Annotated in this window: 98 protein-coding genes, 4 tRNA genes and 3 pseudogenes (2 of these 105 cut by a window edge); 49 read left to right on the top strand and 56 right to left on the bottom strand. The window is 71.6% G+C overall.

Annotation, left to right across the window (positions count from 1 at the left end; genetic code table 11):
- From SNA_RS01755 to SNA_RS01725, 7 genes are all read left to right on the top strand, one after another.
- Positions 1-69: the final stretch of an acyl-CoA dehydrogenase family protein gene (locus SNA_RS01755; RefSeq protein WP_030068360.1), read on the top strand. The gene continues 1,089 nt to the left of window position 1, outside the view; only the last 69 of its 1,158 coding nucleotides appear in the window; the start codon falls outside the window, past its left edge; it ends in the stop codon at positions 67-69.
- A complete protein-coding gene (locus SNA_RS01750; protein ID WP_030068361.1) occupies positions 66-1,106 on the top strand; it encodes a bifunctional MaoC family dehydratase N-terminal/OB-fold nucleic acid binding domain-containing protein in 1,041 nt (346 codons plus the stop codon). Before SNA_RS01755 ends, SNA_RS01750 begins: the two co-directional genes overlap by 4 nt.
- On the top strand, positions 1,106-2,251 hold the full coding sequence (locus SNA_RS01745; protein WP_044362692.1) for an acyl-CoA dehydrogenase family protein: 1,146 nt from the start codon (positions 1,106-1,108) through the stop codon (positions 2,249-2,251). The genes SNA_RS01750 and SNA_RS01745 overlap by 1 nt, the downstream gene beginning before the upstream one ends.
- Positions 2,238-2,639: a MaoC family dehydratase gene (locus SNA_RS01740; RefSeq protein WP_030068363.1), complete on the top strand. Its 402-nt coding sequence runs from the start codon at positions 2,238-2,240 to the stop codon at positions 2,637-2,639. The genes SNA_RS01745 and SNA_RS01740 overlap by 14 nt, the downstream gene beginning before the upstream one ends.
- The gene (locus tag SNA_RS01735; RefSeq protein ID WP_030068364.1) at positions 2,636-3,802 is read left to right on the top strand and encodes a lipid-transfer protein; all 1,167 of its coding nucleotides are present in this window, start codon (positions 2,636-2,638) and stop codon (positions 3,800-3,802) included. Before SNA_RS01740 ends, SNA_RS01735 begins: the two co-directional genes overlap by 4 nt.
- Positions 3,803-4,036: 234 nt before the next feature.
- Positions 4,037-4,570: a SigE family RNA polymerase sigma factor gene (locus SNA_RS01730; protein WP_030068365.1), complete on the top strand. Its 534-nt coding sequence runs from the start codon at positions 4,037-4,039 to the stop codon at positions 4,568-4,570.
- A 200-nt stretch (positions 4,571-4,770) separates the two neighbouring features.
- Positions 4,771-5,325: a GNAT family N-acetyltransferase gene (locus tag SNA_RS01725; RefSeq protein WP_030068366.1), complete on the top strand. Its 555-nt coding sequence runs from the start codon at positions 4,771-4,773 to the stop codon at positions 5,323-5,325.
- A gap of 42 nt (positions 5,326-5,367) precedes the next feature.
- On the opposite strand, the gene SNA_RS01720 is transcribed toward SNA_RS01725, so the two are convergent.
- Positions 5,368-6,252, bottom strand: coding sequence for a response regulator (locus tag SNA_RS01720; RefSeq protein WP_030068367.1), 885 nt, complete (start codon positions 6,250-6,252; stop codon positions 5,368-5,370).
- Positions 6,249-10,706 (bottom strand): HAMP domain-containing protein, encoded by a 4,458-nt coding sequence (locus tag SNA_RS01715; RefSeq protein ID WP_104531881.1) that lies wholly within the window; start codon positions 10,704-10,706, stop codon positions 6,249-6,251. Before SNA_RS01715 ends, SNA_RS01720 begins: the two co-directional genes overlap by 4 nt.
- Before the next feature lie 290 nt (positions 10,707-10,996).
- Between SNA_RS01715 and SNA_RS01710 the strand changes: the two genes are divergently transcribed.
- Together SNA_RS01710 and SNA_RS01705 are read left to right on the top strand one after the other, a co-directional pair.
- Complete coding sequence (locus SNA_RS01710; RefSeq protein WP_037791957.1) at positions 10,997-12,871, top strand: SpoIIE family protein phosphatase; 1,875 nt, start codon at positions 10,997-10,999, stop codon at positions 12,869-12,871.
- Positions 12,872-13,128: 257 nt separating this feature from the next.
- On the top strand, positions 13,129-14,778 hold the full coding sequence (locus SNA_RS01705; protein ID WP_030068372.1) for a long-chain fatty acid--CoA ligase: 1,650 nt from the start codon (positions 13,129-13,131) through the stop codon (positions 14,776-14,778).
- Between the two features lie 38 nt (positions 14,779-14,816).
- Here the strand turns inward: SNA_RS01705 and SNA_RS01700 are convergent, their stop codons facing one another.
- Positions 14,817-19,106 (bottom strand): PAS domain-containing protein, encoded by a 4,290-nt coding sequence (locus SNA_RS01700; RefSeq protein WP_044362690.1) that lies wholly within the window; start codon positions 19,104-19,106, stop codon positions 14,817-14,819.
- A gap of 512 nt (positions 19,107-19,618) precedes the next feature.
- Positions 19,619-20,179 (bottom strand): SSI family serine proteinase inhibitor, encoded by a 561-nt coding sequence (locus tag SNA_RS01695; RefSeq protein ID WP_037791958.1) that lies wholly within the window; start codon positions 20,177-20,179, stop codon positions 19,619-19,621.
- 276 nt (positions 20,180-20,455) lie between these two features.
- On the opposite strand from SNA_RS01695, the gene SNA_RS01690 reads away from it, so the two are divergent.
- A tRNA-Ser gene (locus SNA_RS01690) sits at positions 20,456-20,546 on the top strand.
- Positions 20,547-21,062: 516 nt separating this feature from the next.
- Positions 21,063-21,135 (top strand) — tRNA-Arg (locus tag SNA_RS01685).
- Positions 21,136-21,237: 102 nt separating this feature from the next.
- On the opposite strand, the gene SNA_RS01680 is transcribed toward SNA_RS01685, so the two are convergent.
- From SNA_RS01680 to SNA_RS01665, 3 genes are all read right to left on the bottom strand, one after another.
- Complete coding sequence (locus SNA_RS01680) at positions 21,238-21,930, bottom strand: site-specific integrase (protein WP_241779513.1); 693 nt, start codon at positions 21,928-21,930, stop codon at positions 21,238-21,240.
- A 684-nt stretch (positions 21,931-22,614) separates the two neighbouring features.
- On the bottom strand, positions 22,615-22,779 hold the full coding sequence (locus SNA_RS42080; RefSeq protein WP_157879852.1) for a hypothetical protein: 165 nt from the start codon (positions 22,777-22,779) through the stop codon (positions 22,615-22,617).
- A gap of 531 nt (positions 22,780-23,310) precedes the next feature.
- Positions 23,311-23,736 carry a DUF6415 family natural product biosynthesis protein gene (locus SNA_RS01665; protein WP_241779512.1) on the bottom strand — a complete coding sequence of 142 codons (426 nt, stop codon included), beginning with the start codon at positions 23,734-23,736 and terminating at the stop codon, positions 23,311-23,313.
- A 114-nt stretch (positions 23,737-23,850) separates the two neighbouring features.
- Between SNA_RS01665 and SNA_RS01660 the strand changes: the two genes are divergently transcribed.
- On the top strand, positions 23,851-25,176 hold the full coding sequence (locus SNA_RS01660) for an NsdA family TPR-like regulatory protein (protein ID WP_030068384.1): 1,326 nt from the start codon (positions 23,851-23,853) through the stop codon (positions 25,174-25,176).
- 3 nt (positions 25,177-25,179) lie between these two features.
- Here SNA_RS01660 and SNA_RS01655 read toward each other — a convergent pair whose 3' ends face one another.
- Both SNA_RS01655 and SNA_RS01650 read right to left on the bottom strand, forming a co-directional pair.
- Complete coding sequence (locus SNA_RS01655; protein WP_030068385.1) at positions 25,180-25,713, bottom strand: NUDIX domain-containing protein; 534 nt, start codon at positions 25,711-25,713, stop codon at positions 25,180-25,182.
- A gap of 194 nt (positions 25,714-25,907) precedes the next feature.
- Complete coding sequence (locus SNA_RS01650; RefSeq protein WP_030068386.1) at positions 25,908-26,708, bottom strand: bestrophin-like domain; 801 nt, start codon at positions 26,706-26,708, stop codon at positions 25,908-25,910.
- Between the two features lie 775 nt (positions 26,709-27,483).
- On the opposite strand from SNA_RS01650, the gene SNA_RS01645 reads away from it, so the two are divergent.
- The 3 genes from SNA_RS01645 to SNA_RS01635 all read left to right on the top strand — a co-directional run bounded on the left by SNA_RS01645 (position 27,484) and on the right by SNA_RS01635 (position 30,117).
- Positions 27,484-27,557, top strand: a tRNA-Met gene (locus SNA_RS01645).
- 583 nt (positions 27,558-28,140) lie between these two features.
- A complete protein-coding gene (locus SNA_RS01640; protein ID WP_241779511.1) occupies positions 28,141-28,959 on the top strand; it encodes a GlxA family transcriptional regulator in 819 nt (272 codons plus the stop codon).
- Positions 28,960-29,124: 165 nt separating this feature from the next.
- The gene (locus tag SNA_RS01635; protein ID WP_420823448.1) at positions 29,125-30,117 is read left to right on the top strand and encodes a DUF2797 domain-containing protein; all 993 of its coding nucleotides are present in this window, start codon (positions 29,125-29,127) and stop codon (positions 30,115-30,117) included.
- A gap of 62 nt (positions 30,118-30,179) precedes the next feature.
- Here the strand turns inward: SNA_RS01635 and SNA_RS01630 are convergent, their stop codons facing one another.
- Positions 30,180-30,716, bottom strand: a complete 537-nt coding sequence (locus SNA_RS01630; RefSeq protein WP_044362681.1) for an NADPH-dependent FMN reductase — start codon at positions 30,714-30,716, stop codon at positions 30,180-30,182.
- 856 nt (positions 30,717-31,572) lie between these two features.
- On the opposite strand from SNA_RS01630, the gene SNA_RS01625 reads away from it, so the two are divergent.
- From SNA_RS01625 to SNA_RS01595, 7 genes are all read left to right on the top strand, one after another.
- A complete protein-coding gene (locus SNA_RS01625) occupies positions 31,573-32,307 on the top strand; it encodes a response regulator transcription factor (protein ID WP_030062801.1) in 735 nt (244 codons plus the stop codon).
- Between the two features lie 66 nt (positions 32,308-32,373).
- On the top strand, positions 32,374-34,149 hold the full coding sequence (locus SNA_RS01620; protein WP_078969651.1) for a sensor histidine kinase: 1,776 nt from the start codon (positions 32,374-32,376) through the stop codon (positions 34,147-34,149).
- A 135-nt stretch (positions 34,150-34,284) separates the two neighbouring features.
- Entirely contained in the window at positions 34,285-35,667 is a 1,383-nt protein-coding gene (locus SNA_RS01615) for a bifunctional glycosyltransferase family 2/GtrA family protein (RefSeq protein ID WP_078969606.1), read from the top strand.
- On the top strand, positions 35,664-37,940 hold the full coding sequence (locus SNA_RS01610; RefSeq protein WP_044362678.1) for an ArnT family glycosyltransferase: 2,277 nt from the start codon (positions 35,664-35,666) through the stop codon (positions 37,938-37,940). The genes SNA_RS01615 and SNA_RS01610 overlap by 4 nt, the downstream gene beginning before the upstream one ends.
- Before the next feature lie 69 nt (positions 37,941-38,009).
- Positions 38,010-39,611, top strand: a complete 1,602-nt coding sequence (locus SNA_RS01605) for an MFS transporter (protein ID WP_078969605.1) — start codon at positions 38,010-38,012, stop codon at positions 39,609-39,611.
- Between the two features lie 90 nt (positions 39,612-39,701).
- Positions 39,702-40,478, top strand: a complete 777-nt coding sequence (locus SNA_RS01600; protein WP_044362675.1) for a TetR/AcrR family transcriptional regulator — start codon at positions 39,702-39,704, stop codon at positions 40,476-40,478.
- Between the two features lie 178 nt (positions 40,479-40,656).
- Positions 40,657-40,860 carry a DUF397 domain-containing protein gene (locus SNA_RS01595; protein WP_030073846.1) on the top strand — a complete coding sequence of 68 codons (204 nt, stop codon included), beginning with the start codon at positions 40,657-40,659 and terminating at the stop codon, positions 40,858-40,860.
- On the opposite strand, the gene SNA_RS01590 is transcribed toward SNA_RS01595, so the two are convergent.
- The 6 genes from SNA_RS01590 to SNA_RS01565 all read right to left on the bottom strand — a co-directional run bounded on the left by SNA_RS01590 (position 40,844) and on the right by SNA_RS01565 (position 46,787).
- A complete protein-coding gene (locus tag SNA_RS01590) occupies positions 40,844-41,494 on the bottom strand; it encodes a WXG100 family type VII secretion target (protein WP_030073843.1) in 651 nt (216 codons plus the stop codon). The genes SNA_RS01595 and SNA_RS01590 overlap by 17 nt on opposite strands.
- A complete protein-coding gene (locus SNA_RS01585) occupies positions 41,491-41,802 on the bottom strand; it encodes a type VII secretion target (RefSeq protein ID WP_030073842.1) in 312 nt (103 codons plus the stop codon). The genes SNA_RS01590 and SNA_RS01585 overlap by 4 nt, the downstream gene beginning before the upstream one ends.
- A 246-nt stretch (positions 41,803-42,048) precedes the next feature.
- Entirely contained in the window at positions 42,049-42,423 is a 375-nt protein-coding gene (locus SNA_RS01580; protein WP_044362672.1) for a hypothetical protein, read from the bottom strand.
- A gap of 249 nt (positions 42,424-42,672) precedes the next feature.
- Positions 42,673-43,515, bottom strand: coding sequence for a YceI family protein (locus SNA_RS01575; protein ID WP_030073838.1), 843 nt, complete (start codon positions 43,513-43,515; stop codon positions 42,673-42,675).
- A 159-nt stretch (positions 43,516-43,674) separates the two neighbouring features.
- Positions 43,675-46,191 carry an MFS transporter gene (locus SNA_RS01570; protein ID WP_476718241.1) on the bottom strand — a complete coding sequence of 839 codons (2,517 nt, stop codon included), beginning with the start codon at positions 46,189-46,191 and terminating at the stop codon, positions 43,675-43,677.
- 101 nt (positions 46,192-46,292) lie between these two features.
- Positions 46,293-46,787, bottom strand: coding sequence for a MarR family winged helix-turn-helix transcriptional regulator (locus SNA_RS01565; protein WP_030067420.1), 495 nt, complete (start codon positions 46,785-46,787; stop codon positions 46,293-46,295).
- A gap of 265 nt (positions 46,788-47,052) precedes the next feature.
- Here SNA_RS01565 and SNA_RS01560 point away from each other — a divergent pair, with 265 nt between their 5' ends.
- Positions 47,053-47,274 (top strand): hypothetical protein, encoded by a 222-nt coding sequence (locus tag SNA_RS01560; RefSeq protein ID WP_030067419.1) that lies wholly within the window; start codon positions 47,053-47,055, stop codon positions 47,272-47,274.
- Between the two features lie 199 nt (positions 47,275-47,473).
- A complete protein-coding gene (locus SNA_RS01555; RefSeq protein ID WP_030067417.1) occupies positions 47,474-48,343 on the top strand; it encodes an AraC family transcriptional regulator in 870 nt (289 codons plus the stop codon).
- A gap of 56 nt (positions 48,344-48,399) precedes the next feature.
- Here the strand turns inward: SNA_RS01555 and SNA_RS01550 are convergent, their stop codons facing one another.
- Positions 48,400-48,873, bottom strand: coding sequence for a VOC family protein (locus SNA_RS01550; protein ID WP_030067416.1), 474 nt, complete (start codon positions 48,871-48,873; stop codon positions 48,400-48,402).
- 163 nt (positions 48,874-49,036) lie between these two features.
- Here SNA_RS01550 and SNA_RS01545 point away from each other — a divergent pair, with 163 nt between their 5' ends.
- Entirely contained in the window at positions 49,037-49,912 is an 876-nt protein-coding gene (locus tag SNA_RS01545) for a glycosyltransferase family 2 protein (RefSeq protein WP_030067415.1), read from the top strand.
- A gap of 57 nt (positions 49,913-49,969) precedes the next feature.
- On the opposite strand, the gene SNA_RS01540 is transcribed toward SNA_RS01545, so the two are convergent.
- Positions 49,970-50,722: an SDR family oxidoreductase gene (locus SNA_RS01540; RefSeq protein WP_044362670.1), complete on the bottom strand. Its 753-nt coding sequence runs from the start codon at positions 50,720-50,722 to the stop codon at positions 49,970-49,972.
- A gap of 185 nt (positions 50,723-50,907) precedes the next feature.
- On the opposite strand from SNA_RS01540, the gene SNA_RS01535 reads away from it, so the two are divergent.
- Positions 50,908-51,549 (top strand): TetR/AcrR family transcriptional regulator, encoded by a 642-nt coding sequence (locus tag SNA_RS01535; RefSeq protein WP_044362669.1) that lies wholly within the window; start codon positions 50,908-50,910, stop codon positions 51,547-51,549.
- Positions 51,550-51,606: 57 nt separating this feature from the next.
- Complete coding sequence (locus tag SNA_RS01530; protein ID WP_030067412.1) at positions 51,607-52,434, top strand: patatin-like phospholipase family protein; 828 nt, start codon at positions 51,607-51,609, stop codon at positions 52,432-52,434.
- A gap of 60 nt (positions 52,435-52,494) precedes the next feature.
- Here SNA_RS01530 and SNA_RS01525 read toward each other — a convergent pair whose 3' ends face one another.
- From SNA_RS01525 to SNA_RS43075, 5 genes are all read right to left on the bottom strand, one after another.
- A complete protein-coding gene (locus tag SNA_RS01525) occupies positions 52,495-53,256 on the bottom strand; it encodes a hypothetical protein (protein ID WP_044362665.1) in 762 nt (253 codons plus the stop codon).
- Positions 53,257-53,406: 150 nt separating this feature from the next.
- The gene (locus SNA_RS01520) at positions 53,407-54,276 is read right to left on the bottom strand and encodes an RNA polymerase sigma factor SigF (RefSeq protein WP_030067410.1); all 870 of its coding nucleotides are present in this window, start codon (positions 54,274-54,276) and stop codon (positions 53,407-53,409) included.
- Between the two features lie 234 nt (positions 54,277-54,510).
- Positions 54,511-55,320 carry an RNA polymerase sigma factor SigF gene (locus SNA_RS01515; protein WP_030067409.1) on the bottom strand — a complete coding sequence of 270 codons (810 nt, stop codon included), beginning with the start codon at positions 55,318-55,320 and terminating at the stop codon, positions 54,511-54,513.
- Between the two features lie 215 nt (positions 55,321-55,535).
- Positions 55,536-55,847: a Dabb family protein gene (locus SNA_RS01510; protein ID WP_030067408.1), complete on the bottom strand. Its 312-nt coding sequence runs from the start codon at positions 55,845-55,847 to the stop codon at positions 55,536-55,538.
- A 61-nt stretch (positions 55,848-55,908) separates the two neighbouring features.
- The gene (locus SNA_RS43075; protein ID WP_198534962.1) at positions 55,909-56,073 is read right to left on the bottom strand and encodes a hypothetical protein; all 165 of its coding nucleotides are present in this window, start codon (positions 56,071-56,073) and stop codon (positions 55,909-55,911) included.
- 718 nt (positions 56,074-56,791) lie between these two features.
- Between SNA_RS43075 and SNA_RS01505 the strand changes: the two genes are divergently transcribed.
- Both SNA_RS01505 and SNA_RS01500 read left to right on the top strand, forming a co-directional pair.
- A complete protein-coding gene (locus SNA_RS01505; protein WP_030067407.1) occupies positions 56,792-57,571 on the top strand; it encodes a DUF2127 domain-containing protein in 780 nt (259 codons plus the stop codon).
- A 31-nt stretch (positions 57,572-57,602) separates the two neighbouring features.
- Entirely contained in the window at positions 57,603-58,019 is a 417-nt protein-coding gene (locus SNA_RS01500; protein WP_044362662.1) for a hypothetical protein, read from the top strand.
- Between the two features lie 69 nt (positions 58,020-58,088).
- Here SNA_RS01500 and SNA_RS01495 read toward each other — a convergent pair whose 3' ends face one another.
- The 10 genes and pseudogenes from SNA_RS01495 to SNA_RS01455 form a co-directional block, all read right to left on the bottom strand.
- A complete protein-coding gene (locus tag SNA_RS01495) occupies positions 58,089-59,330 on the bottom strand; it encodes an Nramp family divalent metal transporter (RefSeq protein WP_044362660.1) in 1,242 nt (413 codons plus the stop codon).
- Positions 59,327-59,656 (bottom strand): ferredoxin, encoded by a 330-nt coding sequence (gene fdxA, locus SNA_RS01490; protein WP_030067405.1) that lies wholly within the window; start codon positions 59,654-59,656, stop codon positions 59,327-59,329. The genes SNA_RS01495 and fdxA overlap by 4 nt, the downstream gene beginning before the upstream one ends.
- An 87-nt stretch (positions 59,657-59,743) precedes the next feature.
- Positions 59,744-60,985, bottom strand: a complete 1,242-nt coding sequence (locus SNA_RS01485; protein WP_030067404.1) for an MFS transporter — start codon at positions 60,983-60,985, stop codon at positions 59,744-59,746.
- Complete coding sequence (locus tag SNA_RS01480; protein ID WP_030067403.1) at positions 60,982-62,325, bottom strand: 3-keto-5-aminohexanoate cleavage protein; 1,344 nt, start codon at positions 62,323-62,325, stop codon at positions 60,982-60,984. Before SNA_RS01480 ends, SNA_RS01485 begins: the two co-directional genes overlap by 4 nt.
- 496 nt (positions 62,326-62,821) lie before the next feature.
- Positions 62,822-63,013: a hypothetical protein gene (locus SNA_RS43070; protein WP_030067402.1), complete on the bottom strand. Its 192-nt coding sequence runs from the start codon at positions 63,011-63,013 to the stop codon at positions 62,822-62,824.
- A pseudogene (locus SNA_RS43065) lies at positions 63,010-63,291 on the bottom strand (ATP-grasp domain-containing protein); the annotation flags it as partial. The pseudogene SNA_RS43065 and the gene SNA_RS43070, both read right to left, overlap by 4 nt.
- Positions 63,292-63,496: 205 nt before the next feature.
- Positions 63,497-63,581: transfer RNA gene (locus SNA_RS01470), tRNA-Ser, on the bottom strand.
- A 79-nt stretch (positions 63,582-63,660) separates the two neighbouring features.
- Positions 63,661-64,089 carry a tRNA adenosine(34) deaminase TadA gene (gene tadA / locus SNA_RS01465; protein WP_420823455.1) on the bottom strand — a complete coding sequence of 143 codons (429 nt, stop codon included), beginning with the start codon at positions 64,087-64,089 and terminating at the stop codon, positions 63,661-63,663.
- A gap of 129 nt (positions 64,090-64,218) precedes the next feature.
- Positions 64,219-64,764, bottom strand: a complete 546-nt coding sequence (locus tag SNA_RS01460; RefSeq protein ID WP_030067399.1) for a tRNA adenosine deaminase-associated protein — start codon at positions 64,762-64,764, stop codon at positions 64,219-64,221.
- Between the two features lie 228 nt (positions 64,765-64,992).
- A complete protein-coding gene (locus SNA_RS01455) occupies positions 64,993-65,193 on the bottom strand; it encodes a hypothetical protein (RefSeq protein ID WP_030067398.1) in 201 nt (66 codons plus the stop codon).
- 162 nt (positions 65,194-65,355) lie between these two features.
- Between SNA_RS01455 and upp the strand changes: the two genes are divergently transcribed.
- A complete protein-coding gene (upp, locus tag SNA_RS01450) occupies positions 65,356-65,991 on the top strand; it encodes a uracil phosphoribosyltransferase (RefSeq protein ID WP_030067397.1) in 636 nt (211 codons plus the stop codon).
- Between the two features lie 69 nt (positions 65,992-66,060).
- On the opposite strand, the gene SNA_RS01445 is transcribed toward upp, so the two are convergent.
- The 7 genes from SNA_RS01445 to SNA_RS01415 all read right to left on the bottom strand — a co-directional run bounded on the left by SNA_RS01445 (position 66,061) and on the right by SNA_RS01415 (position 69,843).
- Entirely contained in the window at positions 66,061-66,714 is a 654-nt protein-coding gene (locus SNA_RS01445) for a LytR C-terminal domain-containing protein (protein ID WP_078969604.1), read from the bottom strand.
- Between the two features lie 121 nt (positions 66,715-66,835).
- Positions 66,836-67,168 (bottom strand): type II toxin-antitoxin system VapB family antitoxin, encoded by a 333-nt coding sequence (locus SNA_RS01440; protein ID WP_044362653.1) that lies wholly within the window; start codon positions 67,166-67,168, stop codon positions 66,836-66,838.
- Positions 67,169-67,395: 227 nt separating this feature from the next.
- The gene (locus SNA_RS42075) at positions 67,396-67,929 is read right to left on the bottom strand and encodes a hypothetical protein (protein WP_052808860.1); all 534 of its coding nucleotides are present in this window, start codon (positions 67,927-67,929) and stop codon (positions 67,396-67,398) included.
- Positions 67,926-68,591, bottom strand: a complete 666-nt coding sequence (locus SNA_RS01430) for an RNA polymerase sigma factor (RefSeq protein WP_030062808.1) — start codon at positions 68,589-68,591, stop codon at positions 67,926-67,928. Before SNA_RS01430 ends, SNA_RS42075 begins: the two co-directional genes overlap by 4 nt.
- Before the next feature lie 8 nt (positions 68,592-68,599).
- Positions 68,600-69,082, bottom strand: a complete 483-nt coding sequence (locus SNA_RS42070; RefSeq protein WP_052808859.1) for an LAETG motif-containing sortase-dependent surface protein — start codon at positions 69,080-69,082, stop codon at positions 68,600-68,602.
- Positions 69,083-69,270: 188 nt separating this feature from the next.
- Complete coding sequence (locus SNA_RS01420) at positions 69,271-69,507, bottom strand: hypothetical protein (protein ID WP_030068353.1); 237 nt, start codon at positions 69,505-69,507, stop codon at positions 69,271-69,273.
- Positions 69,508-69,843, bottom strand: coding sequence for an ArsR/SmtB family transcription factor (locus SNA_RS01415; RefSeq protein WP_037791904.1), 336 nt, complete (start codon positions 69,841-69,843; stop codon positions 69,508-69,510).
- 283 nt (positions 69,844-70,126) lie between these two features.
- Between SNA_RS01415 and SNA_RS01410 the strand changes: the two genes are divergently transcribed.
- Positions 70,127-72,322 carry an MMPL family transporter gene (locus tag SNA_RS01410; RefSeq protein ID WP_030068350.1) on the top strand — a complete coding sequence of 732 codons (2,196 nt, stop codon included), beginning with the start codon at positions 70,127-70,129 and terminating at the stop codon, positions 72,320-72,322.
- A gap of 193 nt (positions 72,323-72,515) precedes the next feature.
- Here SNA_RS01410 and SNA_RS01405 read toward each other — a convergent pair whose 3' ends face one another.
- From SNA_RS01405 to SNA_RS01395, 3 genes are all read right to left on the bottom strand, one after another.
- The gene (locus SNA_RS01405) at positions 72,516-73,574 is read right to left on the bottom strand and encodes an NAD(P)-dependent alcohol dehydrogenase (protein ID WP_044362649.1); all 1,059 of its coding nucleotides are present in this window, start codon (positions 73,572-73,574) and stop codon (positions 72,516-72,518) included.
- A gap of 147 nt (positions 73,575-73,721) precedes the next feature.
- Positions 73,722-73,916 carry a ferredoxin gene (locus tag SNA_RS01400; RefSeq protein ID WP_030068346.1) on the bottom strand — a complete coding sequence of 65 codons (195 nt, stop codon included), beginning with the start codon at positions 73,914-73,916 and terminating at the stop codon, positions 73,722-73,724.
- 99 nt (positions 73,917-74,015) lie between these two features.
- Positions 74,016-75,269 (bottom strand): cytochrome P450, encoded by a 1,254-nt coding sequence (locus SNA_RS01395; RefSeq protein WP_044363075.1) that lies wholly within the window; start codon positions 75,267-75,269, stop codon positions 74,016-74,018.
- Positions 75,270-75,512: 243 nt separating this feature from the next.
- Here SNA_RS01395 and SNA_RS01390 point away from each other — a divergent pair, with 243 nt between their 5' ends.
- Positions 75,513-76,085: a MarR family winged helix-turn-helix transcriptional regulator gene (locus tag SNA_RS01390; RefSeq protein WP_078969603.1), complete on the top strand. Its 573-nt coding sequence runs from the start codon at positions 75,513-75,515 to the stop codon at positions 76,083-76,085.
- Positions 76,086-76,115: 30 nt separating this feature from the next.
- On the opposite strand, the gene SNA_RS01385 is transcribed toward SNA_RS01390, so the two are convergent.
- The 3 genes from SNA_RS01385 to SNA_RS01375 all read right to left on the bottom strand — a co-directional run bounded on the left by SNA_RS01385 (position 76,116) and on the right by SNA_RS01375 (position 79,180).
- A complete protein-coding gene (locus SNA_RS01385) occupies positions 76,116-77,285 on the bottom strand; it encodes a flotillin family protein (protein ID WP_030068342.1) in 1,170 nt (389 codons plus the stop codon).
- An 11-nt stretch (positions 77,286-77,296) separates the two neighbouring features.
- Complete coding sequence (locus SNA_RS01380; RefSeq protein WP_030068340.1) at positions 77,297-77,548, bottom strand: hypothetical protein; 252 nt, start codon at positions 77,546-77,548, stop codon at positions 77,297-77,299.
- A gap of 126 nt (positions 77,549-77,674) precedes the next feature.
- Positions 77,675-79,180, bottom strand: coding sequence for an MFS transporter (locus tag SNA_RS01375; protein ID WP_078969602.1), 1,506 nt, complete (start codon positions 79,178-79,180; stop codon positions 77,675-77,677).
- Between the two features lie 87 nt (positions 79,181-79,267).
- On the opposite strand from SNA_RS01375, the gene SNA_RS01370 reads away from it, so the two are divergent.
- Both SNA_RS01370 and SNA_RS01365 read left to right on the top strand, forming a co-directional pair.
- On the top strand, positions 79,268-80,170 hold the full coding sequence (locus SNA_RS01370; protein ID WP_078969601.1) for a helix-turn-helix transcriptional regulator: 903 nt from the start codon (positions 79,268-79,270) through the stop codon (positions 80,168-80,170).
- Positions 80,170-80,400, top strand: a complete 231-nt coding sequence (locus tag SNA_RS01365; protein WP_052808858.1) for a hypothetical protein — start codon at positions 80,170-80,172, stop codon at positions 80,398-80,400. Before SNA_RS01370 ends, SNA_RS01365 begins: the two co-directional genes overlap by 1 nt.
- Before the next feature lie 111 nt (positions 80,401-80,511).
- Here the strand turns inward: SNA_RS01365 and rocD are convergent, their stop codons facing one another.
- The 4 genes from rocD to SNA_RS43060 all read right to left on the bottom strand — a co-directional run bounded on the left by rocD (position 80,512) and on the right by SNA_RS43060 (position 83,847).
- Positions 80,512-81,765: an ornithine--oxo-acid transaminase gene (gene rocD, locus SNA_RS01360; RefSeq protein WP_030068335.1), complete on the bottom strand. Its 1,254-nt coding sequence runs from the start codon at positions 81,763-81,765 to the stop codon at positions 80,512-80,514.
- On the bottom strand, positions 81,765-82,643 hold the full coding sequence (gene ddaH / locus SNA_RS01355) for a dimethylargininase (RefSeq protein WP_104531879.1): 879 nt from the start codon (positions 82,641-82,643) through the stop codon (positions 81,765-81,767). The genes rocD and ddaH overlap by 1 nt, the downstream gene beginning before the upstream one ends.
- Before the next feature lie 136 nt (positions 82,644-82,779).
- On the bottom strand, positions 82,780-83,319 hold the full coding sequence (locus SNA_RS01350; protein WP_044362646.1) for an Lrp/AsnC family transcriptional regulator: 540 nt from the start codon (positions 83,317-83,319) through the stop codon (positions 82,780-82,782).
- Between the two features lie 279 nt (positions 83,320-83,598).
- A complete protein-coding gene (locus SNA_RS43060) occupies positions 83,599-83,847 on the bottom strand; it encodes a helix-turn-helix domain-containing protein (RefSeq protein ID WP_030068332.1) in 249 nt (82 codons plus the stop codon).
- A gap of 225 nt (positions 83,848-84,072) precedes the next feature.
- Here SNA_RS43060 and SNA_RS01340 point away from each other — a divergent pair, with 225 nt between their 5' ends.
- Together SNA_RS01340 and SNA_RS01335 are read left to right on the top strand one after the other, a co-directional pair.
- The gene (locus SNA_RS01340) at positions 84,073-84,867 is read left to right on the top strand and encodes a GntR family transcriptional regulator (protein WP_037791894.1); all 795 of its coding nucleotides are present in this window, start codon (positions 84,073-84,075) and stop codon (positions 84,865-84,867) included.
- Between the two features lie 36 nt (positions 84,868-84,903).
- Positions 84,904-86,355: an MFS transporter gene (locus tag SNA_RS01335; protein ID WP_275041977.1), complete on the top strand. Its 1,452-nt coding sequence runs from the start codon at positions 84,904-84,906 to the stop codon at positions 86,353-86,355.
- A gap of 148 nt (positions 86,356-86,503) precedes the next feature.
- Here SNA_RS01335 and SNA_RS01330 read toward each other — a convergent pair whose 3' ends face one another.
- The gene (locus tag SNA_RS01330; RefSeq protein ID WP_078969648.1) at positions 86,504-87,910 is read right to left on the bottom strand and encodes an amidohydrolase family protein; all 1,407 of its coding nucleotides are present in this window, start codon (positions 87,908-87,910) and stop codon (positions 86,504-86,506) included.
- A gap of 418 nt (positions 87,911-88,328) precedes the next feature.
- On the opposite strand from SNA_RS01330, the gene SNA_RS01325 reads away from it, so the two are divergent.
- From SNA_RS01325 to SNA_RS01280, 10 genes are all read left to right on the top strand, one after another.
- On the top strand, positions 88,329-89,189 hold the full coding sequence (locus tag SNA_RS01325) for an ATP-grasp domain-containing protein (RefSeq protein ID WP_030068327.1): 861 nt from the start codon (positions 88,329-88,331) through the stop codon (positions 89,187-89,189).
- A complete protein-coding gene (locus SNA_RS01320) occupies positions 89,186-90,025 on the top strand; it encodes an ATP-grasp domain-containing protein (RefSeq protein WP_044362633.1) in 840 nt (279 codons plus the stop codon). Before SNA_RS01325 ends, SNA_RS01320 begins: the two co-directional genes overlap by 4 nt.
- Before the next feature lie 97 nt (positions 90,026-90,122).
- Complete coding sequence (locus tag SNA_RS01315; RefSeq protein WP_104531878.1) at positions 90,123-92,372, top strand: terpene synthase family protein; 2,250 nt, start codon at positions 90,123-90,125, stop codon at positions 92,370-92,372.
- A gap of 174 nt (positions 92,373-92,546) precedes the next feature.
- Positions 92,547-93,941, top strand: coding sequence for an FAD-binding oxidoreductase (locus SNA_RS01310; protein ID WP_030068324.1), 1,395 nt, complete (start codon positions 92,547-92,549; stop codon positions 93,939-93,941).
- Positions 93,942-94,126: 185 nt separating this feature from the next.
- Entirely contained in the window at positions 94,127-95,773 is a 1,647-nt protein-coding gene (locus SNA_RS01305) for a PucR family transcriptional regulator (RefSeq protein WP_044362629.1), read from the top strand.
- Positions 95,774-95,905: 132 nt separating this feature from the next.
- Entirely contained in the window at positions 95,906-98,356 is a 2,451-nt protein-coding gene (locus tag SNA_RS01300; RefSeq protein WP_044362627.1) for a SpoIIE family protein phosphatase, read from the top strand.
- Positions 98,357-98,863: 507 nt separating this feature from the next.
- A complete protein-coding gene (locus SNA_RS01295; protein WP_030068322.1) occupies positions 98,864-100,315 on the top strand; it encodes an amino acid permease in 1,452 nt (483 codons plus the stop codon).
- 148 nt (positions 100,316-100,463) lie between these two features.
- Entirely contained in the window at positions 100,464-101,417 is a 954-nt protein-coding gene (locus SNA_RS01290; RefSeq protein ID WP_044362625.1) for a hypothetical protein, read from the top strand.
- A gap of 797 nt (positions 101,418-102,214) precedes the next feature.
- Positions 102,215-104,320, top strand: coding sequence for an ABC transporter ATP-binding protein (locus tag SNA_RS01285; protein WP_078969600.1), 2,106 nt, complete (start codon positions 102,215-102,217; stop codon positions 104,318-104,320).
- 121 nt (positions 104,321-104,441) lie between these two features.
- Entirely contained in the window at positions 104,442-105,152 is a 711-nt protein-coding gene (locus SNA_RS01280; protein WP_078969599.1) for a DUF998 domain-containing protein, read from the top strand.
- On the opposite strand, the gene SNA_RS01275 is transcribed toward SNA_RS01280, so the two are convergent.
- The gene (locus SNA_RS01275) at positions 105,149-105,796 is read right to left on the bottom strand and encodes a TetR/AcrR family transcriptional regulator (RefSeq protein WP_030068318.1); all 648 of its coding nucleotides are present in this window, start codon (positions 105,794-105,796) and stop codon (positions 105,149-105,151) included. The genes SNA_RS01280 and SNA_RS01275 overlap by 4 nt on opposite strands.
- Positions 105,797-105,937: 141 nt before the next feature.
- Between SNA_RS01275 and SNA_RS01270 the strand changes: the two genes are divergently transcribed.
- The 3 genes from SNA_RS01270 to SNA_RS01260 all read left to right on the top strand — a co-directional run bounded on the left by SNA_RS01270 (position 105,938) and on the right by SNA_RS01260 (position 109,306).
- Complete coding sequence (locus SNA_RS01270; protein WP_044363069.1) at positions 105,938-107,365, top strand: amidase; 1,428 nt, start codon at positions 105,938-105,940, stop codon at positions 107,363-107,365.
- Positions 107,366-107,411: 46 nt separating this feature from the next.
- Positions 107,412-108,251: a COG4705 family protein gene (locus SNA_RS01265; RefSeq protein WP_030068316.1), complete on the top strand. Its 840-nt coding sequence runs from the start codon at positions 107,412-107,414 to the stop codon at positions 108,249-108,251.
- 173 nt (positions 108,252-108,424) lie between these two features.
- Positions 108,425-109,306: a COG4705 family protein gene (locus SNA_RS01260; RefSeq protein WP_037791884.1), complete on the top strand. Its 882-nt coding sequence runs from the start codon at positions 108,425-108,427 to the stop codon at positions 109,304-109,306.
- A 15-nt stretch (positions 109,307-109,321) separates the two neighbouring features.
- On the opposite strand, the pseudogene SNA_RS45110 reads toward SNA_RS01260, so the two are convergent.
- The 4 genes and pseudogenes from SNA_RS45110 to SNA_RS01240 form a co-directional block, all read right to left on the bottom strand.
- Positions 109,322-110,668, bottom strand: a pseudogene (locus tag SNA_RS45110) (sensor histidine kinase); the annotation flags it as partial.
- A gap of 32 nt (positions 110,669-110,700) precedes the next feature.
- Entirely contained in the window at positions 110,701-111,366 is a 666-nt protein-coding gene (locus tag SNA_RS01250; RefSeq protein WP_030068314.1) for a response regulator transcription factor, read from the bottom strand.
- 148 nt (positions 111,367-111,514) lie between these two features.
- A pseudogene (locus SNA_RS01245) lies at positions 111,515-111,946 on the bottom strand (response regulator); the annotation flags it as partial.
- A 169-nt stretch (positions 111,947-112,115) separates the two neighbouring features.
- On the bottom strand, positions 112,116-113,207 hold the 3' portion of the coding sequence (locus SNA_RS01240; RefSeq protein ID WP_241779510.1) for a sensor histidine kinase. The gene runs 531 nt beyond the window's last position; 1,092 of the gene's 1,623 nt are visible here — the last part of the coding sequence; the start codon falls outside the window, past its right edge; its stop codon occupies positions 112,116-112,118.

The raw sequence follows: 113,207 nt of genomic DNA, 5'->3' as shown, positions 1-113,207 counted from the left end.
GGCGTGAGCGAGGTCCAGCGGGAGATCGTGGCGACGATGCGGCTCGGGATGCGGAGGGGGCGGCGGTGAGTGGTGGGGACGGTGTGGCGAGTGGTCTCTACGAGCGGCTGAAGGCATATGAGGGGCGTTCCGCGGTTACCCGGGGCGTCGGCAGGGATCCGGTCAACGCGCCGATGATCCGCCACTGGTGCGAGGCGATGGGCGATACCCACCCCGCCTACCGGGGCCCGGACGCGATTGCTCCGCCGACGATGCTCCAGGCGTGGACGATGGGCGGTCTGTCGGGGCACTCCGGGCACCACTCCGAGCACTCCGGGCGCTCGACGGCGTACGACGAACTGTTCGCGCTGCTGGACGGCGCCGGGTACACCGCGGTCGTCGCCACCGACTGCGAGCAGGAGTATCTGCGTCCGCTGCGTCCCGGGGACCGGGTCCTCTTCGATGCGGTGATCGAGTCCGTATCGGAGCGCAAGACGACGAAGCTGGGGACCGGGCACTTCGTGACGACGCGGATGGATGTCCGGGTGGAGGGGGAGGCGGACGAGGGCGGGCACGGGCGCGGGCCTGATGGGGCGGCTGCGGCTGCGGATGTGGCCGCGGCGGCGGAGCCGGAGCTGGTGGGGACGCATCGGTTCCGGATCCTCAAGTACGCCCCCGCCGCCAAGAGGCCCGAGCGGGCAGAGAGGTCCGAGAAGCCCGAGCCGCGGCCCCGCCCCGTGATCAACCGGGACAACGCCGGCTTCTGGGAGGGCGTGGCGGCGCACCGGCTGCTGATCCAGCGGTGCGTCGGGTGCGGTGCGCTCCGTTTCCCCTGGCTGCCCGGGTGCAACGCCTGTGCCTCACCGGAGTGGGACACCGTCGAGGCGAGCGGCGAGGGCACCGTCTACTCGTACGTCGTGCTGCACCATCCGCCCTTCCCGGCGTTCGACCCGCCCTATGCCGTGGCCCTGGTCGAGCTGGCCGAAGGGGTGCGGATGGTCAGCAACGTGGTGGGGGTGCCGTACGACGAGGTGCGGATCGGGATGCCCGTACGGCTCGCATTCCTGCGGGTGGACGAGGAATGGGAGCTTCCGGTGTTCAACGGCCTGGTGGGGAGCGGCGCCTGATGGATTTCACGCCGACGGAGGAACAGACCGCGGCCCAGGAGCTGGCGGCGCGGATCTTCGGCGATCTCGCCACGCACGAACGGCTCGCGGCCGCCGGCAGTGGTACGGATGCCGAGCTGTGGAAGGCGCTGTGCGCGGCCGGGCTGCCCGGGGCGGTCGAGGAGATCGGGCTGCTGGGGCTCGTCCTGCTGCTGGAGGAGCAGGGGCGTGCGACGGCGCAGGTGCCGTTCGCCGCGACCTGCGCGTACGGCGTGCTGGCCGTCGCCCGGCACGGCACCCACACGCAGCGGGCGCGGCTGCTGCCCGGTCTGCGGGCGGGGACCGAGGTGGCGACCGGCGCGTTTCCGGCGCGGCCCGGCGTACGGGCCGAGGAGCGGCCGGGTGCGGCGGCGCGGCTGACCGGGGTGGTCCGGTCGGTGCCGTGGCTGCGCGAGGCCACGCATGTGCTGGTGGCGGACGCCGGGCGGGGGCTGTGGCTGGTACGGACCGATGACCCCGGGGTGCGGCGGCATCCGGTGGAGACCACCGCGCCGTGGGCGGCGGGGCGGCTGACCCTGGACCGGGCGGCGGGTGAGCGGCTGGGCGGGCCGGGGGCTTCCCCAAGCTCTCAACGGCGTTCGAGCAGGGGAGACCCCTACGACGACGTCCTGGGGATCGTCCGGACCGCGTGGGTCGCCCTCCAGGCCGGGGTGTGCGCGGGGGCGTTGGCGCGGGTGGTCGCGCACACCTCGACGCGGCAGCAGTTCGGCCGTCCGCTGTCGGCCAACCAGGGCGTACTGCTGCGTGCCGCCGATGCGTATATGGACACCGAGGCGATCCGGGTCACCGCGTACGAGGCGGCCTGGCGCCGCGACCAGGGGCTGGACGCGGCGCCGCAGACGCTGACCGCCGCCTGGTGGGCCGCCGAGGCGGGGACGCGGGTGGTGCATGCGGCGCAGCATCTGCACGGGGGGATCGGCGCCGATGTCGATCACCCCGTCCATCGGCACTTTCTGTGGGGGCGGCAGGTGGCCGGGTACGTGGGGAGCGGGGCCGGACTGCTGGAGGAACTGGGGGAGTTGGTGGGCGAGCGTTCTGACCCGGCGCTGCCGGAAGCCTCGACCGTGGCACTGTCCGAAGGAGGGCCGGGCAATGAGAGCCGGTGACGAGCTGCCGCCCCTGGAGATCCCCATCACCCGCACTCTGATCGTCGCCGGCGCCCTCGCCTCGCGCGACTACCAGGACGTGCACCACGACGCCGAGCTCGCCCGGGAGAAGGGCTCGCCCGACATCTTCATGAACATCCTCACCACCAACGGCCTGGTCGGCCGCTACATCACCGACTACCTCACCGGCCACATCGGCCCGCACTGCACCCTGCGCAAGGTCGCCATCCGCCTCGGCGCCCCCAACTACCCCGGAGACACCATGGTGTTGCGAGGTACGGTCACCGCCGTCGACGGCCATATGGCACAGATACGGGTCATCGGGGCGAACGGGCTCGGCCACCACGTCACCGGAACGGTCACCGTCCTGCTGGGGGCCGCCCGATGAGCCTGAGCCGCCCCGACTCCCTCTCCGGCCGGGCCGCCGTCGCCGGCATCGGCGCCACCGAGTTCTCCAAGGACTCCGGCCGCAGCGAACTCAAACTCGCCGTCGAGGCCGTCCACACCGCCCTGGACGACGCCGGGCTGACCCCCGCCGACGTCGACGGTCTGGTCACCTTCACGATGGACACCACCCCCGAGATCACCCTCGCGCAGGCCGCGGGCATCGGCGAGCTGTCCTTCTTCTCCCGCATCCACTACGGGGGCGGCGCGGCCTGCGCCACCGTCCAGCAGGCGGCGATGGCGATTGCCACCGGGGTCGCGGAGGTCGTCGTCTGCTACCGCGCGTTCAACGAGCGTTCCGGCCGCCGCTTCGGCTCCGGCGTCCAGCAGCGCGAACCGTCCGCCGAGGGCGCGGCGCTCGGCTGGAACCTCCCGTTCGGGCTGCTCACCCCAGCTTCCTGGGTCGCCATGGCCGCCCAGCGCTATCTCCACACCTACGGGCTGACGCCGGACGCCTTCGGCCATGTCGCCGTCACCGCCCGCCGCCATGCGGCCCGTAATCCGGCCGCGTACTTCTACGGCAAGCCCCTCACCCTCGCCGACCATGCCGCCTCCCGGTGGATCGTGGAGCCGCTGCGGCTGCTGGACTGCTGCCAGGAGACGGACGGCGGCCAGGCGCTCGTCGTGACCTCGCCGGAAAGGGCGCGTGACCTGCGGCATCCGCCCGCACTGGTCATGGCCGCGGCACAGGGCGCCGGTCGCGCCCAGGAGCAGATGACCAGTTTCTACCACGACGAGCTGACCGGCCTGCCGGAGATGAACGTCGTCGCCCGCCAGCTCTGGCGCACCTCCCACCTGGCCCCAGCCGACATCGACGTCGCCATTCTCTACGACCATTTCACCCCGTTTATCCTGATGCAGCTGGAGGAATTCGGCTTCTGCGGGCCCGGCGAGGCCGCCGATTTCGTGGCCGCGGACGCGCTGCCGCTCAACACCCACGGCGGCCAGCTCGGCGAGGCGTATCTGCACGGCATGAACGGCATCGCGGAGGCGGTACGTCAGCTGCGCGGCACATCCGTCAACCAAGTCCCGGATGCGGAGCGGATCTTGGTGACGGCGGGGACGGGGGTGCCGACTTCCGGGCTGGTGCTGGGGCGGGCGGGATGAAGGTGCCGGGGTTTTCGGGGGCCGCCGGGTGGGCGTGCGGAGCCGGCCGGTGCCTGACATGGCCTTTCGCGCCCCGGTCCGCCGGCCTCCGCCCCGGCCTTCCCCTAGGGGGAACGGCCGCCCCGTCCCCCCTGAGGAGGTGGGGCCTGCGCCACCCGTACAACTTGAGGGGGATGAGTCTTCGGCACCTGCGACCGATCCCCCCGGCCCCGCTCCGCTTCTAGCGTGGAGGGCATGACCACGCCAGTGTGCAAGGGCGCTTCGACCGCCGCCGTGTTCCCGACGTTCTCGTCGTATGTACGGGCCCGGGGGCCGGTCCTGCTGCGCGCCGCACGGTCGCTGTCCGCCAACCCGAACGACGCCGAGGACCTGCTCCAGACGGCGCTCGCCAAGACCTATGTGGCCTGGGAGCGGATCGAGGACCACCGGGCCCTGGACGGCTATGTCCGCCGCGCGCTGATCAATACCCGTACCTCCCAGTGGCGCAAGCGCAAGGTCGAGGAGTACGCCTGCGACGAACTCCCCGAACCGGACCCCACCCCGGCCCCCGACCCCGCCGAGCTCCAGGGCCTGCGGGACGCCATGTGGCGCGCGGTGATGCGCCTGCCCGCCCGCCAGCGAGCCATGGTCGTCCTGCGCTATTACGAGGACCTCAGCGAGGCCCAGACCGCCGAGGTCATGGAGGTCTCGATCGGCACGGTCAAAAGCGCCGTATCCCGCGCCCTGGCCAAACTCCGCGAGGACCCGGAGCTGGCCATGATCGGCTAGGGAGCAGGGAGCAGGGAGCAGGGAGCAGGGAGCAGGGAGCAGGGAGCAGGCCGGGCGCACGTATCCCAGCACTATGACGAGGAGCGGCTCTCCGGCCGGGATGTTTCACGTGAAACATCCCGCGTGGCGTCAACTCCCGTAAATCGCTGCCGTTTCGTAAATCACTGCTCGTTTCGCGCGCGCATGAAGAGATTGACCCGATGTCCGAACTCCGAACCGAGCGACTGCTCCTGCGCGACTGGCGGGGCACCGACCTCGCTCCCTGGGCCGCGATGAATGCCGACCCCGAGGTCCGCGCGTACTTCCCCGGTGTACTCACACGCGAGCAGAGCGAGGCATCGGCGGCGCGTTTTCAGGCGGCGCTCGACCGGCGGGGCTGGGGGTGGTGGGCGGTCGAGGTGCTCGCCACCGGGGAGTTCATCGGGCTCGCCGGGCTGGACCCGGTGGACGCGGACACCCCGTTCACCGGGGTGGAGACCGGCTGGCGCCTGACGCGGACCGCCTGGGGACAGGGCTACGCGACCGAGGCCGCCAGGGCCGCCCTGTCCTACGGCTTTGCGACGCTCGCGCTGCCGGAGATCTTCGCCGTGACGACCTCCACCAATCACCCCTCCCGCGCCGTGATGCGCCGCCTCGGCATGACCCACCACCGGGCCTATGACTTCGACGATCCGGACGTGCCGGACGGCCCGTTGCGGCGAAATGTGGTGTACCGGATCGCGGGGGAGGAGTGGCCGGGGCGGAGCGGGGTGTAGCCCGCCGGGCAGCGCGGTGAAACGGTGGCGGGGCCGCGGTGGTTACGTTCCGCGGCTCACCATCAGTCTGCCGACCGCCTGTTCCAGTCCGGCGATGCGGTCGGCCAGGCCGGCGGATTCGGGGCTTTCCTTGTCGCGCAGCAGGGACTCGATCTCGGTGAGCTCGCCCACGACCTCGGCCAGCCGGGCAGCCTCGCCCGGGCCGGTGGTGGTGAGGGCGTCCTGGATGCGGGGGCGGTCGGCGTCCGCCGGGCGGTGGGTCTCGGGGGGCGACGCGGAGAGCGTGATCACCGGGGGCTCGGGAGGCTCGGCGGGCTCGGGCGGCCTGAAGGGGTCCGGGGGCGGGGCGGGCCCGGCGTGTCCGGGAAGTTCCGTCGCGGCCCCGGGGTGTTCGGGACGTTCCACGGCGGTCACGGGGGGCGCGGGGCGGGGCGAGGCGGCGGGTATGGCGGGCGGGGCGGGTTCCCCGGCCGGTTCCTCCGAGGTCAGCAGACGTTTCAACTGCTCTGCCTGAGCGGCCAGTTGATGGTTCTTGCGGTGCAGTTCCAGGAAGACGTTGACCTTGGTGCGCAGCAGCCAGGGGTCGAACGGTTTGATGAGGAAGTCGGCCGCGCCGACGGTGTAGCCGCGGTAGGCGTAGTTGGGGTCCACGGACGCGCCGGTCAGCAGGATGATCGGGACGTCCTTGGTCTGGTCGAGGCCCTTGATGTTGGCTGCGGTCTCGAAGCCGTTCATGCCCGGCATCATGACGTCGATGAGCACCACGGCGAACTCCTCCCGCAGCATCGCCTTGAGTGCCTCCTCGCCCGAGCGTGCGCGCACCACGCGCTGGCTGAGCGAACCGAGGACGGCCTCCAGAGCGACGAGGTTCTCCTCCATGTCATCGACGATGAGGATCGCGGCGGGGATTTCGGGTGCGGTGGTCATGGGGCCTCCCCGGTGGTCGTCCCGTCGGTCTGCGCCTCCCCGGAGTGCACGTCGAGCGCCTGCCCGCCGCCGGCCTGCTCAGGGCGGGCCGTCCCGCCATCGGACGCCGCGCCACCGGCCTGCCCGTCGCCGTCCCTCCCGCCGCCGGCCGGCTCGCCCCCGTCCGCTCCGCCCCGTGATGCGGGCCGTGCGCCCCCGGTGTGGTCCTGCGGATCCAGCAGGCGGCAGATCACGGCCAGCAGCTGGTCCACGTCGACGGGCTTGGGGATGTAGTCGTCGGCCCCGCTCTCGATGGCCTTTTCGCGGTCGCCCGGCATGGCCTTCGCGGTGAGCGCGATGACCGGCAGGTCCGCGAAGCGCGGCGCATGGCGGATCGCCTTGATCATCTCGTAGCCGTCCATCTCGGGCATCATGATGTCCATCAGGACCAGCGATACATCGGGCGTCTTGTCCAGCACCTCAAGGCCCTCGCGGCCGTTCTCCGCGTACTTGACGCTGATGCCGACCCGGCCCAGGACGTGCGTGAGGGCGAAGACATTGCGGATGTCGTCGTCGACGATGAGGATGCGGCGGTTGGCCAGTACGCGGCCCGGGCGGCCGCTGAGCCATTCGCGCAGCCGGGTCGTCTCCGGCCAGGCCACGTCCAGGCCGTCGGAGGGGCGGGGTGCCGCCTGGGCCGCGGTACGGGTGGGGCCGTCGGGCTGGGCGAAGACGTCGCCGGGGTGCGTGGCGATGGCGTCCGCCGGGCCTGCGTCGTACGCCTCCGGCTGCGCGGCATGGGCATCCGTACCGCGCTCGCCCACGGCTCCGGCGGCGACGGTGCCGCTGCTTTTCCCGCCGCTCCCGTCGCCGCGTCCCTCGCTCCCTCCGGCGCCCGCCGCGGCGACCGTCCTCGCGCCCTGCCCGGCGGCCTCTGCGTGGCGCTCCGCGAGCTTCTCCGCCGCTGCGGGAACATCACGGAGGGTAGGTGCGTTGTCACGAATGGTGGGAGGTGTGGCGCCGGTGGAGGCCGCAGGGACGGACGGGGAGGTTCCGGTGTAGCGCGCGGGGATGTAGAGGGTGAAGGTCGAGCCGACGCCGGGTTCGCTCTCGGCGGCGATCCGGCCGCCGAGGAGGGCCGCCATATCGCGGCTGATGGACAGGCCGAGGCCGGTGCCGCCGTACTTGCGGTTGGTGGTGCCGTCGGACTGCTGGAACGCCTCGAAGATGCCGTCGAGTTTCTCGGCTGGGATGCCGATGCCGGTGTCCTTGACGGCGAGGGCGATGACAGCGTCGGCGTTGCGCAGGGAGTCCTCGCTGAAGCCGGCGGCGGGGACACGTTCGACGGTCAGCTCGACGCCGCCGGTGGAGGTGAACTTCACCGCGTTGGACAGGAGGTTGCGCAGGATCTGCTGGAGGCGCTGTTCATCGGAGTACAGCTCGCGGGGGACGTTCTCGCCGACCTTGACGTCGAAGGACAGGCCGCGGTCGACGGTGAGCGGGCGGAAGGTCGCCCGGACGTAGTCGAGGAGTTTGTCCAGCGGCAGGGCCTTGGGATGGACGTCCATCCGGCCCGCCTCGATCTTCGACAGATCGAGGATGTCGTTGATGAGCTGGAGGAGGTCGGAGCCGGCGCGGTGGATGGTGACCGCGAACTCCACTTCCTGCGGGGCGAGATGGCTGTCGGGGTTGTCGGCGAGCAGCCGGGAGAGCACGAGCAGGGAGTTGAGGGGGGTGCGCAGCTCGTGCGACATATTGGCCAGGAATTCGGACTTGTACTGCGAGGAGGTGGCCAGCAGGGCGGCCTTCTCCTCCAGCTCGGCGTTGGTCAGCTGGAGCTCGTCGGAACGCTGGCGCAGCTCGGCCGTGAGCCGCTGCGACTCCGAAAGGAGGGATTCGGTACGGGAGTTGGCGATGATGGTGTTGATGGAGACGCCGATGGTGTTGGCGAACTGGTCGATGAACGCGAGGTGCACTTCGCTGAAGCGGCTGAAGGACGCCAGCTCGATCACGCCCAGCACCTGGTCCTCGAAGAGGACGGGCAGGATGACGACGCTGGCGGGGGCGGCGGCGCCCAGTCCCGAGCTGATGGTGAGGTAGTCCGGGGGAACGGCGTCGACGAGGATGCGCTTCTTCTCCATGGCCGCCTGGGTGATCAGGCCCCAGCCGCGGGTACCCGGGCTGGGCAGCGAGCGCTGCCCGTCGGCCTGCCCGGTCCCGTAACCGGCGATGAACTTCAGCCCCTCGCCCGGCTCGGCGCCCGCCTCGGCCAGGAAGAACGCGCCGAACTGCGCGTTCACCAGCGGAGTCAGCTCGCGCAGGATCAGATCGGCGACCTCGACCAGATCTCGGTGGCCCTGCATCAGACCGGCGATACGGGTGAGGTTGGACTCCAGCCAGTCCTTGGCGCGGGTGGTCTCGCGCAGGTTGGCCACCATGAGGTTGATGTTGTTCTTGAGCGCGGCGACCTCGCCCTGCGCCTCCACCGAAATGGACCCGGACATATCGCCCTGGGTGACGGCGCTGGCGACCTCGGCGATCGCTCGCACCTGGTTGGTGAGGTTCAGGGCCAGTTCGTTGACGTTGGTGGTCAGCTTCTTCCAGGTCCCGTAGACGCCCTCGACCCGGGCCTGGCCGCCCAGCTGCCCCTCGCTGCCCACCTCGCGGGCCACTCGGGTCACCTCGGAGGAGAACGACGAGAGGGTGTCGACCATGGTGTTGATGGTGGTCTTGAGCTCCAGGATCTCGCCGCGCGCATCCACGTCGATCTTCTTCGACAGGTCGCCCTTGGCCACTGCCGTCGCCACCTGGGCGATGTTGCGGACCTGGGAGGTCAGGTTGTCGGCCATGAAGTTGACGTTGTCGGTGAGGTTCTTCCAGACCCCCGAGACGCCATGGACCTGAGCCCGCCCGCCCAGCCGGCCCTCGGTGCCGACCTCGCGGGCGACCCGGGTCACCTCGTCCGCGAACGCCCGCAGCTGCTGCACCATGGTGTTCACGGTGTCCTTGAGCTCCAGGATCTCGCCCCGGGCGTCCACGTCGATCTTCTTCGACAGGTCGCCGTTGGCCACGGCCGTGGTCACCTGGGCGATGTTGCGGACCTGGGAGGTCAGGTTGAGCGCCATCGAGTTGACGTTGTCGGTGAGGTCCTTCCAGACCCCGGATACGCCCCTGACCTGGGCCTGACCGCCGAGGTTGCCTTCGGTGCCGACTTCGCGGGCGACGCGGGTGACCTCGTCGGCGAAGGCGGAGAGCTGGTCGACCATGGTGTTGATGGTCGACTTCAGCTCCAGGATCTCGCCCTTCGCCTCCACGGTGATCTTCTTGCCGAGGTCGCCCTCGGCGACGGCGGTGGCGACCTGGGCGATGTTGCGGACCTGGGTCGTCAGGTTGTCGGCCATGAAGTTGACGCTCTCGGTGAGGTCCTTCCAGACCCCGGAGACGCCCCTGACCTGCGCGCGGCCGCCCAGCTGGCCCTCGGTGCCGACTTCGCGGGCGACGCGGGTGACCTCGTCGGCGAAGGCGGAGAGCTGGTCGACCATGGTGTTGACGGTCGACTTCAGCTCCAGGATCTCGCCCCGTGCATCCACGGTGATCTTCTGGCTGAGATCGCCGTTGGCCACGGCCGTGGTCACCTGGGCGATGTTGCGGACCTGCCAGGTCAGGTTGGACGCCATGAAGTTGACGTTGTCGGTGAGGTCCTTCCAGACCCCGGAGACGCCCCTGACCTGCGCGCGGCCGCCCAGCTGGCCCTCGGTGCCGACTTCGCGGGCGACGCGGGTGACCTCGTCGGCGAAGGCCCGCAGCTGGTCGACCATCTTGTTGACGGTCAGCTTCAGCTCCAGCAGCTCGCCGGTGGCCTCGACCGTCACCTGCTGGGTCAGATCGCCGCGCGCCACCGCCGTGGTGACCACCGCGATGTCCCGCACCTGCGCGGTCAGCCGTGAGGCCATGGTGTTGACCGCCTCGGTCACATGCAGCCAGTCGCCGGAAAGGCCCTGTGCCTTGGCGCGGCCGCCCAGCCGGCCCTCGGTGCCGACCTCGCGGGCCACCCGGGTGACCTCGCCGGTGAACAGCGACAGCTGGTCCACCATGCGGTTGACGCCGACGCCCAGGCGGCGCAGATCGCCGTGCAGCTGCCGGTTGCCGTCGTGCAGGGCGACATGCTGGGTCAGATCGCCGTCCGCCACCGCGTCCAGCACCCGTGCGGCCTTGAAGACCGGCACCGCCATCGCGTCGAGCACCGTGTTGGCGGCATCCACATTGGTCGCCCAGGAGCCCGCCCCGGGGCTTGCGGTGATCCGTTCGTCCAGTCGGCCCTGCCGGATGATCTCCTGGCGGATGCGTTGCAGCTCGTCGGACAGATGGGCGTTACGGGTCACGATCTGATTGAAGACCCCCGCGATATCGGCGAGCACGCCGTCCTGGGCGCCCTCCGCATACGCCGTGAAATCCCCGTCCCGCAGGGCATTCATGGCGGCCAGCAGCCGCCGCAGATCGCCCGTGCGGACCTGCTGGAACTCGCCCGCAACCGGTTGCGGCGCATCGCCGTGCGTCTCCTGCCCGCCGAGCGCGACACCGGAGCGGGCAGGGGACGGGGAGCGTTTCGGGGGTCGGGGTCCCGGGTGTGGAGGTGGAGTAGCGGAGTCAGGCCGGACCGGGTCGCGGGCCATGGCGCACCATCCCCCAATGATCCATTTGGGCAGATATGTCATAGTATAAGTCGCTTGGAATTCCCTTTTCCCAGGCGCACCCAGGGGGTGCAATGGGGACATCGACCGCGCCCACGGAAGCCGTGTCCCGCAAGGGGCTACCGGCGAATCAGCTGGCGCCCGCCGGTGCCCGCAAATTCGTCCGTACGGTGCTCATGGAACGGGCCCGGCGGCGCCCGCCTGCCCCTGGCTCGGCCGCTCTGACCGACCGCTTCATCGGCGACGTCCTCCTGCTCGTCAGCGAACTGGTCACCAACGCCGTGATGTATGCCGGTACGGAGATCGACGTGACCTGCCGCCTGGAGCCGGGCCGGGAGCGCAGCGGCGGGGACAACGGCCCGGCCGACGACGAGGACAACGGCACCGGCGACGGCCCCGTCACCATGGGCGTCGTCGTGGAGGTGGCCGATCGGCACCCCTCCCGCGGGGTGCACGGCGGTGTGGACGCCCGCAGCGGCGAACCAGGCTACGGCCTCCAGCTGGTCAGCGCGGTGGCCGAGTCCTGGGGGGTGACCTACCGGCAGTCCGAGAAGACGGTGTGGTTCCGGCTGGTGGCCAAGGAGGGCGAGCCCGAGATCCCCGGCCCGCCGCTGCCCGCAGGGGCACTGCGCATCGAGCCGCCCGCCCACGGCCCGGCCCACCCCACCTCCCCCGCCCCTGCGCACGCCGCCGAATGGGCCGACCGCGGCGGCCCGTCCTTCCTGGCCGAGACCAGCGAACTGCTGGCCGGGCAGCTCGACCAGGACATGGTCACCGCGCTCGCCGCCCAGCTGCTCGTCCCCCGGCTCGCCGACTGGTGCGCGATCTGGCTGTACACCGAGGGCAGCGGTGTGAAGCTGTCCCGGGTCTGGCATGTCGACGAGCGCCGCATTCCGCCGCTGCGCGCGGACCTGGAACGGGAGAACCCGTCCGCCGGGGTGCGTACCGCGGGTACCCCCTGGCCCTGGCCCGAAAGCGCCGGGGCGCGGGACACCGGCGGCTCGGCGCTGGCGTTCCCGCTGGTGGCACGGGACACCGATCAGGGCCTGCTGCTGCTCGGCCGGGCCGGGCACCTCCAGATGACCGACACCGTCATACGGATGGTGGAGGACGTGGCACGACGGGTCGCGCAGGCCGTGTTCACCGCCCGCCAGTACACCCGCCAGACCACCATCAGCCGGGCGCTCCAGCGCCGCCAGCTGCCCGCCGCGCTGGCCAGTATCGAAGGCGTGGACACCGCCATCGTCTACGAGGCGCACGGCGAGGGGCAGACCGTCGGCGGCGACTTCTACGATATTTTCCCGATGGGCGAGCACCGCTGGTGTTTCCTGCTCGGCGATGTGCAGGGCAAGGACCCGGAGGCGATGTCGGTCACCGGACTCGCCCGCCACCTCGTACGGCTGCTGGCCCGCGAGGGGCACGGCGTCGAGTCGGTGCTCGGCCGGCTGAACTATGCGATGGCCGAGGACAGCGCCGAGGCCGTGGAACTCAGCGGTGAACAGGCCAGCTCCCGCTTTCTGAGCCTGCTCTACGGTGAGCTGGACGTCGAATCCGGCGTCTCCGGCGCCCATTGCACGGTCGCCACCGCCGGCCATCCGCCGCCGCTGCACCTCTTCGCCGACGGCAGGGTCGAACCGGCCTCCGAACCCCAGATGCTCCTCGGCATCGACGAGGGCACGGAATTCCAGGCCAGCTCCTTCGACCTGGCCCCCGGCGAAACCCTGCTCTGCGTCACCGACGGAGTCACCGAACGCCGCTGCGGCAACTGGCAGTTGGACGACAACGATGGTCTGGCCGACATCCTGCGCGACGGGATGGGGCTGGGCGCCAAGGCACTGGCGGAGCACGTCCGCCGCGCGGCCCATGATTTCGGCACGGGGCCGGTCGAGGACGATCTGTCGGTGCTGGTCCTCCAGGCGGTCCGCGGGGGGAGCGGCGGGCGGGGGTGAGCGTCGGGGGCGGCGGCCGCCAACTCCCGCTTCAGGCACGATGTTTCACGTGAAACATCGCGCCATGTTTCACGTGAAACATGCGTCGACATCGGCTCCGGCGCCCTCACGGCCTCCGCCGTCCCGCAGCCACCGTCGCTGTCACCCCGCCCGCGCGGCCTGCGGGCAAGAACACACCTCAGAGGCGTGACATACCTTGCGGTATGCATCGACAATCGCAGCACCACTACCCGTCCGTAACCAAGCGGAGGCACCCGGTGCTCAGCACGATGCAGGACGTATCGCTCACGGTCTCGCGAATCCTGACCCACGGATCGACCGTCCACGGCGATGCACAGGTGATCACCTGGACCGATACGGGGCCGCATCGCCGCAGCTACGCCGAGGTCGGTCACCGCGCCGCCCAGCTGGCGCACGCCCTCCGCGAGGAACTCGGGGCGGCACCCGAGGACCGCATCGGAACGCTGATGTGGAACAACTGCGAGCACCTCGAGGCCTACCTCGCCATCCCCTCCATGGGTGCGGTGCTGCACACCCTCAACCTCCGGCTGCCCGCCGAGCAGCTGACCTGGATCATCAACCATGCCGAGGACCGCATCGTCCTCGTCAACGGCACCCTGCTCCCGCTGCTCGCCCCGCTGCTCCCCCAGCTGCCGAGCGTCGAGCACATCGTCGTCGCCGGCCCCGGCGACCGCTCCGTCCTCGCCGGCGTCTCCGCCCGGGTTCACGACTACGAGGAGCTGCTCACCGGCCGCCCGGAGACCTACGACTGGCCCGACCTCGACGAACGCGAGGCCGCCGCCCTCTGCTACACCTCCGGCACCACCGGCGACCCCAAGGGCGTGCTCTACAGCCACCGTTCGCTCTATCTGCACTCCCTCCAGGTCAACAACGCCGAGGCGTTCGCGCTCAGCCCCCGCGACATCGCGCTCCCCGTCGTCCCGATGTTCCACGTGAACGCCTGGGGCCTGCCGCACGCCGCCTTCATGGCCGGCGCCTCCCTGCTGATGCCGGACCGCTTCCTCCAGCCCGCCCCGCTCGCCGAGATGATCGAGACCGTACGGCCCACCATCGGCGCCGCCGTCCCCACCATCTGGCAGGGCCTGCTCGCCGAACTCGACGCCCACCGACGCGAGGTCAGCTGTCTGCGGACGGTCATCATCGGCGGCTCCGCCTGCCCGCCCGCCCTGATGCGCGGCTTCCAGGAGCGGCACGGCATCCGCGTCGTCCACGCCTGGGGCATGACCGAGACCTCCCCGCTGGGCTCCGTCGGCCATCCGCCGGCCGGGGTGACCGGTGAGGAGGAGTGGACCTACCGCGCCACCCAGGGCCGCTTCCCCGCCTCCGTCGAGGCGCGGCTGATCGGCCCCGACGGCGAGCAGCTGCCCTGGGACGGTGAGTCCGCGGGCGAACTGGAGGTCCGCGGGCCCTGGATCGCGGGCGCCTACTTCGGCGGCGCCCAGGGCGAAGTGCTGCGCCCGGAGGACAAGTTCAGCCCCGACGGCTGGCTGCGCACCGGCGACGTCGGCACCATCAGCCCCAACGGCTATCTGACCCTGACCGACCGCGCCAAAGACGTCATCAAGTCGGGCGGGGAGTGGATCTCGTCGGTCGAGCTGGAGAACCATCTGATGGCCCACCCCGGCGTCGCGGAAGCCGCGGTCGTCGCCGTACCGGACGAGAAGTGGGGCGAGCGGCCGCTGGCGACGGTGGTGCTGACGGACGGCTCGGCGCTCACCTACGAGGAGCTCCAGGCATTCCTCGGCGAGCGGATCGCCCGCTGGCAGCTGCCGGAGCGCTGGGCGGTGATCCCGGCCGTCCCGAAGACCAGCGTGGGCAAGTTCGACAAGAAGGTGCTGCGGCGGCAGTACGCCGACGGGGAGCTGGACGTGACGCACCTGGGGTGACCCCGGGCGTGCGGGTGGGGCCCGGCCGGGCCCCACCGTCAGTTCGTGCCGATCTTGGCCAGCAGATCGACGATCCGGCTCTGCACCTCGGCGCTGGTGGACCGCTCGGCCAGGAAGAGCACCGTCTCACCGGCCGCGAGCCGCGGCAGCTGCGCCGGGTCCATGTCCGCCGAGGTGTAGACGACCAGCGGGGTGTGGTCCAGCAGGCCGTTGGCACGCAGCCAGTCCACGATGCCCGCCCGGCGGCGGCGCACCTGCATCAGGTCCATCACCACGAGATTCGGCCGCATCTGCTGCGCCAGCGTGACCGCATCGGTGTCCGCGCCGACCCGCGCGACCTGCATTCCGCGCCGCTCCAGCGAGGCCGTGAGCGCGCCCGCGATGGCATCGTTCTGCTCGATCAGCAGCACCCTGGACGGGTGGTTCTCGCCGTCGCGCGGCGCGAGCGCCTTGAGCAGGACGGCGGGATCGGCACCGTAGGCGGCCTCCCGGGTGGCCTGCCCCAGACCCGCGGTGACCAGCACCGGGACCTTGGCCGCGCCCGCCGCCTGACGCAGCGACTGGAGTGCGGTACGGGTGATCGGCCCGGTCAGCGGGTCGACGAACAGGGCCGCAGGATAGGCCGCGATCTGCGCGTCCACCTCCTCCCGGGAGTTGACGATCACCGGGCGGTAACCGCGGTCGCTCAGCGCCTGCTGCGTGTGGACGTCCGGCGCGGGCCACACCAGCAGCCGGCGCGGATTGTCCAGCGGCTCCGGCGGCAGCTCGTCGTCCATCGGCAGCGGCTGGCGGTCCATCACCTCGACGGCGCCGTTCGGACCGTCCAGCGGCTCGGGGCCCTCGCTGCCCTCGTCCGGCGCGGAGATGGCGAACGCCCGGCCCTCGCCCGCGTCCCGCAGACGCGGCTGGGGCTGCGGCGCGGGCTTGGCCTGCCGCGCCAGCTGCGCGCCCGGCACCGGTCCGGCCTCGGCGCGCTCGCCGTCCTGGGCCTGTCGCTCCTGCGGCGCCGCGAGCTTACGGCGGCGGCCCGAACCGGCGGAGGTGCCACCGGACGGCGTACTGCCCGGCGGCGGCGCCACCGGACGCTGTTGGTCGGCGAGCTGCTGGGCGAAGGGCACGCCCTGCCCGAGGGTGCGCACGCTGAAGGCCCGCCCGTGGGAGTGGCCCGCGGCGAGGCCGTCCTCGTCGGCGGCGGGCGGCAGCGGCTGCCGGGCCGTGGCGGGCGCCTGACCCTGCGGGGCTGCGGCCGCCGCCTGGGCCCGCGACTCCTCGGCGGGGCTGGGGCGGCCGCGCCTGCGGCCCGTCGGAGCGGGGGCCCCGGCGGCGGCACCGTCGGCCGGGGCGACGCCGGGCGCCGTACCCGTGCCCGTACCGGTCTCGTCCGCGGGCTGGAGGGGTTGCGCCACCAGCCCTTCCGGGCCCGCCACAAAGGTGCCGGACGACTCGGAATCGGCCATCGCGGCCGCCGCCCGCTCCTCGGCCGCGGCCCGCCGGGCGCGGCGGCGGCCGGTCGGTTCGCTCTCCCAATCTCCCTGCGCCGCACCGGAGTCGGCGGACGCTTCCGGCTCGGCCCCCGGCTGCGCGGCGGGCGTCTCGCCGGACCCGTCGCCGATCGGGCGGCGCGCCCGGCGCCGCCCTGTACCGGCGCCGTCCTGCGGCCCGGCGGCCTGGGCAGGCACCTGCCCGGCGGCCGCGGCGAGCGCGGGCAGCGGCTGGCCCGGCGGGGTCGCCTGCGGGTTTGCCTGGGGAGTCCGGTCGGCCGCGGCGGGCGGCAGCGCAAACGCCGTCCGCGCACCCGCCGGCGCCAGCGCCTGCTGACCACCCGGCGGTACGGGCGCGCCCCCACCCTGCCCGGCGGCCCGCTCCGGAGCCTCGGCCAGCGCCCGGCGCGCCCGCCGCCCGGTCGGCTGTACGGGCGCCAGCCCCTGCGGCGACACCTGCCCCGGAATCTGCGGCTGCCTTGGAACGGCCCCGGGCACCTGCCCCTGCGGCCCCGCCCCGGGACCCGTCACGTCCCCGGCAGCACCGCCGGCCTCGGGCGCGGCACCCGGCGGGGTCGGCTGACCACCACCGTGCGGGCCAGGCACAGCAGCGCCCGGACCCCCGGCGCCGTTCGGGCCGTGCGCCGCATTCGGCCCCTGCACATTGTTCGGATCGTTCGGCACGTGCGTGTTGCCCGCACCGCGGCCATTGCCCGGACCGCGCGCGCCACCTGGCCCACCTACGCCACCTGGCCCGCCTGCGCCACCTGGCCCGCCTGCGCCGCGAGCAGTCCCAGCACCATCGGCGGACCCCGCATTGCCAGGCCCGCCCTGGGCCCCGGCCCCGCCCCCGTTCGCCGTGCCGGCCTCGCCCGCGGCAGCCGCACCACCCGGCCCGGCCACTCCGGCGGCAGCCCCGGCCGCCTCGCTCGGACCCGCCGGGAGGGCCAGCGCGCCGCCCTCCGGCGCACTCTGCCGTGCCCGGCGCCGTCCGGTCGGCGGTACGGGCTCGGCCGCCGCCATCCCCGCACCGTCCGTGCCCGACGCCTCAGCCACGCCCTGGTCAGCGCCCGAGTGCCGCGCCCGCCGCCGTCCCGTCGGCTGCGCACCCCCGGCCTGGGCGGGCAGCCCCGCGCCGCCTTCCGTACCGCCCGCAGCGGCCTTCCCGGCGTCCGGGCCGTCCTCGGCCGCATCGGTCCCGGCCGGCTGCGTACCCCGCGCCCGCCCGGCCGGCACCGGCATCACCGTCGTCCCGCCACCGGCCGTCGCGTCCGCCGTGTCCGCGTCCGCCCCGGACGCCGTCTCCGGTCCGTCCGACGCCGCGCCGGCCAGGCCCACCGGCAGCTCCAGCACATACGCGCTGCCGCCCGCGCCCTGGCCGCCCGGCACCTCATGCGTCTGAAGGAGGCCGCCGTGCTGCCGCACGATCCCGCGCACGATCGGCTCATGGACCGGGTCGCCGCCGCCGAACGGCCCGCGCACCTCGATCCGTACGACATCGCCGCGCTTGGCGGCCGCCACCACGATCGTCGAGTCCCCGGGGATCGGCCCCGTACGGCCGCCGGGCCCCGCCGCGGCCGCGCCGGCCGGCATCCGGCCCGTCGAGTCCACGCCCGCGACATCCGCGATCAGATGCGACAACGCCTGCGCCACCCGGTCCGCGTCGACCAGGGCCTCTATCGGGGGTGCATGCACCGCGAACTGCGCCCGCCCCGGCCCGATCAGCTCGATCGCGCCCTCCACGCCCGCCGCGACCACGGCGTCCATCGACACCTTGGTACGGCCGAGCCGCTCGGCCCCGGAGTCCAGCCGCTGATAGCTCAGGACGTTGTCCACCAGGGTCGTCATCCGGGCGTGGCCGGCTGCCAGATGGTGCAGGATCTGGTTCGCCTCCGGCCACAGCTGGCCCGCCGGATCGGACGCCAGCGTGCTCAGCTCGCCGTTCAGCTCCTCCAGCGGCCCGCGCAGCGCCTGCTCCAGCACGGCCAGCAGCTGCGTGTGCCGCGCCGCCAGCGCGTCGTAGGGCCGCCGGTCGGTGAACGTCATCACCGCGCCGACGAGCTGGTCGCCGTCCCGGACCGGCGCCGTCGTCAGATCGACGGCCACCGAACGCCCGTCCTTCGCCCACAGCACCTGCCCCCGCACCCGGTGCTTGCGCCCGGACTTGAGGGTGTCGGCCAGCGGCGTGTCCTCCCACGGCAGCGCCGAACCGTCCGCCCGCGAGTGGTGAAGGAGCGGGTGCAGTTCCTTCCCGCCCAGCTCACTGGCCCGGTAGCCCAGGATCTGCGCCGCGGACGGGTTGACGAGAACGACCTTGCCCTCGGCGTCGACCCCCACCACGCCCTCGGCCGCGGCCCGCAGAATCATCTCCGTCTGCCGCTGCTGACGCGCCAGCTCGGTCTCGGTGTCCAGCGTCCCCGACAGATCGCGCACGACCAGCATCAGCAGCTCATCGCCCGTGTAGCCGTTGCGGTGGTCGGCGTAGGCGGCCTCGAAGGCGGACTCGTACGGGGTCCGTCCGTCCTCCAGGTTCGCGCTGGTCACCTCCACCAGCATCTCGGTCCCGTCCGTACGCCGCGCCACCATCCGCGTCGGCTTCGTCCGCCCGCCCTCTTCATCGTTGTCCGGGCGCCGCATCGACCCCGGGATCCGCTTGGAGTCGAAGGACGGCAGCAGATCCAGCAGCCCGCGGCCCACCAGGGCGGTCCCCGGTGCCTCGAACGTCTCCAGCGCGATGGTGTTGGCGTTGACGACCGTGCCGTTGCAGTTGACGAGCAACAGCGCGTCGGGAAGGGCATCGAGTATGGCTGCGAGGCGAGCAGCGCCTCGGGATGGCCTGCTGCTCACGAGACGCTTCCTCCCTGTTACCGCACCTTGCCGGCCCGCCGTGGCGGACCGCTGGGGTGGAGTCTACGGGCACTTGCCCGCGAAGCTAAGGCGCATGACGAGGAGGTAATACCCCCGCCGGGTGCGACTCGCCGCACGCCCGACATGTACCCCTCGTCCTGATCTGGCGCGCTACTCCGCCATGAAACGGTCCATGACGCAGGCGACGAACCGGGTGCGAACCGCTTCGTGGTCGGGGCCGTGGGTGGGGCGTCGGCCGGCCGCTGGACCAGGTCCTGAACGGGGACCGGGACCAGGTCCTGGACCAGCCCCTGGACCACGTCCCGAACGAATTCCTGGACGAGGAACGGGACCGGGTTGTGAACGGGGACCGGAGTCAGGCCCCGGATGAGGGCCTGAGCCGGGACCTGAACGAGAACCTGGGCCCAGGGCCCTGAGCGGGAACCTGACCCGGGCCTGAAGGCGTTCCGAAGCGGCGCCTGAAATGGGTCACCAAGTGGTGCCCGGGCGGGTCACGAAGTGGGGTGCGGGAGCAGGGGTTCCAAGCGCTGCCAGCGCGCGATCTCGCAGCCGTTGGTGCGCCGGAAGTGGGCGTCGACGGGATGTCCCGCCCAGCGGCCCGTGACATGCGCGGTGGCCGCACTGCCGTAGATCATCGTGCACTTCGACCCCTCGGGGACCGGCGCGAACGTGTCCTTCCCCCAGTGCGTCTCCTTGTCCAGCTCGGCGCAGGCCCTCCTGGCGTCGGGGTGGTTGCCGCCCGCCGGGTGGCAGGTCAGCGTGGAGGTGCCGTCGGTTACGGACGAACCGGAGCCGGTGACGGTGACGGTGAGGCGGTCGTGGGCCGAGCGGTGGGCCGGAGCGGGAACCGTACGGGTGAAGTCGTCCAGGTCCGGGATGCCGGTGCCCTCGGACCGGTGGTCGAGGAGCGGGAGCGGCAAGGGGATGGGGAGCGGGATGGGGGCGCGCGATGCGGCGGGCGCGGCCGGGCGGGCGCCGGACGAGGCGGCGAGGACGGGCGTCGCGGTGACGAGCGAGACGGCGGCGGTCGTGGCGGCGACGACGAGGGACATCCCGGGGTACGTCCGGCGACACGGGCGATACGGCATCAGGGCTCCAGAGAGGCGAGTGCGAGGCGGTACGCGGTACGTACACGCCGGGGGCGCACGACGCGCAGGTCGACACGGCCCCGACACTCCTAACGCGTCGCCGCCCCCGACGTTGCGCCGCAGGAACGTCTTTGCCGGGTGGCCCGGGCGCCTAGTACCGTAGGGGGCGATTGGTGACAGCCCGCAGAGCTGTGCCATCATCTGGACACACCACAGCGTGCGTGCACGCGTGGGGTGTGTGGAGGCGTCGCCTAGTCCGGTCTATGGCGCCGCACTGCTAATGCGGTTTCGGGTTTACACCTGATCGAGGGTTCAAATCCCTCCGCCTCCGCTCTTCTTCGGTCAGGCCCCGGTCGTTCGCGATCTGGGGTCTGATTGCTTTGTGGGGGTTGGTTGCTCGGGGCTGACGCGTTCCGGGCCTGGGCCCCGGCTTCTTCCCCTCCTCCCCGGAGTCCGGGGCGGCCCCGCCCCCTCAAGATCCCGTGCCCCGTGCCCCGAAGTGGCCCCCGTCACAGTCCGCAACGAGCCGGCCGTCCCAGGCGCCGACTGTGACGCCCTCCCTGGTGAACCCGCGCCGCCGCCTCCGTCGCGTACCCGGCCTCGGACCACGTCGGACGCGACGAAGGCCGGCTGTTTCCCGTGACCCCGCCACGAAGACGGCCACGCCCGCCCGAACTTCGTTCAGATCATCGAGGCGCCCCCCGCCCCGAGGCGCCGCCGCCCTTCGACCACGAGAGCGTTTGCCCAGGTCAGAGGGGGTGAGGGGAATGGATTTCACCTGACGGCGCAGGTCATGTAATGTTGTTCCCGCAACGCCGACCGGCAAGAAAAACCGCCGGAAAGCCAAGCGCTCGTAGCTTAACGGATAGAGCATCTGACTACGGATCAGAAGGTTGCAGGTTCGAATCCTGCCGAGCGCACAGCAGACCAGAGGCCCCGTTCGAAATCGAACGGGGCCTCTGGTGTTTCTGTTGACGGCAGTGATTGACGGCAACCGCCTCAAGTAGTCGGCGTGAGGGCTATCAGATGGCTACCGGGACACCGGCCGCTCCGTCGTCATCGTCCGGTGGGTTGCCGTCACCCCTCAGCGCGTCGCCTACGCGGTCGAAGGCCGTGCGCTGGGAGTCGAGCCGCACGAAGGTGTAGATGTCCATGGTCACGCGGATCGAGCTGTGGCCCAGGACTTCCATGATCATGCGGGCATCGGCGCCCTGTTCGTGGAGCAGAGACGCGCATGTGTGACGCAGGTCATGGAAGCGGACCTTACGGACCCCGGCGCGGGTGCACAGCACCTCGAAGGACCGGTTCAGGTTCCTCGGCTCGATCGGGGTCCCGTTCTTCGTGGTGAAGACCAGGCCGTGCCCCGTCCCCTTCCAGTTGTCGCCCGCCGCCTTCCCGTCGGCGATCTGCTGGGCGCGCTGGGCACGGAGCGCCGTCACGCACTCGGCCGGCAGCGCCACGCGACGAGCCGAGCGCTGCGTCTTCGGCGCGACGATCAGCAGCTCTCCACCCACCCGCTGAAGCGCCTGCCGGACGGTGACGACACCTTCGTGCAGGTCCACGTCCGACCAGCGGAGCCCGAGCAGCTCACCGCGCCGCAGACCGATGCGGACCGCCAGTTCGTACCCGGCCCACAGCCGGTTGTCCCGAGCCGCCGCAAGGAGTCGGCGCCCCTCCTCCGCCGTGAGCGGTTCGATCTCACGCCTCGTCCCCATGCTCAGCTCGACGTTCCGGGCCACGTTGCGCGGCAACTCGTCCTCACGCACGGCGTGCTGGAGGGCAGCGGCAGGAGCACACCGGTTGGGTGACGAGTCGAGCCAAGCTGTATGCCGGCCGACGTGGCTCAGGGTGAGGCGGGTCGGTTCCGCGTGCAGCGCGGGCAGATCCAGGACCGGCCGAGGACCCTCACGAGACGGGTGTCCGGGTGTTCCGGGCAGACCTGATCGGGATCGCTCGGCTGCTTGCGCGGCGGCCGGTGCATGAAGCCGACGAACCAACGCCGCCCGTCGTCATCCCTCTTGATCATCGCCGCCCTCATCAGGCTCAGGTTCCGGAGCGCTCACGATCTCCTCGGCGGCCACGTCGTAGCCGTTGACCTCTTCAGTACCCATTGCTGGCTTCTCCTATCGGTTGATGGTTCTGATGCGGATTCGTGCCGGATGTGACGCCGGTCCCCCTCGGGGGTGAGCGACCGGCGCCGCCGTTGCCTGCCCGGCCGATTGCCAGGGAAGTTCGGGCAGACACTGTTCCCGCCTGCGGTCATGTGCGGGCCGTGAGAGGCGCACACAGGGAGACCGGGCGGAGTAGTGACCGGTGGCCGGGCAGGACGCATCCACCGGCCGGCCACCGGAGAATCAGGGCGTGCTGCGGAGATCGCAGCGGCAGGCACTGTCATCTCGTCACCGCTGAATGGATGTGCTCTCGTCCTGCCGGTCGCAACGGTCCTGCGCCGATTGCAGCCCCAAGGCATCGAGCAAGTCGAGGCAGTCACTGCGATCTCGCGCGGACCGTTCCACCAGGCCCCGCACCGCCTCGACTTCAGCAGCGGTGAAACCACGTGCCATGGGCAGAAAATCGGTCGGAACATTCGACTTAGGGGCGCGCGTCTTTGCGGCGAACCCCCATCTGGATCCACCACATCCAGCAGGATCCGCACGTCTTCAGCCAGCGCCACCATGGGCAAGTCGGTGTAGCCGTACAGAGCTTCGGTGAGTTCCTTCACCGCCAGGGCGACATCCTCATCAGCGCAGGCATGGGGACGAGCCCTCATGACCGACACCAGCACCGCCGCGTGAGCCCGCAGCTTCACTCGTAGACGCTCATCCAGCGGCCGTGTGGGATCCAACACCGCGCGGACGCTCTGACGTGGAACCGTCCAGTCCCAGCGCATCAGCGAACCTCCCCACTGGGGCCGGTACGGTCCGACTGCGTCACAAACGGCTCGGCGCCCGGTTGAGAGATGGGGGCAGGGGTGGCGGGGGCGGATGCGTCTGCGATCTGCACGCCCAGCAGGCCGAGGGTGGCGACGGAGCCGAGAGCCCAGAAAGCGGATATCACCCCGTCTGCTGTCGGTTTCGGCAGCGCGTGGCGCCCGCTCATTCGCCCCGCCCCAGCACGCCAGACTTCTCCACGAGGAACAGCAGGGTGTAGCCCAGGCTCCGCACATGCGACGCGGCCGACTGCAAACCAGAGCCGAGCCCCTGACAGACCTCGTACGGGATCGAGTCCAGCTTGGCCCGCTTCCGGTACCACGCCAACGTGCCATGGTTCAGACGGTTGATCCGTTCCGCCGCCAACGGCTTCAGCACCTCGATGTGCCCCAGCAGCACCTCACGCAACTCGCACAGCTCTGCATATGGAGGCAACGCCGACTGCTCAGGTAGGGCCCGGACAATCGCGGCCTTGACCTCGTTCACATCCACCGGCTGCCCGGAACCATCGACTGTGGGCGCCCGCGATTCCTGCGATTCAGCCCAACTCTCTACCGCTTCATGCCCGTTCATACGTGTCTGCGGCTGCATGACCAACAGCATCACGGCGAGCGGTCCCCATAATCGCCATCCGCGTGATTACCCACGGTGGGTAAAATCCCGAGTAGCCTCTCGGTCACGCACCGCACCCACGGAGTGCCGCTCATGCCCAAGTACGAGCAGCCAGACGGACTTCCGGCCCGACTGCTGAGCTCTACCGGGATGATTGATGCCTGCCGGGAGCGTGACTTCTCGAAGATCTTCGAGTTGGCCAAGACCCGGGGCGGTTTCTACCCGTCACTGATCGCACGCCGCTGCGACATGACACCCAGTCGGGTTGGCGAGGTACTGGCCGGCAAGCGGGTCATCAAAGACATGAGCGTCATCGAACGCGTGGCTGACGGGCTTCGCATCCCCGGCCACATGCTTGGACTCGCCCAGCGAGATTGGGAGACCCCCGCAGCACTGAGCACGACCCCCGCCACGCCAACGAGCCCCGTACTGCCCGTGGCCAGCGAACGCACCGATCCGGTCAACGCCCTGCCAGGAGTGGACCTGGACAGCATTCTGGCCGTTGCCACAGGACCGCGGCTCAGTCCGTCCACGCTCCGCGCGCTCCACTCATCCATCGAGGACTACTGGCGCCGCGACGATCAGCATGGAGGCGAGGCGCTGCGCCCGGCAGTCGTCGGGCAGCTGCGCTACGCCGTAGGGATGATCAAGGAAGCGAGCGAAGGCGAGTTCCGACGCGGCCTCTACAGCGTCGCCGCCGAGCTGGCCAGGCTCACGGGCTGGACGTACTTCGATGCGCGCCAGTACAGCCAGGCCCGCATCTACTTTGCCGAAGCCCTGCAACTCGCCAAGGCCATCGACGACCACCAGTTCATGGCGAACGTACTGGCCTGCATGAGCTTGCAAGGCACCTACGAGGACCGGCCGGCGGATGCCGTCGCGCTTTCGACAGCAGCACAGGACAGCGCTCGTAGACGCGGTGGCACACCACGAGTGATGGCCATGCTGTCGATGCGCGAAGCATTCGCGCACGCCTCGATGAGCAACCACAGCGCGACCCACGCAGCACTCGCCGAGGCGCACCGGCAGTTCGAGCAGATCTCAGACGCTGACCCTGACCCTGCTTGGGTGACCTACTTCGATGAGCCCAAGCTCATCGTGGACACCGGTATCGCCCGCGCTCGACTCGGCGAGGCCGACGCCGCCGAACCACTGATCGCCGATGCTCTGCGACGCGAGCCCGCAAGCAATCACCGAGCCCGCGCCTTTCACTCCTTCTGGCTCGCCACCACCCAGCTCCAGCGCGGCAAGGTCGAGAAGGCATGTCATACCGCCACAGTGGCGTTGGAGACAGCCACGGCAGTGGATTCCGAGCGCATCACAGGGCATCTGCGCGAGTTCCATCAGCGCTTGGCCCCGTTCCGCAAGGAGCCCGCAGCCATCGCGTTCGAGGCACGGCTACGGGCCACGCTGCGGTGAACATCAGCGAATCGATTCGTCCATCAGCACGTACAGCAGACCGACGAGGGAGCCACTGCTGACGATCTCCCGGCGGTCGATCATGGCCCGCACCCGATCCAGCGGTATCCACTCGATCCGGTCGGACTCGTTCTTCTCGGTCGGTGCGCCGATGTGCGTGGCACCGTCCGCCCGGAACACGTAGTGCTGCGAATCCGTGATGCCGTTCGCAGGCTCGGCGTAGATCAACGGCTTCATTGGACCAGGCCGCCAGCCGGTCTCTTCTTCCACCTCACGGGCAGCAGCGGCCTCAGGGGACTCGCCCTCTTCTATCAGGCCCATGGGCAGTTCCCAGGCCCACGAGTCCGTGATGAAGCGGTGCCGCCACATCATGAGGACTTCCCTCTGATCATTCACCACGGCCGCCACGGCGAGATGCCGCAGCCGCACGACGTGGTGTTCCCAACGCCGGCCGTCCGGCTGCTCAACATCGACAAGGCACAGATTCACCCATGGGTTGGTGTAGATCTGCCGCTCGCCGTAGGTCTTCCACTGCATGCTCGCCGCCCCTCTCGCCTGGTGGCCCCAGCATCTCATTCGCGGACAGGGAGGTTGCGAAGCGCTGCACGAGGGCCGTGTGGCTTCGTTCATCACGAGGAACAACGTTTGTCGACGGCTTCCGCCACGCGGACGCTCTGCAGGCGGTGATCTGAAGTGACACCGCCGCGGCCCGAAAGGAGCTTGGGGATTGTTCAGGAGGGGAGTGTCTTTCTGCCCTGCTCATCGCAGGGCAGGAGATGCGCGGCCCGGCCGGCCAGGAAGGGGCGGGAGGCTTGGCCCTCGACGTCCGCCAGCGCGGTGGGCTTGACGTCGATGGCACCACCGAAGGGTTGCTCGGCGTCACGGGTGATGATGAGTGTTGTGGTCAGCAGGGCAGTGACGAGGACCAGGGCGGACAGCTGGGCCTTGTTGTTTTTTCTGGGCAGGCACATTCCGAGGGCGATCACCGTCACGGTCATGGTGACGAGGAGGAACCAGAAGATGAGGCTGGGGACGGCCGGGGTGGACTCGGCCAGCCGATCCTGCCGCGCCTTGGCCCGCTGGTTGTCTGCCGAGACGAGCATGCCGAAGGAGGAGTGGTCGGACAGATTTTTGAACGCCTGGCGGAAGTCCGTGCTCCATGTGCTGGCGACGGCGGAGCTGTTGCCGTTGGCCATGGCGGGCCATTCGTGGACCCGCACCGCCCGCGCGTAGCAGATGACGTCGGCTTGTAGGCGATCACGCTGGGCCGTGGGCGCGTACTCGGCCACCTCGGCCAGGTTGTCCACCGCGCTGGCCTCGGTCCGCACGGCTTCTTGGGCGCTCTTGTAGGAGCTCGATGCCGTGACCAGGGTGAAGGCGAGAAGCAGGACGGTAAGAGTCAACAGCGGTCCCACGAGGTCGCGTACGTTCATGCCCTCGTCCCCCTCGGGAACCAGTCGGGGCCTGAGGAAGCGGTTGGCAGCGAGGGCCGCGAGGAGAGCCAGTACAGCCACCACGATGACGGTGATCATGATTTCGGAACCTCCTTCGGTCCCGTCGGGTTGGCGACGCAGGGTTTCCCAGCGGCGGACACATATGCGGGAGGATCGGGCTGCACACCCGTCATGGCATGTGCGGGACACGTCAGGCACGTCATCAGAACCTCGCGGTCGATCACAGCTCCGCTGGCCGGAGCTTCTGTTCGTGATCTTGAAACCCGCAGACGGTGCCGCGTCAGAACCTCGCCCGCTGCTCACCCGCACGAGCGATGATTCCGTCGGGCAATGGAGCAACCCGCCCATATTCGCTCGTCGGTTCCTGGTAAGCCCGTACAGGAACGGGGCACCAAGGCTCGGCCTGGCGGCAGACCTCGGCAGTCTCTCCGGGGTGAGGATGACGGCAACCCTGACGGCAACGACGGCACACGGGGACTGACGACAGTGATCACCGGTACACGGGTCAGCTGATCAGGGATACACGCTGCACGGCTTTGCCCAAAGCTACGGATCAGAAGGTTGCAGGTTCGAATCCTGCCGAGCGCACAGCAGAGCAAAGCCCCCGCCGGGTATCCGGCGGGGGCTTTGTCGTGTTGTGTCTAATTGCCTCGGGCCGGCTGAGGGGGGTGTGGCTGTCGGGGTTTTGGAGAGGGCGGTGCCGTGCCGTCGGGACAGTCGTGGCCACCGGGAAGTGGGCTGGGAGTGGGGGAAGTTGCGGGGGCGGTTGCGGTGGGGTGAGGGGGTGCCTGGGGGTGGGCGGGGATAAGGATTAGGTGTTGGCGGGGAGGTCGCGTACTGTTAGGGCAACCGACGCGGGGTGGAGCAGCTCGGTAGCTCGCTGGGCTCATAACCCAGAGGTCGCAGGTTCAAATCCTGTCCCCGCTACTGATACCGCAGACCCGGTGGATTGAGAATCCGCCGGGTCTGCGGTTTTTTGCGTTTTGGGTGGTTGGGGCTGGGGGCTTCTGCCTGGTCGGCCGGCCTGGTTGTTCCGTTCGGGGGGCGGGCCGGTTTGTCTTTTCCGGCGGTGCGGGCCCGGGCCGGTTGTCCCCCGTCTGGGGCGTGGACTGGTGTGCCGGTCTGCTGCTTCGGCCTGGTGTTTGTTGCCGGATGGGTGGGGTCCGGGGTGTCGGTTCCGGGGTGATCGGTTTTGGGTGTTGATTTCCGGGGTGCGGCCGGGGGTGCGGCCGGGGACTCGTGCTAGGGCCGTCCGGGTTTCGTCGGGTTTTGGAAGGGCGTTCGTTCCGGGTCTGTGGGCTGGGTTGGCCGGCTGGGTTGGCGGGCCGGGTTGGTGTTTCGGTGTTTGGGATTTCGGTTTCGGTTGGTTCGGGGTCTGGGTTTCGGGGTTGGGGATTCGGGGTGCGGAGTTTGGGGGTGCTGTTGGGTGGTCCGTTTTTGGGTTTTGGTTGGGGGATTCGATGTTTTTTGGGGGGTGGGTTTTACGGGTTCGGCGGGTGGGCGATCAGATGTGGGCCGGTGGGGGGGGCCGCACGGGGTGGAGGCGCTGGAGACGGCGGACACCGTGGTCATACCGGCTTCGGGGGTGGACTACGGGCTCTCGGCGGAGTGCGCCGAGGGGCGGCTGAGCCCGGCGATGGCGGATGCGCTGGGGCGGATCCGGCCGGGGACGCGGATCGCGTCGATCTGCACGGGGGCGTTTGTGCTGGCCGCGGCGGGGCTGCTGGACGGGCGGCGGGCCACGACGCACTGGCGGTCGGTGGACGGCTTCCGGCGGATGTTCCCGGGGGTCCGGCTGGATGCGGATGTGCTCTACACGGACGAGGGGGATGTGCTGACGGCGGCCGGGGTCGCCTCCGGGGTCGATCTGTGTCTGCACATGGTGCGGTGCGATCACGGGGCGGCGGTGGCCAATGACGTCGCACGGCGGACGGTGGTGCCGCCGCACCGGGAGGGTGGGCAGTCGCAGTACGTCCGGAGGCCGGTGCCGGAGCCGCAGGTGTCCTCCACCGGGGCGGCGCGGGCCTGGGCGCTGGAACATCTGGACCGGCCGCTGACACTGCGGGAGCTGGCGGTGCGGGAGGCGATGAGCGTTCGGACGTTCACCCGGCGGTTCCGGGAGGAGGCGGGGATGTCGCCGGTGCAGTGGCTGACGCAGCAACGGGTCGAGCGGGCACGGCAGTTGCTGGAGGAGACGGACCTGACCGTGGACCGGATCGCGACCGAGGCCGGCTTCGGGACGGCGGCTTCGCTGCGGCAGCATCTACAGGCGGCGTTGGGGGTGTCGCCGCGGGCCTATCGGAGCACGTTTCGGGGGGTGGGGGTTTGAGGGGGTGCGGGCGTGTACCTGGGGTGAGGGCTGTCCTTGGTGCGTGAGGGGGTGGGGACGCGTACCTGGGCGTGAGGGGTGTCCTTGGTGCGTGAGGGTGGGGCGGTTGTAGGGGCGGACGGGTTCGGGCGGGGCGTTGTCGTACCTCGGTCGTACGCTGGCGGTGTGTGGCGATGTACGGGGCCGCGCTGGTCACGCAGTGAGTCGGGGGACGCGGGGCGGCGGTATGTGCAGGGGCTCGGGTGGTACTGCGCCGAGCGGGGCGCGGAGCGGGTGAGTCCGCTGCCGGCCGGGAAGGTGCTGGCGTTCTCGGTGCGGGGGGAGCGGCGGTGTCTGGGGGTGCGGCGGGGTGGCCGGCGGACGCCGTGTCCGTACGCGGCGGTGCTCGACGGGGCGAGTGCGAAGGACCAGTGCCCGAGCTGCGCCGGGCTGGACCGCTCGCGGTCGGTGGCGGCGGACACCATGGCCGATGATCCGCGTCCGTACGCCGTCTATCTGGCGTACTTCGGTCCCGGTCTGCTCAAGGTGGGGATCACGGCCGTCGAGCGGGGGTCGGCGCGGCTGGTGGAGCAGGGGGCGGTGGCGTATGCCTGGCTGGGGCGCGGGCCGCTGATGGCGGCGCGACGGGCGGAGGCGCTGCTGGGGAGCGCGCTCGCGGTGCCGGACCGGTTCGGGAAGGCGGCGAAGCGGGCGGCGCGGAGGGTGTTGCCGTCGGCGTCGGAGCGGGCCGCGGAGCTTTCTCAACTCCACGGTAGAGCCCGGGAGTTGGCGGGGTGGCCGGAGACCCTGGAGCCGGTGGCGTTCGAGTGCGTCGATCACGCGGAGCTGTTCGGGCTCGACCGGATTCCTGCGGAGGTCGCGGAGCTGGGGGTGCCGGAGGCGGGGGCGGAGATTGTGGGGGAGGTGGTGGCCGGGGTGGGGGCGGATGTGTATCTGCGGTTGAGGCGGGCGCCGGTGACTGCGGGGGTGGGGGAGTCGCCGGGGGGCCAAGTGGTAAGCGGTGATACGGGGGTTGCCGTGCTGGATCTGCGGGTGTTGTCGGGGTGGGTGTTGGGGGCGGCTTCGGGGGCGGTGACGACCGTGCCGGTGCGGGAGGGGGAGGCAGGACGAGGGGTTGGTGGTGGGGAGGGTGGGGCTGGGCAGGAGGGGTTGTTCTAGGGGGGGTGAGGGGTGGGCTTGAGGGGTGGGTGTGGGGGGTGGGGGAGCGGGATGGCAGCGGCTCAGGCGGTGTGCAGGGCCTGGAGGGCGGTGCGTAGGTCCGTCAGGGTGGCCTCGTCCGAGACGCGTTCGGTGGCGGGGTCGGTCTTCGGGCCGATGGCGGGGATTTCGAGGCAGGCGGACGGGATGATCCTGCCGGACATCGTCTTCAGCGTCTCGCGGAGTTGGGCGTTGGCGTAGCTGCCGCCGGTGGGGAAGGGCGAGGCGGTGATCACCGCGATCGGCTTGTCGACGCATTCGCCGCTGCTGACCAGCCAGTCGAGCGCGTTCTTGAGGGTGCCGGGGACCCCGTGTGCGTACTCCGGGCTGACGATGAGGATCGCGTCGGCTGCCGCGGCGGCCGTACGGAGCGCGGCGACGGCCGGCGGGGGTGTGGCGCTCTCGCCGTCGAGGTCCGGGTTGAAGTGCGGGAGGGTGCCGATGTCGGCGGTGCCGGCGGGGCCGTCGTGGAGGTCGAGGGCGGAGCGCAGGACGGCGCCGGTGGAGGAGCGTTCGCGGAGGCTGCCGGAGAGGGCGAGGAGTCGTATGGCTGGGCGCATGGGGTGACGCTACGGCTTGACGTTGGGGGGAAGGCGAGGGGGAGGGAGGGGGAGAGGAGGGGTGTGGGGGCGAATGGTGGTGTGTGTGGGGGCATTTGCGCTGGTCAGGGCGATTGTCAGTGGGGGGTGCGATGCTGTGGGAGTGGTTGATCGGGCTGGACCGCGCGGGGGGCGGCCCAGGCCGGTCGTCCACGAAGTCGGGGAAGGGGGAAACGAGTTGGGGGCGTGTGTGGGCGACGGCTAGTGGGGCGATGACGGGTGTCGGCGGCGCGGGGCGGTGGGGTGGCAGGGCGCTGTGCCTGAGGCGGGGGGGGGGGGGGTGGGGGACGGGCCCCCGGGGGGAGGGGAAAGGGAGAGAAGGCGGCGGGTCGGGCAGGGCCAAGGCTCAGGTGGGTGATGGCGACTGGGGGGTTTCTCAGGAGATTCACAGAAAGCCGAAAGGGAGCTTTCACGCGAGCAGGTCACGCTCGCGGGCATGACCGTGACTTCGTCGTCCTCGGCGGTGCCCGCAGTGTCCGTGGGTTCCGTGGACCCGTCAGCGTCCCTGCCCCCGTCGGCGTCTCCGCCCCGTTCCAGGGGCGCGTCCTCGCCTGCGGCCTCGTCCTCTCGGGTGGCGGCCTCGTCCCGTACCGTGCGCGCGTCCCGTACCGCCGCTGCGGCAGCGTCCGCCCGTAACGGAACCGTGTCCCGTACGGCATCCACATCCGCGTCCCGTAACGCATCCACATCCGCGTCCCGTAACGCCTCCACGTCCACGTCCGCATCCCGCACTGCGCCTGCGCCTGCGCTTGGGCCCGCGCCCGTGTCCACGTCGGCGTCAGCGACCGCGTCCTCGCCCGCGTCCGGTAAGGGCGGGATGGCGCGGGGTGCTGCCAAGCAGCCGGAGTTGTTGCGGGCCGATGGGAGTCCGGTGCGGGTGCTGGTGGTGGATGACGAGGCGTCGCTCGCGGATCTGCTGTCGTTGGCGCTGCGGTACGAGGGCTGGGACATCCGGGCCGAGGGGGACGGGGCGGGCGCGCTGCGGTGTGCGCGGAGTTGGCGGCCGGATGCGGTGCTGCTCGATGTGATGCTGCCGGACATGGACGGGCTGACGGTGCTGGGACGGCTGCGCCGGGAGTTGCCGGATGTGCCGGTGCTCTTCCTGACGGCCAAGGATGCCGTCGAGGACCGTATCGCCGGGCTGACGGCGGGCGGCGACGACTACGTCACCAAGCCGTTCAGTCTGGAGGAGGTGGTGGCCCGGCTGCGCGGGCTGCTGCGGCGGGCCGGGGCGGCGGCCGCGCGCAGCGAGTCGCGGCTGACGGTCGGCGATCTGGTGCTGGACGAGGACAGTCATGAGGTGTGGCGGGGCGGGGACGAGATCCATCTGACCGCGACCGAGTTCGAGCTGCTGCGGTATTTGATGCGTAATCCGCGGCGGGTGCTGAGCAAGACGCAGATCCTGGACCGCGTGTGGAGCTATGACTTCGGCGGACAGGCCAATGTCGTCGAGCTGTACATCTCCTATCTACGGCGGAAGATCGATGCCGGGCGGACGCCGATGATTCACACCCGGCGCGGGGCGGGGTATCTGATCAAGCCGGGCGGGTAGCGGGAGATGGATTCGTCGTTCTCGGAGCCGGTGGAGCCGGTGGAGCCGGTGGAGACAGTGGAGCCGATGGGGCCGGTAGGTCCGGCGGGCCGGGGGCCCGGTCCGGCGTCGAGCCCATCCTCAGCGGCGCCCCCGCCCTCACCCCCCGCTCCCCCCTCACCCCCCGCCCCCACCCCCCGCCGCCCCTGGACCCTCCGTACGCGGCTGGTGGTGTCGGCGGTGGTGCTGATCGCCGTCGTCGCGGCCGTCATCGGTACGGTCACCTCCCTCGCGCTCCAGTCGTATCTCCAGGGCCAGTTGGACCACCAGGTCGGCGAGGTGCTGATGCACGCCCAGAGGCCGCGGCCGCCGCACGGTCCGCGCGGCGCCACCGATCCCGGCACCGGTCTCCGCACCGGTCTCGATACCGATCTCGATTTCGTGGCGATGGGCGGGACGCCGATGCGGACGGTGGGCGCGCGCTTCGGGCCCGACGGATCGATCCAGGACGGTGCGAAGAACAACAACTCCACCAGCCGACTGCCCTCGGAGCGGCTGGACGGGCTGACCGGCGCCCAGACCGCGGCGCTGGCCGCCGTACCGCGGGACGGAGCGCCGCACACCGCCGAGCTGCCGGGCCTCGGCGACTACCGGGTGCGGTCCTCCCCGGACGGCACGATCGTGCTCGGTATGCCGCTCCGTGAGGTGGACGCCACGGTCGCCAAGCTGATCCGCGTCGAGGCATGGGTGACGGTTTCCGGGCTCGTCGCGGCCGGCATCGCGGGCGCCGTCATGGTCGGCGTCGCGCTGCGGCCGCTGCGCCGGGTCGCCGCCACCGCCACCCGCGTCTCCGAACTCCCCCTCCACCAGGGCGAGGTGGCCCTGCACGTGCGGGTGCCGGCGGCGGAGGCCGACGCCCGTACGGAGGTGGGGCAGGTCGGGGCGGCGCTCAACCGGATGCTGGGGCATGTCGCCTCGGCGCTGTCGGCGCGCCAGGAGAGCGAGATGCGGGTACGGCGCTTCGTCGCCGACGCCAGCCATGAGCTGCGGACCCCGCTGGCCTCGATACGGGGCTACGCCGAGCTGACCCGGCGCGGGCCGGAGCGGCCGGGACCCGAGACCCGGCACGCCCTGGGGCGGATCGAGTCCGAGGCGCAGCGGATGACGGGGCTGGTGGAGGACCTGCTGCTGCTCGCCCGGCTCGATTCCGGACGGCCGCTCTCCTGCGAGAGCACGGATCTGACGGCGCTCGTCGTCGCGGCGGTGAGCGATGCGCGGGCGGCCGGGCCCGGACACAGGTGGCGGCTGGCGCTGCCCGACGACCCCGTGCTGGTGTACGGCGACGACGGCCGGCTGCACCAGATCCTGGTGAACCTGCTGGCCAACGCCCGTACGCATACGCCGGAGGGGACGACGGTGACGGCCCGGGTTCGGGCCTCCGGGAGCGGCGTTGTGGGCGCACCCGCCGTCTGTCTGGAGGTGGAGGACGACGGTCCCGGTATCCCGTCCGCGCTGCTCCCGCGCGTCTTCGAGCGGTTTGCGCGCGGCGACGCGTCGCGGTCGCGGGCCGCCGGGAGTACGGGGCTGGGCCTGGCCATTGTGCAGGCGGTGGTGGGCGCGCACGGCGGTACGGTCGGGGTGGAGAGCGCGCCCGGCCGGACGGTCTTCACGGTCACCCTCCCGGCGGCGCCGCCGGCCGAACGGCCTCCGGTCGAAGCGGCCCTGGCCGAACCGCCTCTGGCCGAATCATCCACGTCCGAATCATCCACGTCCGAACGGTCCCTGTCCGAACGGTCCCCGTCCGAACCGCCGCCGCCGACCGACCCGGCCCCCTCCGAACGCCCCTCGCCCCTCGGCTCATAGCCGGGCCACAGGCTCACCACACCGCCATGACAGCCCGGTCGGCGAGTGTCGCGGTCATGACCGCCACCGCCGACCCGGCCACCCCGGAGCCGCCCTCCGACGCCCCACCCACCTGGGCCCCACCCACCCGGCACCCTGGGCTCCCTCCCGCCCCGCGAGCACCTGCGCCCCGGCGACACCGACACGGTCCTCGACGTCGTCATCCCCGTCCACAACGAGCAGACCGACCTCGAACCCTGTGTCCGGCGGCTTCACGACCACCTCACCCGGACCTTCCCCTACGGCTTCCGCATCACCATCGCCGACAACGCGAGCACCGACCGCACCCCTGAGGTCGCCGCCCGGCTCGACGAGGCGATCGACGAGGTCACCGCCGTACGGCTGGAGCAGAAGGGGCGCGGCCGGGCGCTGCGCACCGTGTGGGGGCACTCCGAGGCGCCGGTGCTGGCCTATATGGACGTCGATCTGTCCACCGACCTCAACGCCCTGTTGCCGCTGGTCGCGCCGCTGATATCCGGCCACTCGGACCTGGCGATCGGGTCGCGGCTGAGCCGGAGCGCGCGGGTGGTCCGCGGGCCGAAGCGGGAGTTCATCTCGCGGATGTACAACCTGATCCTGCGGGGTTCGCTGGCCGCGCGGTTCTCCGACGCGCAGTGCGGGTTCAAGGCCGTACGGGGCGATGTCGCCGCGCGGCTGCTGCCGATGGTGGAGGACACGGGGTGGTTCTTCGACACCGAGATGCTGGTGCTCGCGGAGCGCGCCGGGCTGCGGATCCACGAGGTGCCGGTGGACTGGATCGACGACCCCGACAGCACCGTCCACCTCGTCCGTACGGCGGCCGACGACCTCAAGGGCGTATGGCGGGTGGGGCGGGCGCTGGCCACCGGGCGGCTGCCGCTGGACCGGCTCGCGCGGCCCTTCGGTGACGATCCCCGGGACCGCGAGCTGAACGGCGTACCGGGCGGGCTGGCGCGTCAGCTGGTCGGCTTCTGTGTCGTCGGGGCGCTGAGCACCCTGCTCTATCTGGGCCTCTACTCCCTCTTCCGGCTCGGGGTCGGCCCCCAACTGTCCAATGGCGTCGCCCTGTTGGTGTCCGCCGTCGGCAATACGGCGGCCAACCGGAGGCTCACCTTCGGGGTACGGGGCCGCGACCGGGCGGTCCGCCATCAGGCCCAGGGGCTGGTGGTGTTCGCCATCGGGCTGGCCCTGACCAGCGGCTCCCTGGCCGCGCTCGGCACCGCCACCCCGGACGCCTCGCACGGCACGGAGCTCGCCGTCCTGGTGGCCGCCAATCTCGCCGCCACCGTGCTGCGGTTCCTGCTCCTGCGGGGGTGGGTCTTCCCGGACCAGACGCAGACGCAGACGCAGACGCAGACCCAGGCTCAGACCCAGGCCCAGGCTCAGACCCACGCCCCGGACGAGGCCCCGGACGAGGCCCCGGGCCGACCACCGGGCGGCATGCCGTACCACCACCCCAACGACGACGAACGTGACGACTGCACCAGGAGCACCCGATGACCTCGCCCCACGCCGCCGCGGCGGCCCGGCCGCACGAACCCCGCTGGGCGCGCCCCGCCCTGGTGGCGCTCCTGGTGGCCACGGCCGCGCTCTACCTCTGGAACCTGAGCGCCAACGGCTACGCCAACCAGTTCTACTCGGCCGCCGTACAGGCCGGCAGCGAGAGCTGGAAGGCGTTCTTCTTCGGCTCCTCCGACGCGGCGAACTCCATCACCGTCGACAAGCCCCCCGCCTCCCTGTGGCCGATGGCGCTGTCCGTACGGCTCTTCGGGCTCGGCTCCTGGGCGATCCTGGTGCCCGAGGTGCTGATGGGCGTCGCGGCGGTCGGTGTGCTGTACGCGGCCGTACGGCGGCGGTTCGGCGCGGCGGCGGGGCTGCTCGCGGGCGGGGTGCTGGCGCTGACGCCGGTGGCGGCGCTGATGTTCCGCTTCAACAACCCCGATGCGCTGTTGTGTCTGCTCATGGTGTGCGCCATCGCCGCGGTCCTGCGCGCGCTGGCGGACGGCCGTACGAAGTGGCTGGTACTGGCCGGGCTCTGCTTCGGGCTCGGGTTTCTGACCAAGACGCTGCAAGCGTGGCTGATCCTTCCGGCGCTGGCCGCGGTGTACGCGTGCTGCGCGCCGGTCGCGATACGCCGTCGGCTGGGCCAACTGCTGCTGGGCGGGCTGGCGATGGTGCTCTCCGGCGGCTGGTGGGTGGCCGCGGTCGAGCTGTGGCCGGCGTCCTCACGGCCGTACATCGGCGGCTCGCAGCACAACAGTTTTCTGGAGCTGACCTTCGGCTACAACGGCTTCGGACGGATCACCGGCAATGAGACCGGCAGTGTCGGCGGGGGTGGCGGGGGCCACCGGGGCGGCATCGGTGGCGGCGGCTGGGGCCAGACCGGTATCACCCGGCTGTTCTCGGCCGATATGGGCGGCCAGATCGCGTGGCTGCTGCCCGCCGCGCTGATACTGCTGGTCGCGGCGGTGTGCGTGCTGTGGCGGGCGCGGCGGTCCGTTGCCGCCGGGAACGGCGAGCAGGCCGGACTCGCCGAACGGGCCGATCAGCCCGGAGATGCCGATCAGCCCGGGCACGCCGATCAGGCCGGGCACGCCGAACAGGCCGCTCAGCGGGAGGAGTTCCTGGTCTGGGGCGGTGCGCTGCTGTCGACCTTCGTGACCTTCAGCTTCATGTCCGGCATCTTCCACCAGTACTACAACATCGCGCTGGCGCCCTACGTCGCGGCGCTGGTCGCCATGGGCGCCACGCTGCTGTGGCGCCGCGGCGGCCGCCTCGCGTCCGTCGTTCTCGCCGGGACGGTCGCGGTGACCGCCGTCTGGTCGTACGTCCTGCTGGACCGTTCGCCGAACTGGCTGCCGTGGCTGCGGTGGACGGTGCTCGCGCTCGGTCTGTTGGCGGCGCTGGGCCTGCTGCTCCCGGCGCTACGGAGCCGAGCGGCGGCGGGGGACGCGGCGGACGGGGATGCGGCGGAGGGGGATGAGGCGGCGGCCACCGCCGTCCCCTCCTCGACCCCCTCCCGCCCGGCCGCCGTCGCCGCCGGGCTCGCCGTGGTGACCGCGCTGGCCGGCCCGCTCGCCTACGTCCTCGACACGGTCCAGACCCCCAAGGGCGGCTCGATCATCACGGCCGGGCCCCAGGTGCGGGGCTCCTTCGGTGGGCCGGGCGGCGGCCGCTTCCCTGGAGGGATGCGGCAGTTCAACGGCAAGGGACGTTCGCACGCCTTCCCCGGCGGGACGCCGGGCGGCCCCGGCGGCTTCCCCGGCCGCGGCGCCACCGGCGGGCCGGGCGGACACCCGGGCGGCATGGGCGGCCTGCTCAACGGTGCGAAGGTCAGTGCGCAGGCCAAGGCGCTGGTGGCGAAGGACGCGGACCGCTATACGTGGGCGGCCGCTGCGGTCGGCTCCCAGAACGCGGCGAGCTATCAACTCGCCACCCAGAAGCCGGTGATGGCCATCGGCGGCTTCAACGGCAGCGATCCGTCGCCGACCCTCGCCCAGTTCAAGAGGGACGTCGCGGACGGGAAGATCCACTACTTCATCGCCGGCGGACGGGACGGCTTCGGCGGCAAGCAGGGCCCTGGCAGCAAGCAAGGCCCTGCCAGTAAGCAAGGCCCTGGCGGCAACGGCCGCAATGGCCAACGCAACGGCAACGGCCGCTCATCGAAGATCACCTCCTGGATCGAGAAGACCTTCAAGAAGGTCACCGTGGGCGGCGCCACCTTCTACGACCTGACCCAGCCGCGCCAAGGAGGCAAAGCCGCAGGTCAATAATCGAATGTACGGCGTATAACTCTCCCTGTACGGTGTATGGCATCCGCTCGCGCCGTACAGGGAGCCCGTATGCCCGGAGCCCGAACGTCCCCCGTGGACTCCACCGCCACCGCCCTCCAGCCACCCACCCCCAACGCCGCCCGCTGGCTGATACTCGGGGTCATCTGCCTCGCCCAGCTCACGGTCATCCTCGACAACACCGTCCTCAACGTCGCCATCCCCTCGCTCACCGAGGAGCTGGGTGCGACCACCGCCGACGTCCAGTGGACGATCAGCGCCTATTCGCTGGTCCAGTCCGGTCTGCTGCTCACCGCGGGCAATGCCGCCGACCGCTACGGCCGGAAGAAGATGCTGGCCGTCGGCCTGGCGCTGTTCGGTCTCGCCTCGCTCGGCGCCGCCCTCGCCCAGTCGCCCGGCCAGCTGATCGCCGCCCGCGCAGGTATGGGCGTCGGCGGTGCGCTCCTGGTCACCACCACCCTCGCCGTCGTCATGCAGATCTTCGACGACGCCGAGCGCCCCAAGGCCATCGGTATCTGGAGCTCGGTCAACTCCCTCGGCTTCGCCGCCGGACCGCTGATCGGCGGCGCGCTGCTGGACCATTTCTGGTGGGGCTCGCTGTTCCTGGTCAACCTCCCCGTCGCGGCCATCTCGCTGGTGGCCGTAGTGGCCCTCGTCCCCGAATCCAAGAACCACAGCGGCGACCGGCCCGACCTGCTCGGCGCTCTGCTCTCCATGATCGGCATGGTGGGCGTCGTCTACGCGATCATCAGCGGCCCGGTGTCCGGCTGGCTCTCGACCCAGGTCCTGCTCTCCGGCTCCGTCGGCGTGCTCGGCCTCGCCGCCTTCGCGCTCTGGGAGCTGCACGTCCCGAACCCCATGCTGGACATGCACTTCTTCCGCAACCGCCGCTTCATCGGCGCGGTCTCCGGCGGCATCCTCGTCGCCTTCGGCATGGGGGGCTCGATCTTCCTGCTCACCCAGCACCTCCAACTGGTGCTCGGCTACGGCCCGTTGGAGGCCGGACTGCGGATGGCGCCGCTCGCCGTCACCGTCATCCTGATCAACTTCACGGGGCTGGGCGCCCGCCTGATGCCCCGGCTCGGTACCCCCGGCATGATCGTCAGCGGCATGACGCTGCTCGCGGCCGGCCTCGCCGCGATCTCGCTCCTCGGCGGACACGGCTACGGCGGCATGCTGACCGGACTGATCGTGATGGGCGTCGGCGTCGCGTTCGCCATGCCGACGATGGCGAACGCCGTCATGTCCGCCATCCCGCCCGCCAAGGCCGGGGTCGGCGCCGGCGTCAACGGCACGCTGATGGAGTTCGGCCAGGGCCTCGGCGTCGCCGTCCTCGGCGCGGTCCTCAACTCCCGCTTCGCCGCGCTGATCCCGCTGGTCGCGGCGGGCGCCGGATCCCTCCCGGCGGCGCTCGCCCGGACCCGTACGGACGCCGAACGCACCGCCGTCCAGGACGCCTTCGCCACCGGCATCGGCACCAGCCAGCTGGTCGGCGCCGCCGCGGTCTTCCTCGGCGGGCTGGTCGCCGCGCTGCTGCTGCGTCGCGCGGAGCGGTCCGGCCAGGAGGCCGAACCCACTCGCCAGGAGGCCGGTACGTCGTCCGTACCGGCACCGTCCACCGCCCCGGCACCGTCCACCGCCCCGGCGGAATAGCATCGACGGTGTACGTGATCGATGAGCAGTGATCGATGAACAGTGGTCGATGGGCAGTGATCGTCGGCCAACGATGACCGAGGGGACGCCATGGCAGCGACGGATGGCCGCGCCAGGAAGCAACCGGCGCGTGCGAACAGCGTCTGGCTGACCGAACGCCCCCCGCTCACCCGCAAGGCGGACCAGCCGGCCGGACTCGACCTCGACAAGATCGTCGCGGCGACGGTCCGGCTGCTGGACGCCGAGGGCCTGGCCAAGTTCTCCATGCGCCGCCTGGCCGCCGAGCTGGGCGTCACCGCGATGTCCGTCTACTGGTACGTCGACACCAAGGACGACCTGCTGGAGCTGGCCGTGGACGCGGTGGCCGGCGAGATCGCCCTGCCCGACGAGTCGGACGCCGCCGCCGACTGGCGCGACCAGCTCCGCCTGCTCGCCACCGGCTACCGCGACATGCTGCTGCGCCATCCGTGGGCGGCCCGGCTGCTGGCCGAGTTCATCAACGTCGGCCCGCGTTCCGTCGCGTTCTCCAACGCCACGATGCGGGTGATGCGCCGCACCGGCCTGGACGCCGACCGCACCTCGGGCGCGCTGGCCTCGCTCTTCCACTTCGTCTACGGCTTCTCGACCATCCGCGCCACCCACGAGGACCGCTGCCGGGCCGCCGGCATCAGCCTCGACGAGTACTTCGCGCAGGTCATGGCCGCGATCTCGGGCCGCCCGGAATTCGCCGAGACCATGGAACTGTCCTCCCGCGCCGACTACGTCCGCCAGGGCCGCAGCGCGAAGAAGATGCTCGACGAGGACTTCGCGTTCGCCCTGGAACTCCAGTTCGCGGGGATCGAGGCGATGCGGGGGCGGGGGGAGTAGCGGCGGCGAGGCGCGGGCTGAGGGCGGCCGCGGCGGGGTGTGCGAACCCGGGTCAGCTCGGCGGGCCACGGCGGCCCCATGTACGGGTCTGTCTGCGTGCCTACGATGGCCTGACAGGGGAGGCGCTTTCCACCCGGGAGAGCGCACGCCTGATCAGGGGACAGATGGAGGCACTGACGTGACCACAAACCCTGGCGCTCGCGAGTGGGTGAAGTCCAGCTACAGCGGCGCCGAGCACGGCAGCGACTGCGTCGAGTGGGCCCCCGCTGCCATCCCCACCGGCTCCGTCCCCATACGCGACTCCAAGAACCCAGGCCCCGAGCTTCACTTCCCGCCCGACGCCTGGGTGTCCTTCATCGGCATGGTCAGAGACCGGGGCTGAGTCCCGCGGCCGGCTCGGTGGCCGTGGCACCGGCGTGCCGCATCGCCATGTTCGTCAGGCCCTCGCCGAGGAGCGTGGCCATGCGGTCGACCACGTATGTCAGGAGTCGGGAGTCACCGGCCAGCTTCTTCATGGCCGACTCGATCCGGCCCGCCAGCGCTTCGAACTGCTCCACCAGGCGGAGGATCTTCGACGCCTGCCCGGCGACGGCCGCCGTGGCGACGGCTTCGGAGGGGCCCACGGTGACCGTCGGCAGCACTGTCCCGGACGTTTCCATCTGGGTGAGTTCCAGGGTGAGTTCCACGATCTTGTGGAGGATCGTTTCGGAGTGGTCGGCACAGTCGTCGAGTTCCTTCTGCATCTCCTCGAAATTGTTCGTGGAGTCCTGGAACACCTCGTACTGCTGCTGCCAGTGCTTCTTGAAGGACTCCGCTCCCGGACCCGTCCAGGCGACGCCTACGACCGCGTTCACCTTTTCGTCGAGGCGTTCGGCGGTCCGGTGGAGGTCCTGGCCGAAGCTGCGCCAGCCGGCGGCGAGGGTCCGGAGGGTCTCCGGATCGCCGCCGGGCCAGGGAATGCCGAGCGTTTCGAGGACCGGAGTGGTCTTGTCGACCAGCGTGGTGTTGATGCTCATGACCGGCCGCCCCAGAACGATGCGGTTTCGGACTCGACGCATTCGTAATGCGCGGCGGACTGAACCAGTCCGGAGTCCCGTAGCAGGGCGGCGAGTTGGGCTATTTGCTCCTCGGTGCGGGTGAGCGCCTCCAGGTACTGGGAGGTGGTGTCCGCGCACGCCGCCAGCAGCCCGAATGCGGTGCCGATCTGTGCGGCCTGCCCGGCGAACTCCTTGAGGCGGCTCTCGATGTCGTCGGCGGCGGTGCTGAATTCCGTGGCCAGATCCCTTATTCCCGCTGGGCGTGCCTCGAAGGTCGTGGATAACATGTCTGCCGTTCCCCGTTTAACTCCGGTCCATTGGCGCCTTGTTGGGGCGATAGGACGGACGCTACGAGGTGCCGCGGTGGCGAGGGAACGGCCATTCGAAAATCCATGCGCCCGGCTGACGCGATCTTGACGGGAGCCTGACGAGGCCCGTCAGGTGCGACCGCGCGCGGCACGAGGGCCGGGAAAGGCGCTGGGGCCGGGCGCCCGTCGAAGGAAGCCCGACCCGGGTCGGGAAATGCCTGGCGACTACTGGACCAGCAGGATCGAGTTGATCGGCGTCAGGTCCTTGACGAAGTACTGGCCGGCGGCCATCCAGCCCTGGCAGTCGCCGGTGCCGTTGTAGCCGGTGCAGGTGCGGGCCCAGGCGCCGCCGGTCTGGTTGTTGAAGATCATGTGGTTGCCGACCTGGTTGGACAGGTTGTGGGCGCCGTAGCTGTAGAAGGCGTGGGAGGGCCGGTCGTTGTTCCAGCCGGCGTCCTGCGGGTAGATGCAGAAGGCTCCGGCCGGGCAGCCGTGTTCGGTGCCCGCGGCCTGGGCGGCGTTGGCGCTGGTCGCGGTGACCATGGTCGTGGCGCCCACGGCGAGTGCGAGGGCCGCGGCGGCCCGGGTGATCTTGCGCATGGTGTTCCCCCTGGAGTTCCTGCGGTCGTGGTGCACGGCGTGCCGTACGGGCCCCCGTCCGGCGTCCGGAGCGAGGGCCGTACCGCCGTCGCGACAGGCAGTTTGCCCGAGTCGCCGGGGTCGCACCATGTATTCGTTCTGGGTCGAAATCGGGGGAGGAAGAGGGTAGTTGTGTGGTAGGCCGAGGCCCGCCGGCGCCACGGACACGGGCCCCTCCGGCCCCCGTGTCCGTTCGGCCCCCGCAACCGCTCACCCCATCGGCAGGCTTTCCCCCTGCACCGCCTGGATGTCCAGCTCGACCTTGAGGGTGGTCCCGATCGCCGCGATGCCCGCCGCCACGACCTGGTTGTAGTTCATCTTGAAGTCCTCGCGCCGCAGTTCGGCGGTGGCGCGGAAGGCCGCGCGGACGCCGCCCCAGGGGTCGGGCCCGGTGCCGAGGTAGCTCAGGTCGAGGTCGACGGGGCGGACGACGCCGTGGAGGGAGAGGTCGCCGTGGACGGTCCAGCGGTCGGGGCCGGCCGGCTCCAGGCCGCTGCTGCGGTAGGTGAGTTCGGGGAACTCGTCCACGTTCAGGAAGTCCTCGGAGCGCAGATGGCCGTCGCGCATGCCGTTGCCGGTGTCGATGGAGGCGGCCTTGATAGACGCCTCGACGCGGGACTTCTCCAGGTCCTCGGCGATCTCGATCCGGCCGCCGAACTCGGTGAACCGGCCGTGCACGCTGGAGATGCCCAGGTGCTGGGCGACCGCGCCGACGGTGGAGTGCATGGGGTCGATGGTCCAGGCGCCGGGGGGCGGCAGTTCCGCGCCGCCCTGGCGGGCCAGGACGACCGTGCCGATCTCCATCCGGCCGCTGGCCGTCACGATCGCGCTGGAGGCGACCGGGGCGTAGCCGACGGCCGTGACGATGACGGTGTACGCACCGGCCGCCAGCGGCGCCTCGCTGCGGACCGCGCCCTCCTCGTCGGCCGAGGCCCGCAGCACCTGCGCGCCCGTCATGTCGGTGACGGTCAGTACGGCGTGCTGGACCGCCCAGCCGTCCCGTGTGCGGACCTGGGCCCGCAGTCCGGCAGCTCCCGCGCCGCTCGAAGTCATTGCCTTCTCCCGTGTGTTGCCTGGTGCGTGGTGGGGCTCCGGCGGCGGCGTGCAGGCCGTCCCCTGCCTGTGCGCAGCGCCGCCGTCGGAGCCCGGGGGCCGGGCCGGGGCGCGTCTCCGCTCATAGCGCGCCCCGGTCCGGGGTCTGGGGGAAGGGGGTCACCCCTCCTGGTGCGTGAGCTGGACGTCGTGGCCGTCGATCCCGCGTGCGTCGACCGCAAGGCCGCTGGCGACCGGCGGATAGCCGCTCGCGATGACCGTGTAGTCGCCGGCGTCCAGGTCGGTGAAGGCGTAGGCGCCGTCCGCCCCGGTGGTGGAGGTGGCGACGACATTGCCCGCCGCATCCACCAGCGTCACGCGGGCGTCGGGCAGCGGCCGACGGTCCGCACCCGCCCGTACGATGCCCTGCACCCGGGCGCCGGAGCGCAGTTCGACCTCGATGCGGGTGGTGCCCTGGCCGCTGACCTCGACCGGCAGTGCGGCCGGGCGGTAGTCCGCGGCGTTCACGGCGACGGTGAAGGTGCCCGGGGCCAGCTCGGCGAAGGCGAAGTGGCCTTCGGCGCCGGTGGTTCCGGTAGCCAGTACCTCGCCGCGGACGTCGGTGACGACGACCATCGCACCGGCGACCGGTTCGCCGCCGCTCGCGCTGCGGACCTGGCCGGCCAGGCCGCTGGTGCCGCTGAGCAGGATGTCGAAGGCGTGCGGCGTATCGCCGACGACGACCGTGGAAGCCTGCGGCTGGTGTCCGTCGGCCGCGGCTATCAGGACGTACGACCCGGCGCCGGGGGCACCAAGGACGTACGAGCCGTTGGCCTGGGCGACCGCGCGGCCCAGCTGGCGGCCGGTGAGCGAGATCAGCGTGACGGCGGAGCGGGGGACGGGGTTGCCCTCCGCGTTCCGGACGAAGCCGTGGACGGCCGGGCCCGCCGGGGCGTCGCCGTTGCCTGCCGAGGCGTACGCGGCCAGCGGCTGGGGCGCGGCGGCGACGGCCGGCCGGGCCCAGGAGGGGGTGTGGCCGTACTCGTCGTCCGAGGGGGCGGCGCCCACCAGGACGGGCTCCCGCTCCTCGGCGGCCGGAGCCGCGGCGGCGGATGCCTCGGCGGCCGCTTCCGCCGGGACGGCCGCGGTCTCGGTGCCGTCCGTGCCGTCCGAGCTCTGGGCCAGACCACCACGCGTCTTCAATGCGACCTCCTTGATGAACAGGGTGAACAGGAAGGCGAGCAGCGCGCAGGGCGCCGCGTAGAGGAACACGTCCGCCACGCCGTGACCGTAGGCGCTCTCCATGACGGTGCGCAGCGGCGCCGGGAGGGCGTCCAGGTCGGGGATGCCGCCGCCGCTGTTGCCGGCGGCGTGCGCGGCGGCCTTGGCGCCCTTGGGGCCGAGGTCGGCCAGGCCGTCCTTGACGTAGTGGGTGACGCGGTTGCCGAGCACCGCACCGAGCGCCGAGACGCCCACCGCACCGCCGAGGGAACGGAAGAAGGTCACGACGGACGAGGCGGAACCGAGGTCCTGAGGGGCGACCTGGTTCTGCGTGGCAAGGACCAGGTTCTGCATCATCATGCCGATGCCGAGGCCCATCAGCGCCATGAAGATCGCGATGTGCCAGTACTCGGTGTCGTAACGGATGGTGCTCAGCAGGCCGAGGCCCGCGGTCAGCAGCAGACCGCCGGTGACCAGCCATGCCTTCCAGCGGCCGGTCTTGGTGATGACCTGGCCGGAGACCGTCGACGAGATGAACAGGCCGCCGATCATCGGGATGGTCATGACGCCGGACATCGTCGGCGACTTGTCGCGGGCCAGCTGGAAGTACTGGCTGAAGAACACGGTGCCGGTGAACATCGAGACGCCGACGAACAGCGAGGCCAGCGAGGCCAGGGTGATCGTCTTGTTGCGGAACAGCCGCAGCGGGATGATCGGCTCCGCGGCCCTGGACTCGATGAGGAGGAAGATCGCACCGAGGACGACCGCGCCGCCGACCATCGCGGCGGTCTGCCACGACAGCCAGTCGTACTTGTCGCCCGCCAGCGTCACCCACACCAGCAGCAGCGAGACCGCCGCGCTGATGAAGAAGGCGCCCGCCCAGTCGACCTTGACGCCCTCGCGCTTGACGACGGGCAGCTTCAGGGTCTTCTGGAGCACGATCAGGGCGATGACGGCGAACGGCACGCCGACGTAGAAGCACCAGCGCCAGCCGAGCCAGCTGGTGTCGGTGATGACGCCGCCGAGCAGCGGTCCGCCGACGGTGGCGACGGCGAAGACGGCGCCGAGGTAGCCGCTGTAACGGCCGCGCTCGCGCGGCGAGATCATCGCGGCCATCACGATCTGGGCCAGGGCGGACAGACCGCCCACGCCTATGCCCTGCACCACCCGGCAGGCGATCAGCATGCCGGTGTTCTGCGACAGTCCGGCGACGACCGACCCGGCCACGTAGATGACCAGCGCGAACTGCACCAGCAGCTTCTTGCTGAACAGGTCGGAGAGCTTGCCCCACAGGGGCGTGGACGCGGTCATCGACAGCAGTGCGGCCGTCACGACCCAGGTGTAGGCGCTCTGCCCGCCGTGCAGATCGTGGATGATCTCCGGCAGCGCATTCGAGACGATCGTCGAGGACAGGATGGCGACGAACATCCCGAGCAGCAGCCCGGAGAGCGCCTCCATGATCTGACGGTGCGTCATGGGGGCCCCGTGGGAGGCGTGCTGTCCGCCTCCGTGCTTGGCGTGGCCGCCCCGCACACCGGCTGGTGTGGTCGTAGCCATGTGGTTCCTTTGGTTCCTTGTCAGCCCGCGGGTGTACGGGCGGGGGTGGTGCAGGGATCGTGCGGGGCCCGGCTGCGGCAGTCGCCGAAGCTCGTACGGAGCCTGGCGAGCAGGTCGACGAGGTGTCCGACGTCGGTGTCGGTCCAGTCGTCCAGATACCGGGCGAGGGTCTGGGTGTAGCGCTCGGAGAGCTCCGCGAGGAGCTCCGTGCCGCTCGGGGTCAGGCACAGCAGCCGCGACCGCTTGTCGGCCGGGTCGGGCTTGCGCTCGACCCAGCCGCGTTCGCAGACGTGCGCGACATGCCGGCTGGTCACCGACATGTCGATGGCCAGCAGCTCCGCGAGCTGGCTCATCCGCATCTCGCCGTGCCGCTCGAGAAGGGTGAGCAGGCCGGCCGAGGCGGGCGGGCAGTCCTGGGGCAGGAGGCGGCCCATTTCGCGCTTGACGGCGCCGATGGCGCTGAGTTGCCGGGCCAGCTCCTCGTAATGACTCCGAGTGGCCACGGACTCCTCCATGCGTCGTCACGTTGTGTTGTATGGCGTCCTTCGTCGATCCCTGTCGGGGATCTTCGTTGCTTGAGGCAACCATGTAACCATAGATTATGTTGGTTGCTGAAGGCAAACGAGTTGCAGGCGCCCTCGGGTAAAGCCGGGTAAAGCCCGCCAAAAGTCCCGGCCGGTTGTGGTCGGTACCCGTGCCCCGTGGCGCAAAAGTGCAGGTCATGTGGGTGCGCTCCCCAGGGGTGCCCCTCGGACCCGCAGTTCGCTAGGGTCCTTCACCATGGCGACCAACCCTCAGAACCAGGCCGGCGGCAACTACGACCCGGCGGGCAGCACCCAGATGTTCCGCGCCTTCGTGGACGAGGGCACCGCCCCTCCGAGCCCCGAAGGCCGCCGCGCAGCGGCGCCCCAGAGCGGCGGCGGGGCGCGCGTGGGCGTCATCGTCGGCGTGATCGTCGCGGTCCTGGTGGTGGCGGGAGCGGCTTGGCTGGCGCTGAAGTAGGCCGTCGCGCCCCTGGAGGGCGCCGCCCGACCCCGTACGGAACTTCCGGCCCGCCGTCATCGGACGGCGGGCCGCACTCTTGCCCTCGGCCCTGGCCCTGCCCCTGACCTCGGCGTACCCGACTTCAGCGGGCACCGGATGTCGGGTCCGACACGGCCGCCCGTTCCTAAAGTAAGGCAGCGAAAGGGAAGGAGTCCGGGTGCTGGAGCGGCTGAACGAGGCGATGGAGTACATCGAGGAGCGCCTCGACGGACGGATCGACGCCGGAGAACTGGCCAGGATCGCGGTGACGTCGGAGTACCACTTCCGGCGGCTGTTCTCCGCGCTGGCGGGGATGCCGCTGTCGGACTACGTCCGCCGTCGGCGGCTGACCCTCGCGGGGGCCGAAGTGCTCGCCGGGGAGCGGACGTTGCTCGATGTCGCGGTGCGCTACGGCTACGGCTCGGGGGAGGCGTTCGCGCGGGCGTTCCGCGCGATGCACGGCGTCGGGCCCGGCGCGGCCCGGCGGAGCGGCGCGGTGTTGCAGTCCCAGCCCCGGATGTCCTTCCGACTCGTCGTCGAGGGGAGCAGCAGCATGTCGTACCGGATTGTGGAGAAGGACGCGTTCCGGGTCGTGGGGAAGAAGGCCCGCGTACCGCTCGTGCACAACGGGGAGAACCCGGCGATCGTCGCCCACGTCAAGAGCATCGGGAAGGAGACCGTAGCGCGCATCGCCGCCCTGTCCGACCAGGAGCCGGACGGGATCGTCTCGGCGGTCGTACGGCTCGACGCGAGCATGGAGGAGGGCACCGAACTCGACTACTACCACGCGGTGGTGACGAGTGCGGCAGCGCCGGAGGGGCTCGACGAACTGCACGTGCCGGCGGGGACCTGGGCCGTCTTCGAGAACACCGGACCGTATCCGCAGGCGCTTCAGCACCTGTGGGGGGACGTGTACGCGCAGTGGTTCCCGTCCAACCCGTACCGGAGCCGGCCGGGCCCCGAGATCCTGTGGGTCCGGCCGACGGAGGACGGCAAGCAGGCGCAGGCGCGGCTGTGGATTCCGGTGGAGCGGACCACGGCCGGTTGAGAACGGCGCGCCTGCGGGGCCGGCTTTCGGCAGGCCGGCCCCGGATGCCGTCGCCGTCAGCCCTGGTCGGCCGCCGCCTGGAGGGCCGCCATGTCGATCTTCTTCATGCCGAGCATGGCCTGCATGGCGCGGGTGGCGCGGCTCTGGTCGGGGTCGCTCATCAGCTCGGCCATCCCGGTGGGGACGACCTGCCAGGACAGGCCGAACCTGTCCTTCACCCAGCCGCACGGGCCCTCTTCGCCGCCTTCGGAGAGCTTGGTCCAGTAGTAGTCGATCTCTTCCTGGTCGCCGCAGGTGATCAGGAACGAGACCGCCTCGTCGAAGGTGAACTGGGGGCCGCCGTTGATCGCGGTGAATTCCTTGCCGTCGAGCACGAAATCGACGGTCAGGACGGTACCGGCGGGGCGCGGACCGGCCTCCGTGTAGTACGAGATATTCCGGATCCTGGAGTTCGGGAACACCGAGCAGTAGAACTCGGCGGCCTCCACGCTCTGGGTGTCGAACCAGAGGTTGGGGGTGATCTGGGGCATGGTGTCGTCCTCCTGCGCATCCGCGGTCGGTTCTGTAGGAGTACTGACCGGCGCGGCGGGCGGAACTCATCGGCCATCGGGGGGAAATCCGGCAGGAGGGCGCCGACCCGTCGGGCAGGCCCTAGCATCACTGGCAACCGCACCCGAGGGACGGAGTTCATCCGTGCGTCACCCGCGCGTTGGCGTCGCCATCCTGACCATGGGCTCACGGCCCGCCGAACTGGCCGACCTGCTCGACTCGGTGGCCAAGCAGGACACGCCCGCGGCGCGGGTGGTGGTCGTCGGCAACGGCTCGCCCCTGCCACCCCTTCCCGACGGGGTGACCGGCCTGGAACTGCCGGAGAACCTGGGCATCGCCGGCGGCCGGAACGCCGCCCTGGACAGACTCCGGGAGTTCGGGGACGTCGACGTGGTCGTGGACCTGGACGATGACGGGCTGCTGATCAGCCCGGATGTCCTCACCCGGCTCGTGGAGCTGTACGAGGCGGACGAGCGGCTGGGCATCGTCAGCTTCCGCATCGCCGACGAACGCGGTCGCACCCAGCGCCGCCACGTCCCCCGCCTGCGTGCCAAGGACCCCCTGCGCCGCGGCTATGTGACGACGTTCCTCGGCGGTGGCCACGGCCTGTCCATGCGGATGCTGGACGAGACCGGCGGCTGGCCCGAGCCGTTCTTCTACGCCCATGAGGAGACCGACCTGGCCTGGCGGGCCCTGGACGAGGGCTGGAAGGTGCTCTACGAGCCCGAGTTGGTGCTCCAGCACCCGTGGACCTCACCGACCCGGCACGCGGTGTACCACCGCATGGTGGCCCGAAACCGCGTCTGGCTCGCCAAACGGCACCTCCCCGCCCCCCTCATCCCCCTCTACCTGGCCGTATGGACGGCGATAACCCTCGCGCGCACCCGCCAACCGGCCGGCCTGCGGGCCTGGTTCGCCGGCTTCACCGAAGGCGTGCGGACGCCGTGCCCGCCGCGCCGCCCCATGCGGTGGCGCACCGTGTGGCGCATGAGCCGGTTGGGCCGTCCGCCCGTCATCTAGGGCCTGTCCGATGGGTCAGGGTCGGACAGGCCCTAGCTCGCAGGCGCGGAGTGGGGGTCAGCGCCCGGTGGCGAGATGGGCGCCGCCGGTGCAGTCGAGGATCACGCCCGTCATGAAGCCGTTGGCGGCCACCATGTGGATGGCGCGGGCGACGTCGTCGGGGCGGCCGACGCGGCCTGCCGGGGTGGTGGCGGCGAGGCCGTCGAACAGCGCCTTGCGCTGGTCTGCCGGGACGGCGTCCCACCACGGGGTGTCGATGACGCCGGGCGAGACTGCGTTGATCCGCAGCGGGGCCAGCTCGACCGCCAGCGGGGGGACCATCGCCTGGAGCGCGCCGTTGATGGCGGCCAGGCCCGCGCTGCCGGGGAAGGCGGCGCGGGCGGAGGCGGCGGTGATCAGGGTCACCGAGCCGTCCGCGCGCATATGGGGCAGTGCGGATTTCAGGATGCGCACCTGCGGCCAGAACTTGCCGTCGAATCCGGCCGCGAGCGCCGCCAGGTCGAGCTCGGCGAAGGGGCCGCTGCCCGCCGCGCCGCTGACGGCGAGCACCAGGTGGTCGATCGGGCCCGACTGTGCGAAGAACGCGTCGATGTCGATCTGGTCCGCGGCATCCATGCGGTGGCCGACGGTCTTGCCGCCGATACGGGCGGCCGCTGCGGTCAGCCGGTCCAGGCTGCGGCCGGTGATGGTGACCTCGGCGCCATCGGCGGCGAACGCCGCCGCTGCGGCCTCGCCGATGCCGGAGCTGCCGCCCATCACGACGACGTGCTGTCCGGCGAAGGCGGGCGTTGCGGCAGGTGAAGCGGTCATGGTGGTGCGTCCTTTCGTCCCCGTGGCGCCCCCGGGTGAGGGGGCTCGGCAGCCTTGACGAGACTGCCGGTCTCGACAAGAGTGTTGCCGAGACCGTTAGTCTCGTCAAGAGTGAGATGGGGGCGAGAGGGAGCGGATGTGGGGATGCGGGGACGAGACGCGGGACGAACGGAGAGCCGGACGGTATGAACGCAGCAGCGCAGCCCCCCTCCCGAGGGGAGCGCCCGCACACCGGGCGTCGCCGTAACGAGGCGGCCCACCGGGCGATCCTGGACGCCGCCATGCGGCTGCTGGCCGCCTCCGAGGGGGCTCCCATCACCATCGACGCCATCGCCCGCGAAGCCGGCGTCGGCAAACAGACCCTCTACCGCTGGTGGCCCTCCAAGGGCGCCGTCCTCCTGGACGCCCTCCACGACCGCGCGGACCATGACGTGCCCGCACCGGACACCGGCTCGCTCCGCGACGACCTGCGCACCCTCATCGCCGCCACCTTCGACGCCGCCCGGCACACCCCCACCGGCCCGGCCCTACGCACCCTCGTACGCGAGGCGGCGCGCGACCCGCACCTCACAGAGATGCTGCGCACCTTCACCGCCGCCCGCCGCGCGGCCGTACGGGAAGTCGCCGCCCGCGGCGTCGAACGCGGCGAACTGCCCGCGAACACCGACCTCGACCTGATGGTGGATCAGTTCTACGGCTTGTTCTGGTACCGCTTCCTCCTCGGGCACGCCCCCCTCGACCATGCGACGGCCGATCGCCTCACCGACTCCCTGCTCGGCGGGCTCGGCGGGCTCGGCATGCGGGGGCCGAAGGGGGCGGGCCGATAGGCCGAAGCCCCGCGGGGTATAGCCTCGGCGCCCATGCCGGTCGGACGAGGGGGAGCGATGGCGGTATGCACACGTGCGGTGGTGCTCGGCGCCGGAGGAGTGGTCGGGACGGCCTGGATGGCCGGCCTCGTCGGCGGGCTGCGCGGGAACGGCGTGGATCTTGCCGAGGCGGATCTGACCGTCGGTACCTCGGCGGGAGCGATCGTCGGCGCGTTGCTGGCCACCGGGCAGGACCCCGACCGGCTCGCCGTCCCCCGGCGGACCGGCGTCCCGCCCCTGGTGGACGGCCGCCGGCTGGGCGAGGTGTTCGCAGTGCTCGGCGCGGCAGGGGCCAACCCCGCCGAGGTGCGACGCCGCGTGGGCAGGCTCGCGCTGACCGCCGAGACGGGGCCCGAGCAGGCCCATCTCGCCCGTATGGAAGCCGTCACCGGCGCGGACCGCTGGCCGGACCGCAAGCTGCTCATCACCGCGGTGGACGTCGCGACGGGCGAGCCGGAGGTCTTCGACCGCGCCAGTGGCGTCCCGCTGCCCTCCGCAGTGGCGGCGAGCACGGCCTTCCCGGGCATCTACCCGCCCGTCACCGTAAACGGCCGCCGGTACATGGACGGCGGCCTGCGGTCCGGGACCAACGCCGATCTCGCCGCGGGCGCCCGCGCGCTGGTCGTCGTCGAGCCGCTGGCGCATCTCTTCCCCCGCGAGCCGCTGGCGCGGGAGCTCGCCGCGGCCGGTGCGGACGCGGTGGTGACGATCGCGCCCGATGAGGAGACGGTACGGGCCTTCGGGCCCGATCTGCACGACCGGGCGGCCTGGCAGCCGTCCTACCGGGCCGGGCTCCGGCAAGGTGGCGCACTCGCCGAACAGGTCCGGGCCACCTGGCAGGAATGATCCACGGCCGCCCAGTCCCCGCAGGGGTGTTGACCGGCGTACGGGCCTGCCCCGGCCGCGTCACTTCCACCCGAAGGTCACGTCCCTGGTGTCGAGGTGCATCCCGAGCGGCACCCGCCAGGCGTCCACGCACACGCGCCAGGTGCCGGTCTGCCGCTTGCCGGGGGCGAGAGGCAGGGGAAGCGCGTGGGTGGAGTTGCGGGTGGCCCAGTCGATGCCGAGGGGGCCGATGATGTGGGTGCCGAAGGTGACGGTGCCCTGGGTCACGGGGTGTTGACCGGTGTTGAGGAAGCCGAGGGTGACCTTCTGGCACCAGCGGACGTCGGTGTCGGCGAGATCCGGCCTGCCGACGAGGAGGCCGGCGGGGGCACCGGGGCCGGTGGGCAGGGTGGGGGACGGCGGGCCAGGGGTGGTGCTGCCGTCTCCGGGGCCGGGTCCGTCTCCGCTGCCGGGGCCGGTGTGGCCGCCGGGTTCGCCAGGGGTGGCGGAAGCTCCCGGTGGCGCCGGGGAGTTGGCGGATGGGGCGGTTGCGTCGCCAGGGCTTCCGGTGGGGGCTCCGGGGGGCGTGCCGTCGCCGCCCGTACGGGAAGGGGCGCCCGGGGAGGGGTGGCCGGAAGGGGAATGCGTGCCGTCGCCGTCCAGGGGCGTCAGCTCGATTCCGTCGCGGGGCGGTACGGCCTTCACCGGGGCCCGGCCGTCGGCGGGGCCCGCCGCGCCCAGCGCGACATAGCTCTTGGGCGGCGCGCTGCCGCAGCCGGCGAGCAGAACGCCCAGGAACACCACGGCCGCCGAGGTGCGGCCAACTGCCGTCGTCCGTCGCATCGTGGGGGTACCTCCCAGCGGTAGCCGGGGGACAGTGTTGCTGACGATGCGTCAGGAGTACAGGGGTGGGAGAAAGAGGGGAGAGGGACGGGCCCTACGCCTCCCTCTTCCGCTGTCCGCCGAGCGGCGCACCCCTCGGCGGACCGGACCTCAGTCGGCGATGAGCCCTTCGCGCAGCTGCGCGAGAGTGCGGGTGAGCAGCCGGGAGACGTGCATCTGGGAGATGCCGACCTCCTCGCCGATCTGTGACTGCGTCATGTTGGCGAAGAAGCGCAACATGATGATCTGGCGCTCCCGGGGCGGGAGTTTGGCCAGCAGGGGCTTGAGGGACTCGCGGTATTCCACGCCCTCCAGCGCGCTGTCCTCGTAGCCGAGGCGGTCCGCGAGGGAGCCCTCGCCGCCGTCGTCCTCGGGGGAGGGGGAGTCGAGGGAGGAGGCGGTGTAGGCGTTGCCGACCGCGAGGCCGTCGACGACGTCTTCCTCCGACACGCCCAGGCACAGGGCGAGTTCGGGAACGGTCGGGGAACGGTCCAGCTTCTGGGAGAGCTCGTCGCTGGCCTTGGTGAGGGCCAGCCGCAGCTCCTGGAGGCGGCGCGGCACCCGTACCGACCACGAGGTGTCGCGGAAGAAGCGCTTGATCTCGCCGACGACCGTGGGCATCGCGAACGTCGGGAATTCCACGCCGCGTTCGCAATCGAAACGGTCGATGGCTTTGATCAGGCCGATGGTGCCGACCTGGACGATGTCCTCCATCGGTTCGTTGCGGCTGCGGAAGCGGGCCGCGGCGTAACGGACGAGCGGGAGGTTGAGTTCGATGAGGGTGTCGCGGACATAGGTGCGCTCCGCGCAGTCCTTGTCGAGCGTGGCCAGCCGCAGGAACAGGGAGCGGGAGAGCGTGCGGGTGTTGATGGCGTCGTCGGGCACCTGGACGGGCACCTGGACGGGTGCCTGGTCGTGCAGGTGCGGCGCGGGCGCGGGAATCGCGGGAAGCACCTTCGAGCTGCCCAGTTCTACGGACATGCCACCCCCTTGAGGTGTCGCTGCGGTGTCCTCGGGCCGGGCGGACCGAGGAGTGATGCCTCCACCTGAATACCGGAGGCAGCGCCACGGCAAACGCGGTTTCTGCAGAATGTCACATGTCGGCAACACGCTGTAGCGCCTTGTCGACATATCTGTGCAGGAACGGGTACCTCGTCCCGGTGAGAGATCGCTCCTGTTTCCGGTTGGGGTGTCGGCGCCGTCGGGCGGGTCCCGTCAGGCGTCGATCCGGTTTGCGGACCGCAAGCGCGCGAAGCTCCGCGAGAGTAGCCGGGAGACGTGCATCTGCGACACCCCCAGTTCCGCACTGATCTGGGACTGCGTCAGATTGCTGTAGTAGCGCAGCAGCAGGATGCGCTGTTCGCGTTCGGGGAGCTGGACGAGCAGATGCCGTACGAGGTCGCGGTGCTCGACGCCGGCGAGCTCGGGGTCCTCGTAGCCGAGGCGGTCCAGCAGGCCGGGCAGGCCGTCGCCCTCCTGGGCGGCCTCCAGGGACGTGGCGTGGTAGGAGCGGCCGGCCTCCAGGCAGGCGAGCACCTCGTCCTCGCTGATCTTGAGGCGTTCGGCGATCTCGGTGGTGGTGGGGGAGCGGCCGTGCAGCACCGTGAGGTCCTCGGTCGCGCCGTTGACCTGCACCCACAGCTCGTGGAGGCGGCGGGGTACATGCACCGTCCGGACATTGTCCCGAAAGTAGCGTTTGATCTCGCCGACGACGGTCGGCATCGCAAAGGTCGGGAACTGGACGCCGCGGTCGGGGTCGAACCGGTCGATCGCATTGATCAGCCCGATGGTGCCGACCTGGACGACGTCCTCCATGGGTTCATTACGGCTACGGAAGCGGGCCGCGGCATATCTGACCAGCGGAAGGTTGGCCTCGATCAGGGCCGCGCGGACCCGGGTGTGCTCCGGTGTACCCGGTTCGAGGCCGGACAGCTCCGCGAACAGCACTTGTGTGAGCGCCCGCGTGTCCGCGCTACGGCTCTCGCGGGATGGAGCCTTTGGCGCAGTACGGGCCGTCACGGTCAGGCCACCCTTCACAGCGTATGTATCCGGCAAAGCGGTCATAGCATCACAAGAGTGTGCATAAGGTGCAAGTACCCCATAACGCCGTGTTGGGGGGAGAGTTGGCCGTTGGGATCCAGGGGATACGGGAGATCCGGGATACGGCGAAGCCCCCCGTCCGTGGCGGGCGGGGGGCTCGTGGAAGGTCTGCGGCGCCCCGGAGGGCGGGGCGGCGGGCGTCAGGCTCCGGCCGGGCCCTGGAACTCGTAGTCGGCGATCACCCAGGTGGCGAAGGCGCGCCACTGTCCGGCGGCCGCCTGGTGGGCCGGGTGCTCCAGGTAGCGCTTGAGGGCGTCGGCGTCGGCCACCGCGGAGTTGATCGCGAAGTCGTGGGCGATCGGCCGGTCGGTGATGTTCCAGGCGCATTCCCAGAAGGTCAGCTCCGGGATCTCGTCCTTCAGCGCCTCGAACGCGCGGACGCCGGCCTGTACCCGTTCGTCGTCGCGGGAGACGCCTTCGTTGAGCTTGAACAGGACCAGGTGGCGGATCACGGGGACCTCCGTGCGGCGGTGGCTGCACGGCCGGTCGGGCGACCGGCCGGCGACCCGCCGACTACTTGATCAGCTGGGTCATGAACTCGCCGACGCCCTGAGCGGCGGCCGAGATGCCCTCGAAGCCTATCTGGACGAGGTTGGCGGCCCGCGCCGGGGACGTGATGATCGTGTAGAGCACGAAGACGATGAGCAGGTACAACACGATCTTCTTTGCCTGCGCCATCGGTCCCGTCTCCCCTGTTCCCTGCGGCCGTCCCTGGTTTTCCTCTGCCGTCGGCTGCTCTCCAGGTCCCGGGTCTTTGAGCCGTCCCGGACTCCCCAGCCGGATGCAGTCGGGTGAGTGTAACCACAGGTGTTCGACCAAGGCAGCCGGGATGCGGCCGCCGATTGCCCGGTAGGTCACCGCGGGGCTGCCCCTGATCTGGTCTTTAAGGACCAAAGGCCCGACAAGGAGGGCCATTCGCCGGGTGGCCGGGGCGGTCGGCGCAGGCAGGATGAAAGGAGCCCGGCGGGTCTGGCAGGAAGCCGCCGGGTGTGGGACGGGACCTCTCTGCGGGGTCCGCGCCGGCTTCATCCCCCTGACTGCGGCGCGGGCTTTGAGGCCCGGTCCCCCTCGGGGGGAGCGGTGCACCCCGAGCCGCCGCTTCCCCCGGCCGGCCACCCCGGGCCCCTTCGCCCCCTTTCCGGGCCCCTCCGCCCCCTTTCCGGGCTCCCCGCTGCCCTCCCTTCGCCGCCGGTGCCGCAGATGCCCGGCGGATTTCTCGTACCGGGTCCCTTGCGCCACCCTCCGGAACCTTCTGAGCGGCGGTCGCGTCCTCCACCCCGTACGGCCCGGCCGCCCCGTCCGGCATGCATCATGTACGCGACAGAACGGAGCGCGGCCGCGCGCCGCGCCGCGGTGCGGGCCGTGCGGACGACGAAAGGAACACGGGGCGGCAACGATGAAGATCGACTGGGACCGGCGTACCTGCGCGCGGCGCGGGCACATCACCTACCTTCCGCACGAGGAACACCTGCGGAACAAGCTGCGCGCCGGCACCGCGCTCGGCGAGGCCTGGCGCTGTCTGCGCTGCGGCGACTTCGCCCTCGGCGCACCGCACGGCTCCGGCCCGGCCGCCGACGCCCCGCTGGTCCCGCGCGGCAAGGTCCTGCGGGATCTGTTCCTGCTGCGCTTCCTGGCCGTCGAGCGGGCCGTGCGCGGCGTGTTCATCGTGCTGGCCGCCTTCGGCGTCTGGCAGTTCAGCAACCGCAAGGACGCTGTCCGGCGGTTCTTCGACGAGTACATCGCCGTGCTGCGCCCGGTCGCCCGGCACTTCAACTACGACCTGGACCATTCCCCGGTCGTCGGCACCATCCAGAAGACCTTCGGCTACCAGCACTCCACTTTGATGCTGGTGGCCGGGGCGCTGCTGGCCTACGCCCTGATCGAGATCGTCGAGGGCGTCGGGCTGTGGCGCGCCAAGCGGTGGGCGGAGTATCTGACGGTGGTGGCGACCGCGGCCTTCCTGCCGCTGGAGATCTACGAGCTGACCGAGAAGGTCAGCTGGCTCAAGATCGCCACGCTGGTGATCAACGTTCTCGCGGTGCTCTACATCGCCCTCGCCAAGCGGCTGTTCGGGCTACGAGGTGGCCGTAAGGCCTTCGACGAGGAGCGGCACAGCGCCTCCCTCATGGAGGTCGAGATCTCGGCGGGCGTACCCGCTGCCGCTCATCATGGCTGAGGCCATCACGCTACTAGGGGGAGATTCCACCATGCCGCACACCGCACAGAGCCCCGCGCACACGACTGCGCCCGCGCGCAGGCGGCGCGGACCGGGCGTCGTGCTGGCGGTGCTCTTCGGCCTGCTGGCCATGAGCGCCGCCCCGGCCGTGGCCGCGCAGAGCGCCGTGGCGCCGCGCAGCGCCGCCGCACCCGCGTCCGCGCCGGAGTTCGGCCACCACGGCCTCTTCTCGCACCATCACCACGTCTTCTCGCACTCGGCGAAGAAGGTCTACAAGGCGAAGAAGAGCTCCAAGTGGAAGAAGAAGGTCGGGAAGAAGACGAAGGGCTTCTTCAAGAAGCTCGGCATCATCGCCATCGTGCTGTTCGTGATCGCCCTGGTCATCGCGATCGTGGTGATCGCCCTGATCGTGGCGCTGATCCGGCGCCTCTTCCGCCGCAACAACTGACGGCCGGGCCCTGACGCGGCGGGCCGCGGCGCTGATCACCAGCGCCGCGGCCCGCGCCGCGTCCGCCCCTCACGCCGCCAGCGTGAGCCACAGCAACGCCGCGTTCAGCAGCGTGCTGACCGATGCGGCGGCCACCGCGCAGACGGTGGTCAGGCGCCCGTTGACCAGACGGCCCATCAGCTGTCGCTGCGCGGTGAACGCCACCAGCGGCCACAGCGCGAACGGGATGCCGAAGCTCAGCACGACCTGGGAGAGCACCAGCGCCCGCCCGGGCTCGGCGCCGAGGGCCAGGACCGCCAGCGCCGGGACGAGGGTGAGCAGCCGCCGTACGGCGAGCGGGACCGTACGGCCGACGAAGCCCTCCAGGATCACCGCGCCCGCATAGGTGCCCACCGAGGTGGCGGCGAAGCCGGAGGCGAGCAGCGCGACGGCGAAGAGCATCGCGGGCAGCGGGCCGAGCGCGGCGGCGAGTCCGCGGTGCGCGGCCTCGATCGAATCGCCCGCCGCCGAACCGAGGGTGGCGGCGCCGACGACGAGCATCGCCAGATTCACCACCGCGGCGGTGCTCATCGCCGCCAGCACATCGACCCGGGTCGCGCCCAGCAGGGTCCGCTGCCTGCCGCCCGCCGCGCCGTGCCGGTCGCGCACCAGCGCGCCGTGCAGATAGATGGCGTGCGGCATGACGGTCGCCCCGACGATCCCGCAGGCGAGCAGCAGGCTGTCCGGCCCGGCGAAGCGCGGCACCATCCCGGCGGCGATCTGTCTGGCCGAGAAGCCGCCGCTGACCGCGTCGTACAGGAAGCCGGTCAGCACCACTGCCAGCAGACCGCCGACGACGGCCTCGAACGGCCGCTGGCCACGCCGCGACTGCACCACGATCACCAGCCAGGAGACCAGCCCGGTGAGCAGCCCGCCGGTGAGCAGCGGGATGCCGAAGAGCAGTTGGAGGGCGACCGCGCCGCCGACCACCTCGGCGAGGTCGGTCGCCACGGCGACGATCTCCGCCTGGACCCACAGCGCCAGCCGGGTGCCCCGGCGAAAGCGCTCGGCGCACAGCTCGGGGAGCGTACGGCCGGTGGCGAGGGTGAGTTTGGCGGACAGATACTGCACCAGCATCGCCATCGCCCCGGCGCCGACCACCACCCACACCAGCAGATAGCCGTAACGGGCGCCGGCGGTGATGTTCGTGGCGACATTGCCGGGGTCGACATAGGCGATGGCGGCGACGAAGGCGGGGCCCATCAGCCGGACCACGGTCAGCGGGCGGGGCCGTGCGGGCGCGGGCGCGCGGCCGGGGGCGAGCGGGCTCATCGCGCCGGGGGTTCGGCGGTGGGCAGGCTGAGTACCGGCTCGACGTCATGGCCGAACTTGCCGACCGTAATCGCCCCGCCGGGCGAGCCGATCTCCGTGAAGAACGCCGCATTGGCCGCGGTGTACACGGACCACTTCTCCGGGACGTCGTCCTCGAAGTAAATGGCCTCCACGGGGCAGACGACCTCGCAGGCGCCGCAGTCCACGCATTCCTCGGGCTGGATGTACATCATCCGTTCGCCCTGATAAATGCAGTCGACCGGGCATTCCTCGACACATGCCAGGTCCAGCACATCCGCGCAGGGTTCGGCGACCACATACGCCATGGGGGTACTCCTGTCCGGGTGTTGGGTGAGGGGTGTGGGTGTGAGGGTTTTGGTGTGTGGGCGTCGGCGTCGGGGACGAGGGTGCGCCTATGCCGAAGGACGGCCGGCGGATTGCCTCGAACCCCAGGACGTGGCGAGCAGCGCCACCAGCGTCATTGCTGCCAGAAGGCTCCAGCCGGGCGTATAGCTGTCCGTTGCGTCCTTGAGCAGGCCCAGGACCGGGGGTACGGCGATGACCGCGATCTGGTTGACGGACATGGCCAGGCCGAGGGCGAATCCGGTCTTGTCCGGGCTCGCCGATTCGGCCACATAGGCCACCCAGGGGCCGTACCAGCCGAATCCGAAGAATCCGAGCCAGGTGACCAGGATTCCGCAGAGCACCACGGAATGGAGCGGGACCAGCACCAGGACGGCCAGGCCGGCGATGACCGCGCTCATACAGACGAGTACGGGCAGATAGCGGCCCGCCGTGCAGCGGTCGCTCCAGGCCGCCAGCACGATACGTCCGGCCACGCCGCCGCATTGGGCGACGAAGAGCAGCAGGGCCGAGGTGGTGATGCTGAGGTCCGCTTCGTCGTGCAAAAAGAGCACCGTAAGAACCTGAATGCCGTACTGCACCGAAATGAGGCTCACGCCGGAGAACATGATGCGGCCCATGGCCGGATCGCGGATCATGCGCAGCCGAGAGGCCAGTTCCGACCGGATCGACGTGCCCCGGGATGCCGGCCGCGGCGGGCCGGCCGCTTCGGGGGCCCGGTAAAAGCCGATGAAGACGACGGCGCCCAGCAGGGCGACCAGACCGCCGGCGACAAAGGACGACTGCCAGCCCATTTCACCGGCCAGATACGGCAGCAGCGCGGCGGCCAGCGCACCGCCGAGCGGCAGGCCCGCCTGGCGGATTCCCATGGCGAATCCCCGCTGCGAGGCATCGAACCACTGGGCCACCGATTTGCTGCCGCCGGGCTGCGCCGTGCTGTATCCCGTACCGACGACGATCAGCAGGAGCAGCAGCGACACATAGCCCGTCGCCAGGCTTCCGGCGAGCAGGGACAGCGCGACCAGCAGGGTGCCGATGCCCACGACCCAGCGTTCGCTGTAGCGATCGAGCAATTCGCCGGCCACCAGGAGCCCGACCAGCGGCACCAGCTGCGCCGCCGAGATGAGCAGGCCGATCTGGGCGGTGCTCAGATGCAGATCGCGCTCCAGGAAGGCGCTGATCGCGCCGATGCCCTGGACGAAGAAGGAGGCGCTGGCCTGGGCGAAGGTGGCGATGCCGAGGATCACCCAGCGATAGCTCGCACCGCGGACGGGGACGGTGAGGGCGCTCATCCGGCGGTGACCAGCTCGGCCGGGCGGCTCTCCTGGGCGGCACCGGTGTCGGCGGCCAACTCGCCCATAGGGCGTTCCCGTTGGACGGACAGCAGGTCGTTCTGGACGCCCTGGAGCCCCATCCGCGCGAAGATCGCCTCGTGATCGCGCTCGATGCCGGCGGCGTTGGCGGTCATTTCGTCGATGGCGTGGCCGAGCAGCTGGATGTTGTCGGCGAGCTGGACCTGCCCGTCGTCATCGACGAGATAGGGCGTGTCCTCCATTCCCACCCGCAACACATCGACCTGGCTGTCGGGCTGGGACGCCCAGGCCGCCAGCCGGCGGACCGCGCAGAGCCTGGTGCCGCGACGCGGGCCGACGTCCAGCTCCTTGCAGTGCCGGGCGGCGTGCTGCGGCAGCACCGCGGCACCCACACTGATGGTGACGTGGCGCTTTTTCACACCGGGGTCCGCGAGGTCGTATTCCAGGCTCTTCGCCGCGTCCACGACCCGCTTGAATTCAGCGTAGTTCTCGGGGAAGGGAAGTCGCGGGGAAAACCCGAAGAGGAGCGTGATGTTGAGCTGTCCGGAGCTGCCCAGCCGCATCGCCGGATGCTCGACCGCATAGCGGGTCATGGCATAGCTGCGCAGCAGCTGCACCCATTCGATCTCGTGGAAGAGCGCCAGCTTCTGCCGGGCCTTGATGGCATTGCGGTACACCTGGAACTGAATCAGCGGCGAGGTCTTGCCGTAGTCCGCGCCCTTGCTGGTGGAGTGGGTGTCCAGCTGTGCGTCCTGGACGCGGTCGGACGGTTCATACGCAGCCAGGGCCGTAAGGAAATCCGGGTCGCCGACCAGATCCATATCCAGCGTCCGGCCCTGCTTCTCCAACTGCCTTTCCAGTTCGCAGATCACCTGGAGTTCGACGGCGGCCTGGATGGTGACGAAATGCGCGCCGCCCAGATGCAGCGGGACGGCGCACTGGCTGACCCGCTCCCATTCCCCGAAGGCGCGGATCCGCTCGCGGACCTCGCTGCCGTTGCGGCTGGCGCCGAAGCTGATCAGCACGTCCGGACAGCGGCGCTGTACACCCCGGCTGATCTCCTGGTAGATCTCGTTGTCGGTGGTCTGCTCGTGCGTCAGGGGATTTCTGGCGTGGTAGTGGTAGTACCGGCAGCCCATTCCGTAGAGCGCCTCGGCCTCGGCGATGGAGGCCAGCGCCGAGGTTTTGATGGTTTTTCCGGTACAGATGCTGTCCAGCGTGGTGTCACCGGTCAGCCGGTGATTGTTCGGAGTGAACTTGGCGCCGGTGGAGGCGCAGCCAAGTATCAGAGTCTTCCCGTGCGATAAGTCAGTCGGCATCGAATGTCCCCAGTGGGTGGTATTCAGCCGGGGCGTAGCTCACCCCGGTGCGGCTGGCGGTCTACGGTGCGGTTCACGAAGGCTCAATGCATCCATTACAGGACGTCACTGGCTGAATCTCTGTGGTCGTGGACGGTCCGAAGGGGATCGGCAGAACTCCCGGGCCGATTACGGCAGATGGAGCGTCCAGGAGTTGACGTTCACGACTTTAACCGGCGGCGCCGAACGGTGCAGGCGATAACCGTGAACGGAACCGGAAGAAGCCGCTACGGTTTCACGCACCGTGTTACTCGCGGAGGCGCGCCGGGCCGATGTTCACGGCATTGCAGCAAGGTAATGAACTGGAAAAGTCGTTACGTGTGCTCTGCACTGATCAACTCAGGGTGAGCAACGTGGTTTACGTCACAATTGCCCGTGAGGCAACGTCGTCGCGCCTCCTTTGCGCCGGTGTATCCGTACGACACCCGCGCCCCGTCCGCCCGGACCCCGGTGGCCGTCAGGAGGCCGTTCGAATCCGCGCCGACGCCGCCGACTCCCGTGCCCGCAACAGTGTTTGTGCTGCATCCGGCGCTCCGACGAGAACGAAGCCGGCCCGGTCGCCGGAACGGCGGAGCGGACGGATCGCCTCGCCCGGCGCCCCATGGAAGGCGCCGGTACGCAGCTCCAGCGCCGACAGTGCGGCGGTCACCTGACGGGTGATCTCCCCCGTGCCAGATCCGGGAGTTCGGCGGGCAGGACGTGCCCCACCTCGACGAAATGCGGCGGGGCCGCCTTCTCCTTCTCCGCAATGGCGAGAACCCTCGCCACACCGTCCCAAAACACGCCGTCGACGCTGTACGCGTCCCCCTCGACGTACTCCTCCACCAGGAACGGCCGGGCATCGGGCAGCAGCTCCAGCGCAGCGGCCGGCCCGTCCGGCCCCGACAGCAGGCTCACCCCGATACTCCCCATCGCATCGCGCGGTTTGACGACCCAGGGCCGGCGCTACCGTTGGCGAGGTACCGCTACCCCGAGCGCCTGTCTGCTGCCGATGGCGGCCGGCGCCGCCACCCGGGCGGCCGGCGCGACGCCGGGCGTGGCGATCGGCCCCGTTGGCACAGAAACAGAGCCGGAAGCCGAGACGAAAACGACGAGGCGCCCGGTCCAACGGACCGGGCGCCTCATCTGTCAGCGGTAGCGGAGGGATTTGAACCCTCGGTGACTTGCGCCACACTCGCTTTCGAGGCGAGCTCCTTCGGCCGCTCGGACACGCTACCGAGAGAGAGCTTAGCCCACGGGGGGCCGTGTGCCGAAATCGGATTACCGGTGGCCGGCGGCGCGGGGACAGCGCTCGGCTCAGCGGTCGCGGAAGAAGGCGGTGAGCAGCGCGGCGCAGTCGTCCTCCAGCACACCGGTGATGACCTCGGGGCGGTGGTTCAGACGCCGGTCGCGCACGACGTCCCACAGGGAACCGGCGGCGCCGGCCTTGGCATCGCGGGCGCCGTAGACGACACGGTCCACGCGCGAGAGGACGCTCGCACCGGCACACATCGTGCACGGTTCGAGGGTGACCACGAGGGTGCAGTCCGTCAGCCGCCATTCTCCTACGGTCCTCGCCGCGGCCCGCAGGGCCAGGATCTCGGCGTGGGCGGTCGGGTCGCCGGTGGCCTCGCGTTCGTTGTGGCCGGTGCCCAGGACCGTGCCGTCGGCGGACAGCACCACGGCACCCACCGGGACGTCACCGGTCCCGGGGGCGCGGGCGGCCTCGGCCAGTGCCCGCCGCATCGGGGCGATCCAGGGATCGCGCAGCGGGTCGGGCAGGGGGGAGGACGGCGGGGCGGATGGGGGGACGGTCATGCCCCCAGTGTCGGGGACGTGACCGAGGGGCGGGACCGCGGCCCGGTCCCGCACGGCTCAGCGCACGGCCTCCAGGCGGTCCGTGCAGCCCAGGGCGTCGGCGATCTCGCCGAGCGCATCGCCTTCAAAGGCGAGCAGCTCCTTCTCACCGATGCCGAGGTCGGCCAGGAGCTTGGCGTCGCCGAGCGGTCCGTGCGGGACGGCCGGGCTCTCCGAGCCGTTCACCGCGTTCAGGGTCTCGTTGTCGTCTGCGTCGTCGGTTTCCGGCTCCCCGTCTTCCGTGCCGTCCAGGTTGAGGCTGTCGAGATCGTCCCCCTCATCGTCCTCGCGACCCAGCAGCTCGTCGGTCAGCATCGCTCCGTACGAGCTTCTGGCGGCCACCGCGGCGTTGGAGAGAAAGACCCGGGGGTCGTCCTCGCCGTCCACCCGGATCACGCCGAACCAGGCGTCCTCCTGCTCGATGAGGGCCACCACCGTGTCGTCGTCGACCGCGACCTCTCGGGCCAGGTCGGCCAGATCGGCCAGGGTCTCCACATTGTCGAGCTCCGTATCGCTCGCTTCCCACCCGTCTTCGGTGCGCGCGAGCAGTGCGGCGAAATACACCGTGACTCTCCCACCTGTCATAACGTCCGGGCCGGGCGGGGCGGCGCCGTGGCGCCGCGGGTCCGCCCCTCCGGAATCGTGGCAGAAACATCGCGCTCGCGCGGGGTCTTCGACGCTGCGTCGTGCCGCCGTTGTGAGAGATGTCGCTCACGTGCCGCAGCGCGAACCGGCGCGCGGGGCGTGCGGGTATCGGCCGAACGTGCACATCCGTCGATCGAAACGGGGCATTTACCAGCGGAATGTGCGCATACGCAGCACCTGGCGCATCCGGGCCGCCCGCGCCCGGCGCGGCTGGACGCGCTCGCGCAGTTGCCTGGCCTCGTGCAGCTCCCGCAAAAACTGCGCCCGTCGCCTCCGGCGCGCCGCCTCGGCCTCCAGATCCCGCTCCGCGCCGACGTCCCGGCCACCGCCGGACACCTCATCGAACATCGAACATTCGGGCACGCTGCCACCCCTCACGCAAGGGACCCCCTCACCCCCCAGCCTGCCGCGCCCCGGCCCCCGTCCGCCAGAGCGCCACCGCACCCGGGGCCGGGCACCGGGGCCCTCACGGTGGGCGCCCGCGGTCCGTGGCTCGGTTACTGTCGTTGCATGCGGATCCACGTCGTCGACCACCCGCTGGTGGCGCACAAACTCACCACACTGCGCGACAAGCGCACCGATTCCCCCACCTTCCGGCGGCTCGCCGACGAGCTGGTCACCCTGCTCGCCTACGAGGCCACCCGTGATGTGCGCACCGAGCAGGTCGACATCGAGACCCCGGTGACGGCGACCACCGGTGTCCGGCTCTCGCACCCGCGACCCCTGGTCATGCCGATTCTGCGGGCCGGTCTGGGCATGCTGGACGGCATGGTCCGGCTGCTGCCCACCGCCGAGGTCGGCTTCATGGGCATGGTCCGCAACGAGGAGACGTACGAGGCCCAGACGTACGCGACGCGGATGCCCGACGACCTTTCCGGGCGGCAGGTGTACGTCGTCGACCCGATGCTGGCCACCGGCGGCACCCTGGTCGCGGCGATCCGTGAGCTGATCAAGCGCGGGGCGGACGACGTCACCGCGATCTGCCTGCTGGCCGCGCCGGAGGGCGTGGCGGTCATGGAGAAGGAGCTGGCCGGTTCGCCGGTGACGGTGGTCACCGCGGCGGTCGACGAGCGGCTGAACGACGACCGCTACATCGTGCCGGGCCTGGGCGATGCGGGCGACCGGATGTACGGCACCGCCGGCTGACCTTTCCGGAGAACGATCCGGGCCTCTCACCGTGGAACGGTGAGGGGCCCGGCTGCATGCGGGGCGGTCTCAGCACCCGGCGTCGTGCGCCGGCGGCGGCGCGGGATGCGCCAGCTGGGCCACGGCCCTCTCGGCGTCCTGCTTCTGCGTCAGGTCCTTGAAGCCGCTGCCGATGATCAGGTCGATATCGGCGCCCTTGCGGCCGTCGGTCTTCTGCTCGGCGCCCATGAGCTGGGTGCCGAGCATCTTCAGCGGGCCCTGCGCGGCGGCCTTGGCGCCCAGTACTATTCCGGTGCCCTTGACCTTCTTGTCGTAGCCGTCCGGGGCGTTGCCCACCTTGCCGATCTTGAAGCCGCGTTTGGCGAGCTCGTCGGCGGTCTTCTTGGCCAGGCCGCTGCGCGGGGTGGCGTTGAGGACGTTGACGGTCAGCGCGCCCGGCTTCGGCAGCGGCGTGCGGGCGGCCTGGGCTCGGGAACGGGCCTGCTCCGCCTGCACGGGGGAGCATTTCTTCTTGCCCGGGGCGGCCTGGGCGGTCGCGCCCTTGCCTCCGAAGACATCGATGAGCTGCAACGAGCCCCAGCCGACCAGTCCGAGCGCGCAGGCCGCGGCGGCAAGGGTGAGAACGATCCGGCGACGGTGTCGGGGACGGCGCATCCGCGGGTACCTGTCGCCCGTGATGCGGTACTTCTTACCGCCCATGCCCGGGGGCGTCAGCATGCTCATGCCCGCAGCGTAGTGCGGGTGACGGGCCGTGCCTACTAAATGATCAGCCTGTGGTGTGAGAGGCAACCCAAACGGGTCAATACCGGCCGGGCGGGGCTGACGTGGGGCGGAGCCGGTGGCGTCAGCCGATGGCGGGGGCGGCGGCCGTTTCGCTGCTGCCGTCCAGTTCGAGCACCCGGGCGTGCAGCACCTGGCGCTGCTGGAGGGCGGCACGCACCGCGCGGTGCAGCCCGTCCTCCAGATACAGGTCGCCCTCCCACTTCACGACGTGCGCGAAGAGGTCGCCGTAGAACGTGGAGTCCTCGGCGAGCAGCGTCTCCAGGTCGAGCTGCTGCTTGGTGGTCACCAACTGGTCGAGGCGTACCGGGCGCGGGGCGACGTCCGCCCACTGGCGGGTGCTCTCCCGGCCGTGGTCGGGGTACGGCCGCCCATTTCCGATGCGCTTGAAGATCACACGGAAAGCCTACCGGGCGAGCGGCACCGGGCGCAGCCATGCCACAGGAGCGTAAAGGCGATCAATCGCCGCAAAACAGGAGTGATCATGAGGGACGGCCCTGCATCGGGCCGTTCTCCGGCCGGTCGGGAATTCACCCGGAGGGGGGAGACGGGGGCGGTGTCGTGCGGGCGGGTGTTCGTACGGGTGGGGGCTGTCGGTGGCTGCCGGTCGCGGGCAGGGGCGGGTCATGGCGCGGTGGGGGAGGGCGGTGCGGGGTCGTGGGTCTCGGTGGCGCCGGGCCCGGTCCGGGTCGGGGTCGCGGTCGGGCTGTGGCGGGGGTCGGGGCGGGCCGAAGAGGGGGAGGGGGACGGGGTCGCGGAGGGGGAGGTCGATGCGGATGCGGACGGGGTCGCGGATGCGGGCGACGACGCGGGTGCGGATGAGGTCGCGGATGCGGACGGCGGGGTGGACGGGGACGGGCGCGGGTGCGGGGACGGTGACGGGCTCACGGGGCGCGGTGGGGCCGCGGGGGCCGGGCGGACCGGCCGCTGCTCGGAGGCGTGGGACAGCAGGCCCAGCGCCAGGGCCGCGGCCGCGGCGGCCGCCGCCAGGGGGAGCCCGAAGCGGCGCAGCCACCGGCCGCGGCCGTCGCGCGGTTTGGGCACCGGCGGTTCGGCGGGCCGCAGGTCCCATAGGGCGACGGTGGCGGCGCGGGCCGCCAGGGCCCGCCGCAGCCGGTCCTCGACGGGGCGTTCGGGCGCACTGCCGGAGCCGTTCATGACCGCGCCTCCAAGATCTTCTCCAGCGAGCCCAGGGCCCGGCTGGCGAGGGACTTCACCGCGCCGCGGCTGATGCCCAGGGTCTCGGCGATCTGAGCCTCCGTCAGATCGCCCCAGTAGCGCAGGACGAGCACCTCGCGGCGGCGCGGGGTCAGCCCGCCGAGCGCGGCCAGCACCTCGCGGTGCTCCTCGTCCAGCACGATGCGCTCCTCGGCGGACGGGACGTCGGTCTCGTGCGGGGGTGTGTAGCCGCGGGCGGTACGGCGGCGGCGCAGCACCGAGCGGGCGGCGTTGACGACGCAGGTGCGCAGATAGGCGAGGGCGTTGTCGACCTCGTCGAGGTGTGCGCCGTGGCGTTTGCACAGGGCGGCGAAGGCGTCCTGGACGACGTCCTCGGCGGTGGCCCGGTCGTCGACGAGCAGGACGGCCAGCCGGACCATGGCCAGCCGGTGCGCGCGGTAGAGCTCGCCGATCGTCGGGGGGCCGGGGGACTCCTCGGCGTACGCGGCGGGGGTGGGCCCGGGGCGCGGGGCCGCGCGGCGGGCGGTGACCGGGCGGGCGGTGACCGGGCGGGCGGTGCGCAGCAGCCACCGCCACAGGGCGGGCCGCCGCCCCGGTACGGCGAACCGTACCGGGGCGGTGTGCGGGGCGGCGTACTCCATCGACGGGGTCAGCCGCGCCGGCGGCGGGCCGCGTAGAGGGTGCCACCGCCCGCGGCGAGCAGGGCCGCGGCGCCGCCGCCGAGGGCGTAGGTGGTGGCGGGGGAGGCGCCGGTGTGTGCCAGGTGGCCGCGGCCGGGGGCCGGTGCCGCACCGGGCGTGCGGCCGCCGCCGGTCTCCGGGCTCCGGCTCGGCGCGGGGCCGGTGTCGGTGGGCGCGGCGGTCGGCTCGGGCGTGCGGCTGGGCCGGGCGGTCGGTGAGGCGCTGGGCTGAGGGGCGGACGGGGCGGTGGGTGAGGCGGAGGGCGAGGGGGTGGCGCGGTGGCTCGGGGTGGGTGAGGGGGAGGAGGGGGTCGTGGGGGCCGTGGGGGCCGTGGGGCGCGGCGCCGGGGAGTCGGCGTGCGCCGTCGCCGGGCACAGGGCGGTCAGCGCGAGCGCCGTCACCAGGGCGGCGCCGGACGGTGCGTAACGGCGGGGGTTGCGGGGGGATTTCACGAGCGCTCCAGGGACGTCGACGGGCGGCGCCCGAGGGCGCCCTCACCCCTGACGACGTCCGGCCCGGCCGCGGGTTGCCGACCCGTACGAAAAATCTCCGGCCGTACGAAAAATCTCCGGCCGGACGACAATCTCCGGCCGGACGAGAAATCTCCCGGTGTGCCGGCCCGCGCGCCGCGGACCGGGGATCAGCCCACGCTCTGGAGCAGCTTCTCCACGGCCTTGACCCGGTCGGTCAGTTCGGCCAGCCGCTCGTTCATCGCCTGCTGGCCCGCGGCGACCTGCTCGGCCAGCTTGCGGTACTCCGCCAGCGCCGCGGCGTCCGCGCGATGCCGCTGGAGCTTGAAGTACGACGCCACGATCGCCACCACCGAGGCGAAGGCGATCAGGATGATGGTGATCGGGATGATGGTGCTGCCGTCCATTTACGCGTCCCCCTGGGGTCGTTCGTCCGCCGTCGCCGCTCCGGCCGTGTCCTCCTTGAGGGCGGCCAGGACGGTGGTCACGTTCAGTTTCAGCTCGAACGGTGCCAGCTCGAAGTACTTCAGCGCCTTGCCGTCTTCGGACAGTTCCAGCCGGCCCACGACCAGACCGGCCTTCTCCAGCCGGTCCAGATGCATGTACAGCAGCGGCCGGGACATCCCCAGCCGGCGGGCCAGCTCGCTGACGTAGAGCCGTCCGTCGGCCAGTTCGCCGATCACGCGCAGCCGCTGTGCATGCCCCACGGCGGACAGCAGGGCCAGCAGCTCTTCGCTGTTCATGGCCCCCCTTCCTGCCGTTTTCTCGCCGTTCCGGGCGCCTGTCAGCGGAGGTTTTCGCATGTCGGGACGGACTGTCAAGCGAGGTTGCCGGGCACCGCTCGCTACGAGCTTACGGTTGACGGCTCGCCTCGACACCTGTAATTCTCCACTTACATGTAATTCCTGACTTACATGTGCACCGGTGGTTCTGCCGGTGCCGAGGGGGACTGCGTACCAATGGGGGGCGCGCCATGCTGTCGAAGGAGCTGGGCAAGTGAAGGCGAAACGGTCGGTCACGGTGCGGATGGCGACGTGGAGCGCCTGGCGCCCCTGGCGCGGGGTGGCCGTATGGCTGGCGTTCGTGGTGCTGGCGCTGGCGGTGGGCAGCGCGGTGGGCACCCACCAGGCCACCGCCGACGACTACCGCACCGGTGAGGCGGGTCGCGCCGAGAGGATGGCGGCCCAGGGGCATCTGGACCACGAACCGGTCGAACAGGTGCTGATCTCGGCCCGCTCGGGCCCGCTCGACCGGACCGCCGCCGAGGCGGCCGTCCGTGACATCACCGCGCGGATGCGCGCGCTGCCCGGGGTCAAGCGGGTTGCGCCCGCGGTCCGTTCGGCCGACGGCGGCACCCTGCGCGTCGAGGTCACGCTGAAGGGCACCGACGCCGACGACAAGAAGTTCGTCGCGCCGGTCGCCGCGCAGACCGCCGCGGCCCAGCGCGCCCATCCCGCGCTACGGGTGGAGGAGACCGGCAGCCCGTCCATCAGCGTCGGCGTGGACACCCAGCGCGACGACGACCTGGGGCTCTCCGAGGCGATCACCCTGCCGATCACGCTGCTGACGCTGATGGCCGTCTTCGGATCGGCCGTGATGGTCGCCGTACCGCTGCTGCTCGCGCTGACCTCGATCGCCGCCGCCGTCGGAATGTCCATGATCGTCTCGCATCTGCTGCCCGACGCCGGCGTGGGCATGAACGTCATCATCCTGATCGGCATGGCCGTCGGCGTCGACTACACGCTCTTCTACCTCAAGCGCGAACGCGAGGAGCGGACCCGCTCGGGCGGCCGGATCGGCCCCGAGGCGCTGGTGGAACTGGCCGCCGCCACCTCGGGCCGGGCGATCGTCGCCTCCGGCCTCGCCGTCGTCGTCTCCACGGCCACCCTCTATCTGGCCACCGACATCGTCTTCTCGTCCCTGGCCACCTGCACCATCATCGTCGTGCTGGCCGCCGTGCTCAGCTCGCTGACCGCGCTGCCCGCCCTGCTGGTCGTGATCGGCCGGCGCGCCGAACTCCGCGCCGCCCGCCGCGCCGCCAAGGGCACCACCCGCCGCGCGGCGAAGGACCACGCCGGGGCCGGCCGCGTCTGGACCGCGCTGCTGCGCCCCGCGAGCAGGCGCCCGGCGCTCACCCTGTGCGTCTCGGTGCTGGTCATGCTGGGGCTGGCGGCGCCCGCCCTGGGCATGCAGCTGCGGGTCCTCAACAAGGACAGCATGTCCCGCGAGATCCCGGCCCTCCAGGCGTACGACCGGCTCACCGCGGCCTTCCCCGAACTGCGTATCCAGCACCAGGTCGTGGTCCGGGCACAGGCCGACCGGTCCGGTGAAGTGGCGGACGCACTACGGGAGTTGGAGCGGCGTACGGAACGGGACCCGCTCTTCGCCCACCAGATCCGGCCGGTCCTGCGGACCTCCGCCGACCACCGCATCCACACCCTCTACCTGGCGGTGCCCTACAAGCTCAGCTCGCCCGAGGCGCTCGCCTCGCTCGACCGGCTCCGTAAGGACTATCTGCCGCACACCGTCGGTACGGTGGCGGGCGCGCAGTTCGCCGTCACCGGGGACGTCCCGCACGACACCGACTATCTGGCCCACCAGGACGAGAAACTTCCCCTGGTCGTGGGCATGCTGCTCCTGCTGACGTTCGTGATGACCGCGCTGGTCTTCCGCTCCCTGGTCCTCGGGCTGATCGGCGTGGTGCTCAATCTGCTCTCCGCGGCCGCCGCGTTCGGACTGGTCGTCGTCTTCTTCCAGTACGGCCTGGCCAGTACCCTCTTCGGCTTCGACCCGGCCGCGACCCACGCGATCGGCTCCCGGGTGCCGCTCTTCCTCTTCGTGATCCTCTTCGGACTGTCGATGGACTACCAGGTCTTCGTCGTCAGCCGGATCCGCGAGGCGGCGCTCGCGGGCGTACCCACCCGGCAGGCCGTGCTCCAGGGCACGGTCACCTCCGCCAAGGTCGTGACCAGCGCGGCCGCGGTGATGGTGACGGTCTTCGCCACCTTCATGCTGCTCCACCTCGCCGAGATGAAGCAGATCGGTTTCAGCCTGGCGGTGGCCGTCCTCCTGGACGCGTTCGTCATCCGCGTCATGATCCTGCCGGCCGCGCTGACGCTGCTGGGCCGGGCGACCTGGTGGCCGTCGCGGGGGATGCGGCGGGTACAGGAACGGGGCGCGGAGGCGGTCAACGCGCCGTTGCAGGCGGTCAGTTCTCCCTGACGGTTCTCCCTGAGGTGCGGTCGCTGCTCCTTGGGGGCGGATGCCCGGAGGTCAGAGGTTATATGGAAATGGTACCCGTTTTCTATTAGACTCCGGGGCAGTGCCAGGGGTCACGGCACCGAGAACGGCGCCCGGGGCGGCCTGTGTGGGGCCGCCCCGGGCGTCGGCGCGTGGCGGGATCGCGTTGCGTGGATCAGATCGTCGATGTGTCGATGACGAACCGGTAGCGGACATCGCTCGCCAGCACCCGCTCGTACGCCTCGTTGATCTGCTCCGCGCCGATCACCTCGATCTCCGCGGACAGACCGTGCTCCCCGCAGAAGTCGAGCATCTCCTGCGTCTCCGCGATGCCGCCGATCATCGAGCCGGCGAACGACTTCCGCCCCGGGATCAGGGCGAACGGCGCGATGGCCAGCGGCCGTTCGGGCGCGCCCACCTGCACCAGGGTGCCGTCGGTGCGCAGCAGCCCGAGGTAGGCGTTGAGGTCCAGATCCGCCGAGACGGTGTTGAGGATCAGGTCGAAGGAGCCGGCCAGCGCCTCGAAGGTGGCCGGGTCGGAGGTCGCGTAGTAGTGGTCGGCGCCCAGCCGCAGACCGTCGTCCTTCTTGCGCAGCGACTGGCTCAGGACCGTGACCTCCGCGCCCATGGCATGCGCGATCTGCACGCCCATGTGGCCGAGACCGCCGAGGCCGACGACCGCGACCTTCTTGCCGGGGCCGGCCTTCCAGTGGGCGAGCGGGGAGTAGAGGGTGATCCCGGCGCACAGCAGCGGGGCGGCGGCGTCCAGCGGGAGGGCGTCCGGGATGCGCAGCGCGTAGTGCTCGTCGACGACCAGGTGGGTGGAGTAGCCGCCGTAGGTCGGCTGTCCGTCCCGGCCGGTGGCGTTGTACGTGCCGATGTTGCCGGACTCGCCGGTGCAGTACTGCTCCAGGCCGGCCCGGCAGTTGTCGCACTCCCGGCAGGAGTCGACGAAGCAGCCGACGCCGACCCGGTCGCCCACCTGGTAGCGGGTGACGGCCGAACCGGTCGCGGCGACCACACCGGCGATCTCATGGCCGGGGACGATGGGGAAGTTCCCGCCGTCGCCCCATTCGGCGCGCACGGTGTGGATGTCGGAGTGGCAGATGCCGGCGTACTTGATGTCGATGAGGATGTCGTGGGCACCCAGCTCACGGCGCGGAATGGTGGTCCGCTCCAGCGGGGCCTTCGGGGCGGGTGCGGCGTACGCGGCGACAGAGGTAGGTGTGGTCATACCGCCGACGATGCGCCACCCCCTGGCCGGTAGCCAGTGCCCCCTTGGACGTATGACCGCCGTGCCTGGGCCTGCCAGAACCACCCAGGACCGGCGCCGGGCCCGTCGTCGGTACGGGGCCCGGCGCGCAGGGCGGCAGGGGTGCGGTCAGTCCGTGACCGAGATCGCGGCGGCGGGGCAGATGGCCGCGGCCTCGCGGACCGCGTCGTGCAGCGCGGCCGGCGGCTCCGCGTCGAGGACGACGACGATGCCGTCCTCGTCGCGCTGGTCGAACACGTCCGGCGCCGCCAGTACGCAGCTTCCGGCGCCGCAGCACTTCTCCTGGTCGGCGTGAATACGCATGGTCGGGCTCCAAGTGGTGCTTGTGATGGATGGTGGGTGGGGATGGTGGGAGGTCGGTCGGAGGGGGCGACCCGCTGGGTCGCCGGGCGGCCGGGAGGGCTACCAGGCGACCGGCAGGGCGTGGACCCCGTAGATGCCCATGTCGTGGCGGAAGGGGATCTCCTCGAAGGGGACGGCGAGCCGCAGTTCCGGCAGGCGGCGCAGCAGGGTTTCGAGGGCGATCTGGAGTTCCACCCGGGCCAGCGGCTGGCCCAGGCACTGGTGGACGCCGAAGCCGAAGGCGATATGGCGGCGCGCGTCGCGGCCGACGTCGAGGGTGTCGCCTCCGGGGAAGACGGCCTCGTCGCGGTTGGCGGCGTTGAGTGCGCAGAGCACGCCCTCGCCGGCGCGGATCGTTGTGCCGCCGAGCGTGACATCCTCGACGGCGACCCGCGGGACGCCGTTGTGCACGATCGTCAGATAGCGCAGCAGCTCCTCCACCGCGCCCTTGATCAGCGACGGTTCCGAGCGCAGCCGGGCCTGCTGGCCGGGGTTGCGCAGCAGCGCGAGCGTGGACAGCGCCGTCATATTGGCGGTGGTCTCGTGCCCGGCGATGAGCAGCAGGCGCCCCATGGAGGCGATCTCCTGCGAGTCCAGCTCGCCGCGTGCCACCAGCCGGCTGAAGATCCCGTCGTCCGGCCGCTCCCGTTTGGCCTCGGCCAGCTGCGTCATATACGCGAGCAGCTCGTCCGACGCGGCGCGCGCCTCCTCGGCGGTCGACCGGAGGCTGAGCAGAACGGCGCTGCGCTGCTGGAAGAAGGCGTGGTCGTCGTAGGGGACGCCGAGCAGCAGACAGATCACCAGGGACGGCAGCGGCAGCGCGAACTCGGCGACCAGATCGGCCGAGTTCCTGCCGTCGGTCATCGCATCGAGCAGCTCGTCGGTCAGGCGCTGCACCTCGGGGCGCATCGCCTCCACCTTCTTGACCATGAACTCGGCGGTGAGCATCCGGCGCAGCCGGGCGTGTTCCGGGTCGTCCTGGCGGATGAAGGTGCGCGAGGCCCGGGTGCCGGTGGCCAGTTCGCGGAGTCCGGCGGTCAGGAAGGGGAATCCGGGGCGGGCGGCATCGGCGCTGAAACGGGGGTCGCCGAGGACCGTACGGACGTCCTCGTGGCGGGTGACCAGCCAGCAGGACGAGCCGTCCCAGAGGGTGGCCCGGGTGACCGGTTCCTCGCGGCGGGCACGTTCCACGGTGGGGGCGGGGTCGAAGGGGCAGCCGGTGGCCCGGGTGGCCGGGACGGTCAGGGCGTCCGCGGGGGCCGGGGCGTCCGGGTGTGCCAGGTGTGCTTCGTGGGGTCGTTGTGCGGTCGTCATGCGGCTGTCCTTCCACGATCGGGACGCGGCGCCGTTGCCGCGGGCGTGCATGTGCCGACACTCGTTCGCTTAATTACCGAAGTTAAGTAACTAAGGGATTCCCACGGTAACCCGGGCGGAGGGGGCGGGGAAGGGGGGACCGACGGGGCCGGGAGGTTGGCTCAAAGCGGTCGCTCTACGGGTACGGAATGCGATCGGCCGCTGCCGCTACGCGTTCGTCGGGGAGGCGGCTAAAGTCGCTCCATGCCGGACCCCGCAAGAGACCAGGCCAACGGCCGGGCCCGTGACGCGGCCCCCGAGGCGGCCCGTGACCAGGCCCCTGAGCAGGCCCGTGACCAGGACCCCACGGCCGCGCTCCAGAGAGTGCTGGCCACGGTGTCCTACCTGCTCACCCGCTCGCGGGCGCATGAGCGCCAGGCGATGCAGGCGGGCGTCACGGCGGCCCGCTCCGATCTGTGGCTGCTGATGGCGCTGGAGGACAGCGGAGGCGTCAGCAGGGTCGGCGACCTGGCCGCACTGCTGATGGTCGAGCCGCCCCATGTCACCCGGCAGATCGGCCAGTTGGAAACCCAGGACCTGGTCGAACGCACCCCGGACTCGCTCGACCGCCGCGCCCGCAAAGTGGCGATCACGCCGCACGGCCGGGCCGTCCTCCAGCGTCTCCAGCAGACCAGCCAGGCCGGACTGCACGAGGCCCTCGCCGATTTCGACGACGCCGATATCGCCACCACCGTCGCCGTACTGAACCACCTGGTCGACTACGCCCGGCACAAGCACGCCCAGGAGGAACGGCAGCGGGGGCGGGGGCCGTCGTAGCCGCCCCCGCCCCCGCTTGTTCGCGCTCGGCTACTCGATCTCGATCCGGCCGCTGTGGCCCTGGCCGTTGTCGGCGGGGCCGGCCTTGTCCGTCTTGCCGGTGGCGTTGTTCGGGGAGCTGGCGCTGCCCAGGTTCTGGCGGACCGAGTCCAGGATCGTCAGGCCCTGGCCGACCAGCCCGGCCGCGATCTCACCGAGGCCGTCGGCGCCGTTGAGGACGTTGACGTTGGCGCCCTGGAGACCGGCCGAGGCCTCCTTGACGATCTGCGGCAGCTGGTCGATGACCATCCGGTCCAGCGCTACCCGGTCGTACGAGGCGGCCGCCTCGGCCTGGATCTTCATCCGCTCGGCCTCGGCCAGGGCCAGCAGCCGGATCCGCTCGGCCTCCGCCTCGGCGGGCTTGACCACCTCGGCGACCAGTTGCTGCTGGCGGAGCTGGGCCGCGCGCTCGGCGAGCTCGGTCTGCGCGGCCATCACCTCCTGCTGCGCGTGCGCCTGCGCCAGCGGACCGGCCTGCGCGGCCTTGGCCTGGGCGCGTTCGACCTCGGCGTTGTACTCGGCCTGAACGATCGCCGTCCGCCGCTGGTACTCGGCCTGGTTCCGCGCGGCCTCCTGCTGCGCCTCGACCGACGCCTGGGTGGCCTGGGCCTGGGAGATCTGCGCCTTCTGCTGGATGGCGGCCTTGTGCGGGGCCGACATCGCGGCGATGTAGCCGGTGTCCCCGTCGTCGATCGACTGGATCTGCAACGAGTCGACGGTCAGGCCGATCTTGGCCATCTCCGTCTTGGACGTCTCCAGCACCTCGGTGGCCAGCTTCTGCCGCTCCGTGACGATCTCCTCGACCGTCATCGAACCGATGATGGAACGCAGATGACCGGCGAAGATCCGGCCGGTCAGCACCGCCATCTGGTCCTGGTCGGACAGGAAGCGCTGGCCCGCGTTGACCACGCTCTCGGTGTCATTGCCGACCTTGAACGCGATCACGGCACGCACCGTCAGCGCGATGCCCTGCCGGGTGACGCACTTCTCGGCGACCTCCGCCTCGCACATCGCCAGCGTCAGGAAACGGACCTTGCGGAACACCGGCAGCACGAACTTGCCGTGCCCGGTCACCACCCGGAAGGGCGCTCCCCCCTGTCCACGCTTGCCCCCCGAGATCAGCATGGCTTGATCGGGGGCCGGAACGCGGTATCCGAACATCCTTCGTCTCCTCAACCGGCGTCGCCGGCATCGCCGGTCAACGCCTCCAACGGATCAGCCCACTCAATGACGTCGACCTGGCGCGCGCCACGGGACTCGACCACGAGCACCGTCGCGCCCACCGGAAGGGGCTCGGCCGACCAGGCGACAAACGCCTCGGAGCCGCCCCTGACCGACACCAGAACCTCACCGGGGCCGGCGGTCCCACGAGTGCCGAGCAACAGCACTCCCGTGCAGCCGATCACGGCCTCGTCCTGCGCCATCGCCGGCTGCCTTCCCCGTTACGTTCCTGGAAAACCGACCTTAGCGCTCCACCGGTCGGCGGCCTATCCTCGGGGCGCGCCGAGCCGCGGATGGCCCCCTCGGGCCGGGGACGGCGCCGCCGGCCTTCAGTTTCCGGCGGGCGCGGGAGAACGCGGGGCGGTGATACGGGGGAGGAGCGGCAGCAGCGCCGAAATCGCCGCGGCCAGCGCCAGATTGACGGCGACGGCGCTGATCAGCGCATGCCCGTACGCGCCGACGTCGTGCCGCGCGGCGCCGCCCAGCGCGCTGTAGTAGAGGACACCGACGACGGCCACACCGACCGCGCCGCCCACCTGCTGGCAGGTCGAGAGCACGCCCGAGGCCATCCCCACCTCCGTCGGCCCGGCATGGCCGAGCACGGCGTTCAGCAGCGGCGTGACCAGCAGCCCGTTGCCCACGCCGACCAGCACCAGCCCCGGCGTCAGCGCCCAGGCCGTCAGACCCGTACCGGCGACGGCGACCAGCACGATCGTGACGGCGTACCCCAGGCCGCCGGTCAGCGCACCGGCCTGGAGCACCCGCCGTCCGAACCCGGCCAGCCGTCCCGCGGCGACGCTGGCCACGAAGAACGCGACGGCGAGCGGCGTATAGAGCAGCCCGGCCCCGAGCGCGTCCAGCCCCAGGCCGTCCTGGAGGGTGAGCGAGAGGATCAGGAAGAAGGAGTTGATGCCCGCGTACGCGACGACGACCAGGGTCGCGCCGACGGCGAACGGGCGCCTGCGCAGCAGCCCCGGATGGACCAGCGGAGCGCCGCCCGATGCCGCAACTCTCCGTTCCACCAGGCCGAATGCGGCGAACGCGAGGGCGCTGCCGGCCAGGCTGAGCCAGGTCCACAGCGGCCATCCGTACGCGCGTCCCTCGACCAGCGGCACCACCAGGAGGAACAGCGCCACGGTCAGGACGACGGCGCCCGGCAGATCGAGGCGGCGGGCCTCCGGAGCGCGCGATTCCGGCACCCGCACCAGGGCGAGGGCCACGGTGGCCAGTCCTATGGGGACGTTGACCCAGAAGATCGACCGCCAGGCGGACCCGAAGAGCTCGGCGGACAGGGGGGCGAGGCCGGCGGAGAGGAGGACGCCGCCGAGCAGCTGACCGACGACGGTGGCCAGGCCGATCACCGCACCCAGCGCACCGAATGCCTTCGGCCGCTGCGCCGCCGGGACCAGCACCTGAATCATCGCGAAGACCTGCGGGAACATCGCTGCGGCGGTCAGCCCCTGCACCAGCCGCGCGGCGATCAGGCCGCCGGGGCCGGGGGCCATGGCGCAGCCCACGGAGGCCAGCGTGAACAGGGTCATACCGAGGACGAAGAGGCGCCGGCGGCCGTAGCGGTCGCCCAGCCGGGCGCCGGTGATCAGGGCGAGCGCGTAGGTGAGTTGATAACCGGCCATGATCAGCTGGATGTCGGCGGCGGAGGCGTGCAGATCCGCCTGGATGGCGGGCGCGGCGACCAGCACGATGAAGGTGTCGAGGACGGCCATGAAGGCGCCGACCAGCACGATGGCCAGGGCCGGCCAGGGGGAGGACGGAGCGGCGTCGGGAGCAGGGGAGACCCCCATGGAGCGGGCGTCGGAGGGTTCGGTCCGGGTCATGCCGTAAGCGTCGGTCAGCCCCGAACGGACATACAGAGAGCGATTATGCTGGTGTTCCCGCTACCCCCTACGCCCGCTGCGAGTGTGATGGCCGACCTGGAGCGACGGCGCCGCCTGGCGGAATTTCTGCGGTCGCGCCGGGAGCGGATCACCCCGTCCGAGGCGGGCATACCCGCAGGGCCCCGTCGGCGCACACCGGGCCTGCGGCGCGAAGAGGTCGCCCAGCTCTCCGGGGTGAGCGTCACCTGGTACACCTGGCTGGAACAGGCGCGGGACATCACCGTGAGCCGCCAGGTGCTCACCAGCCTGGCCCGCGCCCTGATGCTCAGCTCCGTCGAACGCCGCCATCTCTTCGCGCTGGCCGACGAACGGCCCCCGGAGCAGCCGCCCGTACGCGGCCCGGGGCCCGCCCTGCAACGCCTCGTCGACGCCCTCACCCCGCACCCCGCCTACCTCCTGGACGCCAACTGGGACCTGGTCGGCTGGAACCGCGCCGAGGCCGGGCTGATCGGCGACCCGGCGCTGCTGGAGCCCGCCGAACGCAACCTGCTGTGGCTCGTCTTCACGGACCCGGCGCTGCGCACCCTGCTCGTCGACTGGGAGGGGCAGGCCCGCGATCTGGTCGCCCAGTTCCGGGCGGATACCCGCGGCCAGTTCGGCGAGGCCCGCTTCGAGCGGCTGACGGGCGAACTGCGGCGGCGCAGCGCGGAGTTCCGCACCTGGTGGGAGGCGCACGACCTCGCCGACTTCGGCACCACCCGCCGGAAGTTCGCCCATCCCGCCGTCGGCCCGCTGACCTTCGACTATGTGAAGCTGGCGGCGCTGGATGCGCCCGGGGTGAAGCTGTTCGCCTGCATGCCGGCCGATGCGGAGACGGGCCGGAAACTGCCGGAGTTGGCCGCGGCGGGGGCGAATACGGAGGCGGCGGTGGCGACGGAGGCGGCGCCCTCCTTGCCCTCCTTGACGGCGACGGCCTTGAAGAACGTGTAGTGGAAGCTCTCGTCGCCGACGCCGCCCGCCACCACAAGGAGGCGCTGCGCGACTACCTCACCACCCTGGCCCGCGACCTGGGCACACCAGAACCCACCGCGCTCGGCGCCCAGTTGGCCCTCCTGGTCGACGGCGCGATCGCCACGGCGGCCCTCACCGGCAGCCCCGACGCGGCGCACGAGGCCCGTACGGCGGCGGCGGTGCTGGTGGGGGCGGCCCGGGAGGTCTGAGGACGCCCGCCCTCCCGCGAACCTCCCGCCTGAACCGAGCCCTCCAACACCCCCTCCCAGGCAGGGGTGTGCGGGGGCCGACCGGTCGGCCCCCGCACAACTCCCCCACCGTTACGTCGCCGCCACCGTCACCGTCAGCGTCCGCGCCAGAGCCTCCAACGCGCCCTCCAGCTCCTCCCGGGTGATCGTCAGCGGCGGGGCCATACGGATGGTCGAGCCGTGGGTGTCCTTGACGAGGATGCCCTGCTGGAGGAGGCGTTCGCACAGGTCGCGGCCGGTGCCGAGGGACGGGTCGACGTCGATGCCCGCCCACAGGCCGCGGGTGCGGAAGCCGGTGACGCCCTTGCCTGTGAGGGCGGCCAGGCCGTCGTGCAGGACGGTGCCCAGTTCGGCGGCGTGGGACTGGAATGCGCCGGTTTCCAGGAGGTCGATGACGGCGGAGCCGACGGCGGCGGCCAGCGGGTTGCCGCCGAAGGTGGAGCCGTGCTGTCCGGGGCCGAGAACGCTCATGACCTCGCGGCGGGCGACGACCGCGGAGACGGGGACGATGCCGCCGCCGAGGGCCTTGCCGAGCAGCAGGACGTCGGGGACGACGGATTCGTGGTCGACGGCGAGTGTGCGGCCGGTGCGGCCCAGGCCGGACTGGATTTCGTCGGCGATCAGCAGGCAGTTGGTGCGCCGGGTCAGCTCGCGGACGCCGGTGAGATAGCCGTCGTCGGGGATGAGGACGCCCGCCTCGCCCTGGATGGGCTCGATCAGGACGGCGGCCGTGGTCTCGTCGACGGCCGCTTCGAGGGCGGCGAGGTCGTTGTAGGGGACGGTACGGAAGCCGGGGGTGAAGGGGCCGAAGCCGCCGCGGGCGGTGTCGTCGTCGGAGAAGCTGACGATGGTGGTCGTCCGGCCGTGGAAGTTGCCGGCGGCCACGACGACGGTGGCCCGGCCGTCCGGGACACCCTTGACGTCGTAGGCCCATTTGCGGGCCACCTTGATGCCGCTCTCCACGGCCTCGGCGCCGGTGTTCATGGGCAGCACCATGTCCAGGCCGGTCAGCGCGGCCAGGCGGGTGGCGAACTCGCCGAGGCGGTCGTGGTGGAAGGCGCGCGAGGTGAGGGTGAGCCGGTCGAGCTGGCGGTGGGCGGCCTCGATCAGCGCCGGATGGCGGTGGCCGAAGTTGAGGGCCGAGTAACCGGCCAGCATGTCGAGGTAGCGCCGGCCCTCGACGTCCTCGACCCAGACGCCCTCGGCGCAGGCGATGACCACGGGCAGCGGGTGGTAGTTGTGGGCGAGGACGGGCGCCTCGGCGTCGATGAGGGCGGAGGCGGAACGGGGGGTCCGCGGGGGAGCGATACGGGTGGGAGCGGTCATCAGCGGATCTCCTGGGTGCAGCACTTGATGCCGCCGCCGGCCTTGTGGAATTCGGAGAGGTCGACGGGGACGGGGAGGTAACCGCGGTCGGTCAGCTGGGCGATGAGGCCGGTCGCGGTGGGGGAGATGAACACATGGCGGCCGTCGGAGACGGAGTTGAGGCCGAAGGCCAGGGCGTCGTCGCGGGTGGCGAGCAGGGCGTCGGGGAACAGCTGGCGCAGCACCTCGCGGCTGCCGGAGGAGAACGCCTCGGGGTAGTAGGCGATCGTCGCCTCTCCGGTGCGGTTCCCCGTGCCGTCCCCCCAGCTGCCCCCGATGCCGTCCCCGGGTGCGTCGTCGACGACGAACAGGGCCGTGTCCAGGTGGTAGAAGTACGGGTCCACCAGCCGCAGGCCGATGGTCGGGACGCCGAAGAACTCCTGGACCTCGGCGTGCGCCTCGCGGGTGGTGCGAAAGCCCGTACCGGCCAGGAGGTAGCGGCCGGCCGGGACGAGATCGCCCTCGCCCTCGCACACCGATTCCGGCTGGTAGACGTCGTAGCCGGCCGCCTTGAACCAGGTCGCGTACTCACCCGCCTCCGGGCGCCGCTGGGCTGCGTGGAAGAGGGAGCCGAATGCCTTGCGGGGCCGGCCGGCCAGGGTGAGGGCGGAGTTGGCGGCGAAGACCATGTCGGGCAGGCCCGGGACCGGGGGCACGGAGACCACCTGGTGGCCGTGGTCGAGGTAGGTGCGGATCAGGGTCTGCCACTGTTGGGCGGCGCGGGCGGTGTCGACCGGCGCGTCCTTGTCCATCCACGGGTTGATGGCGTAGTGCACGGCGAAATATCTGGGTTCACACACCAGGTAGCGCCGGGGGCGCGCCACACGAGACGTCAGCACACAAGCATCCCTTCGCTTCTGCGGGACGGGGTGACCGGGGGTGACCGCTCGTCACCCGGGGCGCTTCCACGGTACGGAGCGCCCGATTCGGGCCACAAGAAACGAAAGCTGCTCAATGGCGCAGGAATGCTGCGCATCAGGGCCGGTTATGGCCGGTTCGCTGCGTCGGCAGGGACTCGCCCCGGGTGTCCTGGGCCGGGGACGGCTGTCGGGCGCCCGCCTCGGGGCTGTCGGGCAGGAGGTGCGAGAGGACCATGTAGCTGATCGTCTTGCGGATGAACGGTTCGATCCGGATCCGTTCCAGGACCTCCTCGAAGTGCTCGACGTCGGTGGCCCGTACGTGCAGCAGCGCATCGGCGCCGCCGGTCACGGTCATCGCGGCGGTGATCTCCGGATGGTTGCGGACGACCTCCGCCAGGCGCCGCGGCGGGGCGGCACTGTCGCAGTACACCTCGACATACGCCTCGGTGAGCCAGCCGAGCGCGGCCGGGCGCACGGTGGCGGTGAAACCCGTGATCACGTCGTCGGCACGCAGCCGGTCGACGCGGCGTTTGACCGCGGTGGACGACAGCCCGACGGCCGCGCCGATCTCGGCGAAGCTGGCCCGTCCGTTCTCCATCAGCGCGGCGACGATCTTGCGGTCCAGAGCGTCGAACGGGGCGGCCTTGTGGGGCATGGCGGGCGACCCTTCAAGAAGGCGGTACGAGGGTGCGCCCACCGTATCGTTGACCTCCTCTCTCGCCTGAGAGCGAGAGATTCCCTCCCTGGCGCCCGTCGCGACGGCTCGCCTTGAGTCGGGTTCCTGTTTCCTCCCCACCTTGGTGGGGGTTGTGCGCGCTGCCTGGCTGTTGCCTGGTCTTACGTGCGCTCCGCAGGCGCTTACTCGCGCCGTTGCCGGCGCGAGGCCCCAGGTCCTGGGGTGGGTGGTGCTGTCGCCGCGAGGACGCGGCGGCCTTCATCGCGGACATTGCGTCCGGCGTTCCAGTCCCGGTCGTGCCGGGCAGTCGGCATTCCTCGGAACCTGCTGATACGGCCCCTGGGTCAGGCGCACACGCGGATTGCCGAGCAGCTTGTTCGACGCTTTCACCGTCTTGATCCGGGCCAGGGCGTCGTTCCAGACCACACGCTTGCACCCGAACACCCTGGCGGCGCGGAGGCACTGGTCGGGCGTCGGAAACACGCGGTACTGGTACCGAAGCTGCATATCCACCACGCTAACGGGCTTCACTGACAACGCCCGCTCCCAGACCGGACCTCCGTGTCTGCACGACACCTTCCGGACCCCGGTGGCGTTGGCCCAGGTCTCGTCATCAAATCTCCAGGTCAGCCATCGATGCAGGTCAGATGGGGTGGCGTAACTCCGCCGTAATGCGGGGCGCCTAGCGTCGGGGACCGTTCGGGGACCGGTCGGGGGCAACGAGGAGGCGGCATGCGCGATCCGATACCGGGGCACGGGGCGGCGGGTGAGGGGCTGACGCGGGCCGACCGGGCGCGGCGGGTGGCGCAGGTGCTGCGGGGGCAGGTGCTGCGCGGGGCGTTTCCCGGTGGGGTGCTGCCGGACGAGCGGGCGCTGATCGCGGAGTTCGGGACGACGCGCAACACGGTGCGCGAGGCGCTGGGGCTGCTGCGCGACGAGGGGCTGGTGGAGCGGCGGCGCGGGGTGGGGACGGTGGTGGTCGGGCGGACGTACCGGCATCCGCTGGGGGAACTGTCCGGGCTGGCCGAGGTGCTCCAGCGGCACGGCACGGTGGTCAACGAGGTGCGGGAGGCCCAGGCCGTACGGCCTCCGGGCGCGGTGGCGCGGCGGCTGGGGCTGGCGGAGGGGGAGCCGGCCGTCTATCTGGAGCGGCTGCGCCGGGTCGACGGGACGCCGCTGTCGCTGGACTGCACCTATCTGATCCCGGAGGTGGGGGAGCCGCTGCTGGCGCGCGGGCGGGGCGCGCTGGAGGGCCAGGACGTCTTCGATCTGATCGAGCGCGGGGTGGGGCTGCCGCTGGGCCGGGCCGAGGTGTCGGTGCAGGCGGTGGTCGCCGATCCGGCGACCTGCGCGGTGCTGGCGATGCCCGAGGGCGGCGCGGTGCTGGCCGTCGAACGGCTCACCCGGCTCGCCGACGGCCGCCCCGCCGACCTGGAGTTCATCCAGCTGCGCGGGGACCGGCTGACGCTGCACGCCACCCTCGACCGGGCGCGGGGTACGGGCACCGGCCCGGCCCGCCCGGCGTAGGGCCTGTTCCATGGGTCAGGCCCTCGGGACCGGCCGGTGAGCCGGCCGCGTGCCGCGCTGACCGCCGCCCTGTGTCTGTGCGTGACCCTGGTCGTCGGCATGGTCTCCGCCGTGAACCTGGCCGTTCCCCGCCTGGCCGCCGGGTCCCTGCACCCCTCCGCGGAGGCGGTCGTCTGGGTCGTCGACGGCTATGTCGTCGTCTTCGCCTGTCTGCTGGTGCCCGCCGGGGCGCTGGCCGACCGGCGGGGGCGCAAGGGCACGCTGCTGTGCGGGATGGCGGTGTTCACGGCCGGGGCGGCGGTGTGCGCGGCGGCGCCGCACATCGGTGTGCTGATCGCGGGGCGGATGCTCAGCGGGGCGGGCGCGGCCGCCGTACTGCCCACCACGCTCGCGCTCCTGGTGGACGGGCTGGCGGACGGGCCGCGGCGCCGGGCGATCGCCGTCTGGGCGTCGATGACCGGGCTGGCCGCCGTCCTGGGCAACGTCGGCGGCGGTGCGGCCCTGCACTTCGGCACCTGGCGCACCCTGTTCGTCTGCCTGGTGCCGCTCGCGCTGGCCGCGCTGCTGCTGGCCGCCGCCGTCACCCCGGTCACCGCCCGGTATCCGCGTCCGCTCGACCCGCTCGGCAGTGCGCTGCTGACCGCGGGATTCCTCGCCCTGCTGTACGGGATGGTGTCGGGGCCGCAGGCGGGGTGGGGCAGTCCGGTGGTGCTGGGGGCGCCGGCCGCGGCGGGGGTGCTGCTGGCGTGCTGGGCGCGCCATGAACTGCGGGTCGCCGAGCCGCTGCTGGACCCGCGCCTGTTCGCCCGCCCCGGTGTCCGCGCGGGGGCGGTCGGCATGGCGGCGCTGTTCACCGGCATGTTCGGGCTCTTCTATCTCAACGGTCAGTATCTGCAATACGCCAAGGGATACGGGCCGTTGGGGGCGGGGGTGCGGCTGCTGCCGATGGCGGCGGCGCTGCTGGCCGGGCCGCGCTGCGGGCTGTGGCTGGAGCGGGGGTGCGGGCGGCGCGGCACGGTGGTGGTGGGCATGGTGGTGCTCGCGGGCGGGCTGGCGACGGTGTCCGTCGCGGATGCCGGTACCCCGTACGCGCTCTATGCCCTGGGCGCCGGGCTCACCGCGCTCGGCTGCGGCATCGCCACCCCGCTCCTGTCGCACGTCATGATGGCCGCGCTGCCCGCCGCGCGGGCCGGTGTCGGCTCCGGACTCCAGAGCCTGACCCGGGAGTTGGGCAGCGCCCTGGGCATCGCGGTGACGGGGACGATCACCACGGCGGTGTTCACGGCCCGTCTGCCCGCGGCGCTGGCGGGGCCCGGCCGGCCGACGACGGTTGCCGCGGCCGAGGCCCGTACGACGGACGGGCGGGTCCGGGAGGCGGTGGTGGCGGCGTTCACGGGCGGGCTGCACACGGCGACGCTGGTGCTGGCGGCGGGGGTGGTGGGGGCGGCGGTGGTCGTGGCGCGGTGGATGCCGGGGGAGGAGACATGAGGAGACGTGGGGCGGGGGGAGACAGGAGGAGACGGAGAAGGGGCGGTGACCGGCCGCCACCAGTCACCGCCCCGGCTTTGTCGGGCGCCGACCCCGCAAGACACCCGCTGTGCGCCCGCCGCCCGTACGCGCCCTCCCGGTCCGCGCCCTACCGCGGCTCCACCCGCCGGATGTCCGCCTTCCGTACGACCTCGGGCCCCACCTTCGCCGCCCGTTCGACCAGCGCGCGGGCGTCCCAGTCCGGGGGCCAGCCCTCCCACAGCCGCAGCCGGCCGTTGACCACCACCGCGGTGATCAGATCGCGGTTCGCCAGGCGGACGAGTTCCCACTGGAGGCCGTAGGACGGGGTGAGTTCGGGGACGGCGAGGTCCACGACCAGGTAGTCGGCGGCCTTGCCGACCGCGATCCGGCCGGTGACCCGGCCCAGTCCGAGTGCATCGGCGCTGCGCGAGGTGGCGTGTTCCAGCCACCGGCGTCCGGCGCCGCACACCGAATCGCCGGTCGCCATACCGCTGGTCAGCCGCTGTGCCGACTCGGCCGCGTCCAGCAGCCGGAAGCCGTCACCGCGGGTGCCGTCGGTGCCCATCCCGAACCGCACGTCCAGCGCGGCCAGCATGTCGGCCTGGGCGACGGCATTGCCCTTCCAGGCGCTGGCCACCGGGTTGTAGCTGATCGCCGCGCCGGAGTCGGCGAGCATCCGCATCTCGGCGGGGGTGAGCAAGGTGGCGTGCGCGCCGAGGGTGTGCGGCCCCAGGGCGCCGATGTGGTGCAGATGGTCGACCGGGCGGCGGCCCACGCTCTTCAGCGACCGCTCCACGGAGGCCAGATGCTCGTTCACATGGATCTGGAGGACCGCGCCCGCCTCCGCGCACAGGTCCGCGGTGTGTTTGATGACGGCGGCGGTGGCGTCCTCGGGGACCGCGATGGCCAGCGACGGATGGATCAGCGGGTGTTTTTCCCACCGCGACAGGTGCGCGGGGCCGCCGGTGCCGTCGGAGACGATTTTGCCCAGGACGCAGCGGATACCGGCCTCTTCGGTGCCCTTGGCCACGGCCGCCACATCGACCGGGGCGCGGGTGCCGGCGTCGGCGACGGTGGTGAAACCGCCGCGCAGCGCCTCCAGCGCGGCCAGTTTCGCCGAGAGGTAGGCCGTGTCCTCGTCCAGGGCGTGCTCCAGCGGCTCCCACACCGTCTTGAAGATCTCCGACGGCTGCCCGAAGGACTGGGCCTTGCCGAAGCTCTGGGTGAGGTGATGGTGGGCGTCGACGAAACCGGGCATCAGCAGACGGCCGTCGAGGCGGACCGGCCGCAGGTCCCGGTGGGCGCCCAGGAGTTCCTCGGCCGGGCCGATACGGCGGAAGGTCCCGCCCTCCACCAGGACCGCCCGGCCGCGTACCGGGCCCTCCGGCAGCAGCAGCACCTCGGGTACGAGCAGCTGCCGCGCCCCGTGGAAGTGCGCGGGCCGCAGGCCGTCGTCCCCGCCGTACCGTCCGTGGGCGGCATCCGGGGCGGCAGCGTCCGCCGAGGCCGTGCCGCCGATGCCCGTTGCGCCCATGTATCCGCCCACCCCGGCCAGAAATCCTCGTCTGCCGAAGCCGCTGTGCCGTGCGTTCGCCAACCCGCTCGCCTGCTTCCCGTACTGCGGTACGTGTGTACCTCTCGCTGACTGCTCCCCGGGGTGGCCCGAACCTTAGGACCGCGCCAGAAGCGGAACAAGGCTTCCGACATGCGGGATTCACGAGGTAGGGAGGCGGGTGGCGCAGCCCTCGCACGCCCACGCGGCCGCACAGGCCATGAGCTACGGGACGGCCGCGCCGGGTGGCGTAACGTCGCCGAAACATGCCCGGAGTGCCGCACGCACACCGCAGGGGGCGCCGCACGCGCACCGCAGGGGTGGTGCCTATGGGGCACATGGGATCCTGGTGCGTCATGCGGCGTTGGCCGGGGCTTCAGTGGGCTTTTGGGGTGGATCGATGAAACTGTGCTTCCTGGTGGAGGAGCAGTACCGCCATGACGGCATGCCGCTGGATGTGATCCGCCAACTCGACGCCTGGGGCCACCAGGTGGACGTGGTGTGGCCGGGCCGGTCGCTGATCCGGATATCGGAGGCGATACGGGCGGGCAGCCACGACGCCTGGGTGCTCAAGACCGTCTCCGGCGGGCCGGGCCTGACCCTGCTGGAAGCCGCCGCCGCGGTCGGCCTGACGACCGTCAACGACGCCCGGATGATCCGCGGCGTACGCGACAAAGCGCTGGCGGCGGTGCTCGCGGCCCGCAGCGGACTGCCCGTTCCGCCCACCTATGTCGCGGCCCGGCCCGAGGAGTTCGCCGAACTGCCCGCAGTGGCCTACCCGCTGGTGGTCAAGCCCGCCGACGGCAGCTCCGGGCGCGCCGTACGGCTGGTCGCCTCGCCCGAGTGCCTGCTGGAGACGGGTTTCGAGAACGCCGGCGGCGGACTGCTGATCGCGCAGCCCTATGTGCCCAATTCCGGCACCGATCTGAAGGTCTACAGCGTGGCCGGCGACCTCTTCGCCACCGAGCGCCGCTCCCCGCTGCACCCCGCGCACACCGTCCGCGAACGCCAGGTCCCGCTCACCCCCGAAATCGCCCGGATCGCCGCCCGGATCGGCGAGGTGCACGGGCTGGACCTGTACGGCGCCGACATCCTGCTCGGGCCGGACGGGCCGGTGGTCGTGGACGTCAATGACTTTCCCAGTTTCCGTCAGGTGCCCGATGCGGTGGCGCGGGTGGCGGATGCGGTGCTGCGGCTCGCGCGGGACGGGGCGCGTACCCAGGCTCCGGTGGCGGCCCTGGCGCTGGAGGGCGCCCGATGAGGATCTGCCTGGTGACCGCGGACCCCGGGCATCCGCTGCTGGCCGCCACCGCCGCGCTCCTGGAATCCCGCCACCGGGTGGAGGTCCTGGACCCGGGCGCGGACCCCGGGCCGATGGACGCCTCGGGGGCCGGTCTCGCCGATGTCTATCTCCTCAAGGCGCGCACGCCGCGGGCGCTGGCCCTGGCCGCCGTCCTGGAGGAGCGCGGTGCGGTGGTCGTCAACTCCGCCGCGGCCACCGCCCGTTGCCAGGACCGGGTGCAGATGGCCGAGCTGGCGCGGGGCGCCGGACTGCCGTTCGCCGCGACCCGCTCCGTACCCACCCTCGCCCGCCTGGCCGCCGACGGACCGGCCGTGCCCCTGGTCGTCAAGAGCCGCCACAGCCGCCGCCACGATCTGGTGGCCCGCGCCGACGACGCGGCGCAGCTGCGCGAACTGGCCGCCGCCTGGCCCGACGAGCCCGTCATAGCCCAGGAGTTCACCGCCAACAGCGGCTGGGACCACAAGCTGTGGGTCGTCGACGGTCGCCTCTTCGCCGCCCGCCGCCGCTCCGAACTGGCCCCCGGCGGACGCGGCCCGACGCTGCCGCTGCCCGTGGACGAGCTGCCCGTCGACTGGTGCGCCGCGGCGCTGCGGATCGGCGAGATCTTCGGCCTGGAGGTCTACGGCGTGGACATCCTCGACGCCGGTGACGGGGCGCCGCTCATCGTGGACATCAACGCCTTCCCCGGCATCCGCGGCCAGGCGGGCGCGCCGGAGGCGCTGGCGGAACTGGCGCTGCGGGCGGCCGCGGGCGCACGGCCTTTTACCAACAACGCCCCCCTGAAGGCAACTTAAAGCCGCGAAAAGCCTATTCCGCCCCGCCCCCGGGTAGTGCTGTGCCGGAAATCCGGCATGCACCGGTATGCCGGTACCCGTGGGAGAGGCGGCAGCAATGACCAGGCCGACGACACAGCCGTTCGACTTGCCGAACTTCTATACGCCGTATCCGGCGCGGCTGAACCCGCATCTGGACGAGGCCCGGCGGCACTCGAAGGAATGGGCCCGGCGCATGGAAATGCTGGAGGGCTCGGGAATCTGGGACGAAAGAGATCTCGACGGGCACGACTATGCCCTGCTGTGCTCGTATACCCATCCGGACTGCTCCGCCGAGGCGCTCTCGCTGGTCACCGACTGGTATGTCTGGGTCTTCTTCTTCGACGACCACTTCGTGGAGAAATTCAAACGGACCCTGGACCGCGCGGGCGGCAAGGAATATCTCGACCGGCTTCCGGACTTCATGCCGATGGACCTGGACACGCCCGTGCCGGAGCCGGCCAATCCCGTGGAGGCGGGGCTCGCCGATCTGTGGGCGCGCACCGTACCCGCGATGTCGAAGGAATGGCGGGCGCGGTTCCGGGAAAGCACCGAGCATCTGCTCAACGAATCCCTGTGGGAACTCTCCAATATCCATATCCACCGCGTCCCCAACCCCGTCGAGTACATCGAAATGCGGCGCAAGGTCGGCGGCGCCCCGTGGTCCGCGGGCCTGGTGGAGTACGCGGCGGGGGCCGAGGTCCCGGCCGCCGTCGCCGGGACGCGGCCGCTGCGGGTACTCAGGGACACCTTCGCCGACGCCGTCCACCTGCGGAACGACCTCTTCTCCTATCAGCGCGAGACGCAGGACGAGGGCGAGCTGAGCAATGGCGTCCTGGTCCTGGAGACCTTCCTGGGCTGCACGACACAGGAGGCCGCGGACTCCGTCAACGACCTGATCACCTCCCGTCTCCAGCAGTTCGAGAACACCGTCTTCACCGAACTCCCCGTCCTCTTCGCGGAAGAGGCCCTCGACCCGCGGTCCTGCGCCGCCGTGCTGGCGTACGCCAAGGGGCTCCAGGACTGGCAGTCCGGCGGCCATGAATGGCATCTGCGCTCCAGCCGCTATATGAACGGCGGTGGGGCGGGCGCCCCGGATGCCGCCTCCTGGTCGCCGTTCGCCGTCGGCGGGATCGGCACCTCCGCCACGGATGTGCACTCCGCCCTCGCCGCCCCCGAGATCCGCCGTGCGCGGCGCTCCACCCATACGCCGTACCAGAAGGTCGGCCCGTCCCGTATCCCCGACATCTTCATGCCGTTCACCGCCTCCCTCAGCCCCCACCTGGACCGCGCCCGCCGCAACTGCCTCGCCTGGGCACGCCGGATGGGCCTGCTGGAGCCGGAACCCGGCATCCCGCACTCCGGCATCTGGGACGAAGAGGCGCTCGCCGGATACGACCTCCCGCTGAGCGCGGCGGGCATCGACCCGGACGCCACGCCCGAGGAACTCGACCTCAACTCCCAGTGGCAGACCTGGGGCACCTACGCCGACGACTACTACCCCGTGGTCTTCGGCCGGACCCGCGACCTGGCCGCGGCCAGGGCGGCCACCGCGCGGCTGTCGGCCCTGATGCCCCTCGACGACGCCACCCCCGCCCCCGAACCGGCCACCGCCATGGAACGCGGCCTGGCCGACCTGTGGTCCCGTACGGCGGGTCCCATGACCCCGGACGCGCGCCGCACCTTTCGCGCCGGCGTCGACACGATGCTGGCCAGCTGGCTCTGGGAGCTCGACAACCAGGCGCAGAACCGTATCCCCGACCCCGTCGACTACCTTGAGATGCGCCGGGCGACCTTCGGTTCGGACCTCACCATGGCCCTGGGCCGCATCGGCCACGGCCGGCAGCTCCCGGACGAGATCCACCGCAGCGGCACCCTGCGCTCCCTGGAAAACGCCGCCGCCGACTACGCGATGCTGGTCAACGACGTCTTCTCGTACCAGAAGGAGATCGAGTTCGAGGGCGAGATCCACAACGGGATCCTGGTCGTCCAGAACTTCTTCGACTGCGACTACCCGACCGCGCTGGCCATCGTCAACGACCTGATGACCTCCCGGATGCGCGAATTCCAGCACCTCGCCGCCAACGAACTTCCCCTCGTCTGCGACGACTTCAGGCTCCCGGCCGACGGCCGCGCCGCCCTCGACGCCTACGTCCGGGAACTGGAGGACTGGATGTCCGGCATCCTCGCCTGGCACCACGGCACCCACCGCTACCGGGAATCCGCGCTGCGCCACCGCCCGGACGCCCCCGCCCGGCTCGCGGCGCCCACCGGGCTGGGGACGTCGGCCGCGCGGATCATCCGGTCCCTCGCCGCGGCGGTGGGGTAGTCCGCGGCCGGCCGGCTTCCCGGGGTCGGGGGCCGTCTGAGGGGCGCGGGCGGCGCTCCGACGTGCAGCCCCGCCCCCGGTGCGCAGGCGCCGCCCGCGAATTGCGGGGCCCGGTGCCCGGCGGGACGCTGGAGTTGAGGTCGACACCGGCAGCTCGTCGAGGAGCGGTGCGCCATGGACGGCACCACGTGGGAACAGCTGCGCAGCGCGCTGCGCGGGCCGGTCATCGGGCCCCGGGACCCCGAGTATCCCGGGGCCCGCACGGTCTACAACGCGATGATCCACCGGCGCCCGGCCGCCGTGGTGCGGTGCGCGGACGCCGCCGATGTGATGGCCGCGGTCGACTTCGTCCGGGATCACGGACTGGAGCTCGCCGTCCGCGGCGGCGGCCACAGCGGCGCCGGCCTGTGCGTCCAGGACGACGCCGTCACCCTCGACCTGTCGCCGATGCGCTGGGTCCGCGTCGATCCGGTGGCCAGGACCGCCCGGGTCGGCGGCGGCAGCCCGCTCGGCGATCTCGACCATGCCACGCACGCCTTCGGCCTGGGCGTGCCCTCCGGCATCGTCTCGACGACCGGCGTCGGCGGCCTCACCCTCGGCGGCGGCCACGGCCATCTCACCCGCAAATACGGGCTGACCGTCGACAGCCTGGTGGGCGCGGACGTGGTGCTGGCCGACGGCAGTTTCGTCACCGCCAGTGCGACCGAGCACCCGGACCTGTTCTGGGCGCTGCGCGGGGGCGGCGGCAATTTCGGGGTGGTGACCTCCTTCAATTTCCAGCTGCGGCCGGTGCACACGGTGGGCGGCGGCGTGACGCTGTGGCCCGTCGACCAGGCCCGCGAGGTGCTGGAGTGGTACCGCGACTTCCTGCCCGCCGCGTCCGAGGACCTCAACGGCTTCTTCGCCCAGCTGGTGGCGCCGCCCGTGCCGCCGTTCCCGGAGGACATCCACGGGCACAAGATGTGCGGCGTGGTGTGGTGCTGGACGGGCGATCTGGCCGCGGTCGAGACGGCGCTGGCGCCGCCGGACGGACCCGGCGCGCCGACCTTCCACTTCGCGGCGCCGATGCCGTATCCCGTGCTCCAGACCCTTTTCGACGAGCTGTATCCGCCGGGGCTCCAGTGGTACTGGCGGGGCGCGTTCTTCGACCGGATCAGCGACGACGCGATCGGGGTGCATCTGAAGTACGGCGAGAACATCCCGACGGACCTGTCGACCATGCATCTCTACCCCGTCAACGGGGCCGCGGCGCGCGTCGGCAAGGACGATACGGCGTGGGCCTACCGGGACGCCGTCTGGTCCGGCGTCATCGCGGGCGTCGACCCCGACCCGGACAACGCGGCGACCATCAAGGAGTGGACGGTCGACTACTGGGAGGAGCTGCATCCGCATTCCATGGGCGGGGCCTATGTGAACTTCATGGGCGCCGACGAGGGCCACGACCGCGTCCGCGCCACCTACCGGGACCACTACGACCGGCTGGCGGCCGTCAAGCGGACCTACGACCCCGGCAACCTCTTCCGCGCCAACCAGAACGTCGCACCGGCGGGGCCCGCCACCGCCTCTTAGTCAACTGGCCTGCGAGGACGGCGAGTTGGCGATGTCTGCGGCGGCCATTCTGGATACCCGCGAGTAATTCGTTAGGGTCCGTTCGAATTCCGGCGTCGGCAGGAGCCGAGGATCCGGACCGGTAGCGGCCCGTCCGCCAGGGCCTAGCATCGGAGCAGGTCACCGACCCGGCAAAGGCACCGATCATGGATCCAGCTGCTGCGGCACCGCCCGCCCGTACCGGCATCAGTCTGCGGCAGCTGCTGATGTCGCTGGGCGAGCCCCTGGTGGAGTTGCAGGCCGCGCCCGCCGGGCTCGACGTGGAGATCCTTGAGGTCGCACTGCTCGACCCCGAGGACGAGCCGGCCGCTTCTGCAGGTGCGCTGGTGCTGGCCATCGGGGCCCGGGGCCGCGCCGCCTTTCCCGCGCTGCGGGCCGCTGGGCGGGACGGGGCCGCCGCCGTCGCCGTGAAGCTCGACGCCCCCGGTCAGGCCGCCGCCCTCAGCGAGACCGCCGTCGAGGCGGGCGTGGCACTGCTGTCCGTACGGCGCGACGCGCGCTGGGAGCAGGTGGACGCGATGGCCCGCGCGGCGCTTGAGGACGCGCCGTCGGGGGACAGCGGCGAGGCAGGCGGGGAGCAGGACCTCTTCGCGCTGGCGCAGACCACCGCCGTACTCACCGGGGGCATCGTCAGCATCGAGGACACCACCACCCGCGTGCTGGCCTACTCCCGCGCCGGCGACTCCGACGAGGTGGACGATCTGCGCCGGCTGTCCATCCTGGGCTGGCAGAGCCCGGAGGAGTATCTGGCGCGGCTGCGTGAGTGGGGCGTCTTCCAGCGGCTGCGTGCCTCGGACGAGGTGGTCCACATCGACAGCCATCCGGAGCTGGGCATCCGCCGCCGGCTGGCGGTGGCGATCCGCTCCGGGGAGCGTCAGCTGGGCATCATCTGGGTGCAGGAGGGCTCGACGGCGCTGACCGAGCACGCGGACCAGGTGCTGCTGGGGGCCGCCCGGGTCGCCGCGCTGCACCTCGTACGCCGCCGCCGCGAGCTGTCCGCCGATCTGACGCTGACCCGGACGCTGGTCGCCGGTCTGCTGGAGGGCGCCACGGGGCCGCAGCCGCTGGCCACGCATCTGGGGCTCGATGCGGCCCGTCCGGCGGCCGTTCTGGGTTTCTCGTACGGCGGCGGCGAGGCGGCCGCGTCCGAACTGACCCGCGCCGAGGTCAGCAATCTGATCTCGGTGCACACCGCGGCCCGGCACCGCAGCTCCCTGGTCGTGCAGGCCGATCTGCGCACCTATGTGCTGCTGCCGCAGCTGCCGCGCAGTATCGATCTGGGCACCCTGCGCGGCTGGGGGCAGGAGATCAGCGAGGCGGCGGGCCGCCATCTGGGGCTGGTGCTGCGCGGTTCGGTCGGCTGCATCGTGCCGGGGCTCGGGGAGGTGCCCGAGTCGCGGCGCGAGGCGGACCGGATCCTGGACGCCATGGTGCGGGTCGGCGTCGCCACGACCGTCGCCGCGCTGCCCGACATCCAGGCCGAGGTGCTGATCAGCGAACTGCTGGCGCTGCTCGGCGCGCACCCCGAACTGCGCGACCCCCGGCTGACCGCCCTGGTGACGCACGACAGCCGCAGCCAGGGGCAGCTGGCCGAGTCCGTCCTGGCGTATCTGAACGCCTTCGGGGACGTCCGTGCCGCGGCCGCCGAGCTGCATGTGCACCCCAATACGCTGCGCTACCGGCTGCGCCGGACCGAGGAGCTGACCGGGCTGGATCTGAGCCGGCCCGATCAGCGGCTGCTGGCGATGCTCCAGCTGCGGCTGGCGGCGGCGGGCCGAGCGGTCGGGGGCTGAGGAGCCGGGGGCTGAGGGGCCGCGGGCCGAGGAGCCGGGTGCCGGTGTGCGGCCGGGCCCGTCGCCCCGCCTTCCTTCGAAAATGGGCCGTATACCCCATTTAGGGGGCCTTGTTGGGGGTATCTCCATGGGGTGGACACATGCGATCTGGGCAAGGCGGCCACCGCCGAACTGGACGGGCAGGGGCGGATCGTCGCCTGGACCCGGGCGGCGGAGCGGCTGCTGGGCTATCCGGCCGCGGAGATCCTCGACCATTCCGCCGCGGAGCTGCTGGCGGTGCCCGGCGACACCGCACGGGTGGCCGCCATCGCCCGGTGGTGCCGGGCGGGCGACGGCTGGGGCGGCTCGGTCGCCGCGCGCCACCGCGACGGGCGCGAACTCCAGCTGGCGGTGCAGGTGACCCCGGTCGTCGACGGGCGCGCGGCCGGGCCGGACCGCGAGCGGTGGTCGGTGCTCGCCCTGGAGGAATGGCGGATGCCCGGCGGCGGCGTCAACCAGCTGATGCTGGAGCCGTTTCTGGCGCATGCGCCCGTCGGGATGGCCGTACTGGACACCGCGCTGCGCTACGTATGGGTCAACGACGTCCTGGAGAAGCTGATCCCGCTGGAGCGGCGGCTGGGGCGCACGGTGCACGAGGTGCTGCCGAAGCTGGAGGCGGAGGCGTTCCAGGAGCGGATGCAGCGGGTCCTTGCGACCGGCTCCCCGGTGATGGACTACGAGTTCCGGAGCCCCACCTACGCCGACCCCAGCCAGGAACGCGCCTACTCCGCCTCCTTCTTCGTCCTGGACGACCCCCGCGGCCACCGCGTCGGCATCTGGTACATGGTCATCGACGTCACCGAACGCTGGCGGGCCCAGGAGCGCCTGGCCCTGCTCAACGACGCCGGCGCCCGCATCGGCAGCACCCTCGACGTCAACCGCACCGCCCAGGAGCTCGCCGAGGTCGCCGTCCCGCCGCTGGCCGACTTCGCCTGCGTCGACCTGCTCGACTCCGTCATCCGGGGCGAGGAGCCGGCCTCCGCCACCGTCGGCGGCACCCCGCTGATGCGCCGCAGCGGGCAGCAGTCCGTCAACGAAGGCTGCCCGGAGGCGGCGCTGGCCATCGGGCAGGCCGTCGAGCGGGCCGCCTCCTCCCCGATCGCCCAGTGTCTGTTCCGGGGCGAGTCCCTGGTGGAGCCCGTCCTGGACCTCGACCACAGCGCCTGGGTCACCGAAACACCGGAGCGGGCCGCCGTGGTGCGCACATTCGGCCTGCGATCGGTGCTGATCGTGCCCGTCCGGGCCCGCGGCGTCACCCTCGGCGCGGCCACCTTCGTCCGCTCCGCCCGGCTGGGCCCGTTCGTCGCCGACGACGTCCGGCTCGCCGAGGAACTCGTCGGCCGCGCCGCCCTGTGCGTCGACAACGCCCGCCGCTACACCCGCGAACGCACCGCCGCCCGCGTCATGCAGCGCAACCTCCTGCCGCACGAGCTGACCGGCGGCTCCGCCCTGGAGGCGGCGTCCTGGTACTTCCCGGCGGACGCCCCCAGCGGCGTGGGCGGCGACTGGTTCGACGTCATCCCGCTCTCCGGCGCCCGGGTCGCCCTGGTCGTCGGGGACGTCGTCGGACACGGCATCGACGCCGCGGCCACCATGGGCCGGCTGCGCACCGCCGTACGCACCCTGGCCAATCTGGATCTGCCGCCCGACGAACTGCTGGCCCGCCTCGACGACCTGGTCATCGGCCTGGTCGAGACGCGCGGCGCGGATGCGGCGGCGGAGGCGGAGTATGCGAGCGTGGCCGCCACCTTCATGGGCGCGACCTGCCTGTACGCCGTCTACGATCCGGTCAGCCGCAAATGCACCATGGCCCGCGCCGGTCATCTGCCGCCCGCGATCGTCACCCCCGACGGCAGCGTCGACTTCCCCGAACTGCCCGCCGGACCGCCGCTGGGCCTGGGGGCGATGCCCTTCGAGTCCGTGGAGCGCGAACTGGCCGAGGGCAGTCTGATCACCCTCTACACCAACGGGCTCATCGAGGCCTGCGGCCGGGACATCGGCGTCGGCCTGAACCGGCTGAGCAACGCCCTCGCCGCGCCCGGCGCGACGCTCAAGGAGATCGGCGGCAATGTCGTCCAGGCGCTGCTGACCGGCCCGCCGTCGGACGACGCCGCCCTGCTGCTGGCCCGCACCCGCGCCCTGGGCGCCCACCAGGTCGCCTCCTGGGACCTGCCCGCCGACCCGGCCGTGGTCTCCGGCGCCCGGCTGCTCGCCGACCGCCAGCTGACCGAATGGGGCATGACCCCCCTGGTCTTCTCCACCGAACTGATCGTCAGCGAACTGGTCACCAACGCCATCCGCCACGCCGCCGGACCGCTCACCCTGCGCCTGATCCGGCAGGCCGCCCCCGACGCGCTGATCTGCGAGGTCTTCGACGCCTCCAGCACCTCCCCGCGGCTGCGGCACGCCCGGACCACCGACGAGGGCGGGCGCGGGCTGTTCATCGTGGCGCAGCTCACGCGGCGGTGGGGGACGCGCTACACCTCCACGGGAAAGATCATCTGGGCGGAGCAGGGCGCCGGGTCCGACACCGCGACTGCCTGACCGCCTGACGGCCCGGCCGCCCGGCTTACCGGCGTATTCACCGCCTGTTCGGCCACCCGCCCCGCCGCTGTCGCCCCCGCCTGGTGCGCTGTCGGCGACGGTACGAGCCGCGGCGGCCGCCCCGTGCATTGGCCGTCCGAACAGCCATCCGGGACGAATTTGTCGGGCCGGACAAATACGCCGTCGCGGATCGCCGCATACGCTTACGCAAATCCCACACCGGACGTGATGCCGCTCACCTCTCACGAGGAGGCCGGGCCACGGCGTGGACGCGCAGCAGGCGCCTCCCCACCCACGCTGGCATCGAACGACCGCGGCCCCCTGTCGCCGCGGTCGACACGCGTCAGGGCCACGATCGCCACCTGCCACCAACCGGCCCTTGCGCGCGTCCGCATCCCGGGCAAACGCAACTGACAACACCACCGAGAACCCCGGCGCGCAGCCGGCCACCGAGGCGATCCCAGCAGTCACCCCGTGCATGACCCCTCAACCCTCATGGATGTCACGATGACCACACCTCCCCCCGGCCGCGTGGCCGCGCCGCCCGCACCTCCCGGCACCGGTCACTCCCCGGAGCAGTCAGGTCTCCAGTCGGGCCTCAAGAACCGCCATCTGTCCATGATCGCCGTCGGCGGGGTCATCGGCGCCGGCCTCTTCGTCGGCTCCGCCTCCGGCATCAAGGCCGCCGGCCCCGGCATTCTGCTCTCCTACGCCCTGGTCGGCGCGCTGGTCGTGTTCGTCATGCGGATGCTGGGCGAGATGGCCGCGGCAAACCCCACCTCCGGCTCCTTCTCCGCCTACGCGGACCGGGCGCTGGGCCGCTGGGCCGGTTTCTCCATCGGCTGGCTGTACTGGTTCTTCTGGGTCGTCGTCCTCGCCGTCGAGGCGACCGCCGGCGCCGGCATCCTCACGAGCTGGGTCCCGGCCGTCCCGCAGTGGGCCTGGGCACTGATCGTGATGGTCGTGCTGACCGCCACCAACCTCACCTCGGTCGCCTCGTTCGGCGAGTTCGAGTTCTGGTTCGCGGGCATCAAGGTCGTCGCCATCGCGGCCTTCATCGTCCTGGGCGGCCTGGCGATCTTCGGCGTCCTGCCCGGCTCCGGCCACGCCGCCACCGGCTTCGGCAACCTCACCTCGCACGGCGGCTTCCTGCCCCACGGCCCCAGCGCGATCCTCACCGGCGTCCTGATGGTCGTCTTCTCCTTCATGGGCAGCGAGATCGTCACCCTCGCCGCCGGCGAGTCCGAGGACCCCGAGCGCGCCGTCACCAAGGCCACCAAGAGCGTGATCTGGCGGGTGGGCATCTTCTACCTCGGCTCGATCCTGGTCGTCGTCTCCCTCCTGCCGTGGAACGACCCCTCGATCGCCAAGAAGGGCTCCTACGTCGCGGCCCTGGACACCATCGGCATCCCGCACGCCGGCGAGATCATGAACGTCATCGTGCTGACCGCCGTGCTCTCCTGCCTGAACTCCGGCCTCTACACCGCCTCCCGGATGGCCTTCTCGCTCGGCCAGCGCGGCGACGCACCCGCGGCCTTCGCCCGGACGAACTCCCGGGGCGTCCCGCAGGCCGCGATCCTGGCCTCGGTCCTCTTCGGCTTCATCGCGGTGGGCTTCAACTACCTGTGGCCGACCACCGTCTTCCAGTTCCTGCTGAACTCCTCGGGTGCCGTCGCGCTCTTCGTCTGGCTGGTCATCTGCTTCTCGCAGCTGCGGATGCGCGGCATCATCCTGCGCGAGAACCCCGAGAAGCTCGTCGTGCGCATGTGGCTCTTCCCGTACCTGACCTGGGCCACCATCGCGATGATCTCCTTCGTGCTGGTGTACATGCTCACCGACGACAGCCCCGGCGGTGGCCGGATCCAGGTGCTGCTGTCGCTGCTGGTCGCCGTGGCTGTGGTCGGCATCTCCCTGGTCCGCGACGTGCTGGCCCGGAGCCGCGGCGCCGTCACCAGGTAGAACGGCGGGGAAGCGTTACACCTCGGTAACCGTAAGTCGCTGTACGGGCGGCGGTCTGCATGGCAGGCTGCCGCCCATACGGCTGCCCCCACATAATTTCCGCCGAATTTCCTCTCCGTCCGCACGTCCGGAAGGCCGCCCGCCCGCCATGCCTGCCTTCATACGCCGCCGCAGCGGCAGCCGTCCCCGTCTGGCCCCCGAGCTCGACGACACCACCCTCGGCAAGGTCCGCCGCCGCGTGCTGACCTGCTGGGACCGTGGCGCCCTCGACACCGCCGTGATGGCCCTGCTGGGCCAGGTGATCGACGAGGCCGGCCAGGACTGGGACCGCAAGGCCCACCGCCTGGAGGTGCTGGCCCAGGCCGCCGGGCGGGCGCTGCCCGGCATCTGGCGGGAGCACAAACCGCGCGACCCCAACGCTCTGCTGCTGCACGCCTGGTCGGAGATCATCCAGGCCCGGCAGCAGGAGGCCCCCGGCGATCTGTCCGCCGTACGCGACACCTGCCGGTTCGCCGCCGAACTGGTCCCCGACGACCCCACCCCCTGGACCCTCCATCTGGCCGCCCTGCGGCTGGAGCGCCGCCCCACCCGCGAGCTCTCGCCGATCTGGCGCGAGATCAAGGCCCGCGACCCGTGGAACCGCGAGGCCCACCTCCAGGCCCTGGCCTATCTGTCGCCGGAGGAGTGCGGCTCCAGCGTCCTGGTCCTCGACCTCCTCGACGGCATCCGCGCCGAGATGCCGGCCGACGCCCCCACCGCGGCCCTGGAACTGACCGCCATCGTCCGCAACCACCAGCGCGCCGTCGCCGGCGGCGGCCTGATGGCCCTGGGCGCCGCGGAGATCTGGCGTCGCGCCGACGTCGCCCGCACCCTCGACCAGGCGGCCCAGGACTGGCCGACCCCTGGTTTCCTCAAGCACGCCGCCGCGCTGGCCGATCTCAACCTGCTGGCCTACGCCTTGCTCAAGTCCACCCGCCCGACCGACGCCGGCATCGCACTGCGGGCGACCGGGGGAGTGGGAACCCCGTGGCCGTGGAGCCTGGACGGGGACCCGCTGGAGCGGTACTCGCACTTCTACGGGCGGCACCGTACGGCGAAGTGAGGGTGCGTCAGGGTTTGGCGTTGAGTTGACGTCCCGTCACATTCCCCTGAGACGTGCGGTGTTGTCCTCCCCTCAGGTATTTTCCGCCACTGACGGTGCGTGATATCCGGATGCTTCGCACCGGGTCGTTTCGGCTGGTGACTTGTGAAGTGTGTGCTCAACGGGCTGACGCCTGACGCCAGTTGAAGAGATCGCTCATCGCCCTCCGGAGCGGTGATGCGCCTCCCCGGTCGCTCTGCCGGATCCCCGCCCACGGGGCGCGCTGCGCAGCCGGTCGACGACTATGGGTGATATTTCCGATTTGCATGAATTTTCACGTATAGGTCCTTGTTGTCCGAGAAAAGCCGTCGTAGCCTCGAAAGTGTCGTGGTCAGACACGACATAACAGACCAAACGGAACAGCAGGAGGCGATTATGAGCTTCCGGAAGGTCTTTCCTCGCAGGCACAGGCGTCACGGATGCGGCGACTGGGACGACTGGGACGACTGGGGCTACGGCTACGGCCGTGGTCGGTACGGTCGGTTCGGCCGGTTCGGTCGTGGACGTGGACGTGGACGCGGCTTCGGGTTCTTCGGGTTCTACTGAGCCGCTAGCCGACCAGCAATCCTGACGAAAAGTCCTGACGAGATGTCCTGAGAACGAGGCGGGCTCGCGCACTGCGCGGGTCGGCCTCGTTGCTTGAGTACGAGTCCCTTGAGGACGAGTCCTGAGTACGAGTCCTGAGATCCGTATCCGAACCCGGCCCGGAGCTCGGCCCGAGCATCCCCTTCCCCGTACGAGGGTGTGACGCAGCGGCCATGCACTTCCACAGCTCACGTCAGCGCACCGCGCGCCCCGACGCGCCACCCCCAGGCGGTGCGGATCCGGCGCCCCTTGAGCCCGCCCGCAGCGGGTCGAGTGCCGAACCGCAACCCCGGCGGCGTCCACGCTTTGGGGTCAAAGCAAAGGCCGCGGCCCCGCCGGACGCGCCCCCGTACCCGCCGGGTTCCGCGCCCGGGTACCTGACGGGCCCCGAGCCGCCCCGCCCACCGGAGACCGGTCCCGGACACCCGCCGACGGTCTCCGCCCCGCTGGGCACCGGCCTGCTGACGGAGGAGCAGTACCCGCTGCCCCAGCACTTCCGCGCCCAGGCGGCCTTCAAGCGTTTCTGGCCCCTGACCAAGGGTGACCGGCGCTGGCTGCTCGGCGTCGGCCTGTTCGCGGTCGTGGCCGCCCTCGCCGAGACCGTGGCCATCCTCCTGTTCGCCGAACTCACCGACAACGCCCTCCAGAAGGGCTCCGTCAGCGCCTTCTGGGGCCCCGCGGGCGCCTGGCTCGCGGTGGCCGTCGTCGGCGCCCTGGTCGGCTACCTCGGCAATTCGCTCGGCGCCTGGACCGCCATCCGCTTCGTGGTCCGCCTGCGGGCCCGCGTCTTCGCCCATCTCCAGGAGCTTCCGCCGCACTTCTTCCAGCGCAACCGGCGCGGCGACCTGGTGGAGCGGCTGACCGGCGACGTGGACTCGATCGAACAGCTGGTGGTCAGCGGCGTGGTCCAGGCGGCAACCGCCGTGTTCGGCATCGTCTTCTACGCCGGAGCGGCCCTGCTCCTGCGCTGGGACCTGGCCCTGGCCACCTTCGTCCTCGTCCCCCTGTTCTTCGCCGCGACCCGCCAGTTCACCGGCCGTCTGCGCGAGGTCTCGCGCCGTGAACGCCGCGCGGAGGGCGCCATCACCGCGGTCGTCGAGGAGACGCTGGTCAACGTCGTACTGACGCAGGCGTACAACCGGCAGCGCGACGAGGAGGAGCGGCTGCGCCGGGAGTCGGGCACATGGTTCCGGACATCGCTGGTCAGCGCCCGGCTCAACCAGTTCTATCTCCAGGTGCTGGAGGTCCTCGAAACGATCTGCGTCCTGGCGATCATCGGCCTGGGCGCCTGGGAGATCTCCGCCGGCCGGATGACCCTCGGGCAGCTGCTCGCGTTCGCGGCCTTCGTCGGCTACCTCTACCCGCCGGTCCGTAACCTCGGCCAGCTCGGCCTGACGGTCACCGCCGCCACCGCCGGCGCCGACCGTCTGCTGGAGATCCTCGACGCGCCTCCCGCCGTCACCGATCCCCCGCCCGACATGGTCATCCAGACCCCGGAACGCGCCACCGGAAGGGTGGAGGCGCGGCAGGTCACCTTCCGCTACCCGGGCGGGACCGTCGACGTCCTCACGGACTTCTCCTTCTCCGCCGTACCCGGAGAGCTGCTGGTCATCACGGGTCCCAGCGGTGCGGGCAAGTCCACCCTGGCCTCCTTGCTGCTGCGCTTCTACGACCCGGACGAGGGCAGCATCCTGCTCGACGGGATCCCCGTGAACCGGCAGCCGCTCGCCCGGCTCCGCCGGAACGTCACGCTGCTGCCGCAGGAGACGCTGGTGCTGCACGACACCGTCGAGGAGAACATCGCCTCCGGACGTGCGCACGCCACTCACGAGGACGTGGTGCACGCCGCCAAGGCGGCCGATGCCCACGACTTCATCTGCGACCTCCGCGACGGCTACCGCACCGTCATCGCCCCCGGCACCGCCAGGCTCTCCGGCGGCCAGCTCCAGCGCGTCGCCATCGCCCGCGCCATGCTGCGCGACGCCCCCGTCCTCCTCCTCGACGAGCCCACCACCGGCCTGGACACCCTCGCCGCCCAGCGCATCCTCGGCCCGCTGCACCGCCTGGCCGAAGGCCGCACCACCATCGTGATCACCCACGACCTGGCGCTGGCCGCCGGCGCCGACCGCGTCCTCGTCCTCGACGAGGGCCGCCTGGTCCAGTCCGGCACCCACACCCAACTGCTGCACCAGGGCGGCCTGTACGCCTCCCTGCTGGAGGCCCATCCCCCCGCCCACAACGGCACCGCACACGCCTCCCGCCCCGGCGTGCTCCCCTGAAAGAGCCAGGCCGTCGTCCCGCCGAAGGGGGAGCCCGGTTCCCCCTCGGCAGCGATGTGCCCGCACCCCGCCGACTGCGACGGTGTCCCTACCGCAGCCGGAACCCAGGGGGACGCCGCCGATGCACGCCCAGCTCACCACCCAGCCCGCACCACATCCGGACGGCAGGCCCGAAACGCGCGCCGGAGATCCTCGCGGCCGCCTCGGCGCCACCGCATGGATCCTCGCCGTCGTCCCGTTCCTGGCCGTGCAACTGGCCGTGGGAGCCGCCTGGCGCACCCCGTACAGCTGGGTGCGCAACAACATCAGCGATCTGGGCAACGTCCACTGCCGGACCTGGGACGCCTCGCGCCCGCGCTATGTCTGCTCCCCCCTGCACGACCTGATGAACGCCTCCTTCGCCGCCCACGGCGCCCTCCTCCTGGCCGGCGTCCTGCTGACCGGCCGCGCCTGCTGGGGCCGCGGCGCCCGCGCGCTGACCACCCGGCTCCTCTTCCTGGTCAACGCCGCGGCCTGGGTCCTGGTGGGCTTCGTCCCGGCCGACGTCGACGAGAACCTCCACGTCCTGGGCGCCCTGGGCATCATGGGCGTGGGAAATACCGCCCTGCTGTGCGCCGCCTTCCTCCCCCGCGGCGCCCTCCTCGCCGCCATCCGGCCCGTGACCTTCGCCCTCGCCCTCCTCGCCCTGACCGCCGCCGCCCTGTTCCTCACCCGGCACGACCCCGGCCTGGGCATGGGCACCCTGGAACGCCTCGCCGCCTTCGGCACGGACGCATGGGTGCTGGTCGCGGCCGTCACCGTCCTGCGCCGTCGGCGGGCGGACACGCCCTAGCCGTCACCCTCCCCGTCCGGACGCTGCGCGAGCGCCGTCCAGGAGCGCAGGAGCAGATCGAAGGCGTCGACGACGACGTCGTCCGGGATGCCGCCGGGGGTCAGCAGGCGCTGGATGAGCAGGCCGTCCTCCAGGGCGTGGACGATCAGGCCGAGGAACGCGGGGTCCGCGGGCGCCTGGACGCCGCGGGCGGCGAACGCCTGCTCCAGGCCGGAGGCGTGGGCCTCGCGGGCCAGGAGTTCCCGTTCGGCGAGCAGCGGGCGCAGCTCCTCGTTGCGCAGCGCGTGCAGGACGAGCTCCATGCGCAGGGCGAGCCATTCGGGCAGATGCCGGGCGCGGTCGCGGTTCCAGGCCCGGAGCGCGCCGAGGGCGTCGTCGAAGGAGGCGGCGTCCTGGGTGAGGGCGCGGACCTCCTCCAGTTCGCTGCGGGTGCGGTGCTGGAGCAGCTCGGCGACGAGGGCGTTCTTGTCCTCGAAGTTCCCGTAGAACGCGCCGCGGGTGTATCCGGCGCGTTCGGCGATCTGCTCGACGGAGGTGCCGTTGACACCGCGTTCGGTGAACAGCTCGGCGGCGGCGGCCAGCAGGCGTCCGCGGGTCTGCTGCCGGCTCTCTTCACGGGTCAGGCGCTTGCGTTCGGGTGTCACGGCGGCATCCTACGGCGCACCACGGCCGGAATATTCGCTCCTGTATTCAGATACAGATCTGTATCTTGATTGCCAGGAACGGTCGGCACGGCCCGCACGGTGGGCGCGGTCGGCACGGCCGGAAACGAAAGGGAGGGCCCGATGGGGACGACGAGCGAACTCTGGGCGCTGGAGGCGTCGGCGCTGGCGAAGCTGGTGGCATCCGGCGAGGTGTCCGCGGCCCAGGCCGTAGAGGCGCACCTGGAGCGGATCGCCGCGGTCAACCCGCGCGTGAACGCGGTGACCCGGCTGCTGGAGGACGGCGCCCGGCAGGCGGCGCGGGAGACCGACCGGCGCCGGGCCGCCGGCGAGCGGCTGGGCCCGCTGGCCGGGGTGCCCTTCACGGTGAAGGAGAACATCCACGTCGCCGGCTCGGCGACCACGCACGGCGTGCCGTACTTCCGCGACTGGGTGGCGAAGGCGGACGCGCCCCCGGTGCGGCGGCTGCGCGCGGCCGGGGCGATACCGATCGGCCGCACCAACATGCCCGACCTGGCGATCGCCGGTGTGCACACCGTCAGCCAGCTGTTCGGGGACACCGTCAACCCGTGGGACCCACAGCGCACTCCCGGCGGCACCAGCGGCGGCGATGCGGTCGCGGTGGCGACCGGCATGGCGGCGCTGGGCCTGGGCAACGACTCCGGCGGGTCGATCCGCAACCCGGCGACCTTCAACGGCGTCGCAGGGCTGAAGCCGAGCTACGGGCGGTTCCCGGCCGACCACCGGATGACCGACCAGGAGCCGGTCCTGGGCCATCAGCTCTTCCCCGTGGACGGACCGCTGGCCCGGTCGGTGGCGGACCTGCGGGCGGCATACGAGGTGCTGGCGGGCACCGACCCGCAGGACCCGCGGGCGGTCCCGGCGCCGCTGTACGGGCCGCGGCCGGAGGCGCCGGTCCGGGTGGGCGTGGTGACCGACCCCGGCGGCCGGGGCGACGTCCATCCGGACGTACGCACCGCGATCGAGGCGGCGGCCGCCGCCCTGGAGGACGCCGGGCACCCCGTCGAGGAGGTGGAGGTGCCGCGGATGCAGGACGCCCTCGACGGCTACGGCGCACTCCTGCGGACCGAGTTCTCGCTGGCCTGGCCCATGCTCCGGCGGCTGCTCACCGACGACAGCGCCCGCCACATCGAGCTGGACACCCGGCGCCATCCGGCCGTCGGCCTGGAGGAGTACGTGCGGCAGACCGGTGTACGCCTCGGCGTCCAGCGCGCCTGGGCCCGCTTCTTCGCGCGCTGTCCGCTGCTGCTCGGCCCGGTGTCCACACAGCCGGTACCGGAGCCCGTGGTGCCGCGGACCGCGGAGGAGCACGACGCGATGATGACGCCGATGCGGCTGCTGACCGCGACGACGTATGTGGGGGTACCGGCCGTGGCCGTGCCCACGGGGCTGGCGGCCGGGCTGCCGCAGGGCGTCCAGGTCGTGGCGGGGATGTACCGCGAGGACCTGTGCCTGGACGCGGCACAGCGCATCGAGGAGCGCCTCGGCGTCCTCGCCCCGCTCGACCCGCGCCCGCACCGGCTCGGGTAGCCGCGCTCAGGATGCGTTCAGGTGGCGGGTGGCACGGTCGGGCACCATGACTGCTGATATCCCCGGGGCCGTCGAGGCGCAGGAGCCGTTCGGCACCGACCCCGCCGCCACCCGTTACCGTCTCCGCTGGAACAAGGTCCCCGAAGTCACCGTGTACTTCTGGGTGATCAAGGTCCTGTGCACCACCGTCGGCGAGACCGCCGCGGACCTGCTGAACGAGAAGCTGGGCATGGGCCTGACCGGCGTGTCACTGCTGATGAGCGTGCTGCTCGCCGCGGTGCTGGTGGCCCAGTTCCGCACCGCCGTCTACCGTCCCGGTGTCTACTGGCTCGCCGTGGCGCTGATCAGCGTCGTGGGCACGCTGATCAGCGACAACCTCACCGACAACCTGGGCGTACCGCTGGAGGCCAGCACCGTTGCCTTCGCGATCGCCCTCCTGGTGGTGTTCGTCGCCTGGTACCGCAGCGAGCGGACGCTGTCCATCCACCATGTCGACACCACGCGCCGCGAATCCTTCTACTGGCTGGCCGTGCTGTTCACCTTCGCGCTGGGGACCGCCGCCGGTGACCTGGTCGCCGAGCGCATGGACCTCGGGTACTGGATCTCCGCCGGCCTGTTCGCCCTCGCGATCGCCGCGGTCGCGGTGGCGCACTTCGCGCTCGGCCTGGACGCCGTGTGGAGCTTCTGGATCGCGTACATCCTGACCCGGCCGCTGGGCGCGTCGATCGGCGACTACCTGTCCCAGCCGACCGGCGACGGTGGGCTCGGTCTGGGCACCGTGATCACCAGTGTGCTGTTCCTGGCGGTCATTCTGGGCATGGTGGTTTTCCTGACGGTGACCCGGCGGGATGTGAGCGAGCCGGAGAGGCTCCCCAAGCACGCCTGAAGGGCATTCAGGATCCGTTCAGGGAAAGGTTGGCACGGTCGGACAGCGTGCGGCCTCACGCGGGCGCGCGGTGATACCTTGCGCCCGCGTGAGGCCGAAGTCCGCCATTTCGTCAGGCATATGACCGCCCGCCCCGGGGGAACGGGCCGGCGGTCCGCCGAAAAGGATTGACATTGCAAACGCCCGAACTCCTGACCGATTCGGATGTCGCCGACCCCAACCCCTGGGTGCGCAAGAAGCTGCCGGAGGTGACCCTGGCCTTCTGGATCATGAAGATCGCCGCCACGACCCTCGGCGAGACCGCCGGTGACCTCTTCGCCCAGACCCTCAAGCTCGGATACTTCCTGACCACGATCGCGCTGTTCCTGATCTTCGTGGTCACGCTGGTCGTCCAGCTCCGCTCCCGGCGCTACAACCCGTTCTTCTACTGGACCGTCATCCTGTCCACCAGCATGGCCGGGACCACGATGTCCGACTTCATGAACCGGGACGCGAGCGCCAAGTTCCTCACCGGCGGGGCCACTTCGCTGGGCTGGGGGCCGCAGGGCCTGGGCCTGGGGTACCCCGCCGGCGCCGCGATCCTGATCTCGCTGCTGATCGCCATCTTCCTCGTCTGGAAGAGCACCGGACTGACGTTCTCCATCCGCGACATCGTCACCTTCCGCGCCGAGGCCCTCTTCTGGGCGGCGATCCTCGTCTCGAACACCCTCGGCACCTCGGCGGGCGACTTCCTGTCCGACAGCTCCGGCCTCGGTTACGCGGGCGGGGCCCTGCTCGTCGCGGGCGGGCTCGCCGTACTCGTCGTCCTCATGCGGGTGCCCGCCGTGCCGAACGTCCTGCTGTTCTGGATCGCCTTCGTGCTCACCCGCCCGCTCGGCGCCACCGCCGGCGACTTCCTCACCAAGCCCCTCGCCAAGGGCGGCCTGGACCTCGGAACGGCGGGCTCGTCGGCCGTCCTCCTCACCGTCCTGATCGGCCTCGTCGGCTACGCACAGGTGCAGGAGCGCAGGAACGCCGCGCCCAGGGACGAGGCACTGGCGGGGGTTTCTTCCTGAACCCCGCCGAGGGCGCCGGACACCGGGCGTGTGCCCGGTGTCGAAGGCGACCTCACCACCGGCGGAGTGGGCCAGGCGTCGCGCGAGCGGCAGCCCCAGGCCCGCTCCGCCGTGTCCGTCCCCGGGGTCGGCGCGCCTGCCCGGCTGGAACAGGTCCGCGCGGAAGGCGGCCGGGACGCCGGGCCCGTCGTCGGCGACCACCACCCGGATGCCCTCGGGCTCCCGCGCGACCCGGACGCCGACATGGGTGCGGGCGTAGCGCAGCGCATTGTCGACGAGCGGGCTGACGATGCGTTCCAGCAGCGCGGCGGGCACCCCGGCCACCAGCGTCGTGGGCCCGGTGACCGTGACGGCGGGCTTCCCGGGCGCGCCGAGCCGGTCCGCGAGCCGCCGCAGTTCGGCCATGACCTCGGCCGTACCGGGAACCGTCCCCGCGTCGGCGCGGGCCTCGTCGAGGAGGGTCTCGCAGAGCGTCCGCATCGAGTCGGCGGCGTCGGCGATCGCCGCATGAGTGGTGTGGGTCTCGGCGGCGGACCGGGGGCGCGCCTGCCACCAGTCGAGCTCCGCGGTGATCCGCGCCAGGGGATTGCGCAGCTCGTGGGAGAGTTCCCGGGTGAGCTGCTGTTCATGGCGCAGCACGGCGCGGATACGGTCCAGGAGCTCGTCCAGGGACGACCCGAGCCGGGCCAGCTCGACGGGCCGGCCCGTGCCGCCGAAACGCTGGTCGGAGGCGACCACGCTCCACTGGGTGGCTCGGTCGGTCATCTCCCGCACCGGGCGCAGGGCACGTCCCACCGCCAGCCGGGTCAGGACATAGGTGCATGCCAGGACGGTGCCGTCCAGGGCGAGCGAGGCGATCAGCAGGGTGTCGGCCGAGGCGCGGTAGGGGGCGAGGTCCATGGCGGTGACGACGGCCGCGGCGGGCCGGGCACCCCGCCGGGGCGTGCCCACGGGTTTGGCGCACAGACGTATGGGGCTGCCGGCCTCCAGGACGGTGCACCGCGCCTCGCCCCGTGCGGCCAGGCCCGCGGCGGCCCGGGTGACCGTGGCGCCGGCCGGTGCGGAGGCGGGGTGCTCAAGAAGCCTGGGGCCCGCGTAGATCCACACATTGGCGTCGAGCACCTCATCGTCCGGCGTCTCCAGCACCCGTACCGGATCATGGCGGCTGTCGACGGTCGCGGCCGCCGCGGCGGCCCGGGTACGCAGCTCGTCGTCCGCCTGCTGCTGAAGGTGGTGGCGGACGACCGCGTTGAACACCACCGTCAGCACCACCATCACCAGCGCGGCGGTCGCGAGCGCCACCAGCGAGAGGCGTCCTCGCAGGGTGCGGGGGAGGTAGCGGGAGGCCGGGCCGCCCTTCATGGCAGTCGGTGTCCGAGCAGCCGCTGTCCGATTCATGACAGCCGGTGCCCGATCCCCCGGGCGGTGCTGATCGTCAGATCGCTGCCCGCCTCCCGGATCTTGCGCCGCAGCCGGCTCAGATACTGGTCGAGCGTGTTCTCGCTGACCTGCGCCCCCTCCGGCCAGCCCGCCCTGACCAGCTCCCGCCGGCGCACCACCGTCCCCAGCCCGGCCATCAGCGCGGCCAGCAGCCGGAACTCGGTGGGCGTCAGCGCCACCTCGACGTCCCGTACGCACAGGCTGTGCTGCCCCGGGTCCAGGACCAGGTCACCGGCGGGCGCCGCGGTGGCGGCCCCGGACCGCTTGAGCGCGGCGCGCAGCCGGGCGGTGAGCTCGGCGAGATGGAACGGCTTGGGGAGATAGTCGTCGCCCCCGGCGGAAAAGCCGCTCAGGCGGTCGGCGAGCCCATGGTGCGCGGTCAGGAAGACCACCGGGCGCAGAAACCCCTGCGCCCGCATCGCCTGACAGACATCCCGCCCGTCCGCGTCCGGCAGCCCGACATCGAGCACCACCGCGTCGACGGAGTCCCCGGCGAGCCGAAGCGCGGTGGCCCCGTCCCGCGCGGCCGCCGTCCCGAACCCCTCGTCCCGCAGACCGCGCACCAGCACGTCCCGCAGGGCGTGGTCGTCCTCGACGACCAGGATGGTGGTGGGACGCAACGGTGTCACCTCACAGACCGGGCAGTGCCCTGCACCGGGGATTCCGTGCCCACCTGCCCGCGGGCGGAACAGGCGCAGCCGAGCACGGACGACGTCGAGCGACTACGGACATGTGGACGGTCTACGGCACTGTAGACGACGAAGCGGCGCGGGCAGTTCGGCCGGACGCCAGCGAGTCCACGACGTGGCGGGTGGCGCCCGGTGACAGATACGCCTCCCCGGCCGCCGCCGCGCGCACCGCGCGGATGAGTTCCGCGGGTGCCGAGTCCTTGAGCAGGAAGCCCGCGCTGCCTTCGGCCAGGGCGCGCAGCACGTTCTGCTGCGCGCCAAAGGTGGTGAGGATCAGTAGGCGGGTGTCCGGGACGGCCCGGCGCAGCTCGGCCAGGGCCGTGAGCCCGTCCATGACCGGCATCTGGATGCCGAGCAGCGCCACATCCACCCGTTGGGCACGAGCCAGCTCCACCGCCTCGCGGCCGTTGCCGGCCTCCGCGACCACGTCGATGTCGTCGGCCGAGGTGAGGATCATCCTGATGCCGGCCCGAATGAGCGGCTCGTCATCCGTGACGAGAACCCTGATCACGACTCTCCTGCGCTGTTCCGAGTCCGAGCGGCCCGCGCGGCCGTCCCGACATCATCCCCCTCAGCTCCTTGTCTCGAAGGACTTCCTCTCGATCAGCCTGCCGTCGTGGAAGCAGCACCGGAAAACCGGCTCCTTGCTCCGACTGCACTGCTGCCGGTCTCGGTGGACCTCAGCGTGAGGCACTGGGCGTCGTCGGGCGCGGGGCCATGGCCTTGTCGCTCTCGCCCACCAGGAAGAGCGCGGCGACGATCCCCAAGACCGCCAGCAGTACGAGGATCAGTGCCGCGATCCCACAGCCGATGGCGATGCCGCTTCGTCTCGTGTTCCTGCTCATTGCCCTGGCCAGCTCCTTCGGAAGACCGTTCCCGTCGATGACCGGAACACCCTCGTCCAGGGAGCCGTCCGGGATCTGCTCCCGAAGGTCGCCGGTGGGACCGACGAACGTCGTCGCACCGTCTCCCCGTGAGAGGCCCGGGGCAGTGCCGTCCGGCGAGGCGTAGGGCAGCACGCCCGCCAGCCGGAAGCCGCCGTCCGCCGTCGGCCCCGCGTGCACCATGCCCCCGATGAGCCGGGTCCGTTCCCCGAGCCCGGTCAGCCCCTGACCGCCGCTCACCACGCTCCGCCCGGTGGCCGTCGTCTCGGGAACGGAGCCGTTGGCGACCTCCACGACCAGCGCGTCCGGCTCGTACCGCAGCTCGATGGTGATCGAGGCGCCCGGCGCATGCTTGTGGGCGTTGGTCAGGCCCTCCTGCGCGATGCGGTATGCCGCGTGATCGGCGGTCGGGGTGAGCGGGCGCGCTTCGCCGGAGCGCCGCAGCTCCACGGCGGTACCCGCGCTCCGGGACGCCGCCACCAGGCTCTCGATGCCGGCCACCCCGCGCGACGGCACCGTGCCGTCCTCTTCTCCCGTGGCCCGAACGGCAGGCGAGGCGGAGCGCTGGCCCGGATTCTCGGTGCCGTCCCGCAGCAGCCCCACCACCTCGCGCAGCTCGTGCATCGCGGCCACCGACGCCTCGCGCAGTACGCCGACGGCTTCCCGCTGTCGTCCGGTCAGTTCCCGGTCCACCTCCAGCGCTCCGGTGTGCACGGAGATGAGGGTGAGCTGATGACCGAGGCTGTCGTGCATGTCCTGCGCGATGCGCTGGCGCTCCCGCATCCGGGCCTGACCGGCGATCATCGCGCGTTCGCGGAGCAGTTGGGCGTTGTACTCCCGCAGCGTGTCCGTCAGCGTGCGGCGCTGCCACCAGTAGCGGCTGATGAG

Origin of the sequence: Streptomyces natalensis ATCC 27448 (assembly GCF_000935125.1) — a bacterium.
Classification (GTDB): Bacteria; Actinomycetota; Actinomycetes; order Streptomycetales; family Streptomycetaceae; genus Streptomyces; species Streptomyces natalensis.
The sequence above is the reverse complement of the archived record's forward strand: the minus strand, read 5'-3'. Positions and strand labels throughout refer to the sequence as shown.

What these genes read in the sequence shown, in the direction of transcription:
- SNA_RS01745 (WP_044362692.1), top strand. Translation starts at nt 1,106, where the DNA reads ATGGATTTCACGCCGACGGAGGAACAGACCGCGGCCCAGGAGCTGGCG.
- SNA_RS01740 (WP_030068363.1), top strand. Translation starts at nt 2,238, where the DNA reads ATGAGAGCCGGTGACGAGCTGCCGCCCCTGGAGATCCCCATCACCCGC.
- SNA_RS01735 (WP_030068364.1), top strand. Translation starts at nt 2,636, where the DNA reads ATGAGCCTGAGCCGCCCCGACTCCCTCTCCGGCCGGGCCGCCGTCGCC.
- SNA_RS01730 (WP_030068365.1), top strand. Translation starts at nt 4,037, where the DNA reads ATGACCACGCCAGTGTGCAAGGGCGCTTCGACCGCCGCCGTGTTCCCG.
- SNA_RS01725 (WP_030068366.1), top strand. Translation starts at nt 4,771, where the DNA reads ATGTCCGAACTCCGAACCGAGCGACTGCTCCTGCGCGACTGGCGGGGC.
- SNA_RS01720 (WP_030068367.1), bottom strand. Translation starts at nt 6,252, where the DNA reads ATGACCACCGCACCCGAAATCCCCGCCGCGATCCTCATCGTCGATGAC.
- SNA_RS01715 (WP_104531881.1), bottom strand. Translation starts at nt 10,706, where the DNA reads ATGAATGCCCTGCGGGACGGGGATTTCACGGCGTATGCGGAGGGCGCC.
- SNA_RS01710 (WP_037791957.1), top strand. Translation starts at nt 10,997, where the DNA reads ATGGGGACATCGACCGCGCCCACGGAAGCCGTGTCCCGCAAGGGGCTA.
- SNA_RS01695 (WP_037791958.1), bottom strand. Translation starts at nt 20,179, where the DNA reads ATGTCCCTCGTCGTCGCCGCCACGACCGCCGCCGTCTCGCTCGTCACC.
- SNA_RS01680 (WP_241779513.1), bottom strand. Translation starts at nt 21,930, where the DNA reads ATGGGGACGAGGCGTGAGATCGAACCGCTCACGGCGGAGGAGGGGCGC.
- SNA_RS42080 (WP_157879852.1), bottom strand. Translation starts at nt 22,779, where the DNA reads ATGGCACGTGGTTTCACCGCTGCTGAAGTCGAGGCGGTGCGGGGCCTG.
- SNA_RS01665 (WP_241779512.1), bottom strand. Translation starts at nt 23,736, where the DNA reads ATGCAGCCGCAGACACGTATGAACGGGCATGAAGCGGTAGAGAGTTGG.
- SNA_RS01660 (WP_030068384.1), top strand. Translation starts at nt 23,851, where the DNA reads ATGCCCAAGTACGAGCAGCCAGACGGACTTCCGGCCCGACTGCTGAGC.
- SNA_RS01655 (WP_030068385.1), bottom strand. Translation starts at nt 25,713, where the DNA reads ATGCAGTGGAAGACCTACGGCGAGCGGCAGATCTACACCAACCCATGG.
- SNA_RS01650 (WP_030068386.1), bottom strand. Translation starts at nt 26,708, where the DNA reads ATGATCACCGTCATCGTGGTGGCTGTACTGGCTCTCCTCGCGGCCCTC.
- SNA_RS01630 (WP_044362681.1), bottom strand. Translation starts at nt 30,716, where the DNA reads ATGCGCCCAGCCATACGACTCCTCGCCCTCTCCGGCAGCCTCCGCGAA.
- SNA_RS01625 (WP_030062801.1), top strand. Translation starts at nt 31,573, where the DNA reads ATGGCGCGGGGTGCTGCCAAGCAGCCGGAGTTGTTGCGGGCCGATGGG.
- SNA_RS01620 (WP_078969651.1), top strand. Translation starts at nt 32,374, where the DNA reads ATGGGGCCGGTAGGTCCGGCGGGCCGGGGGCCCGGTCCGGCGTCGAGC.
- SNA_RS01610 (WP_044362678.1), top strand. Translation starts at nt 35,664, where the DNA reads ATGACCTCGCCCCACGCCGCCGCGGCGGCCCGGCCGCACGAACCCCGC.
- SNA_RS01605 (WP_078969605.1), top strand. Translation starts at nt 38,010, where the DNA reads ATGCCCGGAGCCCGAACGTCCCCCGTGGACTCCACCGCCACCGCCCTC.
- SNA_RS01600 (WP_044362675.1), top strand. Translation starts at nt 39,702, where the DNA reads ATGGCAGCGACGGATGGCCGCGCCAGGAAGCAACCGGCGCGTGCGAAC.
- SNA_RS01590 (WP_030073843.1), bottom strand. Translation starts at nt 41,494, where the DNA reads ATGAGCATCAACACCACGCTGGTCGACAAGACCACTCCGGTCCTCGAA.
- SNA_RS01585 (WP_030073842.1), bottom strand. Translation starts at nt 41,802, where the DNA reads ATGTTATCCACGACCTTCGAGGCACGCCCAGCGGGAATAAGGGATCTG.
- SNA_RS01580 (WP_044362672.1), bottom strand. Translation starts at nt 42,423, where the DNA reads ATGCGCAAGATCACCCGGGCCGCCGCGGCCCTCGCACTCGCCGTGGGC.
- SNA_RS01575 (WP_030073838.1), bottom strand. Translation starts at nt 43,515, where the DNA reads ATGACTTCGAGCGGCGCGGGAGCTGCCGGACTGCGGGCCCAGGTCCGC.
- SNA_RS01570 (WP_476718241.1), bottom strand. Translation starts at nt 46,191, where the DNA reads ATGACGCACCGTCAGATCATGGAGGCGCTCTCCGGGCTGCTGCTCGGG.
- SNA_RS01565 (WP_030067420.1), bottom strand. Translation starts at nt 46,787, where the DNA reads ATGGAGGAGTCCGTGGCCACTCGGAGTCATTACGAGGAGCTGGCCCGG.
- SNA_RS01560 (WP_030067419.1), top strand. Translation starts at nt 47,053, where the DNA reads ATGGCGACCAACCCTCAGAACCAGGCCGGCGGCAACTACGACCCGGCG.
- SNA_RS01550 (WP_030067416.1), bottom strand. Translation starts at nt 48,873, where the DNA reads ATGCCCCAGATCACCCCCAACCTCTGGTTCGACACCCAGAGCGTGGAG.
- SNA_RS01540 (WP_044362670.1), bottom strand. Translation starts at nt 50,722, where the DNA reads ATGACCGCTTCACCTGCCGCAACGCCCGCCTTCGCCGGACAGCACGTC.
- SNA_RS01535 (WP_044362669.1), top strand. Translation starts at nt 50,908, where the DNA reads ATGAACGCAGCAGCGCAGCCCCCCTCCCGAGGGGAGCGCCCGCACACC.
- SNA_RS01530 (WP_030067412.1), top strand. Translation starts at nt 51,607, where the DNA reads ATGGCGGTATGCACACGTGCGGTGGTGCTCGGCGCCGGAGGAGTGGTC.
- SNA_RS01525 (WP_044362665.1), bottom strand. Translation starts at nt 53,256, where the DNA reads ATGCGACGGACGACGGCAGTTGGCCGCACCTCGGCGGCCGTGGTGTTC.
- SNA_RS01520 (WP_030067410.1), bottom strand. Translation starts at nt 54,276, where the DNA reads ATGTCCGTAGAACTGGGCAGCTCGAAGGTGCTTCCCGCGATTCCCGCG.
- SNA_RS43075 (WP_198534962.1), bottom strand. Translation starts at nt 56,073, where the DNA reads ATGGCGCAGGCAAAGAAGATCGTGTTGTACCTGCTCATCGTCTTCGTG.
- SNA_RS01505 (WP_030067407.1), top strand. Translation starts at nt 56,792, where the DNA reads ATGAAGATCGACTGGGACCGGCGTACCTGCGCGCGGCGCGGGCACATC.
- SNA_RS01500 (WP_044362662.1), top strand. Translation starts at nt 57,603, where the DNA reads ATGCCGCACACCGCACAGAGCCCCGCGCACACGACTGCGCCCGCGCGC.
- SNA_RS01495 (WP_044362660.1), bottom strand. Translation starts at nt 59,330, where the DNA reads ATGAGCCCGCTCGCCCCCGGCCGCGCGCCCGCGCCCGCACGGCCCCGC.
- fdxA (WP_030067405.1), bottom strand. Translation starts at nt 59,656, where the DNA reads ATGGCGTATGTGGTCGCCGAACCCTGCGCGGATGTGCTGGACCTGGCA.
- SNA_RS01485 (WP_030067404.1), bottom strand. Translation starts at nt 60,985, where the DNA reads ATGAGCGCCCTCACCGTCCCCGTCCGCGGTGCGAGCTATCGCTGGGTG.
- SNA_RS01480 (WP_030067403.1), bottom strand. Translation starts at nt 62,325, where the DNA reads ATGCCGACTGACTTATCGCACGGGAAGACTCTGATACTTGGCTGCGCC.
- tadA (WP_420823455.1), bottom strand. Translation starts at nt 64,089, where the DNA reads ATGCGGCGGGCACTGGCCGAGGCCGCCCGCGCCCCCGGGACCGGTGAC.
- SNA_RS01455 (WP_030067398.1), bottom strand. Translation starts at nt 65,193, where the DNA reads ATGTTCGATGAGGTGTCCGGCGGTGGCCGGGACGTCGGCGCGGAGCGG.
- upp (WP_030067397.1), top strand. Translation starts at nt 65,356, where the DNA reads ATGCGGATCCACGTCGTCGACCACCCGCTGGTGGCGCACAAACTCACC.
- SNA_RS01445 (WP_078969604.1), bottom strand. Translation starts at nt 66,714, where the DNA reads ATGAGCATGCTGACGCCCCCGGGCATGGGCGGTAAGAAGTACCGCATC.
- SNA_RS42075 (WP_052808860.1), bottom strand. Translation starts at nt 67,929, where the DNA reads ATGAACGGCTCCGGCAGTGCGCCCGAACGCCCCGTCGAGGACCGGCTG.
- SNA_RS01430 (WP_030062808.1), bottom strand. Translation starts at nt 68,591, where the DNA reads ATGGAGTACGCCGCCCCGCACACCGCCCCGGTACGGTTCGCCGTACCG.
- SNA_RS01420 (WP_030068353.1), bottom strand. Translation starts at nt 69,507, where the DNA reads ATGGACGGCAGCACCATCATCCCGATCACCATCATCCTGATCGCCTTC.
- SNA_RS01415 (WP_037791904.1), bottom strand. Translation starts at nt 69,843, where the DNA reads ATGAACAGCGAAGAGCTGCTGGCCCTGCTGTCCGCCGTGGGGCATGCA.
- SNA_RS01410 (WP_030068350.1), top strand. Translation starts at nt 70,127, where the DNA reads ATGGCGACGTGGAGCGCCTGGCGCCCCTGGCGCGGGGTGGCCGTATGG.
- SNA_RS01405 (WP_044362649.1), bottom strand. Translation starts at nt 73,574, where the DNA reads ATGACCACACCTACCTCTGTCGCCGCGTACGCCGCACCCGCCCCGAAG.
- SNA_RS01400 (WP_030068346.1), bottom strand. Translation starts at nt 73,916, where the DNA reads ATGCGTATTCACGCCGACCAGGAGAAGTGCTGCGGCGCCGGAAGCTGC.
- SNA_RS01395 (WP_044363075.1), bottom strand. Translation starts at nt 75,269, where the DNA reads ATGACGACCGCACAACGACCCCACGAAGCACACCTGGCACACCCGGAC.
- SNA_RS01390 (WP_078969603.1), top strand. Translation starts at nt 75,513, where the DNA reads ATGCCGGACCCCGCAAGAGACCAGGCCAACGGCCGGGCCCGTGACGCG.
- SNA_RS01385 (WP_030068342.1), bottom strand. Translation starts at nt 77,285, where the DNA reads ATGTTCGGATACCGCGTTCCGGCCCCCGATCAAGCCATGCTGATCTCG.
- SNA_RS01380 (WP_030068340.1), bottom strand. Translation starts at nt 77,548, where the DNA reads ATGGCGCAGGACGAGGCCGTGATCGGCTGCACGGGAGTGCTGTTGCTC.
- SNA_RS01375 (WP_078969602.1), bottom strand. Translation starts at nt 79,180, where the DNA reads ATGACCCGGACCGAACCCTCCGACGCCCGCTCCATGGGGGTCTCCCCT.
- SNA_RS01370 (WP_078969601.1), top strand. Translation starts at nt 79,268, where the DNA reads ATGGCCGACCTGGAGCGACGGCGCCGCCTGGCGGAATTTCTGCGGTCG.
- rocD (WP_030068335.1), bottom strand. Translation starts at nt 81,765, where the DNA reads ATGACCGCTCCCACCCGTATCGCTCCCCCGCGGACCCCCCGTTCCGCC.
- SNA_RS01350 (WP_044362646.1), bottom strand. Translation starts at nt 83,319, where the DNA reads ATGCCCCACAAGGCCGCCCCGTTCGACGCTCTGGACCGCAAGATCGTC.
- SNA_RS43060 (WP_030068332.1), bottom strand. Translation starts at nt 83,847, where the DNA reads ATGCAGCTTCGGTACCAGTACCGCGTGTTTCCGACGCCCGACCAGTGC.
- SNA_RS01340 (WP_037791894.1), top strand. Translation starts at nt 84,073, where the DNA reads ATGCGCGATCCGATACCGGGGCACGGGGCGGCGGGTGAGGGGCTGACG.
- SNA_RS01330 (WP_078969648.1), bottom strand. Translation starts at nt 87,910, where the DNA reads ATGGGCGCAACGGGCATCGGCGGCACGGCCTCGGCGGACGCTGCCGCC.
- SNA_RS01325 (WP_030068327.1), top strand. Translation starts at nt 88,329, where the DNA reads ATGAAACTGTGCTTCCTGGTGGAGGAGCAGTACCGCCATGACGGCATG.
- SNA_RS01320 (WP_044362633.1), top strand. Translation starts at nt 89,186, where the DNA reads ATGAGGATCTGCCTGGTGACCGCGGACCCCGGGCATCCGCTGCTGGCC.
- SNA_RS01315 (WP_104531878.1), top strand. Translation starts at nt 90,123, where the DNA reads ATGACCAGGCCGACGACACAGCCGTTCGACTTGCCGAACTTCTATACG.
- SNA_RS01310 (WP_030068324.1), top strand. Translation starts at nt 92,547, where the DNA reads ATGGACGGCACCACGTGGGAACAGCTGCGCAGCGCGCTGCGCGGGCCG.
- SNA_RS01305 (WP_044362629.1), top strand. Translation starts at nt 94,127, where the DNA reads ATGGATCCAGCTGCTGCGGCACCGCCCGCCCGTACCGGCATCAGTCTG.
- SNA_RS01295 (WP_030068322.1), top strand. Translation starts at nt 98,864, where the DNA reads ATGACCACACCTCCCCCCGGCCGCGTGGCCGCGCCGCCCGCACCTCCC.
- SNA_RS01290 (WP_044362625.1), top strand. Translation starts at nt 100,464, where the DNA reads ATGCCTGCCTTCATACGCCGCCGCAGCGGCAGCCGTCCCCGTCTGGCC.
- SNA_RS01285 (WP_078969600.1), top strand. Translation starts at nt 102,215, where the DNA reads ATGCACTTCCACAGCTCACGTCAGCGCACCGCGCGCCCCGACGCGCCA.
- SNA_RS01280 (WP_078969599.1), top strand. Translation starts at nt 104,442, where the DNA reads ATGCACGCCCAGCTCACCACCCAGCCCGCACCACATCCGGACGGCAGG.
- SNA_RS01270 (WP_044363069.1), top strand. Translation starts at nt 105,938, where the DNA reads ATGGGGACGACGAGCGAACTCTGGGCGCTGGAGGCGTCGGCGCTGGCG.
- SNA_RS01265 (WP_030068316.1), top strand. Translation starts at nt 107,412, where the DNA reads ATGACTGCTGATATCCCCGGGGCCGTCGAGGCGCAGGAGCCGTTCGGC.